We start from the raw sequence: 115,343 nt of genomic DNA, 5'->3' as shown, positions 1-115,343 counted from the left end.
CGATAAATCTCTGTATGACCTTTTTGCCGGCCGAAACCTCTAACCTCGGTCACGGTCATGCCCGAAAAACCCACATCGGATAATGCTTCACGAACATCATCCAATTTGAATGGTTTAATAATTGCTTCAATTTTTTTCATACCAGCAATTTCCTTTTTCTGATACCCATCTAAATTAAACTAACATATACTTAAAGCAAACTCAATCTACCTTAAAATAAAGCAACAAAACCCAAGCAAAGCAATTGATTTTCGCGTAAAATCGCTTGGCTAAATTACCCAAACTTCTTCATAAGTGAGCTAAACTCATCATGTCAGATGTGCTGTCACTAGGCGGCGAGGCCGCGCTTTCATCTTTCCGTATCGAAAAAATACGTCAAAAAAGTTTATCTTTACAGCTGGACCAGCAAATCAGCATCACCAGTGAATATCGCTATTTTGTGGCAACCAGCTCTGCATTAAATGCGGATGATCAACATAAGTTGTTGCAGCTACTGCACGCTCATGAGATCAACCACTCAACCTCAGATGGTTCGCAAATATTAATCACCCCCAGACTTGGCACCATTTCGCCTTGGTCATCCAAAGCCACAGATATTGCTCATAATTGTGGGTTGAAAACCATAGATCGAATTGAACGCGGCATTCTGTATCGCTTTTCGCGTCAACTGACTGAGCAAGAACAACAGCAATGGGCTAGTTTGCTGCATGACCGCATGACTGAAAGCGTTATATATGATGTGGATGGGGCCAAGCAACTGTTTCAGCACATTCAGCCAGAAACATTCAGCAGCATCGACATTTTAAACCAAGGAAAATCAGCCTTAGATAAAGCCAATCTGGATATGGGATTGGCTTTATCTACAGATGAAATAGATTATCTCTTAGCCAATTATCAAGCGCTACAGCGTAATCCTACTGATGTTGAGCTGATGATGTTTGCTCAGGCCAATTCTGAACACTGCCGGCATAAAATCTTTAATGCGGATTTTGTGATCAATGATCAGCCCATGCCAAAATCCCTATTTGGGATGATTCGAGATACGCACACAGCCCACCCAGACGGAACATTAGTAGCCTATAAAGACAATTCATCTATCATCAGTGGCGCCCAGATCGAACGGTTTTATCCGCAACCTAATCAGCAGCAAAAATATAGTTTTAAGCTGGAACATACGCACATTTTGATGAAAGTGGAAACACATAATCACCCCACTGCCATTGCCCCGTTTGCCGGCGCGGCAACCGGTGCCGGTGGAGAAATCCGCGATGAAGGAGCAACAGGCAAAGGTGCTCGTCCTAAAGCAGGCTTAAGTGGCTTTAGTGTTTCAAATCTGATGATCCCTGAACTGATCCAACCATGGGAACAGTATAGCCAGACTCAACTGAGCTATGGCAAACCTGAACATATCAGTAGTGCATTAGAAATTATGCTCGACGGACCGATTGGTGCCGCGGCTTTCAATAACGAATTCGGACGCCCAAATCTTTGCGGATATTTCCGGACTTTTGAGGAATTATTCGCTGGACGTATGCGTGGTTTTCACAAGCCAATCATGATTGCTGGTGGTTTGGGCAATATCCAGCAGCAACAAGTTCACAAAGACGTCATTCCAGCAGGAGCTTTACTGATTCAATTAGGTGGACCGGGTTTATTGATTGGATTGGGGGGGGGTGCCGCATCGAGTATGAATAGCGGAGCCAATCATGCCGAACTAGACTTTGATTCCGTCCAGCGTGGAAATCCAGAAATAGAACGACGTGCTCAGGAAGTTATTGATCGTTGTTGGCAACTGGGGGCAGATAATCCGATAATCTCTATCCATGACGTGGGCGCAGGCGGTTTGTCCAATGCCCTGCCGGAATTGGTTAACGATGCGGGTCGTGGTGCTATTTTTAACTTACGCCATATTCCAATTGAAGAGCACGGTTTAACTCCGTTACAGATCTGGTGTAACGAAGCACAAGAACGCTATGTATTAGCTGTGTTACCACAAAATTTAGCCCTATTTCGCCAGATCTGTGAACGGGAACGTTGTCCGTTTGCCGTTGTGGGTACGGCTACAGAGCAACAACAACTCCAATTACATGATGATCTGTTTGCCAATGATCCGGTCAATCTTCCACTGAATGTGTTATTAGGCAAACCACCTAAAGTAACCCGCTATGATCACACTGTGACAGAGCCAGTTGTCCCATTTGATGCCAGCACTATTAATATTCGTGATAGCGTATATCGGGTGCTGCGGTTACCAGCTGTGGCCAGTAAACAGTTTTTAATTACGATTGGCGACCGTTCAGTTGGCGGGCTAACCCATCGTGATCAGATGGTGGGTCGTTTTCAGACACCGGTTGCCGATGTCGCTGTGACCAAAATGGGCTTTCAGACTGTGTTGGGCGAAGCCATGAGTATGGGGGAAAAATCACCGCTGGCTCTATTTTCCGGTGCCGCATCCGGTCGCATGGCTGTGGGTGAAGCTTTAACCAACATAGCCGCGGCCGATATTGGCGCCATGAGCCACATCAAACTTTCCGCTAATTGGATGGCAGCCTGCGGTCATCAGGGTGAAGATGCCCGACTGTACGAAACTGTACAAGCAGTATCGGAACTGTGTCAGCAGCTGCACATTAGTATTCCTGTCGGCAAGGACTCTTTATCCATGCAAACCAAATGGCAGGAAGATGAGCAGGAGAAAAGCGTCATTTCGCCATTGTCCGCCATTATTACCGCCTTCGCTCCCGTTCAAAATGTCACTAAAACATTGACCCCAGAACTAAAAAATATTCCTAACACATCCTTGTTATTAGTGGATTTAGGACGGGGTCATGACCGCATGGGTGGCAGCGCTTTGCAACAAGTATGGAACAACTTGTCTGGTACGGCACCTGATATTGATTCTGCCAACACAGTATCTGCGTTCTTTAAAATCATACAAGATCTGCTCCAAGCAGAAAAAATTCTGGCTTATCATGACCGCAGCGATGGTGGACTGATTGTCACTTTAGCCGAAATGATGTTTGCTGCTCATCTTGGATTGAGTATTGATCTTACTTCGCTCATCCAGCAAACCCAGGGTCAATTAACTGCTCAACAACACCATGAAAGAGCTGTGCGTTGTTTGTTCAACGAAGAGCTGGGTGTTGTCATACAGGTATACAACCATGATATTGATTCTATTAAAGCAGCATTTGCTGCAGCCAACCTGACTGATGTGGTTCATGTTTTAGGGCAGCTCAATCAAGCAGACCAACTGGTAATCAGTCACAACCAGAATATTTTGCTTAACGAGCGTCGCGTTGAATTGCAAAAAGCTTGGAGTGAAACAAGCTATCACTTACAGCGTTTGCGTGACCATCCTGACTGTGCAGACAGCGAATTTGCGTTGATAGATCATGAACAGCAACAAGGATTATTTGCTCAGTTAAGTTTCAACCCTAGCGAAGATCCAGCACTTCCCTATATCAATCAAGGTATACGCCCCAAAGTTGCGGTATTACGTGAACAGGGAATTAATGGGCAAGTTGAAATGGCCGCGGCTTTTGCTCGAGCTGGTTTTGATGCATTTGATGTGCACATGAGTGATTTAATTGCTGGTCGTTTTGACTTGAAAGATGTTCAATTATTAGCAGCTTGTGGTGGTTTTAGCTATGGTGATGTATTGGGCGCGGGAAGCGGTTGGGCAAAAAGTATTCTCTTTAATCCCAGACTGCGTGATGCATTTAGCCAATTCTTTGCCAATGAAAATACGCTGACACTAGGGGTTTGCAATGGGTGTCAGATGTTAAGTCAACTGGCTGAAATCATACCTGGCGCTGAGTCTTGGCCACGATTTAAACGCAATCAATCAGAACAGTTTGAAGCCCGTCTGAGCATGGTCACCATCCCAACCTCGTCTTCTTTAATTTTGGCTGATATGGCTGGCAGCAGTCTGCCTGTCGTGGTTAGTCATGGAGAGGGACGTGCTGATTTTTTCCATTTGAACAGCGCTGCCATTCCCGCTCAAGTTGAGATAGCCCTACAATATGTCGATGGGCAAAATCAGGTGACCAACACCTATCCGCTCAATCCAAACGGTTCTGCAGCAGGTATAGCCGGTGTCAGCAATCGTGATGGTCGCGTTACCATCATGATGCCACATCCAGAACGCGTATTTCAGACCGATCAGATGAGTTGGTCTCCGTCTGACTGGCCGGAAATGTCTGGCTGGTATCGCCTATTTGCCAGTGCCCGACACGTACTGAAATAAAGATAAGAAAGGACAACAACATGCCATTACTGGATAGTTTTACCGTTGACCATACGCGCATGAAAGCGCCAGCCGTACGCGTGGCCAAAAACATGCATAGTCCCAAGGGCGATGTGATTACCGTCTATGATCTGCGCTTTTGCCAGCCCAATCAAGATATCTTGCCAGAAAAAGGCATGCACACACTGGAACATCTGTTTGCCGGCTTTATGCGTGATCACTTAAATAACGCCGAAGTAGAAATCATTGATATTTCACCGATGGGCTGCCGTACTGGATTCTATATGAGCTTGCTGGGTCAACCGGATGAGGCTACCGTGGCGGTGGCATGGGAAAAAGCCATGCACGATGTTCTTGCCGTTCCGGATCAAAACCACATCCCTGAATTGAACGTTTATCAATGCGGTACTTATCGTATGCATTCACTAGAGGAGGCGAAAAATATTGCTCGCACTATTCTCCATAGCCCTATTGCCGTCAATCATAATGAAGATTTAGCCTTAGATGAGACGCTTATACAACACTAAAATATAATCTGTGTAAGAACAGGATAAATTTAAGACAAAACTAAATCTGCTTAAAATTAAGGCAGATTTATTTTTTTGCTGAAACTATATATAGATAGAGATCGCCTTAGCTGTAAATTCAACTCAAAACGAATGCAGGATAAAAAATTTACACTACCAAAATTTTCCAACTTGAATTATCAAAAACGGTTATTAATCATAGTCATCATAACTTTTTTTTACAGATTGCATGATAAGTAGCGAATTTGGCTAATTTTGACAAGTCTTTTTTTTTAATTAAAAAACCAGTATATTGTGTTCCAAATAACAAGTGACCACTATATTTTGTGTTGTCACCATTTTTTTTCTGCTTTACTTCTGCAAGAAAGATTCACGAATGAATGCTGTAGCCAATCTAAAAGTAACCAAACGCGACGGCAGTTTGGAAGACATCAATCTGGATAAAATTCATAAAGTCGTTACCTGGGCTGCGGAAGGTCTGGATAATGTGTCAGTTTCACTGGTTGAAATGCGTTCACACATCCAGTTTTATAACGGCATTCGCACCGATGACATTCATGAAACCATCATTAAGGCTGCGGCAGATTTGATCTCGGTTGAATCACCAGATTATCAATATTTGGCTGCCCGTTTGGCTATCTTTCATCTGCGTAAAATCGCTTTTGGTCAGTTTGAACCACCACACCTGTATGATCACGTGTGCAAACTGACCAATGAAGGCAAATATGATGCGCATATTTTGCAAGACTATAGTCGTGCGGAATTTGATGAACTTAATGCCAGCATTGATCACAATCGTGACATGACTTTTTCTTATGCAGCAGTAAAACAACTGGATGGCAAATATTTGGTACAAAATCGCGTCACCAAGCAAATCTATGAAAGTCCGCAATTTCTTTATATGCTGGTGGCCATGTGTCTGTTTGCCCGCTATCCACAAGATAAGCGGCTGGATTATGTAAAGAAATTTTACCATGCCATCAGTACATTTAAAATTTCCTTGCCTACTCCTATTATGGCCGGCGTACGCACACCAACCCGTCAGTTTTCTTCCTGCGTTCTCATAGAATGTGATGACAGCTTGGACAGCATCAATGCCACCACCAGTGCCATCGTAAAATACGTATCTCAGCGTGCTGGTATTGGCATCAATGCTGGACGTATTCGCGCTTTAGGTAGCGAAATTCGTGGTGGAGAAGCCCAACATACTGGCTGTATTCCCTTCTATAAAATGTTTCAGGCAGCTGTTAAATCTTGCTCACAAGGCGGAGTGCGTGGTGGCGCAGCTACCTTATTCTATCCTTTGTGGCATTTAGAAGTAGAAAGCTTGCTGGTTTTAAGAAACAATCGGGGCGTAGAAGAAAACCGCGTCCGTCATCTGGATTACGGCGTACAGATCAACCGTTTACTCTATACCCGTTTAATCAAAAACAGCGATATTACCCTGTTCTCTCCGTCAGATGTTCCGGGTTTATACGATGCATTTTTTACTGACCAAGATGAATTTGAACGTTTATACGAAATGTATGAACGCGACGACACCATCACTAAACGCAGCATACCGGCAGTAGATTTATTCTCTTTATTGATGCAAGAGCGCGCCAGCACTGGCCGCATCTATATTCAAAATGTGGATCATTGCAATACCCATAGCCCATTTAATCCGCAATTGGCTCCAGTTCGTCAATCCAACCTATGTTTGGAAATCGCGTTACCAACCAAACCATTAAATGACATCAATGATCCTAATGGTGAAATCGCCTTATGCACGTTGTCGGCATTTAATCTTGGTGCCATTAACCATTTGGATGAACTGGAAGAACTGGCTGAACTGGCTACTCGTGCCTTAGATGCTTTGTTGGATTATCAAAATTATCCGATTAAAGCGGCCGAAGAAGCCACCATGAACAGACGAACCTTAGGTATTGGTGTCATTAATTATGCCTATTATCTGGCCAAAAACAAGGTTAAATATAGTGACGGATCGGCGATTGCGCTAACCCATCGAACCTTTGAAGCCATTCAATACTATGTACTTAAAGCTTCAGTAAAATTGGCTCAGGAACTGGGTGCATGTCCGAAATTCAGCGACACTACCTATGCACAGGGTCTGTTACCAATTGATACTTATAAAAAAGATTTGGATAAAATCTGTCAAGAACCATTACACTTAGATTGGGAAAGCTTGCGCGCAGACATCGTCAAACATGGTCTACGCAATTCCACCCTTACAGCTTTGATGCCTTCAGAAACTTCCAGTCAAATTGCTAATGCCACCAATGGTATCGAACCACCACGTGGTCTGGTTTCGATCAAAGCATCTAAAGATGGAATCTTAAAACAAGTTGTTCCCGAATTTGAGCGCTTGCAGCACCAGTATGAATTATTGTGGGATATGCCTGGCAACGAAGGCTACCTGCATCTGGTTGGTATTATGCAGAAATTCATCGACCAATCCATATCGGCTAATACCAATTACGACCCACAGCGTTTCGAAGGACAAAAAGTCCCCATGAAACAACTGATTAAAGACTTATTGACTGCATATAAATACGGTTTGAAAACCTTGTATTACCAAAATACCCGTGACGGAGCCGATGATATGCAAACCAATATTCAAGATGATGGCTGTGCCGGTGGCGCTTGCAAAATCTAACTTACACTCACATTGCGCTCATCTTCTGATTTAACGCAATTAAAGAAAAGAGAAATATTATGGCGTGTGAACATCTGACCATGAATTACAGCACATTCTGTCAAAAACCCAATGATCCGCTCAAAGAACCCATGTTCTTCGGCCAACCGGTTAACGTGGCACGTTACGATCAGCAAAAATTCGATATTTTTGAAAAATTGATTGAAAAACAATTATCTTTTTTCTGGCGACCAGAAGAAGTCGATTTGTCGCGTGACCGTATTGACTACGCCAATCTGCCAGAGCATGAAAAACATATTTTCATCAGCAACCTGAAATATCAAACCCTGCTTGATTCCATTCAGGGGCGTAGTCCTAATGTTGCCATGCTGCCACTGGTTTCCATACCCGAACTGGAAACCTGGATTGAAACCTGGTCATTTTCTGAAACCATTCATTCACGCAGCTACACGCATATCATTCGCAATATCGTTAATGATCCCAGCATCGTGTTTGATGACATCGTGCAGAATGCCCACATCATAGCCAGAGCAGAAGAAATCGCCTGTTATTATGACGATTTAATCGAATATACCCAATATTACAACCTACTGGGTGTCGGTCAACACCAAATCGATGGTAAAACCATTGATGTTGACTTACATACCTTAAAGAAAAAACTGTATCTGTGCCTGATGTGCGTTAACGTACTTGAAGCCATACGCTTTTACGTTTCCTTTGCTTGTTCTTTTGCCTTTGCCGAACGCGAATTAATGGAAGGTAATGCCAAAATCATCAAATTGATTGCTCGTGATGAAGCCTTGCACCTGACAGGCACTCAACAAATGCTCAACCTGATGCGCAATGGTGCCGATGATCCAGAAATGGTGCAAATTGCTGTTGAAACCGAAGAAGAATGTTTTCAAATTTTTCGTCGTGCTGCCATTCAGGAAAAAGAGTGGGCAGAATATTTGTTTAAAGACGGATCCATGATTGGTCTGAACAAAGATATACTTGGTCAATACATCGAATACATCACCAATCTACGCATGCAAGCTGTCGGTTTGCCAGTGGCTTTCGAACACGCCAAACAAAATCCTATTCCGTGGATTAATGCTTGGTTGTCTTCTGACAACGTTCAAGTGGCTCCTCAAGAAGTCGAAGTCAGCTCCTATCTGGTTGGTCAGATAGATGCTGAGCTCAGTGAGGATGATTTGAGCGATTTTGAATTGTAAATTATTGACCATTGATAATCTGCTGGGCCATGCTCAGCAGACATGTGCCTCCAAACCATGCTGATAACCACTTGTGACAAAACCTTCGCCTTGCAACCGGATGAAACCCTGTTAGAGGGTTTAGAGCGTACCGGTCATGACGTAGAATATCAATGTCGCAGTGGTTATTGTGGTTCCTGCCGCCTGAAACTCATTTCTGGACAAGTAAGCTATCCAGAACCACCACTGGCTTATGTTGGTAAAGATGAAATCTTACCATGCTGTTGTGTCCCGCAAACTGATTTGAACATCGTCTGTCATCTTAGAGTGGATGCACCTGAAAATCACCCAGATATTTTTGCCCGAGATTTATTCGATACTCAGTTAGATTAATCCAATTAGCTTTACAGCCATCGTTAGGCACGATATCTTAATAAACTCACTTATTGATGAAGGTAAAATCCATGTTACTCGGTGTGAACATCGATCATGTTGCAACCGTGCGCAATGCACGTGGTAGCATTTATCCCAGTCCGCTCGAAGCAGCTCTTTTGGCTGAAACTCATGGTGCTGACCTCATTACCATGCATTTGCGTGAAGACCGTCGCCACATCAAAGATGCTGATGTTTTCGCGGTAAAAAATGCCATCAGCACCAGACTTAATCTGGAAATGGCGTTAACCGAAGAAATGCTGGAAAACGCCCTCAGAGTACAGCCCGCTGATGTTTGCATTGTTCCAGAAAAAAGACAGGAAATCACCACAGAAGGCGGACTGGACGTATTGTCCCAACAACATAAAATAGCTGAATTCACCCAAATATTGACCGCTGCCGGCATCCGCGTTTCACTATTTATCGATGCAGATGCGGCGCAAGTTCAAGCCAGCCGAGAAGTGGGTGCACCCGTCATCGAACTACATACCGGTGCTTATGCAGATGCAGCGGATCAATCACAACGCCATCATCAGCTTATGCGCCTCGAAGAAGCTGCATTACAAGCCAGCGAACTGGGGCTGGTGGTCAACGCTGGACATGGACTTAATATTCACAATGTAGCATCCATTGCCAGAATACTGTCAATACAAGAACTTAATATCGGCCATGCCTTAATTGCTCAATCCATTTTTATGGGTTTACCCGCAGCAATATGCCAAATGAAAGAGGCCATTTTCCGCGCCCGCAGTATTCCTTATTAATTTATTGACAAGGGGATAAAATGATATACGGTATCGGTACAGATTTAGTAAGAATTGACCGTATCGCCAAAATGTGCAAATCCTACGGCGGCAATGCTGTAGCTAAAAAAATATTATCACGTGTTGAAGCATTGGAATGGCCGTCAGCAACCAATCCAGTCACCTTTCTGGCAAAACGCTTCGCCGCCAAAGAAGCCTTCGCCAAAGCAGTGCATACCGGTCTACGCAGTCCAGTGACATTACGCCATATTGGCATTGGGCATAACGCATTAGGTCGACCGGAATTTATTCTAGAAAAACCATTAGCTCAATGGATAGAAGAAAAAAACATCGGCTCCATTCATTTGAGCCTGAGCGATGAAGACAACCATATCATCGCTTTTGTTGTTGCCGAGTATGCCAAATGAACCCATCCAATCTTGTCGAAGTTGTAGCTGGCGTCCTCTATAATGAAGCCGGAGCCTTTTTATTAAGCTCAAGACCACCCGGCAAACCGTATGCAGGCTATTGGGAATTTGCTGGTGGAAAAGTTGAAGCTGGAGAAACCCGTTTGGCTGCATTACAACGAGAGTTTAATGAGGAACTTGGTATCCAAATCGTTGCCGCCAGCCCTTGGCTAACCAGAATTCATCATTATGAACATGCCGATGTTCATCTACATTTCTTTCGTATTGCCGCCAATCAGTGGCGCGGTCAACTGACTGCTCTGGAAAATCAAAGCTGGCATTGGCAACTACCGCATGAACAAACGGTAGCGCCAATGCTTCCGGCCAACGCCCCCATTTTGGCCGCTTTAGCCATTCCCACCCGCCTAATTGGCCATCTTTCAGCGGGATTTAGAGTCGATAACAACCATCAATCACCCCTGATGCAGCCATATCAGCATCACCTCGCTGAAAATACCTTGGTGTATGCAGAGGTTGGTCAGCTTGCAACCATTAGCCAACAACATTCCCTGGAACATCTCTGGACAGTTTGTCACAATCAAGATGAATGGCAACAAGCACAAGCTACCGCCGGTGTGATATGGCCATTGTACAACCAGCAAGACCAACAACAATTACTGCATTTATTACAACACAACGATATTCAGCTACCCATACTGGTTTTATATACAGAAAACTATACAGATAACATCAACTGGATGAGCCTGGGCGTGCATGGCATGATTAATGCAACATAAAACCTTTTTCAAAAAAGCGGCTTTGCACTTCAGCTAATCATTAATCTAGGTTTGGATGGGGCAGAAAACGACGACCTTTCTGCCCACAGCCAATTTAAAACGGACAAAAAGACTTAATGGAGAAATTGAATAAATTCAGCAGATGAGCATCAACAAGCTTTAACAAACCGATATCTCAGCAATAGCCACAAGTCATCGGTTTTATTACTATTGAAAAATGATAGTTGTATAAGTAGCCGAACCTTGCCGTATATCATCTTTAAACGCATTCATTCCAACTTCTCACCAGCTGAATAATTTCCTCAATATAAACCTAAGCCCTTTTGACCGCATATCGATTAGACAGCTTTAGGTATATCAAGTTTCGCCATATATACACATGGTATAATCTCATCATTATTTTTCTTGAGCTGCATATACTGATAACATAACCCATTGGCACATTAATTAGCATAGAAACATTGCATCAACAATAACTTCCTTCGTACAATGCAGCCAAGAGTTATTCATTTCCTCAAGGATTCAAATCATGCTGAATAAAAAACTTTTTGATGATATCAGCAGCAAAATCAGCGATACCATCGCCAATAGCCCCATTAAAGATGTGGAGCAGAATATCAAAGCCATTCTAACCAGTACCCTTAGTCGTCTGAATTTGGTTACCCGAGAAGAATTTGAGATCCAGCAGCAAGTATTATTAAAAACCAGAGAAAAACTGGCTGAATTGGAAGCGCAAGTTACTGCTTTGGCCGGAAAACTATCTGAGCAACCAGCTCAAATCAAAGATCATACTTCAGAATCGGCTGATACCGATCAAAACCAGCCTGCTCTTTAAAAGGACCAATGCATGACATGGGCCGTTGTATATAGTCGTGCCTTAGCCGGCATGGACGCGCCATTGGTAGAAGTTGAAGCCTATCTGGCCAACGGCCTACCATCATTCAACATCGTTGGATTACCCGATACCGAAGTAAAAGAAAGCCGCGATCGGGTACGTGCAGCCATCACCCAATCAGGCTACGATTTCCCTGCCAAAAAAATCACCGTAAATCTCGCTCCTGCCGATTTACCCAAAGAATCTGGTCGCTTTGATTTGCCCATTGCAATTGGCATATTGGCTGCCTCCGGTCAGATCGATCCGAAAAATCTACACCTGTATGAATTTGCCGGAGAGCTCGGATTATCAGGCCAAATTCGGCCGATCAGAGGAGCGATTGCCATGGCGCATGCCGCGCAACAACAGCAACGCGCTTTTATCCTGCCATGCGCTAACGCCCAGCAGACTTCTCTGTTGCCCGAAACCTGTGTGTACGGTGCCCAAACATTAACTGAAGTGGTGGCGCATCTTAACCAGATCCAACCGATGACAGCGGTGCAGCACCAACCATCCACATCAGCCTCCCATATCCCAGATTATCCAGATATGGCAGATGTACGCGGTCAGCAAACAGCCAAGCTGGCTTTGGAAATTGCTGCCGCTGGTGGTCACAGCTTATTGATGTCTGGTCCTCCAGGCACAGGCAAATCCATGCTAGCACAACGTTTGCCTGGAATTTTGCCACCATTGACTAATCAGGAACTGATTAGCGTATGGTCACTACAATCAATCTTACCGCATGAGCAACAAAAATATCAGCACATTCGTCCTTTTCGATCTCCTCATCATAGCACCTCTGCTGTAGCCTTGGTCGGAGGCGGTTCAGATCCTAAACCTGGTGAAATTTCTTTAGCCCATCATGGCATCCTTTTTTTAGATGAATTGCCCGAATTTGATCGGAAGGTATTGGAAGTGATGCGTGAACCACTGGAAAGTGGAGAAATTCATATTTCCCGTGCTGCCCGTCAGGCAACCTATCCAGCCCAATTCCAGTTAATAGCCGCCATGAATCCTTGTCCATGTGGTTACCTTGGTCATCCTAAAAAAGCTTGTCGCTGCACAGCTGAAGCCATTGCTCGCTACCGCAATAAAATTTCCGGTCCATTACTTGATCGCATCGACCTGACGATAGAAGTTCCCAGCCTGCCAACAACCGATTTATTAGAGCAACCCACTGGAGAATCCAGTGCCGTTATTCGGCAACGCGTTGAAGCAGCGCGTCAGCGACAATATCAGCGACAAAACAAAATTAACGCGCAACTTAGTAATCGTGAATTGGATCAATTGGCACGCATTACCACAGGGGCTAAAGAAACCCTTGCCGCCACCATGGAAAAACTCTCCTTATCAGCACGCAGCTTTCATCGGCTGTTACGTATTGGTCGTACCATAGCAGATCTAGCCGGAGCAAGCGAAGTGGAAACCAACCACATATTACATGCCATAAATTTCCGCCGTGCTTTATAATATCCGCCCTGAGCGCTCAGAATCATTAATTGTGCCCAAATTTTCTGCGTTCTTTTTTGCCATAATAGTGCTTATTAAAAGGCTTTACCATGCACACAAATGCTAAAACCCGTCAATCCGGCCAAGGTCTCACCAGTTTTATTGTCGGTTTACTGATTGCCACCCTCATCATCGCGGGTATCTTATATTTTCTAAACAACAGCAAATCAGATTTTAAAAATCCGACCGTTAACCGTAATCAGCCATCTGCTCCAGAAATATTAACCCCTGCCACCTCATCTATGCCTGAACTGCCCTCTCCGGTCATTCCACCCAGACAGCCAGCCAGTGCCCCCGATCAAGCTGCTTCACAGCCAGCGGCTTCAGATGTTGTCGTTGTTCAGCAAGACAATAACACCCCAAATACGCCAAACATTACACCCAAACCCAACCCAGTTAACCCTCCTGAACCGCCTAAAGTTCCTGTCACACCTGCTCAAATCCTGGAAAGTGGTAGCATAGAGAAAGCTCAAAATCTGGTTAACAAACTAAAGACGAAGAAAAATAGAGTTTATTTACAAATCGGATCTTTTAATAATCTTCCAGAAGCGGATACACAACGTGCTAAACTAGTCATGCTTGGCATCGACAGCAATATCAGCAGCGTTAACATCAATGGAACGACCCGATACCGCGTCGTCACCAACAGCATGAACCAAAATGACGCCATCCGTATCCAAGAAACTTTAAAACAGAATAATTTTGACAGTCTCACTAAAAGTGCCCCCTAAACCACCAATAACTTTCTAATAGGATTATAAAATGCTCAAAAAATTCTTTGCCATCATGGCCAGCAGCATGATTTTGATGAGTAGCCCAGTTCAGGCAGCCGTACTCAATGAAGACTACACCCTGGTAGAAAAACCCATTCCTCAACTGCATAAAAACAAAATTGAAGTGCTTGAATTTTTCGCCTACAACTGTATTCACTGTTATCACCTTGAACCACATATCCTCAAAGAAATGAAATCTTTTGCCTCGGATACCTACCTGCGTCCGGTTCATGTGGTGTGGGATGAAAACGTCTACTTAAACCTGGCACGAATAGCCGCAGCTGTTAACAGCAGTGGACTAAAACAAAGTGCAGATCCAGTTATATTTGATGCCCTATTTGAAAAAAAGATCGAACTGTGGAATCCCAAAGTTTTCAATCAATGGGCTAGTCAGCAAACAGCATTTGACGGCGCAAAACTGCTCAAAGCCTATAACAGCCTTGAAAATAGCGCAGAAACCAACAAAATGGATCAATTATCACGTCAATACAATATCACTCAAACGCCAATTGTCATTGTAGGCGGCAAATATAAAGTTAAATTTGACAAAGGATTTGAGGAGGGAATGAAAACAACACGTGAACTGATTGAAAAAGTGCGCAATGAAAATAGCAGCCAACTAGAGAACATGCGTAAACTACCCAAAAGTCTCGGCGCATCCATTGCCGGAAAAGTAAACACCGGCAATAATGTAAAATAATCACGCGTATACTCGTGTGCACTAATGAGCACACGAGTTTTATGAACACCTAAATTGTTGCAAATATTGCACAAAATATAGTAGTTAACATGGAAATTATATTATTTATCAAAGCTCTGATACTGGGTATTGTTGAAGGATTAACTGAGTTTCTCCCCGTTTCTAGTACCGGACACTTAATTGTTGCTGGCAACTTACTCAACTTCGAATCCACGGGTGAAGTATTTGACATTACCATTCAGCTAGGTGCCATTCTGGCCATTATTTTTGAATACAAACATCGCTTTGCGCACATCATCACCCATATCGGTAAAGAACCGGCCACCAATCGTTTCGTTCTTAATCTGGCCATAGCATTCATTCCTGCCGCCGTAGTGGGATTAATCTTTAGCAACCAGATCAAACATTACCTGTTTAATCCCATTAGCGTAGCCACCGCCCTGATCATTGGTGGTTTTTTGATTTTATGGATCGAAAGACGGCAAAGTCGTCGCGAACCCAAAATCAAAACCGTTGAACAAATGCGTCCTATAGATGCCTTAGTGGTTGGCTTGGCACAGATTCTGGCCTTAATTCCGGGTACTTCTCGTTCTGGCAGTACCATCATGGGCGGCATGTTGTGGGGAATAGAGCGTAAAACAGCAACAGAATTCTCATTCTTTTTGGCAGTGCCCGTCATGATTGCTGCTACTGGCTATGATATGCTCAAACATATTCACGAATTCACCCGTGATGATCTACTGCTGATTGCTGTTGGTTTTATCGCTGCATTCATTTCAGCACTGATTGCCGTCAAAGCCCTACTGCGCTTCGTTTCCCATAAAAACTATATTCCCTTTGCCTGGTATCGAATTATCTTCGGTGGCATCATCATCCTGACTTGGTTAACTGGCTGGGTTAAATGGTAAAATAAATCAGCATGTCGCTGGTCTATAAACGTTAATTTGTGATAAAGTTTGGTTGAAAAAACAAACTGAACAATACCCCCATTTTCAATGACTACACACTGGCTCTACGTCAGTGTGTCTCCTGTTTGTGAGGAATAACCATGCAGTTTTGGCAACTGCCCGAAAATATCGCCGACATCTTGCCCTCTACCGCACGCCAAATCGAAAGTGCCAGAGAGCAGTTGTTGGCTTTGTTTCGTGTTCATGGCTATGAACTTGTTAACCCTCCTTTACTCGAATACAGTACCTCCCTACTTACCCGCATCGATGAGGGATTATCTTTAAAAACCATTCGTATTGTCGATCAGCTCAGTGGTCGACAGCTGGGGATTCGCGCCGACATTACTCCCCAAGTGGCCAGAATAGATGCACATTTATTATCGGCCAATAGCGGCATTAATCGCCTGTGTTATGCTGGTTCAGTTTTACATGCCCGTCCAGATGGCTTTCTAACCACGCGCGAACCATTGCAGATCGGCGCTGAACTCTATGGATTTAGTGGCATAGAGGCTGATATCGAACTGATCGATTTAATGTTAAAAAGCCTGAATAAATTTAACATCAGCATGCCCACCCTATCCCTCGGACATCTTGGCATATTCAACGCATTAGCTTCGGCAGCTCAACTCAGCAGTCAACAAGCCGCCAGCTTATTACAATTGATGCAGAATAAAGACCGTGAAGCTATTGAACAACACCTACAACAATGGCAAATCGAACCTGAGTGGAGCAATGCTTTTATTACCCTACCCACATTATATGGGAACACATCAGTGCTACAGCAAGCATTGCAGCAGCTACCTAAATTGCCAGCCATTCAAACAGCATTACAACAATTGCAACAGATTTGCGACACCTTTCATGAGCATCAGATCTTTATTGATTTGAGTGATCTGCGAGTAGATACCTATCATACCGGCTTACTATTTGCGGTTTACAGCAATGAATGGCCAGATGCATTGGCACGCGGTGGACGCTATGATGGATTAGGTCAATATTTCGGTCGCAGTCGTCCAGCTTCAGGTTTCAGCTTTGACTTACGCAACTTAATCAAAAATCTTCCTGCCGAACAAAAACCGCAGGGTATTAAAGTTAACTACAAAGATGTGGCAGCAGCAAAACAACAAATAGATCAACTCCGCTTAGCCGGTGAATGTGTCATCATCGATTACACACCGCAAAGCAAAGATATACAGGGATGCGACCGTCAGCTAGTGTGGCAAAATCAGCAATGGCAGGTTATCCCTTTATCGTAACTACTTATCAATTAGCATGAGCAGGTAAAAATATATGGCAAAAAACGTCGTCGTTGTCGGTACCCAGTGGGGTGATGAAGGCAAAGGTAAAATTGTAGACTGGTTAACCGAACGCGCCGCAGGTGTTGTTCGATATCAAGGAGGACACAACGCTGGTCACACCTTGGTGGTTAATGGTAAAAAAACCGTGCTACGGTTAATACCTAGTGGCATATTGCACGCAGGAAAACGCTGTTTTATTGGTTCAGGTGTTGTCGTTTCACCAGAAGCCTTATTAAGTGAAATGGCTGAACTTCAAGCTGCCGGCATTGATGTCACCAAACAACTGACCATTGCCCCCACTTGCCCATTGATTCTGCCTTATCATATTGCGCTGGATCATGCCCGAGAAAGTGCCAAAGGCGATAAAAAAATTGGTACTACCGGTCGGGGTATCGGACCAGCATATGAAGATAAAATTGCCCGCCGTGCTGTCCGCGTGATCGATTTATTTCATCCGGAAAAACTACAACAGAAAATTGAAGAAGTCGTCGCTATCTACAATTGCCAACTAACTGGGTTGTATGGTCAGCCTCCCCTGGATGCCATGGCCATTTATCAGCAAACTTTAGCACTAGCAGAACAGATTCGACCCATGGTTGGAGACGTTTCGCGTGAATTGAACACCCTGAATGATCAAGGTGAATCAATACTTTTTGAAGGCGCACAAGGCACCTTCTTAGATATTGACTACGGCACCTATCCATACGTTACCTCCTCCAATTGTGTCGCTGGTGCTGCAGCCGTGGGATCTGGCGTAGGACCAACCAAACTGGATTACGTATTAGGAATCGTCAAAGCCTATACCACTCGGGTTGGTTCTGGTCCATTTCCAACCGAACTATTTGACAGTATTGGCGAAGGTCTAGCCAAACGCGGCAACGAATTTGGCGCAGTCACCGGTCGCCCGCGTCGTTGTGGTTGGTTTGATGCCGCATTGATGAAGCGCTCAATCCAAGTAAATGGCATCACTGGCTTATGCGTAACCAAACTTGATGTCATGGATGGTATGGACAGCATCAATATCTGCATCGGGTATGATTACAATGGTGATAAAATAGACATACTGCCTTGTGGCGCAGATGCAGTTGCCGCCTGCACCCCCATTTACGAGACCATGCCTGGCTGGCAAGAAAGCACCTTTGGCGTCAAAACCTATGATGCTTTGCCAGCTAATGCCAAAGCCTATCTTAAAAGAATTGAAGAATTATGTGGTGCGCCAATTGCCATGATTTCTACCGGTCCAGACCGAGAAGAAACCATACTGCTGCAACACCCATACGAATAAAATAGCACCAGCAATAAACCCATCTGATGATGGGTTTATTTTATGATTAGATTCAAATCAGGTTCATTACTGATTTTCATTTCCTCTTTAGTTAAAAATGCTCCTCAGCCACAAACCAAAGCGACTAAACCAATTATTCAAACCGCGCGCTTCTTGGACATCTTCAAGCGCCACCACATTTTTCTCTGCCACCACTTGATTTTTATCATTCAAAAGCTTCAACCTACCCAAAGACTGCCCTTTACGAATCGGCGCAACGACCGGTTGTACCGTCTCCAGTACAGATTTCAAACTTTTTTCACCCTCTGCGGGCAAAGTCACATAAGCAGCATGAATAAAACCTATTGGAACACTCGTGCTACTTCCCTTATACACACTTAACTCCGTTATTTTATGGTTCGCATCGTAAAGTTTTGCTACATTAGAAGAAGTTAGCGCCCAGCTTAATAACTTACTCCCTTCAGCTGCTCGAGCCTCATTGCTGTCCGCTCCAACTAAAATGGCTATGATACTTCTGCCATTACGCTTAGTGCTGATAGCCAAATTGTATCCACCATCAATGGTGTAACCGACCGCCATACCATCCACTTGGTCATCCCGGAATAACAACAAATTACGGTTTAACTGCGTCATGCCATTATTGACAAAAGATTTTCTGGCAAACCAACTTTGATATTGCGGAAAATCCCGTTGCAACAATTGTGCTATCTGCATCAGATCCCCCACACTACTATACTGACCTTCAGCAGCTAATCCCGTACAATTGATAAAATGCGTGTTTTTCAGTCCGAGCCTTTCAGCTTGCTCATTCATTTGACGTACAAAAGCTTTCTCACTCCCACTGATGGCGATAGCTAGCGTAATAGCGGCATCATTGGCAGAAATGGCCAGCATACCCTGAATCACATCTTCCGCTTTCATCGGTACATCAGGCTGCATAAATAGACGACTACCATCCGTTTGCCAACCACTGGTTGGTAATGTCAACATGGCATCTGCTTGAAGTTTTCCATCTTGCAATGCTTGAAAGACCAGATAAGTGGTCATGAGTTTAGTCAGAGCCGCAGGTTCAATCCGCGCATCAACATCTTGTCCAGCCAGTATCGTTTCACTTTGCTGATCAGCCACAACATAGGCAGCTGCATTGATAACAGGTGGCGGCTCAGCCATCGTGTACTGTACCGATACCAACAGCATGAGTGCACATAAGCAATTACATAAACTTTTCATATATCCTATATTCATTCATCTGAAATAGCTCAGAATCGAGATTGTCCTGAAAAAATCTGACTTAAAAATTTGGTTCAATGTCATTCAGAAGGCTGCTTCAAAAGCAGATTTGATCTACTGCATCAATGACCGCCCAAGTCAGCAAGCTGCAACTATAAATGACTTATTAACTCAGTGAAACAGATCATCTGCAATAAATAGCATTCACATCTACATTCAAAAACTTCATCATATTGACCAACTGTTGATCCAAGAACAATTAATTTACCACAATCACCAAGCTGAACAATGGTTTAACAGGTATTCTAGTTCAAAAACGGCTTATTTAGTTTATTATTTAAACGCAAAGTAAACCAAGCAGAATAACATAGCCAATCAGCATCACTGAATAAATCCGCTCTAAAGGGCGAAAACCTGCAATGCTGATAATGAGACGTAATTCATCTTCTATCATGATAAAAAGAACGCAATTTTTGGCTGTGCATTTAAAAAGAAACCAACATCATCAAAAAAATCAGCTTGGTTGCTTCTAATGTTATTACACCACCAAATTTATATCACAACTCACTTTACAAGTAATAAAGTAAAGATCTGATACGCTGCAACACCCTTGAGAAGACCATGCTCAAAATAATCTTAAACTGGCAATACCAGTCAATTTAGCTTTGATCAAGCACCGCTCTTCATCGCCCCATTTTGATCAGCGAGTAGTAGCCTTAGCTCACCTAAAACTCAACATTTTTAGCATAAACCACTGTGCATTCAGCATATTTTAAATTGCATATAAGTAACAATAACAATCAAATACGATAAAATTCTTAAGCTTAAACTGAATCTCTGGTGCTACCATTAATTGACATCACTTCAGCCTAAAATCCTCTAATAAAAATGCTCACCAATCCTTGCAATTCAATCATGCTGTAGTTTTGACATTTTCTAGCAAAGATTGCATACAGCAGAAAGCAAGTATCATTAATTGGCTTCTACAATTGTTTGAAACTTTAAATTAACTTAATGTCGAATTATGCAGCCTAAGCATAGAGATATTTAACAGATACTGATAAAATTAACCTTAGTATAAAAAAATGAACATTTTATCAGTTCTGTTAACAAACTGTGTCTTACCGTGTCCTGCAAAGATACGGATTGTCCATTTTAAGATGCTCGATACATTATACCCACCTACTTTCCTCAAAATGAATATGAATGCCTACTCAGACTATCTGACCCGAATACTCAATGCCGCTGTGTACGATGTTGCCATCGAAACACCACTGAATTACGCCGCAAACCTGTCTGATCGTCTGCAAAACCATATCTGGATTAAACGAGAAGATTTACAGCCGGTATTTTCCTTCAAAATTCGCGGCGCTTATAACAAAATGGCTAAATTAGACCAAGCCATCTTACAAAAAGGCGTCATCACCGCCTCTGCCGGTAACCATGCCCAAGGTGTTGCTATGTCAGCACAGAAACTTGGCTGTGCCGCCACCATTGTTATGCCCAAAACCACCCCACAAATCAAAATCGATGCAGTCAAAAAACGTGGTGGTAAAGTTGTCTTAGCCGGAGAATCGTATAATGACGCTTATGACCACGCCATGAAATTAGTGGCTGAAAGTGGACTCACCTATATTCCACCTTTTGACGACCCCGATGTCATTGCAGGTCAAGGAACCATCGCCATGGAAATATTGCGGCAACGTCATCAGCCAATTGATGCCATATTCGTTGCCATCGGAGGTGGTGGTATGGCTGCAGGTATTGCCGCTTATATCAAAAATGTGCGACCTGAAATCAAAGTAATTGGTGTAGAAACAGATGATGCGTGTGGTATGAAACAATCCATCGCCGCAGGTAAACGAATTGAACTCAAAGAAGTTGGACTATTTGCAGATGGCACCGCAGTTAAGCTCGTTGGTAAAGAGACATTTGCGATTTGCCGGGATTTATTAGACGATATTATTACTGTTGATACAGATGCTGTCTGCTCCGCTGTCAAAGATATTTTTGATGATACTCGCAGTATTACTGAAACGTCTGGCGCTCTCGCTTTAGCAGGTTTAAAAGCGTATATTGCCAAAGAACAATGTCAGCAGCAAAACCTAATAGCCATTGCCAGCGGTGCCAATATGAATTTCCATCAGTTACGCCATGTTTCCGAACGGTGTGAACTGAGCGAAAGTCATGAAGGTATATTTGCCGTCACCATTCCGGAAGAGCCAGGAAGTTTTAGACAATTTATCGATTTGATCGGCAACCGTAGCATTACCGAATTCAATTATCGCTACGGAGATAGCCAAAAAGCGCATATATTTGTCGGCATACAAAGCAATAATGCCGCTGATCTGGCGCAAATTGCAGCTGATTTAAACGCTCATGGTCTGCCTACTTTAGATCTAACCCACAACGAAATGGCTAAACTGCATATTCGCTATATGGTTGGGGGGCGCACCAACAAAGTTGCTAATGAAAGATTGATCAGCTTCGAATTTCCAGAACGGCCAGGCGCATTGGCACGTTTTCTAAACCACATGCAATCAGATTGGAATATCACCTTATTTCATTATCGCAATCACGGTGCCGATTTTGGTCGCGTGCTGGTTGGACTTGATATTCCCCCTGCCGATTCCAGTAAATTTACCGCTTTTTTAAATAATGTCGGTTATCACTATTATGATCAAACCGATAATGCTGCTTACCAGCTCTTTCTTAGCGACAGCGTGAAGCAAGGCTAACATTCCTAAAAGACATCGTTAACAGCAGCATTGAGCCGAAAATAGAGAATCTATATTCGATATGAAGAAAAGCGATCAATTGATTGCCGATCAATAAGATGAATATGGTTTATAAGTAAGTGAAGAACCTAAGGTTGCTTTGTTTATAAACATTTTTCGCCTATTTCCACCTTGTATCCAAGCGGTCAACGTGGAAATAAAGATGCGAACCAAAGCAAGTATAAATCTAGATTAAGATGATATTTGAACAATGAAAATTGATCAGGATCAGGCATGGGGCTTTATTCCGGCTGCCTTTTTGATCCTATCAATGTTTTGAAAATGCCATACTTCAAACGCCAAAATACGATTGATCTTTGCGTAGAATTAAATCATTAATAAAACGAAAGTGAATGGATTGATAACGGTTTGCCACAATACAACTGCTTGAATAGCCATTGTGCCGTGTTAAAAAAATTCTAAAATGAGACCATTAAAATAAAATCTGTTGGCTAGGATGCAGATTTAGCATGATCATCATCTAATTGATAATGCATGCATTAAATCCATAGTGACACAATCAATCAACTCCTAAAAAGTGCGAATTATTTGATATTACGGCGTTCATAAACCGCCTGTGCCAACGTTCCTGCATCTACATATTCTAATTCACCACCTAACGGCATACCGCGCGCCAATCTGGTCACTTTAGCCGGAAAATTTTGTAGAAGTTGCGACAGAATATAGGCAGTCGCATCACCTTCAGCGGTAAAATTGGTCGCAATGATCACTTCTTCAATCTCATATTGCTGCAATCGAGAGATCAGTTTCTCTAAGGCAATGGCTTGCAAATCCGCACCTTGCGCTGGATTAACCTGCCCCATCAACACAAAATATAAGCCATCATGACAATTTGCCGCTTCCATACTGGCCACATCAACCGGCATTTGTACAATCATCAACCGCTTAGGATTGCGCTCATGATCTGCACAAATGTCACATAAATCTCCTTCACAAAAAGTGTTACACAAACGGCAATGATGCACTTGCAATAAAGCGGCTTGAATGGCTGCCACTAACTCCTCTGCACCTGCACGTTTATGTTGTAATAATTCATAAGCCATTCTTTGCGCTGTTTTCGGCCCAACATTAGGCAAGACTTTTAAAGCATTAGTTAGACGGCTTAGCGCATCTGTAGATTTAGTACTCATAGTGTACTCATCAAAAAATTTCGTAGTGAACAAAATAATAGATTAAATCACCTGCACATCAGTGATCAACAATCTCTTTCTCATCGCTAAAGAAATGGTTTAACTCAAAGACACTTAGCAGCAAGTATTGACCGTCAGATGAAAGACGAAAAAGTGAGAACAGACAAAAATAAAGCTTGATCATTTGGGAGAAAAAACTCAACCGAGCGTTTTCTCCCTAAATAGATTATTTAAAAAAATCACCCATACCAGCTGGTAAATTCATCCCTTGGGTAAATTGTCCCATACGTTCTGATGAAGTCGCTTCTGCTTTACGCACTGCATCATTCACCGCAGCAGCAATCAAATCTTCCAACATTTCTTTATCTTCGACAGCATCAGCCAATAAACTATCATCAATATGAATACGTTTGACGCCATAATGACAGTTCATGGTCACCTTAACCATACCAGCACCAGACTCACCCTCTACTTCAACATTCGCAAGCTCTGCCTGCGCTTTTTTCATACGCTCTTGCATTTGCTGAGCTTGCTTCATCAAACCGCCTAAACCTGCTTTTCCAAACATATTAACTTCCTTATATCTTAAATTTAAAGGGCAAAATTCTTAATCAATACTCAATCACGTAGTTGTAAACTTTCGGTTACCCAATTGGCATCAAACGTTTTCATCAGATCTTGTACAAATGGTTCCGCTTCAAGGCTGGCTTGTGCCTGTTGTTGCGCCTGTTCTTTCAAGCGTTGTTGCCGCATAATTGGCGTTTCTAAAGTTGATTGGTTTGTCCAGGCACAAGTTGTGATATGAATCGGTTTGCCATAAGCCACCGATAAACTATCAGCCAAACGTGTCAACAATTCTCTATTGGCAGTAGGCTCCCCCTCCTGAGCTAATGCAATAGTTAATTCACCATTTTGCTCATTATAGTCAGCCACTGCTGAATGTTGACTGAAGAGCTGCACTGCACCCAGTTTATGTGCCAATAGCGATAAAATTTTGGGCCAATTCTCAGCAGTTAATTCTGGTAGTTTTTCTGCCAACGTACTAGATGCAGCTTGCGATGTCGCAGATGACTCGTGGCTTGGCTCAACCGCAGTGGCATCATCTGCCTCACTTTTGGCCGTAGGCAAATCATTAGTCGGCACACTTTGCGGTATATCTACAATCTCTGTGGAGATGATAGACTCTTCGGCCATGAAATCATCTGGTGGTGCAACTGGTATTGTTGCGGTTGCATCCGCAGTGATCGTCGCTAAATCTGCAGCAGGCGTCTGGTCTACTGAGGTATCGAGCCCAGTAGATGCAGCTCCTTTTTGCTGACCAGCATCAGCATTGGCAGGAGAAGGTTTTGCCAAATCTGAAGTTGATGACTGAGATTCAGCTTGTCTAGCTTCTTCAGGTGGTAATGCGCTGACCTCTCCAGTATTCGCGCTTTGCGGCACAGTTTCATTAGCGGTCGCATTTTTTAATCCACTGCCGGCTATTTGCCCGTGCAATCGCTGTTCAGATAAAGCAGCGAGCGGCGTAAAGGCAAGCATGCGCAGCAAAGTCATGATAAATCCGGCATGTTCATCTGGAGCCAAAGGCAAGTCAGCCTTACCGCGCAAAGCACATTGATAGTAAAGCTGGATTTGCTCTGGTGAGAATAAACTGGCCAAGCGAGATAACGTAGAATATTCAGGATCATCAGCCTGAATGGCCGTTGGAACCGTTTGCATCAAGCTTAATTGTTGCAGCAGTAAAGCTAATTCGGTCAGCGCACCATCAAAACCAATGGCATGATTCGTCATGTCAGCAGCCTTGGACAATAAAGCTTGTCCGTCTCGATTCGCCAAGGCTTCTAGCAGCCCATACAAATAACTTTTATCTACCGCGCCAATCATATTACGCACATCGGCTTCGGTTACCTGCCCAGACCCAATCGCGATCGCCTGATCAAGCAAACTGAGTGCATCGCGCATCGAACCGGCAGCAGCTCGTCCAAGCAAATGCAAAGCAGTATCTTCATAGGTGATTTGTTCTTGCTGAAGTACGTAGACCAAATAATCATATACTTGAGTACTATTTAAATTACGCAAGACAAATTGCAGACATCGGCTTAAAACTGTGACCGGTACTTTTTGGGGATCGGTTGTTGCCAGAATGAATTTAACATGTTCTGGCGGTTCTTCAAGTGTTTTCAACATAGCATTGAAAGCACTCTTGGACAGCATATGTACCTCGTCTATGATATAGACCTTATAACTGCCCATAGTGGGAGCATATTGCGCGTTTTCTAACACCTCTCGTATGTTGTCTATACCGGTATTAGAAGCGGCATCGATTTCCAACACATCAACAAAGCGTCCGGCATCGATCTGCTGACAAGAATTACATTGATTACATGGTTCGCCATGTTCAGAATGAGGACAATTTAGACTTTTAGCCAGTATTCGCGCAATGGTGGTCTTGCCCACTCCACGCGTTCCGGTTAATAAATAAGCATGATGCAATCTTCCCTTATCCAGAGCATTGACCAATGCCTTGACCACATGTTCCTGACCGACTAAGTCGGCAAATTTTTTCGGTCGCCATTTACGCGCCAATACTTGATAAGTCATAGCCATCCGCAGCTGCAGTGCAGCAAAATCAATTCAAAAAATGGATACTTCATCAGCAGAAGATCACAAACCACCCTATTGTAACTAAAAACCAGGCAACAAAGTAAAAGTAAAACGTAGACTATCTACCATTGTGTAACTGGTTTAATCCCTAGTACCCATATTTAATAAGGTCTAAGCGGTGAAATTCAAGCTTTAGATTCAAACAGAACTCAGTTTTATCCGCGTAGCAGTCCCATAGTGATCACCAATAAAATTATCGTATTGACTAGCTGCAAACAATAATCTTCTATCTTATTTTAAATTCTTCCCACGCCAAATACAGACAAGGTGGTTATGTAAAGCATTGTTGAATTACTTGCCGGCGTAGCATCTCTCTATTTGGGGTTACAAGAAAGATCAGTCCTTTTCAGGTAGTAAACTTTGATTGCTTATAAGCAAACAGCCATCTATAGGCATAAATGGCTGTATGTGCTTTCAGGTATAAATTAAAGTTTGGCAGACGAATAGCTCACATTATTTGCAATCTTTCTGACTGCGGCCACATAATGCCGACTATGGTTATATTGCCAAATCGTATAAAAATTATTCAAACCAAACCAATATTCATACTTTCCAGGCATCCGTTCCAACTGATATAGAATACCCTTTTCCTGATCTTGAATGTTTGAAGGAATAACCACACCCAACTGACGTAGCTGACCGGCGGTATATTTTAATTCTGTTGGTTGATCTATAATCGCTTGTATTTGCGGTGTTATCTGTAAATTAACGGGTACGGCAATCGGCTGACCGGTCTTCCATCCGTGCTGTTTCATATAATTGGCTACCGACGCCAGTGTATCGCCAGTATTACCCCAAATATCTCGCTGACCATCACCATCCCAATCAACCGCATATTGTCGGTAACTAGATGGCATAAATTGCGGCATTCCCATAGCGCCTGCAAAACTGCCTTTGAAACTGAGGGGATTACGCTTTTCCTCATATGCTAATTGCAAAAATTCAACCAATTCTCGCTGAAAATATGCCGCACGCCGAGGATAATGATATCCCAGCGTCGTCAAGGCATCGGCAACACGATAAGACCCCATGGTGGTGCCATAATTGGTTTCAATCCCTATGATTGCCACTAATAATTCAGGAGCCACTCCATAGCGTTTAGAGACAGATTTGAGTGTTTCGGCATGATTTTTCCAAAACACTTTACCATTATTTATGCGCAAATTATTGGCATTATTTTGGGCAAAGGTATACCAAGGCAAAGAAGTTCCTGGTCTGTCCATCCCCTTTATAATACTTGGTTTAAACTGCACATTTTGGAAAAATTCATTAAGTTGCTGCTGCGAATAATGCCCTTTTTGTAATTCATTGGCCATAAATGATTGGACATCACTTCGACGTACCAAATCCAGACCACTATCTGTTATGCCAAATTTATCATTTTCTACTGCAGTTGCTGATGCCGAAGTTAGGGGCTTTAAAGGCTTTTCTGCTGGTTGTTTTACTCTTTCGCACCCGGCAAGCAATATGGCGAAACCTAATATCCAAGCAAGTCTCATTGTTATGGTTCCTTATTAAAGCAGGATAGTAGTCTAATCTATTTTTTCCTAGTTGGTAAAAAAAAAGCTGTCTAGAATTTTCTAGACAGCTTTTTTGGTCAATTTCTGTTGGATAAATCTTATTCAGCAGCAGCGACAACAGTCACAGTCACAGCAGCAACAACATCACTGTGTAAAGCAACTTCGATTTCGTATTCGCCAATTGCTTTCAAAGGACCATTAGGCAAACGGATATTTGCTTTAGTAACTTCAACATTCAATGCAGCTTTAATCGCTTCAGCGATATCGTGCGTGGTTACAGAACCAAACAGACGACCATCCACACCTGCTTTTTGAGCAACATTGATACTCTGACCATCAATTTTTACTTTACGCGCTTCGGCATCAGCTAAAACTGCGGCTTGTTGAGCTTCATATTCAGCACGTTTCTCTTCGAAGGCAGCCAAATTAGCAGCATTAGCACGCTGAGCTTTACCTTGAGGAATCAAGTAGTTACGAGCATAGCCATTTTTAACATTAACCAGATCACCCAGATTACCCAGGCCACCGACTTTTTCTAACAAAATAATCTGCATAATAAATCTTCCTTATTATTTATGTTGATCGGTGTATGGCAGCAAAGCCAGAAAACGTGCACGTTTTACAGCAGTTGACAGCTGACGTTGGTAATGCGCTTTAGTACCAGTAATACGTGCAGGAATGATTTTACCATTTTCAGTAATAAAATCTTTCAATAAATCTACTGCTTTATAATCAACTTGTTTGATACCTTCCGCAGTGAAGCGGCAAAATTTTCTACGTTTGAATGATTGACGAGCCATGTCGTTTAACCTTTATATTCACGAATTTGTTGGATATGTAGTATCGGGCGGGAATGGTAGACACCCTTTTGTGCCAGAAATCCTTTGATTTCAACCATAGCGCCGGGTTGATACATCCAGTTTTTTGCTAAATCGCCTAATGCTTTGGCCTGAATCTCTACTTTTGCCAGATAACGTTGCTCCAGTTCAATTTGCCATGACTCATGTAAAAGCCACATGGTTAAAACCGGCAACCCAGCAGGGGTATAGCGCAGATCATCTAAACTTTTAATCTGTGCACATAGGCTTAGCTGATTTAGCAATTCATACTCATTTTTATCAATTAAGCTTCTGCGGTTTCAGCAGCCGCTTCTGCACTGTTACCTGTAAGCAGATTTTTAGACTTTTCGTCTTTCATCATTGGAGAAGCTTCAGTCACAGCTGCATCCATTTTTACAGTTAAATGACGCAACACTGCATCATTAAAACGGAAAGCAGTTTCAATTTCATTGATTACTTCTGGAGTGGTTTCAACATTCATCAACACATAATGTGCTTTGTGAATTTTGTTGATTGGGTAAGCCAGTTGACGACGACCCCAGTCTTCCAGACGGTGAATAGTACCATTAGCTTCGGTGATCATGGCTTTGTAGCGTTCAACCATCGCACCGACTTGTTCGCTTTGATCCGGATGGACAATGAACACGATTTCATAATGACGCATGTGTACTCCTTGTGGCTAATCAATCCCTCTGCCATGCGAAGTGCAAAGGGCAAGGTTGAAAAGCGAAGATTATATACGCTTTTGTTATCTGAATCAAATACAATGCTGATATGCAACCATCAGTCTTAGGCTCTGGTGCAAGCTTGTGGCAGCAGAACTTCAAATTCTTTTCTTAATAACACAATGATTACTTAGATTAAGCTAAATTAACCCCTAAAAATCAAAGTGGCTTAGGCATCAAGTTATTAACGCTATTAACAGTTTACAGATTCTGCATAAATGCCTAACATAAACCCTAATTTTTATTAAATATGTTGTGTTATGAATCACTATTTTGATGCCATGTTTGCCCGTAAAGAATTTCTGGCGCGCCTGTTGGCGCACAGTTTTAATTCTCCTAAGGGCTGGCTGGAACTTGCTATTTCCATATTGCTAATGCTTTTTACTTACTGGATTAGCAAAAAAATCATCGTTAAATTTCGTTTTAACGAACGTCTGGTCAAATTTCCTTTTCTCCGCCATTTAATTTTACGCCTTGTTTGGCCAGTTTTATTACTAGTTTGTACCATTTTTGCCATATTTATCTGGCGGGTAACGATGGTTGAATCCGTCTTATGGCTGCAACTGGTTGCTTTTACCGCTCGTTGGATGATAGCCATACGAATTATATTGTCTGTATTACACAATGCCATTCCAAATAATTATTTTAATGATCATTATGAACGCAACCTATCAAAAATATTATGGGTTTGTTTCATTTTATGGCTAACCAATCTGGATACCTTTATTATCCGATTATTAAAATCTTTGTCTTTACCCATTGGTTCCACCAATCTTAGCCTGTTTACCGTCATTACCGCCTCGATCACCGTTGGCATAGCCATCATCATTGCCTTGTGGCTTTCACGTATGACCGAACAGCACATTTTGCAGGCCAACAGATTAGATGTGAATCTACGATATGTCTTGGCTAAATTAATTAAATCACTGTTTGTCGTCATTGCTGTATTGATTGCGCTACCGATGGTTGGGATTAATTTAACCATGCTGTCGGTATTTGGCGGAGCCTTAGGTGTCGGACTGGGACTAGGTTTACAAAAGATTGCCAGCAATTATGTTTCCGGATTCATTATTCTTGCCGACCACTCTGTGCGCCCTGGCGATCGTCTGAATATCAATAATTTTACAGGTTATGTTACTAAAATCACCGCACGGTTTGTCGTTTTACGCAGTAGTGACGGCTCGGAAGCTCTGATCCCCAACGATACGTTCGTTTCCAATACCGTGATCAATGATTCTTACTCTAGCAGAATTATGTCTAATAACCTCACCGTACAGGTTGCATACAATACTGATCTGCCCAAAGCGTTGGAAATCATCAAACAAGCGGCGATTAAACAGCCACGAACCTGCGAAGAGCCAAGACCAAATAGTTATGTAACCGGTTTTGCCGATTCGGGCATTAATTTATACGTTAATTATTGGATCAGAGACCCTGAAAATGGCTTTATGAGTATTAATTCAGCCATATTATTGGAGATTTGGAACCGTTTTAAAGAGGAAGGCATTGAATTTCCATTTCCTCAACAAGAAGTACGCATACTGAATGACGAGGCTGATCCAATTGCGTTACACAATCAGGCATTAACTGGCACTACTGCGGAACAAAACCTGAATAATCTGGCCAATGACTCCAGCAATCACTCCATAAGCACAACACATACCTCAACCCATGATCAATAATAAACCTTATAAACAACCCATCTCTGTTTTGGTGGTTATTTACAACGACCAGCAGCAGATTTTATTACTGGAACGTGCAGACAAACCCGGTTTCTGGCAATCAGTAACCGGTAGTCTGGAAGTTGGGGAAACCATACAGCAAACCGCCATTCGTGAAGTGGCTGAGGAAACTGGGATTTTGGCCACCACATCTGCCATTGATGATTGGCATCAAATTAATCAATATGAAATTTATCCCCATTGGCGTCATCGCTATGCTCCAGAAGTAACACACAACACCGAACATGTGTTCTCTCTTGGTGTCAGCTCCACCACACCCATCAGATTGTCACCACATGAACATCTGCAATATGGCTGGTTCTCCATTCAGAAAGCCATCGACATGGTTTTTTCGCCCTCCAATCGTGAAGCTTTAGTCCAGCTTCCACAACACTGGTAAGCTCTATTTTATAAACCTATGAACACCATTACCATTGCCACTTATAATATCCATAAAGGCATGTCTGCACTCAATCTCAAAGTGCAACTTACCCAAATGGCCACTGCCTTACAACAATTGTCACCGGATATACTGTTTTTGCAGGAAGTTCAAGGTAAAAATAGCAAACGGGCAGAATCCATTCCAGATTTCCCGCAGCGACCTCATTATCAGGAATTAAGTGAACATATGGCTTACCATATTAGCTACGGTCGCAATGCGCAGTACAAATATCGTGATCATGGCAATGCTATATTAAGCAAATTTCCCATCACCACTGTGCATAATCTGGATATTAGCGTTAATAGCCGAGAACAACGGGGCATGTTGCATTGTGAAATCCAACTTCCCCATTGGTCTGAACCCTTAGTTTGTCTATGCGCCCATCTGAATTTACTCGAGCCAGACCGAAAAAAGCAGTACCAAACCATTCTGACATACATTGAAACAGAGATTAATCCCGAAAGTCCGCTCATCTTAGCCGGAGATTTTAACGACTGGCGTAAACGCTCACATGATAATCTGGGCTTAAAACTGGACATGACCGATGCTTTTTATCACTATCGCAAAGCCCCCAAAACCTTTCCTGCCAGATTACCTTTATTAAGTTTAGACCGGATTTTCACTCGTCATTTGAAGATATTGCAGGCTAAACCATTAAAAGGCTTGCCGTGGCAAAAACTTTCTGATCATCTGCCTTTATATGCCATATTAGAACCTGAATAAATTGCTTTATTAAATTGAGCCCAATTGCAACTTAAAAAAAGTACAAAAAATTTGACTCAGCTGCTCAAACTTAGCCAGCCAAATTAAAGTAAAATACACCCCCTTTTAAAACCTAATCACATCACAGCCATTCTTAAGGTTATTGATCAATATGTACACCGATACCATTAATAAATGTGCAGCCAATGCCGCACGGATTGTTCGTTTAGCTCAAGCCAACCCTGTCAGTTTTTGGCTTAGTTCTGCTATGGCTGGCGCTTATATTGGTCTGGGCATCATCTTAATTTTCACCTTAGGTAACCTGATCGAACCGTCTTTACGCCCCTTAGTCATGGGGGCTACATTTGGTATTGCTTTAACTTTAGTTGTGATCGCCGGCTCAGAACTATTTACCGGCCATACCATGTTTCTAACCTTTGGCGTTAAATGTAGAAGCATCACCCCTGTGCAGATGTGTGCTGTCTTACCTCAAACCTGGCTAGCTAATTTACTTGGCTCTATTTTTGTCGCCGCATTGTATTATTACGCCGCGACACCATTATTATCCTCTGAAACCAGTCTGGTACACAGTGTCGCCTTGGCAAAAACTTCCGCTCCTGCCATCACCCTTTTCTTTCGGGGAATATTATGTAACTGGTTAGTTTGCCTGGCCATTTGGATGGCAAACAGAGTAGAAGGTGCGGCAAAACTCATCGTCATCTGGTGGTGCCTTTTTGCCTTCATCGCCTGTGGCTATGAACATTCAGTAGCCAATATGACTTTATTTGCCTTGTCTTGGTTTGGTCATCACAGCGCAGCATTGACCTTAACAGGTATTGCTCACAACCTCCTTTGGGTTACAGTGGGTAATCTTGTTTCTGGCGTTATGCTGATGGGACTGGGATATTGGTATGCCACCCCCAAAGCTGACCGCCCTAAATAGATTAAAATCATACGACCTGATTTAATCGATTATCATTAAAATGCTTCAAAACCAAGATTCATCATGCATAAAAATGACATTTAAATAATCAGATTTCTCTTGTTGTATGAGATTGAAAATTACTTTTAAAAGCGTATCGAAAATCATCCACTAAAGAGCAACACCAGCAGCAGGCAAAATTTTGCTTCAAGATTTAAAAAAGCTCAGGAGACTGAGGGCTATGGACCAAATAACCTAATCAGAAATCTACCCCCTTATAGCCAATGCTTTCCAAGCTGCTGCGTGCATGTGCTGGTTTACTCTGTTTAAAGTGCTTAGGAAGGCGCCGAAGAAACAGTTAAAGCCATGCATCGTCAGACTTACCTTGACTCAGTAATGATCCAACAACATTCCGCAGATGATGGACCAAGGCGGTGTGGCGGTAAAAACCAATTAGAATGAGCTGAAATAAATTGGCATTTAGAGTACCTCATTAAGGATTTAGTATTTGCATATGGCATTGTTTCTCATTGCTAACCAGTGCATCTAGATGAAATGGGATAAATAGCGTGCAAAAATATCGGCCTCAGCTTTGATTAACATAGTTTAACCACATACGCATTCCGTAACCGACTACCCATGCCAGCATCAGACCAGCAACTAAATCGATAAAAACATGTCGACGCAATTGAATAATGGACAAACAAATCAATATTCCCCATAACACTAATCCTAGCGAGCGCAACTTATGGCTAAAATTAACCGCTCCCCAAATGGCAACAACCGTTAAGGCTACATGTAGAGATGGTAAACAGTTAACATTCACATCTGAGATTAAAACTTTATGGTATAGAAACGAACTGACAGAAATAGGAGGGGTAGCCGCAAAATCTACCATGGTTGGATAAGTAACAAAACAAATGCCTGCTATCAGCCCACAACCAATGAAGCTAAAACTCATCCAGCGAATATTGGCATAGGGAGCAGATAAAAAACAATATGGAATAATTAGAAAAAACGACAGATAAGGCCACACAGCATGTTCTGTAAATGGTATCGACTTATCTACAAGACTGTATCCCAGCAAAATAGGATCCTGTTGCAAATACACACTTCCATAATATACAACACCCACTGAAAGCCAACCCAGTATCAAATATCCCAAGCGCTTAACCACTTCGCCCACTGCTCACCTACCCATATTAAGTAATTTAAACACCTTCATGACTATTTTTACATACAAAGGTGTCAAAATTAATAAAAAAAAATGCATCGAATTCTTGCAAGCTGCATCACCAAAAAATAATCAAACTGAGTATATTACCAGCCGTTAAAAAACTAAATACTTTGAGATAACTGAACTAATGCTACACCACGTTCGATCATGCTCTGCCCTTGAGATACCGTGATTTTGACCAACTTCACGCTGTGAATTAATAATCGCTTGCCGCAAACTATATTTCAGCTCTGTTGAGGCCAGTGATGAAGCAATATAGTCAACCAATTACAATATTCATTTAAGCAACATTACTTATTGTTTAAGAAATAGCCTTAGAAACACACAGCAAAAACGATTAAAATAATCCCCAAATCATAGACTATTCTAATACCCTAGGTATTAACTTTTCTCAAAGACACTTTCACGCCTCGTAAAGGATGAATAAATTGAATTTCCCACCACGAACCATGCCCAATACGCGCATGCGCCGTATGCGACATGATGAGTTTTCTCGACGCATGATGCGCGAACACACATTAACTGCAAGCGATTTTATTTTGCCGGTATTTGTCCATGAAGAAAAAGGGCGAATTCCGGTGCCATCCATGCCAGGAGTAGAACGTTTATCAATCGATGAATTATTAAAAGTAGCTGAACAGGCTTTAGAATTGGGCATTCCGGTTATTGATCTGTTTGGTGTCCCTGATTTATCACTCAAAACAAGTGATGGACGGGTTGCATGGGATGAAAACGGGATCATTCAACGTGCCATCCGCGCCCTCAAATCCCGTTTCCCCGAATTGGGTGTCATGGCCGATCAGGCACTCGATCCCTACACTACCCATGGTCAGGATGGCGTAATCGATGAACATGGCTATATTCTTAACGACGAAACCATCGAAGCCATCATCAAACAAACCCTTTCTCATGCTGAAGCAGGCGTTGATATCGTTTCGCCCAGCGATATGATGGATGGTCGTATAAGTGCGATCAGGGCAGCATTAGAAGAAAACGGCTTCATTCATACCCGCATTATGTCTTATTCAGCCAAATATGCCTCCGCTTTTTATGGACCATTTCGTCAGGCTGTAGGTAGTGCCGCCAATCTGGGTAAAGGCAACAAATATACCTACCAAATGGATCCGGCCAACAGCAACGAGGCATTGCACGAAGTTGCTATGGATATAGCCGAAGGTGCAGATATGGTGATGATTAAGCCAGGCTTACCTTATCTGGATATTATCCGTCGCGTTAAAGATGAGTTCGCTGTCCCAACCTATGCTTATCAGGTTTCAGGAGAATACGCCATGTTACAGGCAGCCATCCAAAATGGCTGGCTTGATCCTAATCTGGTCATTCTGGAAAGCTTGCTGGCCTTCAAGCGTGCAGGAGCCGACGGCATACTGACCTACTATGCGCTGGATGCCGCTCAACGACTAAAAAATCAGTAAGCTTAGGCAAAAAACCAGATGCTGCACTTCGATTAACCTTCATTAAGTAAGATGATGGATACCTTAATACAGTGCAGCAACCTGGGTTTTAAATCATTCAAACGTAATTTATACCGTGGATTGATTTCATTATTAATTCCTACTTCAGAAATATTCAATATCAGAAATCTATCGACATTCTTTTTTGAATCTTTGATATAGCAGTGATTCAACAGCAATCTTGCCACGCATTTACATTAATACTTGCATGATTTCATTCGCCAAGACTATTTGATTATCCACCACATTTGTTGCTCCAGCTTGTAAATAAAGCTGTTTGTCATCTTCATTATGGCTAAAAACAATAATTTGCAGATGTGGATTTTGCGCTTTGGCAGCTTCAATAATCGCTATGGTTTCAGTTTTATTCTGAATGGTAATAATTAAATTTTTTGCCGTAGCTACAAACACCGCATCAAGCATACCTTCTGATAAAGCATGACCATACGCCACTGGAATTTGTTGCGCTCGTAACTGAGCCACGATATCTAGCCGATTCTCTTGTACATACACCGTTTCATTTTGCAGTTGTAGCCGTTTTAACACTTCCTGCCCGATTGATCCTGCACCAACTATAACGGTATGCTCACTCACTTCTGGGGCAATAACCATATTTTCATCCGCAAAATAGATGGAAATAGGTTTGATTGGAGAGGCTAATTTGGCATGCGGCTTGGCTGATAATAAATCAACTTCATGTTGCACTGATGATGTGCCCATTTCAGAAGATGATGGTTTATGCAGATAACGGTTGAGCCAAACAAATAGAAAAGGGTTACATATTATTGAGATTAATGCACTACCCAAGATCAGATCGCTGGCTAGTTGCGGTATGATTTTATAAACAGAACCAAGACTGGCGATCATGAACGAGAATTCACCAATTTGGGCTAAAGCAATGGCAATAGTCAATGCTGTCTGAACAGGATAGCGCAATAACCTGACAATCATAAACGCACCTACCCCTTTACCAATAATCACAACAAGCAACGTAGCCATTAACAATAATGGTTCACGAATAATGATACTGGGGTCAAACAGCATACCTACGGAAACAAAAAACAATACGGTAAAGAACTCGCGCAAACCGCTGGACGCATCTTCAGCGGTGTGGTTCATGCTGGTTTCGCTGATGATGGTGCCGGCAAAAAATGCCCCTAAGGCAAAAGAAACCCCAAACAGGTAATTGGCTAAAATGGCGCATCCCAATGCAATTGCTATAACCGCCAAACGAAACAATTCAGAATTTCCGGTACCAACCACAATGTGTAAAGACCAGGGGATTATCTTTCGACCTAATAACAGCATAATCACGACAAAAGCGATGATCTGAATGCTGGTTTTACCCAACAAATACATGACTTCTGTAGAAGAGACATCTCCTTGACCGGATAGAATAGGAGCCAATGCTGGAATCATAACCAAAACAAATACCATGGCAATATCTTCAACAATCAACCAGCCGGTTGAAATTCTGCCTTGGGTTGAATCGCCCAAATTCCAACGCTGTAAAGCAGCAATCAATACAACGGTAGAAGCGCAAGATAAAGCCAGCCCAAAAACAATACCGGCTCCTGTCCCCCAACCGGCAAGCCAGGCCAAACCCCATCCCAGCAAGGTAGCCATGATGATCTGTATTAATGCTCCGGGTATGGCAACCTTTTTAACCGTCCATAAATCACGAAAAGAGAAATGCAATCCCACTCCAAACATCAGTAAAATCACACCTAACTCAGCCAATTGCTGAGAAAGATGCATATCTGCGGTAAAGCCATGGGTGTAAGGCCCAACGATGATACCCGCAAATAAATATCCTACTAACGGCGGCATACGCAGCTTTTGAGCAGCAAAGCCAAGGATGAAAGCGAAAAATAAACCACCGACTATGGTTTCAACTAATGGAAAAGAGTGATGCATTATCCTCTACCGTGATAATAATTATGAGTAATCATTCTATTTTAAAATAAAAATGAGTTTTACAGAGAGCTTTTGTTCAATTTTGCGGTAAAATTAGAATAATTTAATTAATTTATGCTTAATAGAAAACCAATTATCCCCATATTCAGTTCAAGTTTGATTATTGAGATGAATGATATTTTCTTCCCCTTTTGGTTTTTCTTCGCAAAAAATGAAAATATAGTCATTGATTGACATCAGTTTTGCCAGTCAACTTTGGTCTCAAAAACCAATCTTCTATAGAAGTATCAGTATTAAATGGTTTAAGGAAACAAATAATGACAGTAGTAAGAACTTCTCCGGTCATAGCCTCTCCGGGTAAAAGTGTTTTGTTTATCACATTAGGCATCACAGATAATCCAGAGTCCTATGCCAAAGTAATTGAATTTGCCACTGGTTTTTCTGCGCTGCTACGCAGTATGCAAAACCGTTTTTATGGTGAGAATTTTAATGCTTTAATGGGTATTGGCTCTGATGCTTGGGATAAGTTAAGACCGGGTAAACCCAAACCTAAAGAGTTGGTTCCGTTTACTCCGATACAAGGACCGAAGCATACAGCCGTAGCCACCTCTGGTGATTTATTTTTCCACATACGCGCGGATCGTCAGGACATTTGTTTTGAAATGGCGGCGATGATCAACGAGCTTTTAGGTGATGCCACTTATTATATTGATGAAGTCAGCGGTTTTCGCTATTTGGACGGACGCGCCATTATCGGCTTTGTCGACGGTACAGAAAATCCAGATGAGTGTGACAAAACTAAGTTTGCTTTAATCGGTGATGAAGATCCTGAATTTCGATATGGTAGCTATGCATTTACGCAAAAATATTTGCATAATATGCAAGCTTGGCGCCAGCTACCTGTAGAAGAACAGGAAAAAGTTATTGGGCGGCGTCGCTTTAATGATATTGAGTTATCCGATGAAGAAAAACCGGCTACAGCGCATAACAATGTTAGCAAGGTTTATGATCAAGATGGCAATGAAATGAAAATTATCCGTGCCAATGTTGCCTTCTCTCAGGCATCTAAAAATGAATACGGCACTTTTTTCATTGGTTATTCGCGTTCTTTTGCCGTGACCCATCAAATGCTAAAGCAAATGTTTAGTGGAAATGCTGAAGGACACACAGATCGACTTTTGGACTTCAGCACGCCGGTAACAGGCACGTTGTTTTTCATTCCTTCGCCTGATTTTCTGGATGAATTTGACGTTTAAAGTCCAGTTTTTATCTCTGTCATAAAATTTGGTAAAATAATCATCTTGGATATCAGTCAAACTTGTTAGACCACAGATACTTTGCTAAGTCGATAAAGGAATAACTGTTGGTGCTGAACTTCCAAGATGGTTGATGTATTGGTTTTATGCCTATTCAAAGTATCGATTCTAGCTTTATTACTCAGAATTTTTCTGATTGAATAATTGATATTGTTCTTTATGTGGCTTTATCCGGCGTCATTTTTCTACCCGGTTTGATAATCAACTATTTGGTCACAGAAATGTGATTTTAACCATTTCAAATTAAACTGCGTTCGAAATCTATTTAAAATTTCGAACAGAAAGATATATGCTCAATATGTGCTTAATAGCCAATTGAGTCAAACAGTTTTATTATTGTAGTCTTTAAGTATCAATATTTAAATTTTTAGCTCACCATAATTTAAACAGGAAAATATTTGCATGGGCAGTGTACTTTTTCTTCAAGCAGTAACAGTTATTTTTTCGCTGTCGATTGTGACAACGTTATTGAATAAGCGCCTGTTTGATATGCCTCAAGCGATCGGGGTGCCTATTGTTTCAGCTATTTTGGTCTTTTCACTCCAATGGTGCATGAATCAATTTGGACGCAACCATTTTATCCATGTAGATATTATGGCTTTGAAAGCGGCGGTTGGACATATCAATTTTTATGATTTCCTGCTTAATGGGGTAATCTGCTTTATTCTAACTTCTTCTGCATTGAAATTCAAAATATCAGATCTCAAACGGTATTGGCGCCAAATTCTTATTTTAGCGACATTAGGCCTACTACTCTGCTCCCTGCTGTTTGGTGGCATGATTTATGCTTTCCAATTTCTGGTGGGTGATTATGTCCCTATTATGGTTTTATTGTTGTTGGGCTCTGCTTTGGGTGCCACCGACCCAATTGGCATCAAAGGGGTATTAAGCTCCATCAGAACGCCACGGCATTTAATGGTTAAACTTGAAGGCGAGTCCTTATTTAATGACGCGATGTGTATCGTGGTGTTTATGACCATATTGACCTTGATCAGTGGTCAACATGTCTCTCCCATCAGTGTGGTGGAAAATTTCTTTTATGAAATTATTGTCGCCGTGATCATTGGCTATGTGTTCGGTAGTGGCGCGCTGCGATTACTGCATGGAAAACATGAAAATGAATCCTTGATTTTGACTACAGCCTTACTGGCATCGGGCTCATATTTGGTTGCTTATTTTGCCCATGCTTCCGGTCCTATCGCTTGTGTCGTTGCCGGATTAATCGTAGGTAATAAATGGCAGGAAGTGTTACAGAAAAAAGAAATCGACGACGTGAATAATTTCTGGCATGCCGTTGAGGGAATCATTAACTCATTTTTGTTTACATTAATCGGTCTGGAATTATTTATTGTTGATATCAACAAAACGATTGTTATCGGCGGTGTTGTCGCCTTTATTCTGCTTCATATCAGCCGCTTTCTCGGCAATATTTTGGCATTCATTCTCTTTCCGAAAGTGTATAAAAAAAGTTATCACGGCAGTCTGGTTATTTTGTCATGGGGCGGAGTTCGCGGTGGTATCTCACTAGCTTTGATTCTGGCGGTGGCCAATATGCCGGCTTTAGCCAAATATAGCGATATCCTGATTGGCTATACATTTATTTGTGTATTGTTGTCTGGTGTAGTCTGTGGTCTTGGATTGCCTGAAGTGCTGAATGCGTTTTATTACAATCCGAATGAACCTAAAAAAGGCTTTAGAGGCTGGTATCAACGCCAGTGTCATCGTTTTAACCGCAGTGGTGTCATGTATACCATTGAAGATCGGGCAGATGGGACAGAATATATTTCTGTTTATAATCCTGTAGCGGTAGCAAAATCATCTTCTGATCCTAGTGAAGAAATTACGCTGACACCTGAAGAGCTGAAACAAAAGGTAGACAAACTGGAAAATCCAGATAATTTCTAACTATAATAAAAGCCAGCATGTTTTATCTGCTGGCTTTTTTATTTGCTGAATATATAGTGTTATATCAAATCGCTAGCAATTTCCACGAAAATTTAGTCACATAGGGCTTTTGCCGCCAAATCACCAAGTGATTGGGTCAAACCATTTAATTACTCATGCATAAAATTCGGCATGCTATCCACTACTTGAAGAACCCTTGGCCATTTTTCGTGCCAGAAACATCATGGTGTGATTACCCAAATCAAGTTTTATTGCTTTTGCTGTTGTGACTGCTTGTTACAGTAACAAAATTAAAAGTCGAATAACAACTAATGATCCAATTGCGCTTGCACAAACTCTTTGACAGCCTGAGCATCATTTTCCAGAACGGTCACTTTTTGTGGCAAATCTTCTAAATGACATAATTTTTCCGGGCGAGGTATGTTTATGTCATCTCCTATGGCCTCTCGTATCGTTTCTGCAAATTTTGCAGCTTTGGCCGTTTCCAGACAAACTATTACTTCACCGATATCACGCAGTTCGCGCGCAACTTTGACTCCGTCCGCTGTATGCGGGTCGATAATTTCGCCATCTTCAGCATACACTTGAGCTATCGTTTGCACCCGATCGGCATGAACACTTTTGCCCGCAGCAAAGCCAAATTGGTACTGAATTTTATGCATAAGCTGGTTCAGATCAAACCCTTTGCCCTCACTCACTTGTTGCCATAAATGACGAACTTCTTCAGGCTGATGATCAAGTACATCATAGATAAAACGCTCAAAATTCGAAGCTTTAGAAATATCCATTGATGGACTGGATGTAACGAAAGTATGCGCCGCATCGCGAGGACGATAATGCCCTGAAGTGAAAAATTCGTTTAATACATCATTTTCATTCGTTGCGACAAGTAAACGATGAATAGGCAGCCCCATATTACGAGCGATATGCCCTGCCAGCACATTACCAAAATTTCCGCTTGGCACGCAAAAAGAAACCTTTTGCTCATTTGAGTTGGTGGCGGCAAAATAGCCTTTGAAATAGTAAACTATTTGCGCCATGATACGCCCCCAATTAATGGAGTTTACCGTGCTCAGATGATAGTGCTGCTTGAAAGCATGATCATTTTGCAGTGCTTTAACAATATCCTGACAATCATCAAACATGCCACGCACAGCAATATTGAATATATTTGGCTCATGCAGGCTATACATTTGTGCCCGCTGAAACTCACTCATTTTGCCATACGGAGAGAGCATAAAAACATTGACGCGTTCTTTTCTACGCAATGCATATTCCGCCGCCGAACCGGTATCACCACTGGTTGCGCCAATAATATTGAGCATGCGGTTTTCACGAGCTAATACATATTCGAACAAATTACCCAGTAACTGCATCGCCATATCTTTAAAGGCCAAAGTTGGACCATTAGACAAGGCTTCTATTTTGATGCCATCTTTTAAAGTTCGAACCGGCGTAATTTCTTCGGTACCAAATATCTCTTTAGTATAAGTTTTATCAATAATGGCTTTTAGGTCAGTTTTAGGAATATCAGTAGCAAACAAACTGATAATTTGCAAAGCCAGTTCGGGATAACTTAATGAGCGCCAGTCATGTAAAGTGTGCGCATCGATATGCGGATAAGATTCAGGTAATAGTAGACCACCATCTTCAGCCAACCCTGCCATCAACGCCTGACTAAAACTTTTTGGTGCTGACTGTCCTCGGGTGCTAATGTATTTCATCACTTCTCCCACATGATTTTAAGCAAATTAAAATAAAGAATTTGACACATAGTATCGCAATCCGCAAATAATGCCGAGTGAAAATTAACAACTTAGATTAATCGAATTTAAACTCGACATCCTACTGAATAGATAGTTAATACATATTCTCAGAATTTTCAAATCACATTTAGCCTGTATATAATTGAATTTAATCATCAAATTACATCTCAAACCATTAAATAAAGCCAAAGCATATTACACAACATCAGCGACACTAAGCTTTATTCATTATCAACCACTTGCAACGTCAATACGGCTAGCTCATCAAGCACACCCAAGTGATAACCAAATCTTTACATCTTCTGATTGCACTCCGCCTTGATTTTAACTAACTACACAACTACAGCACTGACAAGATAGTGCTTTCAGGTACAATAACACCATACACAATTAAGGCTAACAGAATAGCAGATTATGGATTTATTTAGTCAAAAACCGCTCTCCCCCTTGGCTGAGCAGTTACGCCCACAGTCATTAGATGATGTTATTGGTCAACAACATTTAATTGGCGCTGGCAAACCATTGCGCGTGGCCATTGAAAGTGGTCGACTACATTCAATGTTGCTCTGGGGACCACCGGGTGTAGGCAAAACCACTCTGGCTCGTATACTTGCACAAAGTTTTAATGCCCATTTTTTACCAATCTCAGCAGTATTCTCAGGGGTAAAAGATATTCGTGAAGCCATTGAGAAAGCTGAATTGGCTCTACAAAACGGTCAAAGTACGATTTTGTTCGTGGATGAGGTGCATCGATTTAATAAATCTCAACAAGATGCTTTTTTACCGCATGTCGAAAGCGGTTTGTTGACCTTTATTGGCGCAACCACTGAAAACCCTTCTTTTGAGGTCAATCCAGCGTTATTGAGTCGAGCACAGGTCTACACCCTGCATTCTCTTAAAGCGGAAGAATTACAGAAGCTACAGCACAAAGTGTTGAGCTTGCCCGAGTTTAAGCAATTTAGTCTGGACAACGACGCCCAGACCATGATCATCAATAGCGCTGATGGCGATGCGCGCCGTTATCTTAATTTGATGGAACAATTGCTCCGGGCGGCCCAATCGCAACAACAGACCATCATTTCTGCTGAACTGACTGCCAATAGTCTTGGGACACAGTTGCGCCGGTTTGATAAAGGGGGTGACAGCTTTTATGATCAGATTTCGGCCTTACATAAATCTGTACGCGGATCGCACCCTAATGCCGCATTATATTGGTTTTCCCGCATGCTAGATGGCGGAGCAGATCCGCGCTATTTGTCCAGAAGAATCATTCGTATGGCTTGGGAAGATATCGGTTTGGCTGATCCACGCGCAGTGCAAATTGCCAATGAAGCAGCGGTGACTTATGAACGTCTGGGCAGTCCGGAAGGTGAATTGGCCTTGGCACAGGCCGTGTTGTATCTTGCCTGTGCAGCCAAAAGCAATGCCGGTTATCAAGCTTACAATGAAGCTCGAGCGTTTGTACAAAGTCATCCTTCAAATGAAGTTCCTATTCATCTGCGTAACGCTCCAACCAAATTGATGAAAGAATTGGGTTATGGTCGGCATTATCGTTATGCTCATGACGAGCCTCATGCATATGCAGCCGGCGAAACCTATATGCCCGAAGGAATGGCAGAGCCAGAATTTTACCAACCCGTTAACCGCGGACTAGAAGTCAAAATTGCGGAAAAACTAGCCTTCCTACAGTCATTGGATGAAGAGGCAAATCATGATGGCACAAAATAACTCATCTACTTGCACGATAAAGAGCCAACCCTTTGGCACAATAGATGGTCGGCAAGCCATATTATGGACATTGACGAATCAAGCCGGCATGCAAGTCTCAATCATGGATTTTGGTGCCACCATCACTTCATTATGTCTGCCCAATCAACAGCAACAACTCATTGAATGCGTTTTGGGGTTCAATCGAGCAGAAGATTACGCCAGTGCTGAATATCGTCGAAATAATCCGCATCTGGGGGCAATCATCGGGCGCCACGCTGGAAGGATCGGTTATGCTAAAGCACCATTACAACAACAAATGCTGCATTTGTCGGCTAATATACAAGAGCATCATTTGCATGGTGGACATAGCGGCTTTGATCAGCATTGGTGGCAACCAGAAAATATAGAGGTGACTGAGCAATCAGCTGCCCTGACACTACATCTCTTCAGTCCTGATGGTGACGAAGGGTATCCGGGTAATCTTCATGTTTGGGTGAAATATACCTTAACCAATCAGAATGAATTAAAAGTAAACCTGCGCGCCCATTGTGATCAGAATACCTTGCTCAACCTAACACAGCACAGTTATTTTAACCTTTCTGCCTCAGATGATCATGTTAGTAAGCAGCAATTGTGGCTGGATGCGCAAAAAATGATCGTCACCGACCATCAAATGATGCCAACTGGCGAGTTAGGGCAAATACCATTTAACTTAGACTTTAATCATGAACGTCCAATTGGCAACAACATCATTGATACAGCCTATATTCTTCCGGAAAAGCGAGCTGACGAAGCAATAGTTGCACGATTGACGGCTCCCGATACCGGATTTTCTTTAGCCGTCAGTACTGATTTGCCCGTCATGGTTGTCTACAATGCAGAACATCTACCTTATCAGCGCGTCAATCAGCGTAAATCACTTCAGCCTTTTGCGGCCATCTGTTTCGAACCGCAAGGGTATACAGATGCGCCTAATCATTCAGCTTTTCCAAACAATATCTTAAAAAAAGGCGATAACTTCGAACGAAATATCAATTATATTTTTGCCTTTCCTGACGCCACTAGATAAAGTTATCTCGTATCGATGAGCCAAATGACCACTTGTTTGATGGATTGGTAAAACGACAAATAAACCCTATATCGACAAATTAAGCATGATAAAATAGGTGCCTCTGACACCGAAAATAAAGATGGTTTATCATGAAATGGAACGATATACACGCCATAGCTTTTGATCTTGATGGAACACTGGTTGATTCAATTGCAGATTTATGTGCTGCAGCCAATCATATGCGTGCACAGTTTGAACTGTCTCCCCTTCCTCATGATGAACTGACAACCTATGTTGGCGATGGATTAGGTATCCTGGTGCATCGTGCGCTGAGTGGCGACAAAAATGGAAAAGTTGACGAAGCAATGTGGACACGGGGCTTCACCCTATTTATGAGCTACTACCGTGATCATCTCAGTGTTTATACGCGTCCTTATCCGCAGGTAGAAACTGCATTGAAATTATTTAAATCGCGCCATTTACCGATGGCGGTGATCACCAATAAAAATGAGATTCTGGCGACTGAATTATTGTGTCAGCTTGGCTTAGCTGATTATTTTAGCTTGATTGTAGGCGGTGATACTTTAAGTGAAAAAAAACCTTCACCTATGCCCATCCTACACTCTGCTGAAGTACTGGGTGTACCCATCAAAAATTTCCTAATGGTTGGCGATTCAGCTAATGATATTCTCGCTGCCAAAGCTGCAGGAGCATTAAGCTGTGGCGTTACATGGGGATATGCAGATATGGGACAATTAGCTCAGCATTCAGCAACAAAACCAGATATTATCATCGACCATCTGCCACAAATTGACGATGGCATCCGTCTGCATGGTGAGCAAGAAATTCAGGCATGAAAAGTAAACTAAGCCTCCGAGGGCGAGCACTTAACATGCTTGCGCGACAGGAGCTGAGTCGTAGCGATCTTGCTCGCAAATTACGCCCCTATGTGGGTGAAAATGATGATTTAGACGCGCTACTGGATGAGTTAGCCGAGCGCCATTGGCAATCTGATGAGCGCTATGCAGAAATGTATGTCAATACTAAAAGACGGCTGCACGGCAACCTACGCTTGCAACAAAATTTGCTGCAGAAAGGTATTGATCCGGCATTGATCACTGAGTTTTTGCCGGATAAAAATGAACAAATCAATAATGCCGTAACCATACTTCGTAAAAAGTATCGGACGCCACCGGCTGACTTAAAAGAAAAGCATAAACAAATGCAATTTCTCGCTTATCGTGGCTTTAATGGCGAGATAATCCGCACAGCTTTACAACAGGCTTGGGCGGATTTTTCCTTACCGCAAGAAGATGATTATTCATAGCCTTTGTTTTTTCCTGCTCTAATGCTTGTTTGATGACCTTAGTTCACCAACCGCTACATCGACTAAGAAGAGCATCACCTATCTATTCGTCACCTTCTATTAAAGACCTAACTAGTTTTCGGCATCTTCCCGCATTGTACTTTGATCGCACCCCATTCCAGCCGATAACCTTCAGCCTCTGGCGCATCAGACCAATCACTTTTGGCATAAACTCATAGGTATCCTAGAGCCGTTGTTAAGTTTTTTATGAACTATAACCTTGAAAACATTTTCGTGTTAATACGGTAGTTTATCAATAAATTCATTACCAAATAGTGAATGAATTGCTTTAATTCATTCAATTATTTCACCATTCTTTTACTATTAGCACTTTCCTTAAACCAGACGCTGAAATGCTGATCATGCTCCCAAATTACATCCAAATTTGCCCAAATCGTTTTTTGCCATCAAGACCTGTTGAATCGTCATCATTGGCTTGATGCTAAAATTTATTTATTTGATTGAATATACGCCTTGATATTGGGTTTTATGGTCGATTTATTCAATAAAGCTAATAATGCCTTTTTATCATAAAAAGTAATATTTCCTTCTGCATCCAGAATATCTAATCCAATAATCCTAGCAGTTTTTGTTCCGCCTTCTATGCGTTGGTAAATTTGTGATTCTTTAAAACGGTATTCTTTTGCCTTATTTACCATGATTACTTTAAATTTATTCGAATAATAATCATCAAGTGAGGAATATCGTCGATAAAACTTGATATTCTCTATTTTACCAATAAATGCATCGAATTCTTGATTAGATAAAGATGCATGAGTTTCTGGATAGTATATATCATTGTATATACTGTATAAATCAAACTGTGGAAATAGATTTAAAATGGCATCTTCACCAAATCCATCGTGGATGATTTGTTTATCGCCACAATACGAATAATTGGCTACCATAAAATTTTTTAATTGTTGGCTTATATATATACATTGAACCAATAAATCATGATTTTTAACCATAATAGGTATATATGCTTCAATAGATTCAGCCGCTGGCATAAAGTAAGATAATGCAGGCTGATTATTCCATGCTTCGAATGCAATATTCAGCATTCCGCGTATTCCAATAACATTTTTATATAATCTATTGGTATTTTCTCCCTGTACTTCTAATATGGCTTTTTTGTCAAAAACCTCTTCCTCATCATTTTCATCTTCACAAAAATAAGAGGTGAATTTATATACTTTTGAATCAATACTAAATTGTTTATTTTCTACAGATGATTTAATGCTGCAAGGTCGCTGCGCATAACTAAAACTACTGAATATCATTAATGATATCAATGTGATGATTTTTTTCACTCTAAAATTCCTCTAAGGAAACAAAAAAGCTCAGATTTCTACTCTGAGCTTTCTATCTATCTGGTTAGACATTTAATGCAAACTAACATCTTCTTTTTTAATATGATCGTTGGCAGTACCTGTCGGTTTACCTGACCAATAACTGGCAAGAAAGGAACCAGAGATATTATGCCATAACGAGAATATCGCACCGGGTAAAGTGGCTAGTGGTGTAAAGAATTTCGCGCCCAAAATGGAAGCCAGTCCAGAATTCTGCATCCCCACTTCCAAAGCCAACGTTCGGCAGATGGATTTATCGAATCCACACAGACGGCCACCCCAGTATCCACCTAACAATCCTACAGCATTATGCAGTATAACGCCCACAATAACTATTAAAGTATTGGCCGTAATTTTATTGCTGCTCAACGATACAACCGTTGCGATCACAACCACAATGATACACGTGGTAAATAAGGGTAGCAGCGGTACAACTTTTTTAACTTGTTTAGGAATGAAATAATTGATGGTCAAACCCAATGCCACTGGCAGCGCAACAATCATAATGATTTCTTTTAGCATATGCGCAACCGGAACATCAATGGTGGCAGCAATATACAACCGAGCTAATAACGGCGTCGCAAACACACCCACAACGGTAGATAATGCGCTGATCGTCACCGATAAAGCAACATCACCCTTCGATAAAAAAACCATTACATTAGATGCCGTACCACTGGCAACACAGCCAACAAGCACCATTCCCACCTGCAAATCAGCAGGCATATTTAACATTTTTGCAATCACCCAGGCGGCCAAAGGCATAATCAGGTAATGCAGATAAATACCAGCTGCGATGGGCAAAGGCCGTTTGAAGATACGGGTGAAATCCTCTATTTTAAGCGTCATACCCATGGATAACATGATCAGCATGAGTAACTGCGAAATATATTTCTGCAGTGGAACAAAAAAATCGGGATTATAGTAAGCGAAAATAGAACATAAGGCTGCCCACAACGGAAACAGCCTTGTAATGGTAGCAATCACGAGAATTCTCTCATTGCGAAAAAATAAGTATTATACAGCCATTGCTTTAATTTTGGCAGATAAACGGCTTTTATGACGAGCTGCCTTATTTTTATGAAATACACCCTTATCGGCGATACGATCAATTACTTTTACGCTTTCAACAAAAGTAGCTTGTGCAGCAGCTTTATCGCCTGCTTCAACAGCTTTTAATACTTTTTTTACCGCAGTACGAAAAGCGGTACGTAAGCTGGCATTATGGGCACGTTGTTTCAATGCCTGACGGGCACGTTTACGAGATTGTGCACTATTGGCCATCAATGTCTCCTAATATACAAATACAAATCATGAAACGCAGAATTTTAAATACTTCACAATATAAATGCAAGTACTAATGTTGTTTTTTGATTCATTAGCATTACAAAGATGTTTCATTGCCAGAAATAAATCATGACATACAGATTGAATAAAGTAAATTTGAAGCTGAATTGATTACATTATATCTACGTTTGTTAGCAAATTAAATCTCATCAAAAGCATGTTATTCATGCACATTTTTATCTCAAACGAATATCCAATTTATTGCAACCCAGGATACAAACTAAACCAAAAGCAAAGCACCTAAGCTAGGTTAGGTGCTTTAAATCAACAGCGTGTTTCAACGCTCTTTTTAGATTTATTTACTTAGGCATTATCATCCTGCTCTTCATTTCTTATAATGGCATTGTCAGGTTGCTGACGATAATAATGACTGTTTTTATACGCCTGTGTACCCTCTCTGACCAGTACCAAACAGATAGCAGCCAAAGGCAAAGCCAGTAACATACCCACAAATCCGAGCAATTGTCCGAATGCCATCAACGAAAAAATGACCCAGAATGGTGATAACCCTATGCGATCGCCCACAATCTTGGGGGTAACCAAAAAACTTTCTAAAAACTGTCCAATGGCAAATACACCCCAGACCATAAACAAGCCCGTCCAGCCATGAAATTGCAACAGAGCAGCCAAGGTTGCCAATAGCAGACCGGTAAAGGCACCCAGATAAGGTATAAACACCAACAAACCGGCGATCATCCCAATAGCAAAACCGGATTGCAGTCCCACTAATGCCAGACCAATCCCATAGACTAAACCCATGATGATCATCACCAATAATTCACCACGCAAAAAGGCACCCAATATGGTATCCATATTTGTCATGATCCGTTGGTAAGTAGGCAAAATTCGACGCGGAATCATGTCTGAAATACCCACTGTCCAGCGACTCCAGTCAAGCAAAAAGTAATACAACAAAAACGGGAACAGCATTAAGTTGGTCACCCATTCAACAAATCCACTACCCTGTTGCCACACCACGGGTAAGACTTTTGAAGCGGCATCCTTGATATTCACATCTTCAGATTTAATCCATTGGGTCACCATACGCATCATATAATCAGCGTCCCAGCGGATATTGATATGAAAAGTTTGATTTAGCCACGGTAGTAATTTCAGATGTATCCAGTTAATCACGTCTGGCAGCTTTTCATAAATGCTGTCAACTAAATTGATTAACATCGGTATAACGATCAATAATAAAATAATGATGACACTCAAACCTAGTAACATCACCAGCATAGCAGCGGTTGTTCGAGGAATTTTGTGTTTTGTGAGTTTTTCTACAATTGGATTGAGAATATAGGCCAATACCCCTGCAGCAGCAAAAGGCATCAAAATTGATTTAAGACCAATAAATAAACTGATGGTCAAGATCAGCACCAGCCCTCCAACAATCCAAGGAGTGATACTGGAAGACTTTTTAGTATTCAAATTCATGCCAATGTATATTCAGAATGATTAATAAACTGCTGGAATAATATCCCAACTTTGTACCCGTTAGTAGATCATAGCTGAATAATTCTTCATGAGAAACCTTTTTACATTGTAACTAGCTGTTGTAATATCCTGATAAACAATCAAATTCTGCTCATCGAAATTTTAAATTGCGGTTTAAATCATCTTCAGATAAACAAAAAAGCTGTCTGAACAAAATTCAGACAGCTTTGATCTTACCTCTCAACTTATTTTTTTCGTTGCGGAGGAAGGTCGGTACAGGTACCGGTAGCTACTTCAGCAGCCATACCAATGGTTTCTCCAAGTGTTGGATGAGGATGGATGGTGCTTCCGATATCAACGGCATCACAACCCATTTCAATAGCCAGACAGATCTCACCAATCATATCACCTGCACTTGGACCAACGATGGCACCACCGATGATCAGACCAGAATCAGCATCAAAAATCAATTTAGTTGATCCTTCACTACAGCCATTGGCCACTGCACGACCGGAGGCTGCCCATGGGAACACTGATTTAGTAATCTTAATACCGTCTTTTTTGGCCTGTTCTTCAGTCACGCCAACCCAAGCTACTTCCGGATTGGTGTACGCGACACCTGGAATAACACGCGCATCGAAATAGGCTTGATGTCCGGCACAGTTTTCAGCGGCAACATGGGCTTCGTGCACAGCTTTATGGGCCAGCATCGGTTGACCAACAATATCACCAATAGCATAAATGTGCGGTACATTGGTGCGCATTTGTTTATCAACATTAATAAAGCAACGATCAGTAACAGCCACGCCAGCATTTTCTGCACCAATCAATTTACCATTTGGCGCACGACCAGCGGCAACGAGCACCAGATCATATCGCTGAGGTTCTGCAGGCGCTTTAGCACCTTCGAACGTCACATAAATACCATCATCTTTGGCTTCTACGGCCGTGGTTTTGGTATTCAGCATAATATTGTCGAAACGATGTTCGTTTTTCTTTTGCCAGATTTTGACCATATCACGATCAGCACCTTGCATCAGACCATCCATCATTTCAACAACATCCAGACGAGCACCCAGCGTACTATAAACTGTGCCCATCTCCAGACCAATAATACCACCGCCGATAATCAGCATTTTTTCTGGTACGGATTTAAGTTCAAGCGCACCAGTTGAATCAACAATGCGTGGATCTTCAGGTATAAATGGTAGATTTACCACGCGGCTGCCAGCAGCAATAATGGTGTTTTTAAATGCCAAGGTCTTGGTTTCACCTGTTTCGGTACGGCCCTCACCTGTAGTGAGCTTCACTTCGATGTGATGCGGATCGATGTAACGACCATTCCCGCGTATGATGTCGACTTTACGGGTTTTAGCCATACCAGCCAAACCAGTAGTCATGCGCGCAACAACCTTTTCCTTGTAGCCACGCAACTGGTCAATATCAATTTTTGGCGCAGCGAAGTCAATACCATTGGCTTTCAATTCTTTAACTTCCTCAATCACTGCTGCATTATGCAACAGCGCTTTAGAAGGAATACAGCCAACATTCAGACAAACACCACCTAATGTAGCGTAGCGTTCTACGATAGCCACTTTTAGACCTTCATCGGCAGCGGCAAACGCTGCAGAATAACCGCCTGGGCCACCGCCCAATACAACCACATCGTATTCAGCGTCACTGCTGCCAGTGTAACTGGCTGCCTGTGGTGCGGCCACAGCAGCACTTGGCTGTGCAGCTGGTGCGGCTGATGGTGCTGTTTTGGCATCAGCAGCTTCAATCACTGCCACAACGCCGCCTTCAGAAATCTTGTCACCTACTTTGACTTTGACTTCTTTAATCACACCAGCAGTTTCAGCCGGTACATCCATGGTGGCTTTATCTGTTTCCAAAGTGATCAGAGTATCATCCACTGCAACTGTATCGCCCGGTTTGATTTCAACGGCAATGATATCAACATTCTGATAATTACCAATATCCGGTACTTTTAATTCAATTAAACTCATGGTTTAAACCTTTGTCTGCTGCTGCAATGGATGCAGCAGCATTATCTGCATTTCATGTACATAGGCTGCCGGAACTCTGTTTAGCTCTTAGACAGCCTCTACTAAAGACTTACAGAGTTACGCGACGGAAATCTGCCAACAGCTTGCTGATAAATACCAAGAAACGCATACCAGCAGCGCCGTCAATGACACGATGATCAAAAGATAAAGAAAGCGGACACTGTAAGCGTGGTTCAAATTCTTTACCATTCCAGCTTGGTTTGATTTGAGATTTACATACGCCAAGAATCGCAACCTCAGGAGCATTAACAATCGGCGTAAATCCTGTACCACCAATGCCACCCAGAGAGGAAATGGTGAAGGAAGCGCCTTGCATTTCCTGTGGTTTGAGTTTGCCTTCGCGAGCACGCTTACTCATTTCAGCCAACTCTTGCGAAATTTCTTTCAAACCTTTCTGATCAGCATTTTTGATTACTGGTACGACCAAACCATTTGGTGTGTCAGCAGCAAAACCGATGTTGATGTATTTCTTCAGAATCAGATTATCGCCATCTAAAGAAGAGTTGAATTCTGGGAATTCCTGTAAAGCTTTCACACAAGCAAGAATAATAAATGATAGCGGAGAAACTTTGACTCCAGCTCGTTCCCATTCTTTATTCAACTGTTTGCGGAATGCTTCCAGTTCAGTCATGTCCGCATCTTCCTGTAAAGTAACATGCGGAATCATGACCCAGTTGCGAGCAAGATTCTGTCCGGAGATTTTTTTAATTCTGGACAGTTCTTTAACTTCAATCTCACCAAATTTACTGAAGTCAATTTTTGGCCATGGTAATAAATCTAATCCGCCACCTAAAGAAGATGCACCACTGCCATTCTCCACTTTTTGCATCACTGCTTTAACAAAGTTACGCAAATCTTCTGGTGTAATTCGTCCTTTAGGACCACTACCATTGACACGTCCCAGATCCACACCCAACTCACGCGCTAATTTGCGTACAGACGGACTGGCATGGGCTTTTTTAAAGCTGGCTTCATCAATTACCGAGCTACCAAAAGCTTGTGGTACAGAACTCTTAATCTCAGCACGTAATTCATTATTCGCAGCATTTGGAGTAGCAGCAACTTGGGATTTAATGTCATCAGCCGGTTTAGCTGCTGCTGGCGCAGTTGCAGCCACGGTTGCTGGTGCCGCTGCAACCTCAATCAACGGGCTACCTTCTGAGACTTTATCACCCACTTTAACTTTAACCGCTGTGACTTTACCGGCTACAGTAGAAGGCACATCCATTGTGGCTTTATCAGTTTCCAAAGTCACTAATGTTTGATCAACAGCGACTTCGTCACCAACTTTGATCGCTACTTCAATCACATCCACATTGGAGAAATTACCAATATCGGGAACATTAACCACGACAGACTGTGCAGTAGCTGCCACAGCTTCAGTTACCGCCGGTTTTCCAGAGGCTGGAGCTGATGCGGCAGCTGTTGCAGCACCTGCTGGTTCAACCTTCACGATTACGCTGCCTTCGGATACTTTATCGCCTACTTTAACCAGCACTTCTTTAACAACACCGGCTTTATCTGCAGGGACATCCATCGTAGCCTTGTCGGTTTCTAGAGTGATCAAGGTATCATCTACGGCAACGGTATCGCCTACTTTGACTGCCACATCAATTACATCGACATTAGTATTGCTACCAATATCCGGCACTTTTATTTCAACTATCTGACTCATAATTTTGTCCTTTTACGACAGCAGGATCAGGATAAAGCCTGCGTCTGACAATTATTGGCATTTGCAATTGATTAGAACTGTCTGAAAGTGAATTACTTCCAGACAGTCACCTTAATTAGCGCGTCCAGCTAGGATCAACATCAGCTTTGATGCCATATTTACTGATGGCGTCCTGTACCACTTTCTTGCTGATTTTGCCTTCTTCTGCCAGACCATTAAGGGCAGCAACAACCACATGATAACGGTTAACTTCAAAGAACTCGCGCAGATTATCTCTGGAATCACTGCGACCATAACCGTCAGTACCCAATACCGTAAAGTTATCTTGCGGTACGAAGGCACGAATACGATCAGCAAAATGACGTACGTAATCAGTAGAAGCCACAACCGGACCTTCCTGACCATTTAATAGTTCGGTAACGTAAGGTACTTTCTGAGTATCGGTAGGATGCAGACGGTTATAACGTTCAGCATTGATACCATCACGATACAATTCATTGAAAGAAGTCACGCTCCAGATATTGGCGTCAACATCGAAGTCTTGTTTCAATAGATCAGCTGCAGCAATCACTTCCTGCAGAATCACGCCACTACCCATTAACTGAACTTTCAACTTACCGGCAGCACCTTCCTGCAACAAATACATACCTTTCAGAATTTGTTGTTCAATGCCTTCACGTTTTGGCAGTGCAGGATGTTTGTAGTTTTGGTTCATCAGTGTGATGTAGAAGAACACATCTTCACGATCAACCCACATACGTTGCATACCGTTGTGAATAATCACGGCCACTTCATAAGAGAAAGTTGGGTCGTAAGAAATACAGTTTGGAATCAATTCAGCTTGAATATGACTATGACCATCCTGATGTTGTAGACCTTCACCATTCAAAGTAGTACGACCGGCGGTACCACCCAACATAAAGCCACGTGCACGCTGATCACCGGCTGCCCATGCTAAGTCGCCAATGCGTTGGAAACCAAACATTGAGTAGTAAATATAGAATGGAATCAGTGGGAAATCATTGTTAGAGTAACTTGTTGCTGCCGCAATCCAAGAACTCATGGCACCCGGTTCATTAATACCTTCCTGGAAGATCTGACCGTTTTTAGATTCTTTATAGAACATCAATTGATCATGGTCTTGAGGAGTATAAATCTGACCTTTAGGATTCCAGATACCATATTGACGGAATAAACCTTCCATACCAAAGGTACGGCTTTCATCCGGTACGATCGGTACAACTCGTTTACCGATATTTTTGTCTTTCAGCAATGTGCTTAAGATACGGACAAATGCCATAGTGGTAGAGAATTCACGATCACCACTGTCTTGCAACTGTGGCGCGAATTCAGTTAAGGCTGGAATCGGCAGTTGTTCTGAATCTGGATGACGGTATGGTAAGAAACCACCCAATTGAGCACGACGCTCTTTCATGTATTTCATTTCTTCGCTGTCTTCAGGTAGACGGAAGAATGGCAGAGTGTGTTCCATCTCTTCATCAGTAACCGGAATCTGGAAACGATCACGGAACTGTTTCAATGAAGCCAAATCCATTTTCTTAGCCTGATGCGCGGTATTTTGAGCTTCGCCAGAAGCACCCATACCGTAACCTTTAATGGTTTTTGCCAAGATAACAGTTGGACGACCATTTGGATTATTCACTGCTTCATAATAAGCAGCATAGACTTTATGCGGATCATGTCCACCACGATTTAATGCCCAAATTTCATCATCGGACATATTGGCAACCATGGCTTTCAATTCAGGAGTATTGAAGAAATGCTCGCGAACATAGGCACCGTTTTGTGATTTATACATCTGATAATCACCGTCAACACACTCTTCCATGCGTTGTTTCAGCAAATTATTTTTATCCTGAGCCAACAAAGCATCCCACTTGCTGCCCCAAATAACTTTCAACACATTCCAGCCGGCACCACGGAAGTTGCCTTCTAATTCCTGAATAATCTTACCATTACCGCGTACAGGACCATCCAAACGCTGCAAATTACAGTTAACCACAAAAATCAGGTTATCCAAACCATCACGCGCAGCTAAGGCAATAGCACCCTGGCTTTCTGGTTCATCCATCTCACCATCACCGCAGAATACCCACACCTTACGGCCAGTAGTTTTAGCCAGGCCACGAGATTCCAGATATTTGAGCAGACGAGCCTGATAAATACCTTGCAGAGCACCCAGACCCATTGACACGGTTGGGAATTGCCAGAAGTCTGGCATTAACCATGGATGAGGATAAGATGATAGACCAGAACCATGAACTTCCTGACGGAAATTCTGCATTTGTTCTTCAGTCAAACGACCTTCAACATAAGCGCGAGCATAAAAACCTGGCGCACTATGGCCCTGGAAGAATACCAAGTCCCCTTCTTGTGTATCAGTTTTACCGTGCCAGAAGTGGTTGAAACCTACATCATATAAAGTCGCACAAGACTGGAAACTGGCAATATGACCACCCAGTTCCAAATTTTTCTTACTGGCATTCAAAACCAGTGCAGCAGCATTCCAACGAACTAAAGAGCGGATGCGGTGTTCTAATTCATGATTACCTGGAGATTTTTGTTCTTTGCCTACCGGAATAGTATTCAAGTAAGCAGTAGTCGCAGTGAATGGCATATAGATACCACGGCGGCGTATGTATCGCACCAATTTTTCCATCAGGAAATGTGCACGTTCCGGCCCTTCCTCTTTCAGAACAGAACTGAGAGAGTCCAACCATTCTTGCGTTTCTACGGGATCGATATCTTGATCATGGAATTCGGTAGACATAGCAATATCCTCTTTCGTTAGGGATTGAATCATGAGCAAAACACTTTATGTTGTTGCCATTTCATTTATTATTTTAATCAATTTATTAAGTTATTGATTAGAAAAGTAAAAATAAAAGCAATTAGATGACAATCAATGGATTCCACCTAGTTAAAATATAATCACATAACATTTGCAGATTATATTAATTGCAACATATTGTATTTTCCAACAAATCGTACCAGTGTAATACCCAAACAGCAATGTGTTTTTACATCTATTTTCTGTTGTAAACTCAAAGAAATATTCTCTCGAATTTATATTAACTAAATGATTTTAAATAGTTTTTATATATGATATTCGCTTAAAAAACGCTGTAAAAAATAATAATTGCTTTCATAAAATTATTAATTATTTAAATTTGACTGAAATTTGAACCCTAATTCATTCAAATTTAAATAAATTTCATCTTTACACAAAACAAAACGTAAATATTTTTCAAAATCATGAGTGCAAAGATAACTTATTCATAACATTAATACTAATTAACTAGCAATATTTTACTTTATTAACCTCATAGCATAATTTTTGAAAATGTCATAAGCAAGCCTTATGTCATATTACTTTTGGAAAAATTCAGTGTGATTTGCCCTGATCAGCTTAAACAGTTTAATTCTACCCAGACCAATGCAAAACTTTGTCCAGCTAAAATTTATAATGCTGATAAAACATCTCATTTAATTATGAATAAACAGTTTTAGCTTTAACTTTGACATTTCAACCCAACCTATTAAAAATATCGAAATCAAAGAAAATAATCAGCACTATCAAAGGATATAACATGGCAGAACGCAGTTATTACGAAATACTGGGTGTTGATCCCAAGGCCAGTGATGCCGAGATCAAAAAAGCCTACCGTAAACTAGTCAGAAAATATCATCCTGATGTCAGTAAAGATCCGGATGCAGTCAGTAAAACCAGCGAAATCAATATTGCTTATGAAACCTTACATGATAAGGAAAAGCGTGCCGAATATGATGAGATGTTAGCCAATCCATTTGGGCATCGCGGTCGCAGCAATAACCAGAACAACGGAGGATTTCATTATCAGCAATATGATTTTGATCCTCAGCAATTTGGTCAGAATGAAGCATTTGGTAGTGGTGATTTTCATTTTGATGATCTTTTTGCCGCATTTGGTAGCCATGCTCAGCAAGGATTTAGACAGCGACGGCGTCAAGGACCCGTATCTGGAGAAGATCAACATGCTGAATTAGTGATTGATATTGAAGCGGCCTATCATGGCGCTCAACGTAGCCTTTCTCTAGATATGCCTACGGTAAATGATAACGGGCAAATGACGTATGAACGCAAAACCCTCAATGTCAAAATACCTGTTGGTATTACCGAAGGTCAGCAGATCCGCCTTAGCGGTCAAGGCTTACCGGGGTACAACAATGGTCCAGCGGGTGATTTGTATTTGAAAATCAAATTTCGCACAGAAAATCACTTATCAGTACAAAATCGCAAAGATGTTTATCAACGTATTAACGTTGCCCCTTGGACCGCTGCTTTAGGCAGTAAAATAGCAGTGGATACGCCTGCAGGCAGACTAAGCGTTAACATACCGGCGAACAGTCATAATAATCAGAAAATGCGCCTGAAAGGAAAAGGCATACCAGCCAAAGAAGCAGGAGATTTATATCTGCTGATCAACATCGTATTGCCAAGGGCAAATAATCAGCAAGATCAAGAGGCATGGCAAACACTGGCTCAACACTTTTCCGGATTCGATCCGCAAAAACAAGCATAAAGGCAGGTATAGAAATGAGTGAAAACAGACAAGATATTGAATTGGCATTCGATGATTTAGTTCGTGGCTGTGACAATCAAAGTAACTGGATCCTCAGCTTGATTGAAGAAAGCGTTATCCCAGCAGGTGAAACACCTCAACTGTCCAGATATAGTGGTTATCACTTGACTATTGCGCGGCGAGCCTGGCGCATTCACCGTGATTTTGATGCCAGCCCCAGTGCTACTGCCCTAATTTTAGAATTATTGGACGAACTGGAAGATTTAAGACGACGGCTTTAATAGTAGCCTCAATGTGCTGATGGCGGATTGATTTCTTCCACAAAACTATTCATCGGTATCAGGTAACTGTGCTGAACCCATCCGCCGCAAAATAATATTGGCTTTGCGTCTGATTTCTTTGTCGTGCGGATGATCAATGTAATAAAGCGGTCGTGGTACCCGTGCTGCCAGCTTAGCTGATTGTTGGGCTGTCAGCTGCATGGCGGATCGACCATAAAGAGTTTCACTGGCCGCTTGAGCACCATAGACACCATAACCCCACTCAATGACATTTAAATATAGAGTGAAAATCCGGTCCTTATTCATCGTGGCTTCCAGCATTGAAGTGATCAACGCTTCTTCACCCTTCCGCCAATAATGGCGACTTTCAGATAAAAACAGATTTTTAGCTAACTGCTGGCTAATAGTCGAACCACCTGATGCAAATTTACCCTGTTGTTGATTCTTTTTGATTGCGGTACGGATTCCATTCCAGTCAAAACCATCATGCTCAGCAAATCGGGCATCTTCAGATGCAATTAAGGCTTTTTTCAAATTGGGTGAAATGCGATTGTAAGGAACCCATTGATAGTTCAGTCGCACCTCAGGTCTAGTTGCAGTTAATTCATGCATTCGCAGCAACATAAACATCGTACGATGTGGTGCCACAGCCCGATAGGTCAGCAAACTGCCATATACATAGACATTGAACAACACAAACAACATCACTATGCTACTAATAATCCACTTAAGCAGCTTCATGGCTGATCCATCTGCTGGCGCAGAGCGAGCACCACGTCGTTGATATCCGGCCGGAAACCATGCCATAAATAATAAGATTCCGCAGCCTGCGCAACCAACATACCCAATCCATCTACCGTCTGGCGACATCCCGCTTGTTGTGCCTGTTGCAAAAACAAAGTTGGTTCACTGCCATACATCATGTCATAAACCAACTCAGCTCTAGCCAACACAGCTAAATCAATCGGCATCATCTCACCCTGCAAACTACCAGATGTTGCATTAATAATGACATCATAATCAGGTTTAATTTCATTAACGGGCAACCAGCTAGTAGCAAATTTTGCCGCCAATTTTTCAGCCTTAGTAACCGTGCGATTTGCTATGCTTATGCTCGCAGGGCGCTGATTTAACAAAGGTTGAATCACCCCTTGCGCAGCCCCTCCTGCTCCCAATAACAAAATGCGTTTATCGCATAAACCATAGTTTGCAACCTGCTCTATTGCCCGAACGAGACCGACGCCGTCAGTATTATCTGCATAAAGACGACCATTACGCATGAATAGAGTATTGGCTGCCTGCGCAGCTTGCGCCCGCTCACTGACCTCATCAGCCAACTGAAAGGCTTCAGTTTTAAACGGAACCGTCACATTAGCACCGACGCCACCAGAGCGAAAAAATTCCTGAACCTTATCAGCAAAGCTGTCAATCGGCACAAGTCGACGTTCATACACCAACTGCCGACCTTCCTGACTGGCAAAACACTGATGAATCTGGGGTGACCAACTATGAGCCACAGGATTACCAAATACAGCAAACAATGTTATCGCTTCCTTAAGTATTTACCAAAATAGCTGGTTAATTGCTGGCACAAAAAAAACTCTACTATCCGCTGCACAACAAAAAACCACCAATATTTTTTTCAATTCAACTTACTGCTAATACATTAAGATGTAATTAAGGTTAAAAATATCGGGTAACCCGAATTTAATTACATTGATATCTTATATTTTTAAATTGTTATAAAAAATTGCTTTTTATATAAAACAAAAACAATCAACCAACAAATCACGACAATGAATAAGGCATAAATAAAAGAACTGGTATAGTTTCCAAAATATTGCGCTAAAACTTTTGAATACAGAAATTGTCGCAAACTCAATGAATCAGAATGATAAACCAGCGTCATTCTACGCGTTATAATCGAAATTATACCGGCGATAACAAAAATAAATAAAGAATTCATGCCAAAGGGGATAAAACAATGAACGGCGTTTTTGTATTTTTTGATATCAATCAACCAAATTAATAAGGCAAATAAGACACAACCTATAGCACAAGTCACCAATACAAATGACGGTGACCAGATTTTTTTATTAATTGGGCAGATAAAACTCAAAATAAACCCTATTATTGAAAAAATTATCCCGTATTTGATCAAGATTTTTATTTTGTCGACATTGACATTAGTCGTAAATATTTGTTTGGCTATACAAAAGCCAATAAGGACTTGAGCAATGGCCGGAAAAGTACTTAATACCCCTTCCGGTTCAAAATAAATACCATTATCCAGATACATACGCTCTTCACCCAAAATCATTCTATCGACTTTAGCAATAATGTTGTTATTTTTTTGCTCAAACCCGTTGCCCAAATATAAAATGAAGAAATAAAACAGTAATATTTGAACGATCAGAACAGGCAAATATTTTCTATCAAAACATAAAATAATAAGAGAAGAAAACAAATAACAGATCGCTAAACGTTGTAAAATGCCCATAATTCGGATTTGATCTATGCTAGACAAAGATTCAACCATCCGCTCATGAAACGGCAGCCAATTAAAATACTTATACAAAGCAAGAAAACCCGAAAACCAAGCAATCAATAATCCAATAGCAAAAATGATCAGCGTTCTTTTCAAAATTTTAATTAGCAGAATCTTATTAAGCTTAAATTCTAATTTATTGAAGGAAATATAAGTTGAAACTCCCATAATAAACATAAATAAAGGAAAGATGAGATCGGCAAAAGTCAGCCCGTTCCATTTAGCATGCCTAAGTAAAGGATAAATAGCATTTGGCGACCCGGGATTATTCACTAAAATCATTCCTGCAATGGTCATTCCTCGCAATACATCCAATGAGACTAATCGTTGATGATTGTCAGACATGCATTTTCCCTTAAATAATACTTTTTAGTGCTATGGGTTAGCTTATGATTTAACCCTTTTTTAAGCAATATGGCAGAATAAGTCAACCAATTCACTTAAAATCGGTTAACCTATTCTGCCATCAAATATTAGCTGATTTTAGAAAAACCCTCTAAAACAGCAAAACTTAATTCTGAGCAGTTAAAGTAAAATCTTCAGCACAGCTCAGCTTTGCAATAGATTCATCATGATGGGTCATCAATGCTAATAACAATGAAAAATCCTCAGCACTCAAATTAATTAAACCAAAACGCAGGGCATAGCCCCAGTTTTTTGACTGAGTCAATTCCAATTGCTTTAAGAGTGGACGGATTGAAATCTGCTTGTCACCATGCCAGTGTACATCTCGTCGAAATGGCAAAAAATTATTTCCCATATCAACCTGATAAGGTTCACCTTGAGCAACATAGCCAATAGCGGTGAAACTTTTAAAATCATCTTTCACCCCATATATTTGCGTTGGAGAATAATATACCACTCCATCTTCCGGCTTGATGCGTCTTAAAGGTGCCAATTTACCATGACATACTTGCATAAAACCGCCTTGCAGACCACGCCTAACATGGTCTGCTGAAGCAATGGCCAACCAATGCTTCACTCATCACCCTCCAGATGACACACTCTTAGGCGATGCCCGTCAATATCCAACCCCACGAAAGCATAACCAAAATCCAGCTGCTGTGGCTTATGTGCGATCGTCACATTAAGCTTCATGCCCCAACGCTCATATAAATCATCAACCATTCCTTTATCAGAAACCGCAAACAAAACTTCTGAGCTTGAAACTAAATCAAGTTGAGGCAATGCTGGTTCAACCGTATGTTTAGACCACAAGCCTAACTTAAGTCCATTTTCCAATACAAACAAACAAAATGTAGGTGAAAGCTCAACCGGAGCAGCATTTAAAATCTGTTGATAAAATTGTGCACTTTGGGGAACGTTGTTTACATAAAGAATGGTCATGGAAAAATCTGAATTAATCATACAAAATCCTCTGGCTTATCAATCAAAAATGATGTTCAGGAACAGTAACACTTGTTCTGAAGGCCATATTAAAAATAATGTATGTCAGAATGTGTCAGTAGCTTACAGGTAATGGAAGATTTTCATGCGCGCGCCATTCATTTAATAACTGAATCCGGCTTTTAGGATAATGTTCATCTAAAATATTGACATCCTGTATTCTATCTAAACGAAAATTTCTGAAGCCTTCTCGCATTTCACAATAAGCGCCCACTAATTGAACCGAATCAAAAATACCGCAAACTACCGGCCAAATAATGCGTTCAGTCAAGCAAGCTTTTTGATCCAAATACTGAATAACCATCTTATGACGATTATTAATAGCCTGACGAATCAAAGAAAAATATTCAGAAAATTGAAGTTGATTTGAGCCAATTAACAAAGACTGATACTTTAATGTATGCGCCAAATCTGCTGGTAAAACTGCCTGAATTTTAACCAATGCATTTTGTGCTGCATCATTCAAATTAGCATCAGAAAGGCTTCTCACCCAATTAAGACCAAGCAACAACGCATCAAGCTCGTGTTGATTAAATAATAATGGTGGTAAAAGATGATCAGATCTAAGCTGGTAGCCAAGACCAGCACTACCTTCAATATCCATACCCTGCTGCTGCAAACTGGCAATATCCCGATACACTGTACGAATACTGATCCCCAATTTTTCCGCCAGAACAGCAGCCGTCACCGGATAGCGATAACAGCGCAATAACTGTAATAACGCCAATAAACGTTGTGTTTTAGTCATGCTTAATCTTTTACTCGAAATATAAACATCATTTTCCTACACAGTCTTAGCGACATATTTATCTTATTGAATAGGCAATAAAAACCATTTTAATGAATCTTCAACCATAATATGACGATTAGAATCATATCAGTAAATGCATCAAACTAAGGTTAATTTAACTTTATTAGTTCAGAAAATCAGATATAAAAACTTTTCCAAGCATTTAAATTTTTGTTTTTAAAGGGATAAATATTAATCAAAATCTAGAAACGCCTTTTATTACATCTGTGCATGATTTTTTCAATACAACTGTGGCAGAATCGGACTCAGTTTCTGAGTGTACTTAATACTCAACATTTCAAATGGGAGTCACAAGATGTCTATTAAAGATGTAATCACCTTAATTGAACAAAATGATGTCAAATTCGTTGACTTACGTTTCACCGATACTAAAGGTAAACAACAACACGTATCAGTACCTGTCAGAATGGTACTGGATGATCCTGAAGAATGGTTTGAAAACGGACAAGCATTTGACGGTTCCTCTATCGGTGGCTGGAAAGGCATTCAGGCATCTGATATGACTCTTAAACCAGATGCAAGCACCGCCTTTTTAGATCCCTTTTATGATGACGCCACCCTGGTATTAACTTGCGACGTCATCGATCCGGCCAATGGACAAGGTTATGATCGTGACCCACGCTCAATTGCCAAACGTGCCGAAGCTTACCTCAAATCCACTGGCATTGGTGATACCGCCTTCTTCGGTCCCGAACCCGAATTTTTTGTCTTTGATGGCGTAGAATGGCAAACCGACATGAGCGGTACCCGTTATAAAATTCATTCCGAAGAAGCCGCATGGTCTAGCGGTGAGTCTTATGATGGTCAAAATACCGGTCATCGTCCTGGTGTTAAGGGCGGTTATTTCCCTGTTGCCCCAGTTGATTCTGGACAAGATCTCCGTTCCGCCTGCACCCTGACTCTAGAAGCCATTGGCATACCTGTAGAAGTGCATCACCATGAAGTAGCCACAGCAGGGCAGATGGAAATTGGTACTCGCTTTAATACCTTAGTTCGCCGTGCCGACTGGACACAAGATATGAAATACGTGATTCAAAACGTGGCTCATAACTTTGGTAAAACAGCTACCTTCATGCCAAAACCCATCATGGGCGATAATGGATCAGGGATGCACGTTCATCAATCAATCTGGAAAGATGGGCAAAACCTGTTTGCCGGAGATGGCTATGCAGGCTTGTCTGATCTGGCTTTGTATTATATTGGTGGTATCATCAAACATGCTAAAGCACTGAATGCATTAACCAATCCTTCTACCAATTCATACAAACGTCTGGTACCGCATTTCGAAGCTCCAACCAAATTAGCCTACTCTGCTAAAAATCGTTCTGCTTCCATTCGCATTCCTTATGTGGCCAGTTCAAAAGCACGTCGTATCGAAGCGCGTTTTCCAGATCCAACAGCCAACCCATATTTGGCCTTCACTGCCCTATTAATGGCCGGTCTGGATGGCATCCAAAATAAAATCCATCCAGGTGATCCATCTGATAAAAATCTGTATGATTTACCACCAGAAGAAGACGCACTGGTACCCACTGTTTGTGCATCACTAGAAGAAGCTTTAGAAGCATTGAAAGCTGACCATGAATTTCTCACCCGTGGTGGCGTATTCAGTCAGGACTGGATCAATAGCTATATTGAATTTAAGAGCGAAGATGTAAAACGTATGCGCATGGCACCACATCCACTTGAATTTGAAATGTACTATAGCTTGTAATCTGCTAAATTTCTCCAACCGTTTTGCATTATCCAATCATAATCTGGATATCCGCAAAACGGTTTTTTAGATTGAACAATATTTCAACAATCTAAAACACACTACGTTCAAGCACTGATATTGATAAACCATTCCGACATTGACCCAGATCACGTATAAAAGAACCAATAACGATGATTCATTGCTAGCACCTTCCACACTGCACATCCCAATGTGAACATCAAAATCATCTGGATTTTTATTGGTATATAATCAAATCTACCTTGGTATGAATAGTTTCTTGAAGAATTTTTAGCCCTATATGGTGTCCTTGCTTTCCAACATATTATTGTCTTTATAAAATCTTTATAGCTAATAGACCGTTTTCTCCTCAAATTGCTTCAATATAAAATTCATCAACAATCAATCTCAAAGAATAAATAAATGATAATTATCCTACTTAGTCACTCTTAACCGCCACAATATAACCTATTTACATATTCAATTTGTTTTCTCTCAGACCCAAAATAAAATCAACCTGTACCAAATTTTTTTTACAGCAAAAATTGCAAATTCATTTTCTAATGTTTTCGTGGCAATAGGCCTATCTAAAATACCCAAATAATTCTGGCCGTGTTTAGCCAAAGATATATTCTTAACTAGTCCTCATGTGTTATCCAAGAACCTTCAATTTGATTCAATTATTTTTGCTTAACCTATTTATCTGTTCAGCAACATCAATAATTGCTTATATTCGTGGATATAATTAATGTCATAGATAAGATAAACCTATTTCTCTCTTTTTACTTTAAAGTATAAGTAAGTTTTCATAAATCTAGGGTATCCATCTTTTGATATTCTTCTGATCATTCCTCCAGCTATGCTGGCATAGCCTGTTTAGTGCAAAAAGCACTGATCCTGTGTACATAAATTTTCATCATCAGCCTTAAATCCCTATTTCCATATGTTTGTGTATGTGCTTCTTGATAAGTCTTATCTTGATACACTAGTTGCACTTTTCTCATGTCTCAGGAAAAAAAAGCCTAATCTTTAGCGGTAACTTCTGCTTTTCCTCTGTGTAGAGCTTTGAATCACGTTATCATAATCATAGTTTTTAGTTATCATGTTTGAACCTAAAAAAAACCCTTTTATTTCACTTTTAGGTTGTTTTGATGATGATTAATTAAAGATTGAAGTAATACCCCTAAACTGAAATATGATTAAGGATAATCTGCCTGATGTGAAATATTATCGTTGCATAACCAGAAATATTTTGAACTCATTCTACTTTGTCGACAGGAAATTCTGATATTAAACCTCAGCGTTTTTTAATTCTTTAGCATAAAAAGGTTTACCTGAGCTGTTTTTTAATCGATTTATACATTCAATCTTTATTCTACAATAATCATTAGTGGGTTAAATCCCCATCATCATTTAACTCTTCAATGAGATTTGCTCAGAACAATGAGACCTAGTTTAAAAAATACGATCAACATAATAACTTATCGACAACTCTTTCTTTAAACAATGGCTTAGCTTAATAAATTTTAAAATTTTTCCATTTATCTAAGTGATTATTTTGATTAATGACGGATTTCCTGCGTTTGCTGCTTCTGGTGTATAAAAAGGATGAGGGCTAGCTTTGTCTACGTTGATACATATCCTTATTCTTTACATGTTTGAGCATCAGCCTCATGCTCTGTCCTTCCCATGCAAATCCGTGCTGAAGCTGAGCAAGCTTTATCACATGGACTTAACCACTTATTCAGTTTACCCATTTAAAGAATCTTTATTGTTTCATTGATGATTGGCAGGGTGACGCAACCGGCTTTCTCAATAAAACACCACCAATAATCACTGCAAATAATTGCACCGCAACCAAAGCGATGGTGGTCATAAACCAGCCACCATGTTCAAACGCATGCCCACAAAGCCATGCCCCACAGAAACCTCCGGCATAATAAACCATATAATATAAACCGGATGCAAGAGATCGACCTTCACTGACATTGGAGGAGATGTAACTAATGGTTGCAGACTGAGTAATAAAAATACCACTGCTCATTAATGCAAGTGCCAGCACAATCAGCCATAACGGATGCAGTAAAGTCATCAACATACCGACAATCGACAAACTCATCGCTAAAAACACAGTAAAATTAGTGCCAAATCTCACAATCAAGCGTGCTGAAAGCGGTGTAATAATCATGCCGATCAGATAGACCGCAAAAATATCTGCTAATTGAGCACTAGATAAATCATAAGGTGGTTGATCCAGATACAGATTAATATAAGTAAAACAACCAACTAAAGAGAAAAGAACGCAAAAACCTAATGCACAGGCTGCGAGAATATAACGATTATGCAAGTGATGCCACAAAGTAATTAAGGCGGTAGATATTTGCGGTTTGGCATTGAAATGTTGTGATTTGGGCAGGTTATACCACACCAAAATTGCTCCTAACAAACTGATCAGCCCCATCACGACAAAACCATGGCGCCAGCTCATCAACTCAGTTAAATATCCCAAAATAAACCGACCAAGAAACCCACCTAATACCGTTCCAGAAACAAAGAAGGTCATCAATCGAACACGATTTGCGCCGCTAAACTCTTCTCCAATATACGCTAATAGCACAACCGTAATACCTGGTACCGCCAGCCCCTGCGTAAACCGCAACCACCACAGCATCTCAATGCCGCTGACCACAGACATCAACATCGTCGGTATTGCGATAAACATGATGGAGCCAACAATAAATGCTTTACGCCCTAATGCATCTGAAATCATTCCCATAAAGGGAGACATAATCGACACGGCAAAGATTGTGGCACCCACAGTAGAACCAATCGCTGCCGCACTAGCATGAAATTCCTGCATCAATACAGGTAAAATAGATTGGATTGAATAAACTTGTACAAATGCCAGAGCACCAGTTATAAACACGGTAATAATTAAAGCAAGGTTGAGCTGATTTTTTGGAATTACGAGAGAATTTTTCATAATTGAGATGTGCATTAAGTTTAGTTCAGATCATCTACCCCAAAATCATAATCACCAATCAGAGTCATCTAAACTTAAAGTTTTAAATTTTCGATTGTACATTTTAATGGATAAATAAATTAACAAATAGTCATTTTTTGGCTAACAGACTTCAGCATCAATATTCACCGCTATCTAAGCCACATTTATCAGTTATTTAGCAGAATTTCGGCTTAAACACTAGAAACCTGCTGCAACTAAACCATGAGTACAACTGAACAATCTAGTTAATCTTATGTAACTCAAGCATCTATATTATTCTTCACCCATGATTCCACTTATAGCAACAATATGCACAATTTTTTTTCCGTGTAGCTAAAACAGCCAAGATTATCTATTGCCGGATACCAACGATATATATTGCCCGACCGAATTCGCATCAGCCCAAAACCTTATAAATAGAATTAATAAACCAACACGCTACAAAACAATTAATAATCAGGAATGAAAGGCTTGGCATCAGTCAAAACTTACATCCAATAGAATATAACCAATAAAATATCGTTTTTTTCCGAGAAAAATTGCATTAGTGTTGCTAATAAAATACATAGCAAATCACGACAATATTTATTACATTTGAATGATAGATAATTGATAAATAAGAAATTTATGATATAAACATAAATTCAATTGGAATAAAATATTTTTATCCGAAATTGAACAATCATTAAAGCATTGATATATCAATAATTTAATAAAATCACAAAAATATTATCTTCTTTTGTCTGCTTTTTATACACATCATTTAAACCATCATCGGAAAATGACAGATTATTTCATTAGGGATGCAGTTAATAAAAACTACCAATAACTAGTATTTAATAAAACAAACTAAATTGGCAATTATTGATAAATTAGGTAAACTTGAAGTTTGCTTATTTATTTTTTATATCAGTAAAAATAGATCAAACAAACAGTAAAATTAATAGAGATTTTATTTATTTACCAATTTAGATTCCCAGTAAACATAATAAGCAACCATTGTGAAATTAATTTATCGTCAACCATGGTTATATTGTATTGCTTATATTTACATTAATTAAATATTGATAATACTTATCAAAAATGATCATCGCCGTGTCATATAGCCTAACACGGCGGTAAACATCGGGGTTACTGCTATGGCAATAAGTTTTTTAGATAAAACAGACCTTAAAATTCTTCAAGTCCTGCAAGATAATGGTCGGCTGACCAATGTTGAGCTTTCTGAACGCGTTGCATTATCACCATCACCGTGTTTACGCCGTCTAAAACAACTGGAAGAGTCAGGCATCATCCGTCGTTATGCAGCCTTACTTGATCCACAAAATTTGGCTTTAGGCTTGCAAGCTTTTATTCGGGTAACCGTGAATAAAAGCAAACAGTCACGTGATGAATTTACCCAATCAGTACAAAACTGGCCACAGGTATTAAACTGTTTTGCACTGACAGGAGAATCCGACTACATTCTGCAAGCTTTTTTCACTGATATGAACTCCTTCTCACACTTTGTTTTGGATACCCTACTGGCAACACCTGGAGTAGAAGATGCCAAATCCAGTTTCGTGCTAAAGGAAATTAAAAACACAACTTCATTACCTCTGGATCACCTTACCGCCAATTGAAACCAACCAATAGAATTGAACCAGCACTATAATAATTACACCCTTAATCGGATGATGAAGAACGAAACTCAGTCAAAGCGTATGAAAACTAGTCAGCCCGAAATGGGCTGATTGTTTTATAACCATATATTTAGATGTCTTCGATCAGGACTAACTCACTATCATTTATCTAAAATTTACCTGAATGGCGTTCTAATCTAGCAAGAGCAACGCTGATAGAATGATCCTATCAAAAAAATCTGACAATCAGTCTACTCTCTCTTAAAGGAACAAAATAATCTAACCTTTTGCAAATTGTCGGAAACATATATGATTTATCGGCACTCAAAAATGACACCAATCAAGAGTTTCTGCAAAGGTTGATGCTATAGAAAGCGTGAAAAAAATTTCATCAAGAAATAAAATATTGTTTACAATGGTGGGCATTTTTCATACAAAACAACCAAGCAAGGGAATTGCAATCCAATATTAACCACAGTTTTTACCTAAAACCTTTTTCTAGCAATTACCAACATTTATCCTATGTCTAAACCCAATGCCCCTGATGAACTAGTCATTGCCACCAGCCGGAAATGGCTTGAACAGGCGGTTATTGGCTTAAATCTGTGCCCTTTTGCGAAAAAACCATATTATAAACAGCAACTACGCTTCTGCGTGAGTCATGCTAACCACCTCGATCATTTTCTCGATCAGCTTGAGCAAGAAATCCGATTATTACTGCACACACCAGCCGAAGAACTGGAAACCACATTATTTATTGAACCGGTTTTATTCCAATCCTTTGATGAATTTTTAAACATCGTCGAATTAAGCGAGCAAATATTGGTAGAAAACCAAGCCATTGGTATCATCCAGATTGCTCCATTTCACCCAAAATTTCAGTTTGCCGACACTGATGCTGATGACATTAGTAATTACACCAATCGCAGCCCCTATCCCACCTTACACTTAATCCGCGAAAGTAGTATTGATCAGGCAGTTGCAGCGTTTCCAGATGCAGCGCAGATTTACCAACGCAATATTGCTTTATTACAACAAATGGGCATAAATGGTTGGGAGAAACTTGGAATCACTTATCCAGGCAACGAACAGAGCTAATCTCATCTGCCTGTAGGTCACCCTGATCATTACTGCATCCCATCCTTTGGCTAAACCACTTCAATCTGCCACACCAATCGATACGGTTTACTCTGGCTGAATAATTGGTAAAGAGTCCATTTTATCGAGGATGGCAAAATATCTAGAATTAAAACACGTTATTGCATCAGCTAAAATGTCTGCTATCATCGCAAGCCACATACGCAAGAATAAAACTGATGTTTACCCCTTTGCGCCAGTGTGAAACTTAACTTGATTATCCCCGTTAGTTAACAATGAACCAGAGCCACCTTTTTCGATCAGCTTATCAATGCTGGAGCAATTTTTTGACCAAATCCCGCCTGATTTTGCAGATTATACTTGTTTGCATCATCACTCCAATGCCGCTTGAAGCTATGGCATCCACTTTACCTGCCAGTGAATTAAGTTTATGGTGGGGTTTACCCTTTGCCGGAATTTTGCTTTCTATCGCTCTAATGCCTTTATTTATGTCTCGATTATGGCATCATCACACCGGTAAAATCATCATAATGTGGATATTAATATTATTGGTTCCACTGTATTACTGTTATGGCTGGTCGATCACCCTTAATACCGTGGCGCATGCCCTTATACAAGAATACTTACCATTTATGTTGCTGTTGCTGGCTCTCTACACCATTTCTGGGAGCATTGTTATTCACATTCATATCTCTGGTGGTACACGGTTAAATATTCTTTTACTGGCTGCTGGTACCCTGTTAGCCGGAATAATGGGGACAACCGGAGCCAGCATGTTGCTTATTCGACCGCTATTGCGTATCAATGCTCATCGTCAACATCGTGCCCATGTGGTGATATTTTTTATCTTACTGGTGGGGAATATCGGCGGTGGTTTTACGCCATTAGGGGATCCGCCCTTATTTTTAGGTTTTCTAAAAGGAGTTGGGTTTATTTGGACTGTGCAGCATATGTTATGTCCTGTATTGTTAAATAGCAGCATTTTACTGACCATCTTTTATTTTCTTGACCGCCATTATTGGCGCCGAGAATCTAGCCAAATCCATCAAACCACAAATCACAATAAAACCTGGCAAATCCAAGGAAAAATAAATTTAATTTTATTGCTAGCAGTGGTTGCTGTCGTCCTGTTTTCAGGTTTATGGAATAATTCTACGGTCTGGTCTTATCACGGTATAGAAATCAGCTTGGTGGCAGTGGTTCGTGATGGTTTATTGGCTCTGATCACCATTTTGGCATTGGTCGGCACCGATTCCAAATTACGTCAGCTCAATCATTTTAACTGGGCACCCATGCAAGAAGTCGGCAAATTATTTGCTGGTATATTCATTACTCTTTCCCCAGTTATGTTGATGTTACAAGCAGGCTCATTAGGTCATTTCCGTGAACTGGTGAATTTATTGCAACAGCATGGCGAACCTGTCAATCCGCTCTATTTTTGGGTAAGCGGTTTATTATCTGGATTTTTGGATAATGCGCCAACTTATTTAGTTTTTTTTAATTTAGCTGGTGGCAATGCAGCATTGCTAATGCAGCAATTTCCCGCTACTCTACTGGCCATTTCCATGGGCTCAGTTTTTATGGGTGCGCTCAGCTACATTGGCAACGCCCCTAATCTTATGGTGAAGGCCATTGCGGAACAACAGCGCGTAACGATGCCTGGCTTTTTTGCTTATATGGTTTGGTCATTTACTTTACTTATTCCCATATTATGCTTGAATGCTATTTTATTTATCTGAATTTTTAGTACCCACACCCAATACCTTAACAATCTATGCAATTAATTAAATACCTGCAAGCGCAAGGACTAGGAAGTCGAAAACAGTGTTTGAACTTATTGAAAGACGAATGCGTCGTCATTAATGATGTTTTATACACTCAGCCAAACACCGACATTGACCCGAAGCACATTACCAGACTACAAATTGATGATGTTGATTTCATCCCTATCCCTGTGCCCTATTTTTATATTCGTCTGCATAAACCAGCGGACTATGAAACCTCACATAAACCGCAGTACTATCCAAGTGTATTCAGCTTACTTCCAGAACCTTTGCGCCATTTAGATATGCAGGCTGTGGGTCGTCTGGATGCAGATACTACAGGCGTGTTGATTCTTACCAACGATGGACAATTCAATCATCGCTGCACTTCTCCCAAACACAAACTACCCAAGCTGTACCACGTGAGCTTAAAACATGCAGCTGAAGAAAATCTATGTGCTACCTTAAAACAAGGTGTGCTTTTACACGACGAAAATGAATTAGTTCAAGCTGATGATGCTCAATTAGCTGATCCGCATACTCTGCTTCTTACTATTAGCTCGGGCAAATATCATCAAGTTAAACGTATGATTGCTGCAGCAGGAAACCGAGTCACGGCTTTACACCGCAGTGCTTTCGGCACGTGGACAGTTGATGATCTTGAATTGGGTCAATGGCAATTTTTTGAACCGAAATAACTTTTATCTTACATGATTAATAATGATTTAATTTTTCAACTGATCAATATCATTGGCACAGCAGCTTTCGCCGTGTCCGGCTATCTGGTCGGTTATCGAAAACGTTTAGACGTTCTTGGCGTGATCATAGTAGCTCTACTCACCGCCGTTGGAGGCGGAATGATGCGGGATGCTTTGATCGGTCGCATTCCAGTCATATTCAAAAATAATTCTGCATTATGGACCATATCCATCACCTTAATCGTCTCTTGGGCATGCCATATGCAATACCAGCGCCATCGTATTCTACTAGGCTGGTTTGTAGCCGCTGATGCCTTGGGACTGGCAGCGTTCAGTCTTACAGGTGCTGAAGTTGGTCTTTCACTGCATCTTAATTGGTTTGGCGTGATCACTTTGGCTTTTGTCACCGCAGTAGGCGGAGGGATTTTACGTGATATTTTGGTCAATGAAATGCCCATTATTTTACGGCGTGATATTTATGGAACCATTGCCATCATCATTGCACTGTTATTGTGTCTATTACATCACTTTAAATTAGTGACTCCATGGAGCATCAATTTACTGTTTATCAGTGGGGTTATCTGCCGTCTAGTGGTTTATCATTTCAATATTGCATTACCCGGTTTTCAGAAAAGAAGACATTACAAAATATAACATAATTTCAAGAACTTTCTCTGCAAAAAACAGTCTTATTAATTAAGATGATACACATATTCTGTGATGAAGATTTTGCTTAAGGATTCGCGATTTAGACTGACCTAGTATTCTTGTGTCGAAACATCATTTTAGCCCTCTGCTGCTTCTCCCCTTGGCTCAGAGGGTTCTTTTTGTCTGTTTGCTTTTTATGTTAATGCCAAATAATTTTCATCAATAGTCTGGTTACTGATATTTTAAATTTTGGCTTGTTTCAGATGCTTAATTTTTATTACAGTGTGTTTGTTAATATAATTCTTGAATGCCAGCTAAAGAAAAACAATGAATCGCTCGATCGGTTAACATCTAATCTAAGGATGTAGCAGAAGTGATGATCAGCCTAATAATTCATTGAAAGTTTAAGAACGGTATGTATAAAGCCAGTAGGAAATTAGGTGACTTGGCAAGTGAAGAATATTACCGAGGAGCTAAGCATTTGGCCAAGTATGGCGGTTTATTAACCTTTTGAATGTGATCGAGAATGATTAGTTACAGGCATGGAGCATAGTTTAATTCTTTTTTACAATTAAACTATGCTCAAAAAACTAATCAGTTGTGTGAACCTAGTTTCATGATGGTTTTAGAAGACAAAATAAACGCCAAGGACATTTGGCGTTTATTTTGTCTGTTATGCGACCAACTCAGGGAAAATTTTAAACATGTTGAGGAAAACATTGGTTTAGATATCGACAAACATCATTTTCCCTTATGATCTGGAAAAACTTTATAGTAGAGGTCCAACCAGTCTTACCGTATTTTCTACTAAACCCCACCATTTTGCTCTGGCTTGCCACAATTTTAACTCAATATATTCACAATCTTGCAAATAGGTATTTTGCATGTTCACGATGGTCTCGGTCATCTCTTGATCATAAATGGCAAGACTAATTTCCATATTCAAATAAAAGCTACGCATATCCATATTTACGGTACCAAACAAGGCATAGTTATTATCCACAGTCAGGGTTTTGGCATGTAATAGACCACCCTTAAACAATGCAATTTTCACCCCAGCTTTCAGTAACCGTGGATAATATGCTCTGGAAGCATATTTCACCAGCTTTGAATCAACCGCTTCTGGCACTATTAAAGTCACATCAACACCACGATTGGCCGCAGTGGTTAATGCCAATAACAATGCTTCATCCGGTACAAAATATGGAGTAGTGATGATAATCCGTTCGATGGCCGCATGAATCACATTGACAATGGTGTCATAGATAACTGGACTACCTTGTTCGGGTGCAGATGGAATGACCTGTACCACGATACCATCTTGATCCTGTTGAGAAACCTCAAGATTGTGCACCAATTCCTTTTTACCATAGCTATCTAGCCAACGTTGCACTCGCAAAAGATTGAATTCTGTTTCGACAGCCATATCACCCGCAAAAATAGCTGCTAATGGTTGCACCAAACTACCCTCTCCTCGGATCATCACATCAACCCATTGTCCGACACCCACATTCTTCTTAAAGTAATTTGGGTCAACCAAATTGAAACTGCCCGTATAAGCTATTTTCTGATCAATGACCGCAATTTTGCGATGATTTCGTAAATCCGCGCGGACAAAAAAGGTTCGCCAAAGCTGGATAGGTAATGCTTCTGTTAGAGTGATACCCGCCTGACGTAATTTTTTTGGCCATTCGCTCCGCCAAAATCGTGCACTGCCTACACTGTCTACCAGCATACTCGTCACCACTCCACGACGTGCAACCTGCATAACGTCTTCAAGCAAATCTATAATTGCCCCTTGCGCATCGACAATATAAAACGCCAGCAAACAACTGATTTTAGATTGCTGTATATCATGACGCATAGCTGAGATGATTTCTTCATCATGCGTCAGCAAGGTCAGCCTGTTGAATTCTGTCGCTTCAAAACCTGTTTTTTTGGCCGCGATCTGACTGATCCCATGATAGCGAGTGTCCAAACCACTACAAACATGATAATTAAAATCATGTAAATAGGTCTGACTAAAATTCTGATAAAAATGTACCAACTCTTTTTGCCGACGTAACCTTTTATAACCCAGCCGTGGTTCACCAATCAGTAAATAACCTATTGCCCCCACCAAAGGGAAAGCCATTAACATTAATATCCAGGCAACAGTTACACCTGTATTGCGTTGATGGTACAAAACTCGAATAACCAATACCACCACAATCAACACATGTAGTAAAACAATGATTTCACCCCATGGGATGTTACGTAACATAAAAAAAAACCTACTTTGCATTTACAGAATCAGAAAAAGCCTTAATTAATTGGTATGCGCAACTAATTAACAAGATATCATACTCATTTTCAGTCTATATAACCAGCTTAGCATCAGTCTCATAGACAAAAGAGACAGAGGTAAATCTGACCAAGAATTATGATGTATGAAATTTGGGTGATAAGCGATGTACTGCATCGATTAAATATTTGATCTGTTCTGGATCTGTATGTTGATTGATACCATGACCGAGATTAAACACATGTCCACTACCGTGACCATAATCAGTTAGCAGGCGCTTAACCTCACTATCAATAAGTTCTTTAGTACCAAATAAAGCAAACGGATCCAAATTACCCTGTAAGGCTACCTGATGACCTACACGTTCTCTAGCCTGATGTAAATTAATCGTCCAGTCAGTTCCTAAAGCATCGGCTCCTGATTGGGCTAATTTTTCCAGCCATAAACCACCGCCTTTGGTAAATAATACAACAGGAACCTGTCGACCATGTACATGGCGTTTTAAACCAGAGATCACTTGGCGTAAATAAAATAAGTCATATTCAACAAAACAAGCATCACTGAGTATGCCACCCCAGGTATCAAAAATTTGGACTACTTGTGCACCTGCCTCTATTTGTTCGTTTAAATATAGAGTTACAGCTTCAGCATTGGTTGTCAGAATATGATGTAACAATTCGGGACGTTTATACATCATGGTTTTCAAGAGACGAAAATCACGACTTCCTCCCCCTTCTACCATATAACAGGCTAAAGTAAATGGGCTTCCGGAAAAACCGATAAGCGGTACTCGCCCGTCTAAAGCAAGCCTGATACTTTTGACTGCTTCAAACACGTACTGCAGTTTATTCATATCCGGTACCTGTAAACGGCGCACAGCCTCTTCATCCTGTAGAGGATGGGCAAACTTCGGTCCTTCACCTTCGACAAAATGTAAACCCAGACCCATTGCATCAGGTACCGTTAAGATATCTGAAAACAAGATTGCGGCATCCAAGTCGAAGCGATCTAATGGTTGCAGCGTCACCTCTGTTGCCAGCTCAGTATTCTGACAAAGCTGAAGAAAGCTTCCTGCCCGGCTACGTGTAGCGCGATATTCTGGTAAATAACGCCCAGCCTGTCGCATTAGCCATACCGGCGTGTAGTCAACCGGTTGTCGAAGCAAGGCTCGTAAAAACGTATCGTTGAGTAATACAGTCATAGCAGTCTAAAAACGGTTAGGTATGGCTAACCTAACCGTTTAATTAATTAAATAGAGTTAAAATTCATCTTCATTACTGATGGTCGCCAATACTTGCTCGCGCTGCTGTTGGGCAGCAGCCGTCTGACCGGAATGTTCCAACACTTTAGCCAGTAAAAGTCTTGCAACATTATTATTTGAGATTTGCAAACTGGCTTCAAGATAACTCTTGGCTTTGCCCCAAAGCTGTTGATCATAACTCAACTGACCCAATAACATCTGCAAAGCAGGATCCTGCGGGCGTTGTTGCAACCATTTTTCTGCTATCTCGATACTTTTTTGCTGATCTTTGACGCTGGAATACTGATTAGCCTCAGAAAATAAAGGAAGTAAGTCTGGATTAAAGCTAACAGGATAATACTTCTTCACATACTTCAAAGCCTGAGCATACATCCCCAGTTGTAAATATTTTTTGACAATATCAACACATAAATCACCTTCACGTTCATCAGCCGGTATGGCTTTTAAACTCATTTTCAGCTCACTTGGATCATGAGCTCGTGTCAGTAATTGTTGATAAGCCCAATGTCGGTATGACTGCAGTTCAGATTCACTCAACGCATCAGCACGACTCAATTTATCAACTTGCTGTAACACTCCTTGCGGATTGCCATTCTCCCATTCATAGCGTAACCGTAATTTAGCTACCTGAGTTAAATTAGGACTGATTTTACTGGCTGCTTCTAGCGCATTTTTAGCACCAACATTATCATGCTTTGCCAAGGCAGACCGTGCCAGTAACAAGTAGCGTGACAATTGTTGTTTTTCAGGTAATTGCGCTATTTCATTTAAATAACGGTCGCGTTTAGCTAATTCATCTATTTGATCAGCACTGTGAGCAGCAATCATTAAAGCCAATGCTCGGCTATTGTGTCCTTGTTTATTTCCTAGAACACGTTCAGCCTCACGCTCAGCAAACTGGAATCTGCCCTCAAAAAAAGCTAATCCAGCATGATTTAGGGCTGTTTCAACTTGATGACGCTGATGGTTAACGCGCCAACGCGTCCATTGTCCGGGCAAATGTACCAATCCCATCACTATTCGCAGCAGAACGTACAGCAATACCACCAGCAAAATAACTAAACCAACAAATAAATGCAGATTAATTCTGATCTGTGTCTGCTCGACGACTATAAAAACGTTGCCGTTATAATGAGTGCCAGTTAACACAATAACGACGGCTACAATAAATAAAACAATCAGCCATAATAGAGATCTCATAATGGGCGTTCTCCTTCACTAGCTGCACTGGCTGCCTGAGAAGCATGACTATGTTCAGAGCTGGCTGATTGAGCCGGCGCACTTGCTGTTGCAGCATTGGTATGACTATTCTCCACAGATCCACTTAAATCCGGCAAAGCTGTAGACATATCCATACCTGCTTGTTTTTGATAATCGCGTACAGCAGACAAACTGGCAGATAACGCGTGATTTTCCTGACTATTTTGGATATTTAATAACTTTAATTGACTCAACTCTTTCAGCCAGGACTGAGTAGCCACTGAACTGCCATCGAAGTACTGTTTGACCGCAGTTTCTGCATTATTTAAATCAGTAATGTATAGCTCACTTCGTCGCTGCAATAAAGCGATACGCGCATCCAGTAAACGTAATCGAAGATTTTCGCGCACAAAGTAAATCTGCTCAGGCGACATCAACATCGAATCATTTTGATCTAGATGACGGACCTCAACCATTCCACGTAAAGAATGCAATGTATTATGCCAGGTACGACTCCACCAAGAAGCATTCGGTTTCACCACTGGGGCAGACTGCGCAGTACTGCTTTGAAGCTGATTATCTATCGTTAACGGCAGTCCGGCTATAGCTGATTCAAGTCGGTTTAAGCGTAATGACACACTGGCTACGTCCAAATAAGGACGGTTTTTCAAATTATCTAAATCAGTGCTAATGGCTTTCTTAATAGGTAATAGCTGCGGCTGATCAAAACGAGATAGCCGAGTTTCTAGATTTTCCATCACACCTACAGCTACTGGGACATTGCCAGAAATCAACAACTGCTGCGAGGCCAGATTCAATGTAGCTTCAATTTCATCCACTAACCAATCAGAACGAGATTTCACCAATTCCTGATAAGCACGGTTTAACCTATCCATGCCATCTGTTTGATTTTTTTGCAGGTGTTGCAACTCTTGCAACTGTCGGGATAGTTCATCAATACGAGATAAACTGGTTTGAATTACAGCTGAATTTTTGCCTGCATCAATACCCGCCGCATCGATTTTATGATCAAACTGCAATTGCTGATTTTTCAGCTGATTTTGCCCCTCAACAAACAGAAAACCGCTGGCACCCAACGCCAATAAAGACAAAATTAACGCCCCAACCGCCATTCCTTTTCCACCGGAAGAGCGTTGTTGGACGATTGGCTGGGGGGAATGTTTCGCGGCTTCAGACATCTTTGATCCTGTATTCTCTTGATGGGAAATATGCTTTTGTTGCTGATTTTCCTGTTGCATACTTTTTGATTGTTTAGATTTTTCTTGATCAGCAGAAATCCTGACTTCACCTTCTTTATTAACAATTAAAGGCTGCTGAGATTCAGGAAGCTGATTTGATTGGTCATCTTGATGTTCACTCATCTATAAACTCCCTTAGCAAAATGGGGTAAGCAGATCAAACAGCATAAGCTATTCAGAACTGCATGAATGCAAATTGGCCAAGCCAAGTCGTAAATTCGGTACCAACATAGTTGATACACCGTATTCACACAATACATTTACAATGCGCGGATGATGAACCAAGTATAGCAAGCTTTTGCTCAAAGCGTGCAATTCCACTGGCAACTGATTAAACCATGCATTCACCGCTGCTACAGTAGTCAAATAAATCGCCTGTATATTTTTCTGCTGATAGAGCAAAGACCAATCCAGTAACTGGGGTACCCTTTCATATACCTCTGCTACTTCAGTGTTCCATCCATGAAGATGCAAATTGCCTTGCAACCAATCCCGTCCACCACAGCCTTTGATCAGCAAAACTTTACCTTGTCGAGCTTGCCAGAGTGGCAAACGTGCAACAGCTTCACTATCTTGTCCATCTTCTGGATAAATAATATGACGGAAACCAGACTGCGCCAAGGCAACTGCAGTACCCTCGCCAATGGCAACATGTTGACACGACAAATTCTTAGGCACGTAATTGGCTGCCTGATGAACCGCTCCTGGACTATTCCATAAGATAACATCTGTTTGCAGCGATTGATATTGAAGTTGAGAGAGCGCCGAGAGGACCGGCTTGAAATGTTGATACTCCATCAGCACGGGATGCCAACCGGCTTGCTGACAAATTTGCATATCATTTAGCGCTGACATACGTGGGCGCATAAGAATCAGAGTGGGTGGATGTTTCATCAGACAGATAATACCGCAGCAATCAGCTCATGTGCTCCTTGCTGAGCCAATTGTTTGGCCACTTGCACACCCAATTGTTCAGCTTCATCCCGAGGTGCACGAGCTACGGTCTGTAAAATCGTGGTTCCATCTAAGGAAGCCACCAATCCTGTTAATTCCAACCCATCATCTTTTTCCGCACAATAGGCTGCTAATGGAATTTGGCAACTCCCACCTAAAAGGCGTGCCATAGTACGTTCAGCAGTGATACATGCTGCAGTTTGAGCATGATGTAAGGGTTGTAATAAAGTAATCAAATCATCACGATGTTCTGCCACCTCTATCGCTAATGCGCCTTGCCCTGGAGCGGGCAGTACCGCTTCTGGAGGAAGACAAGTACGGATTCGATGCTGTAAACTGAGTCGTTCAAGCCCAGCCGCAGCCAGAATAATGGCATCATAATCACCACTATCCAATTTTTTTAGACGTGTCTGTACATTGCCGCGCAATGTTTTAATTTGCACATGCGGATAAAGCGCCTTAATTTGAGCAGCACGGCGCAAACTTGAGGTTCCAACAATGGCAGCAGGAGGTAAGTCAGCTAAATTGGCGAATTGATTAGAGACAAAAGCATCGAAAGGAACCATTCGTTCAGTGATGGCAGCCAATACAAATCCTGTTGGCATTTCCATCGGCACATCCTTAAGAGAATGGACAGCAATATCTGCAGTCTGCCGATACAAAGATTGTTCCAACTCTTTTATAAACAGACCTTTGCCACCAATCTTCGCTAAAGATTGATTTAATAACTGATCACCGCGCGTAGTCATCCCTTTAATCTGGACTGACAATTCAGGATACAACAGCTGCAATTGCTGCTGTACAAATCGCGCTTGCCACATTGCTAAAGCACTCTCACGACTGGCAATGACTAAACGATTCTGTGTCATAGTTACGCTGAACATTTAAAAAGTGTCTATTCTAACATTCGCCAGCCTAATTCTCATGAATTAGTCTTACTGCATAGAACTGATCATTTATCATTCTTACTCTCAATCAGTGAATTGACCAATGAAGCCACACCTACCTGTGCTGGTGCACAGATGACCTCTATATTATTTAGTCCTTGAGGGGGATTTGGATCCACCACAGTAATAGTTGCATCCGCTGCGGCATAGTGTAATAAACTTGCTGCAGGGTAGACTTGCAAAGACGTACCGATCACAATAACTTTATCTGCTTGTTGCGTCAGTCTAATGGCTTCATCAAACAATGGTACAGGCTCTCCAAACCAGACAATATACGGACGCATTAAAAATCCATCCGCATCGACATCTTCAAGAGTCTGGTCAGAAAAACAATCAACGATTACCTGTTCATTAACACTGCTTCTGGCTTTTAATAATTCGCCATGTAAATGCACCACATGTGAACTGCCTGCGCGTTCATGTAAATCGTCTACATTTTGCGTAATCACATCAACTTGATAAAACTCTTCTAACCGCACTAAAGCTTTATGTGCTTCGTTCGGACGGGCTGCCAGCATCTGTTTTCGTAACTGATTATAAAAATCCAACACCTTTTGTGGATCGCGTTTGAAGGCTTCAGGAGTTGCCACATCTTCCACTTTTTGTCCAGCCCATAATCCACCATGGTCTCGGAAAGTCTGCAACCCGCTTTCCGCGCTGATGCCTGATCCGGTCAGCACCACCACCTTTTCACGTACATTAGTCTGGTTTGATTTCATTACGCACCAACAAAAACTTGAATGGCTGATTGCAATCGCTGCAAAGCCTCATCCATATCTTCATCACTGAGCAGTAGACTGGGTGCCATGCGCAACACATGTCCACCTGCAATTAATACCATCAGACCCTGTTGTAGACATAATTGCATCAACTCTCCGGCTCGTCCATGAAACTTTTCAGCAAGAACACAACCAACTAATAAGCCCATGCCCCTTACCTCAGCAAATATAGCAAATTCTTGACCAATACGCGCCAATTGCGTTTGCAGTTTTTCACCCTGCTTCACAACATGATGCAACGTCTGCGCAGAATTAATCAGATCAAAAGCTGCACAGCCGACGGCACAAGCCAGCGGATTGCCACCAAAAGTACTGCCGTGGCTTCCCGGTGTAAAACTTTGCCCAACTTGATGCGTAGTTAACATTGCACCAATCGGAATTCCGCAGCCTAAGGCTTTGGCACTTGAAACGATATCTGGCACAACCTCATATTGAGTATGGGCAAACAAACTGCCGGTTCGTCCCATTCCAGTTTGCACTTCATCAAATATTAACAATGCCTGATGTTGATCACAAACCCGACGAGCCGTTTGTATAAATTCTTTAGTCGCCGGCAAAACCCCACTTTCACCCTGTACTGGTTCAATGACCACAGCGCAGGTCCTATTAGTGACAGCTGCTTGAATGGCAGTTACATCATTAAACGGAACATGACTGATGCCACTGGGTAAAGGGGCAAAATCTTCACTATACTTAGGTTGACCACCAACAGAAACAGTAAAAAGAGTTCTCCCATGAAAACCATTAACACATGCAACAATTTCATTTTTACCACTGTCTGCGCCGAAATGATCTCGGGCGAACTTACGTGCTAGTTTAAAAGCTGCCTCATTCGCTTCAGCCCCTGAATTGCAAAAAAACACTTGATCTGCAAATGAATTTTCAACCAAGCGTTGTGCCAGAGCCTGTGCCGGTTCAGTAGTGTAAATATTTGAAACATGCCATAACTTCTGCGCTTGTTCCGTTAAAGCAGCAATTAATAAGGGATGGCAATGACCTAATGCATTGACTGCTATACCACCAGCCATATCAATATACTCATTTCCATTAACATCCCATATACGACTACCCAATCCACGATCAGGCACAATTGGTGCAAAAGTAAAATTGGGTGTTAAATAATTACGCATGTTTTTCCCCTTCATTGACATAATAGCAATCTCTAATATCACATAACATCCATAGCGATTTATCTTGTCAATGACCGCAATTTAGAGAAACCAAATTCATTCAAAATTACTGGCAACAATTTCAAGGCAAAATAGAACAGCGACGCTTGGTAGCTCCACTCATCGCATAAAAATGCACCTTAGAGCACAACAAACCAATAGGCCGTCAATATGTACCATCTGAGAATTTCAAATTAGAGACCAATTAGCAGCAAAAATATAATAAATAAGACAATTATTTAAGAAAATTAAATATTTTTATAAATTTAAGTCCCTTAACTCCCCTGCCTACTCAACTTTGATTTAGCTGCTGTAAACAATAATAGCAAATCCGTTTTAGATGCCGCATATCGATTTTGACACCCTATCGCCATGAAAAAACACTATAGGCATTTCATACGCGCAATAGCTTTTTAACCAGTCAGACGGCAAACGCTTACATTAATAATGTAAATTCAATTCCAACCAATTACATTCCACGTAAACGCGCAATCCGATTATCCAGACTGGGATGAGTAGCTAAAAGAGAATCTTTAGAATCACTTGCAATACCAAAAGCGGTTAAACCTTCAGGTAAATCGCTGGAATCTCCTTTTAAACGCTGTAATGCAGCAATCATTTTTGGTGCACCGACTAATCGAGCAGCACATGCATCAGCACGATATTCACGATGGCGACTGAACCAAAGAACGATCAAACTGGCGAGAAAACCGAAAAGGATTTGTAAAACCATACTCACCAAATAATGAATACCGCGTTCAAGCGCCCTATTATTCTGACTTGACGCGATAATCTCAGCAATCTTATTGGCTGCAAAAAACACAAAAGTATTAATTACCCCTTGTATTAAAGTCATCGTGACCATATCACCGTTTCCCACATGCGCCATTTCATGTGCCAGCACAGCCTCTACTTCGTCTTGAGTCATACCTTCTAATAGACCCGTACTTAAAGCTATCAGAGATTTATTACGTGTTGGCCCGGTTGCAAAAGCATTCGGCACACTTGAAGAGTAAATGGCCACTTGTGGCATGGCAAGATTCCATTGATTAGCCTGATTGGCCACCGTATTTAAAAGCCATTTTTCAGTGGCATTTTGTGGCGTAGTAATAATTTGTGCATTAACACTGTGGATGGCGATTGTCTTTGACAACAATAAAGAAATGAATGAACCAGAAAACCCCACAATCACCGATACCACCAATAAAAGTTTGATATCGTGGAAGTATTTTGTCAGTCCAAAAACAGAAATAACAACGTTTATTACCAATATAATTGAGAAATTAGTCGCTAAAAACAATAATATACGTTTCACTCAATGCCCCATAAACTTCAAAATTGATTAGAAAATAACCTCACTCATTCAACTTCTACTTTTTGAATTAAATTAAACCTGCATTCCTTAGTTAAACTATTATTATCAAACCATTATAAAACCAAAATAAGTCAGATTTAGTTAAGTTTAATTTATTCCATATGCAACAACAATATCATATCATTAATTCGAATAATTTCTAGCTAAAAACCGTAGCTAAGAACGCACCTCTCCATGACCCAAAACAATCCATTTCTGACTAGTTAAACCATGCAACCCCACTGGTCCACGAACATGGATCTTATCAGTAGAAATACCAATTTCTGCTCCAAGCCCATATTCAAAACCATCTGCAAAACGCGTAGAAGCATTGACCATGACACTACTGGAATCAACCGCACGCAAAAATAACTGAGAATTGGCATAGTTATTGGTCACGATACTGTCAGTATGATGACTACCGTAATGATTAATATGCCAAATCGCAGCATTAATGTCTTTCACAACCTTGATAGAGAGAATCGGCGCTAAATATTCTGTAGACCAATCTTCCTCAGTTGCAGCACAGACCTTATCCTGCAAAATTTGTTGGGTTTCTGCACAACCGCGCAGTTGTACGTTTTTTGCAGCAAATTGTTGCTGTAGTATGGGTAATAGCTCTGCAGCTCGGTGCTGATGCAACAGTAATGTTTCCATCGTATTACAAGTGCCATAACGTGAAGTTTTGGCATTAACAGCAATATTTACCGCCATATCAGCATCAGCATCAGCATCGATATAAACATGGCAAATGCCATCCAGATGTTTAATGATGGGCACGCGAGCTTTTTCATTAACTCGTTGTACCAATCCTTTGCCACCACGTGGAATAATGACATCAATGTATTGTGGTAGCTGCAATAACACATCCACGCCAGCTCGATCCGTTTCTGTAATCAAACTAATGGTTGCTTTAGGCAAATCTGCTTGCTGTAAAGCTGCTGTAATAACTGCGGCAATGGCTTTATTGCTGTTGATGGCTTCACTCCCCCCCCTTAAAACACAACTATTACCAGATTTTAAGCACAAAATGGCGGCATCTAGCGTCACATTCGGACGAGATTCATAAATTATCCCAATCACACCTAACGGCACACGCATTTTGCCCAAGGTAAACCCGCTGGGCAAGGTGCGAAAATCATCCATTTCACCCACCGGATCTGGAAGCGCCATAACTTGCAATACACCTTGTGCCATTGCCTGAATATTCTTTTCAGTTAGCAAAAGACGATCTAGTAAAGAGTCTGCCAGACCTTTCTCTTGTGCTGCTTCCATATCCAGTCGATTGGCGTCAAGTATCGCACCGGTATTAGCAACCAATCCCTCAGCCATCAACGCCAAAGCTTTGTTTTTTTGTGCCGTCGACACCGTTGACAGTTCAAAATAAGCATCCTTAGCTGCTTTAGCAATTTGGGTAATATAATGATTAATATCCATACAACAAACTTCTAAAATGACAATTTATCTTAAAATAGGGTGCAGACCACATCATACACATAGATAAGATTTAGCAAAATATAATTTCAATTACAGATACACTAATCATCACTAATCCTATTAGAGTAGGGATAAATAAGTTTCCGCTTAACCAATATGAGTATCAGTAGAAATCTTGAATTGAGTTTGGGGTTGTAACACAATCAAATTATCCACCGTTCCAATCGCTTTAATATCCTTATTTGGATAATCCAATTGGGATAGAAAATGACGTATACAATTAATTCTTGCTCTCTTTTTATCATCAGATTTAATCACAGTCCATGGCGCGTCGCCGGTATGAGTATGAAAAAACATATCATTTTTAGCGGCAGTATAATCGTCCCAACGATCCAAAGATTGTATATCTACTGGTGACAACTTCCAATGCTTTAACGGATCATCTCGACGGGAAATAAATCGCCGTAGCTGCTCATCCCGCGATACCGAAAACCAAAATTTGAACAAATGTATGCCACTATTTACCAGCATTCTTTCCAACTCAGGTGTTTGACGCATGAATTGCAGATACTCATGTGGCTGACAAAATCCCATAACCCTTTCAACACCTGCACGGTTATACCAGGAACGATCAAAAAAAACGATTTCCCCATTTGTAGGTAAACGCTCAATATAACGTTGAAAATACCATTGTCCTCGCTCAATTTCAGAAGGTTTTTCCAAAGCAACCACTCTGGCACCACGAGGATTCAAATGTTCCATAAAACGTTTAATCGTTCCTCCCTTTCCTGCAGCATCCCTGCCCTCAAACAAAGCAACAATCTTTTGCCCGCATTCCTTAACCCAACTCTGCACCTTTAAAAGCTCTATTTGCAATTTCGCCTTTTCTTTTTCATAAGTCGTGCGCCGCATTCGTGTTCGATAAGGATAACTTTCTGGTAAAGGTGCGTAGCAGGAATCTTCATCACTAATTCGTTTTCCAGAGTATTTAAGCACACTATTTTCAAACACTGGCAACGATGAATTTGTTGATCCTGAATCTATCTCAACTTGCTGAGATAATGGAATAGCATGCTCACTCATTTTCAATCCTCCCACCTCAAAATACATTTAAATTATTTTTAAATTATTAATATTTAATCACAATATACTTTAATATTAAAGCATAATATTGATCAATTTAACCAAAAAATTAAATAATATCTGCTATAAATAAACAGATTATGAATAACAAAATTGATCAATTTAAAACCACAAAATCTCAATTTAAACTTACTTAAAATTCAATCAGTAGATCGCAACTCTTCCCGAAAAGTTATTCTCAATTGACTCCATTGAAGCCGATAAAATCTTATCCTTAAAATATACCTGCATCAGAATCCTGACAATCAACACCTAGCAACGGCTATCAAATAAAACTGGAATAATGACCTCATAGATAAAAAAAACAGGTAATCTCTTTCAGATTACCTGTTACATAATCAAAAAGCCTCAAAAAACTAGAACAAAGAGTCCAGCGGAGCATTTTGCCCTGGCTGTGCAGGAGATGGTGTCGGTGATACTAGATCGGTTGAACCATCGTCAGGGTTATCACTACCTCCATCATCCTCACTTCCACCACCATTCACGGGACCATCTGCACGATTATCCAGAGGTAAATCAGGATTAGTAGATTGGAACTCATTAAGGTAATAATCTCGACCTCGTTGAACCATTCCTGCCGGAACTGGCATCTTAACATTTGGCTGACCTTTAAGAGCATAACGCATATATTCAAGCCATACTGGCAGCGCTATCGTACCACCGAAAGCAGAACGTCCCATACTGCGCGGACGATCAAAGCCAATATAAACAGCGGTAACTAAATTAGGATTAAAACCAACAAACCAGGCATCTTTATTGTTATTAGTGGTTCCGGTTTTACCCGCGATGTCACTTCTACCTAGAGAACTGGCTTGGCGTGCAGTACCGAAATTCACCACATCCATCATCATGTGATACAAAACAAAAGCATTGCGCGGATCAATCGCCAAAGGTGCATTTTTCTTGGCAACCAAAGGTTGCATTTGTGCACGCAAATTATTATTACTATCGTAAATCTTATCAATCACATAATTAGATACTTTATAACCACCATTAGCAAAAACTGCATATCCCTCTGCCATTTGCATGGGAGTGACTTCTCCACTTCCTAAAGCCATAGATAAACTTGCTGGAATTTGATCAGCCTTAAATCCAAATCTTTGAACATATTGCTTAGCGTAATCAACACCTACAGCCATCAATACCCTGATAGAGACCATATTTTTAGATGCCGTCAATGCTTGTCTTAAAGTGATAAAACCTGCATAGCGACCGTCAGAGTTTTTAGGCGTCCAAGCCCGACCTCCAGGCCCCATCCCCGGTATTGAAATTGGGGCATCATTGACCATCGTTGACATAGTAAACCCTTTAGAGATCCCGGCTGAATAAATAAAGGGTTTGAATGATGATCCAGGCTGACGTTTTGCTTGAGTAGCTCGATTGAACTTACGGCGATTAAAATCATATCCACCAACTAAAGCTTTTACCGCTCCGCTTTGCGCATCTATAGCCACTAAGGCACCTTGTAATTCAGGCTGCTGTACAACGCGGTAGTTTTTACCATCTCCGCGAACATGTACCACAGATCCCACCTTAAGCGCATTTTCGCCCATAGACTGATTATTGATTGCGCGTTTTATCCAATTAAAGCTATTTCCAGTTATCTTCACCTCGCCAATTCCACCGATATATACCGCAATCGAATTGGAATTAATCGCCGTTACCACTGCCGGTACCATCCCATCTACAGGCGATCTGTAAACCAAAAATTGCTCAATCTCTTCAACCCGACTATCTTCAGGAATTTTACTTAAATCAAAAAAACCCTCTGCGCCACGATAAGCAGAGCCTCTATCATAATTGGCCAAAACTTTTCTCAAAGCCTGAGTCGCGACAGCTTGTTCCTGAGAATCAACAGTTGTATATACGCGGAAACCTTGGGTGTAGGCCGCATCCCCATACTTCTCAATCATTTGCTGACGAACCATTTCTGCAACATACAACGCATTTTGATTTATGGGTTGTTGATAATGTTGATAATGCAAAGGTTCATTGAAAGCCGCATCAGCCTGTGCCTGAGTAATCTTACCCAGTTCCACCATATTATTAAGAATATAGCGCTGACGTAGTTTGGCTCTTTTCGGATTAACAATAGGATTAAAAGTAGAAGGCGCTTTTGGCAATCCGGCTAAGATTGTGGCTTCAGCCAAATCCAAATTTTGCACCGGTTTATTGAAATATACTTGTGCTGCAGCAGTGAAACCATAAGATCGTTGACCAAGATAAATCTGATTAAAATACAGTTCTAGAATTTGATCTTTAGTTAAATGCTGCTCAATTTTATAGGCAAGTAGTGCTTCGTTAAATTTACGTGTGTAAGTACGTTCATTAGTCAGATAGAAATTTCTGGCTACCTGTTGCGTAATTGTACTGGCACCAGACTGCACACCTCCGGTCATATTCATGATTAATGCACGGGCAATACCAATCACATCAACACCACCGTGTTCATAAAACCGCTTATCTTCAGCTGCAACAACTGCATCTTTAAGAACCTGAGGAAAATCCTCAATCTTGGTGAACGCCCGCCGTTCTTCACCAAATTGACCCAAAAGTTTGCCGTCTGAAGAATAAATTTCCATGGGCATTTTAGGCTGATAATGCGTAACTGCTTCCAACGAAGGTAGCTTCGGATAAGTTACAAATACAGCAATGGCCACCAGACCTATAGCAAAAAGTCCTAGACCAACAAACAAACCGATAGCAGAAAGTAGTATTTTTTTAATCATAGTTAATTAAATTTCATTTAATGGCTGCGAAATATATTAAAAATAAAGTAAACTTTGTATCTAATTGTGTTAGAAATGCAACCTTTAATCCTTGAACAGTTAGTATCACTTAATTAATTACAAGACAGAAAGTCCTTTCATGAAAGTGAAAAAATTTAAACAAAATTCAAAGAATAAGAAGGTGGTAACAGCTTCTTCGAGGCAATCTCTTGGTATCAATTTCACTGACAAAAGTATCAATATGGTGTTATTGAGTGCTCGCAGTTTAAATCAATTTTATCTCGAAAAATACGTTATTGTGCCTTTACCTAAAAATATTATCGATAACGGTAGTATCGAAGATCATAATGAATTTGTTGCTCATTTACAACAAGCAAAAGATCGACTGCAAAGTAATTGTAAAAATATTATCGTCTCCATTCCACAAAAGTTAACCAACATCCAAGTTATTTCACATGACCCAGATCTGGAGTATACCGAAGAAGAACAAGTCATGATGGAATTAAGTCAATATGAATCTCTGGATGAAGCCAGCTATGATTACCAAAACATCATGACCAATGCTGAAGGTATTGAACAGGTCATGCTGGTCAGCGCCAAACGCGAAGATGTTAACCTGATCATGGATGTGTTTGCAGATGCAGATATCACACCTACGCAAATGGACGTTGATTTAATTGCCATCATGAATGCAGCAATTGGCTTCATTAACGCGGAACAACCTCAATTAGCTGATCAATGTGTCGCGGTGTTTAACATTGATTTAAATGGAACTCAGGCCATTATAATGCGTAATAGTGTTATGTTGTATAAACAGGAAATGAGTATTGGTTATGAGCACTTAATCCAGTCAATAAGACGCAATTATCAGCTTACAGACGATGAAGCATGGGATGTATTGTTTAGAAATTCAAAACCTGAAGACTATGACAAAACAGTCATTGAGCCATTTAAACAACAGTTTACGCAAGAAATACAAAGGGTTTTACAGTTCTATTTCACATCAGCCAGTCAGGAAAACGATATAGAAGAAATCATGGTATTTGGTTTTGAAGATAATCATGCCAATGATTTTGCAAGAGAAGTAAAACAGCAAACCAATATTTCTACCCAATTTCTCAATCCAGTGCTCATAGCACAGAATGACAACAGAATTGATGATGGAAAATTACACCAACAATGCGGATTATTAACCGTTGCTTTTGGATTAGCCGTACAAGGATTATAAAATGCTGCCATTGATTAAAATAAATTTACTTCCATATCGTGAAGCTTTGCTGGCTAAAAAGAAGAAACAGTTTCAAACCATTATGCTAGCAGCTGCATTGATAGGCATCGGTTTAGCCAGCTTCGGCTATTTTGTGATTGATACCATGATTAGTAGCCAACAACAACGAGTACAAGATCTTCAAGATGGTATCAAAAAACTGAATGATGAAATTGATCAGATCGCTATGCTTAATCAACAACGTGATAATTTTATTGCTCGACAAAAGAAGGTTGAAGAATTATCTAACAGACGTTTTGAAGCTGCTTATATCCTGGACACACTAAACACACTCACCCCATTAGGTTTGTATATAACCAGCATTGCAGCACAAAATCCGTCTACCTATATCATTACGGGCAGAGCTTATAGCGAAACTCGTATCGCAAATTTCATGTCAGCCCTTCCAGGTAGACTATTTGGTACACCACAATTACTTAACATGAAACGGGTTAATAATCTGCAAGAGTTCACTTTAAAAGTTGAATTGAATAATAACCCTGGTCAACTTGAAGCTTTACAGCAAGAACAAGCTGCTGATATCAACTCAAACTCAGCTAATAACAATCAAGATGTTCAGGTAGCTTCAAGTGAGACTTTATCAGCTAGCGGTGAAATACCAGCTAGTGCACCAACAACAGCAGCGTCTAATTAATGGAGCAGCGCAACATGGCCAAAAACATTAATATTAAAGCGATAGATTTTAAAAATCTGCCTTATCAAAGTCGTCTCGTCCAGTTAGGAATGGGTGCAGTCATTATTGTAGTCATCGTGATTTTAGCCTATCTTTTTATCTATAGTGATTCTAGCGAAAGAATTAATCAATTGAAACAAGAAGAGGAAACTCTGAAAGAAAGTTATGTTGATAAAAGTGCAAAAGCTGCTAATTTGGATAAATTAAAAGCTGAACTGGATCAGATCAATGGATTATTTCAAGTACTATTAAAACAACTGCCAACCACAGCCGAAATTCCGAATCTTTTACAAGAATTGCATGAATGTGCCAGTAAAAATGGGCTGGCAATGGAAAGCATTACACCTGCACCCGCTATTCATACCAATTCTGCTGATGGTCAAGGGCAACAAGTCATAGAAACTTTACCCTACAATATCACCATAACTGGCGATTATAATCAGATTACACAGTTTGTCCGAGATATTGGAAAATTATCACGCATTGTTACCATTAACTCCATTGTTTTGAATCGAAATGGAAAAGATGACAAATTTACCCTTGTCGCAGTAGCGAATACTTATAAAGCCTTAAACGACAATGAAATTCAAGGGCAATCTGCAAAAAAATAAAAGTAGTAAACATCGAATTAACCGACATCTAAATTTACTACTTAAAACCATGGATTAATTATGAACAAATACCTATTATGGGCTTGTCTTTTTACAGTAGGCGCCTGTTCTGAAACAAATGAAGACTTGCAAAACTGGATGAATGAGACGAGCCAACAAGCGAAAACAAATTTGGCTAAACCTCAATACACAAAGCTGAATCTGCAACCATCATATACTCCTCCACCTCAACCTCGGTACAATATGTTTGATCCAGCTAGACTGAAAGCAGGAATACAGAGCACCGATGCGCCTGATACAAACAGACCCAAAGAAGTTTTGGAAGAATTACCACTAGAAAAACTTCGTTACGTAGGCATGATCAATAGTAAAGATAGATCACCATCAGCCTTTATTGAAGCAAATGGTCATGTCTATACCGTTAAAATCGGTAATTATCTCGGGCAAGATTATGGTCGTATTATCGCCATCACCAGCGATGAGATTATTCTTAATGAATCAATTGAAGATGCCACTGGAAGATGGATTGACAGAAAAAATAGTTTGCCGTTACAAGCTAACTAGGCTTAATGTGGTTTATATCGGCAAATCCCAAAAATATATTTAAGCTTTAAATCATAAGGTATTAACATGAAAATCAAAACCATATCTCTATTATCTACATTAAGCCTAGGGCTGATGAGTCAGAATATTTGGGCGGGTAATATTACAGCCATTAACCTTGGCTCATTACCTAACCAACAGCGTTTAATTAAAATTCAGTTTGATGAGGATGTTGCATTACCACGCGGTTTTACGACCGAGAGCCCAGCTCGCATTGCCCTGGATTTCGCTAAAACCGGCGTATCTCTGCCACAAAATTTACTTAAATTTGACGATAAGCTGATTAAACAAATTGAAGCAGGACAAACAGGGGATCGGACTCGACTTCTACTATCTCTAAATCAGCCAGGTCAATACAATGCTCGAATTAAAGGTAATGAAGTTTGGATATATGTACAACAGTCAGTGCCAGCAAAAACTAAAAATACATCCGAATACCCACAAAACGCTTTACCATCAGTACCGTCTCCGTATGCTCCAGCTAATAACATTGTTGTTAACAACGAAAACTATAATGGTTCATATACAAATGGCAATGGAATCGTGTCAACAGATTCATCTTCAGTCAATATAGATTTCAAAAAAGGCGCCAATGCCAGTGGTTTAATTTCAATAACCGGCATATCTGGTGGAGTAGAACCCACCATCAAACGAAAACCAGGTAGTCTGACACTAACATTTAAAAATATACCGCTTAAAGCAGAACAACAGCGCAATCTAGATGTTGCAGATTTTAGCACGCCAGTTCAATCGGTTAGATTACGCCGAATTGGCAACGATACTGAAATAAGTATGCAAATGCGGGGCAGTTGGGATTATAACCAACTCAAACAAGGTAATAGCTTAGTAATCAAAGTCGATAATAAAATCGACCAATCCAGTCAAGCGTTACAAGCCAATAACAAATCTTTTAAAGGCAGAAAAATATCTTTAGACTTTCAAGATATTGACGTCCGCACCATTTTACAGATTTTGGCGAAAGAGTCTGGCACAAATATTGTAGCCAGTGATGCTGTCAATGGGAAAATGACGATATCTTTAAAAGATGTACCTTGGGATCAAGCTTTGGACTTGGTATTAGAATCCAGAAATCTTTATATGAAGCGTAATGGCAATGTGATTAACATTGTTACACAAGCCGAACAGAATAATATTGAAAGTATTCAGCAAGAAAATCAATATAAAGGCGTACTCATTACTCGAAGTTTTAAATTAAAATATCGTAAAGTAGATGATTTCGAGAAAATTCTCAACTTAAGTCAAGGTAGTAATAGCACGGGATCGGATAGAACCATTTTATCCTCTCGTGGTAGCGCTTTGACCGATCCAGGTACCAATACCTTAATTATTACCGATGTTGAACAAGTCATTAAAAAATTTGAAAAACTTATTGCACAAACGGATGTTCCTTCTCAGCAAGTGTTGATCGAAGCGCGTATTGTGGAAACCACTGATGGCTATGCACGTGAACTAGGTACAAAGTTCGGCTATTCTAAATGGGGCAAAAATACCTGGAATGGTCAGTTACCAACCGATGGCTCAATCCTGAATCAAAAGCCTTCTGGCGGCAATGCCTTCAATATGAGCCCGAATATCAATCTTGGTGTGGCTAATCCGACTTCTGTCGTGTCACTAGTGCATGAATTCGCATCTGGGGCATTGGCACTTGAACTGTCTGCATCTCAGTCCGAAGGCAAAAGTAAAATCATTTCGTCACCACGTGTCCTAACTCAGGATCGCAAAGAAGCGAAAATTGAATCTGGTTACGAGGTACCTTACCAAGAGACTGCAGCTAACGGTGGTACATCTGTGAGCTTTAAAGATGCAGTTTTGGGCTTAAAAGTTGTACCGCATATTACGCCTGATGGTAACATCATCATGACCTTGGATGTACAAAATGATCGTCCTATTGCTTGTACAAACTTAGATGCATCCATTACAAGAAATGGCGATATCTGTATGCAAAAACGCAATGTGGTGACACAAGCCATGATTGAAAATGGCGGTACTTTAATTATTGGTGGTATTTATAACGAAAATAATGAAAATAGTACTAGCAAAGTTCCTTTATTAGGTGACATTCCAGGCGTTGGTAATCTATTTAAATATAAGAAGAAAGTTCATCAACGTAACGAGCTGTTGGTTTTCATCACTCCTCGTATCGTAGAATCAGGTAACGACTATTCTTTACAGTATTAAAATATTCAATCAATCTAAAAAGCTAGCCTGGACTCCAGACTAGCTTTTTTTTCGCTAATTTTTTCTTCAATCTTATAAGCCATCAAAGCTGGAAAACTATAAGTTTAATGATATCTTCTCAACCGTTGCTCTACTTTAAGTTAGAGTCAGAATTAATCGTGAATAAAACGCTTAGGTCGATATCTTCCAAAATGGCATATATAAAATAAAAGCTGTAGAACTATTGTTTATTTTGATTGCAATAATTTCTAATTTGATTAGTCAGCATCAGATTTGATTGAGAAATATTTTCTACGCTTTTTTTGCTAGAGATGCATAAAGATCCACTCTCAGTTACAATGCGACATATGAACAATAGATCTGGTAATTTAGTTTTAGTTGGCTTAATGGGGGCGGGTAAGACAACCTTAGGCAGGCAACTTGCCAATACCTTACAACTTGATTTTTATGATAGCGATCAGGTTATTTGCGAGCGAACTGGTGTTTCAATACCTACCATTTTTGAATTGGAGGGTGAAGAAGGCTTTCGTTCTAGAGAAAGAGCCATTATTCATGAACTGGTTCAATTAGAAAATATTATTATAGCTACCGGTGGTGGTACGATTCTGCATGAAGACAATCGGCATAAACTAAAAAAAAATGGCTATGTGGTCTATTTACATGCACTTCCACATATTCTCTTATCCCGCATTCAACATGACAAAAACCGTCCCCTACTTCAAGTTTCAGATCCGTTAAATAAGTTACAGCAACTTTATGCGCAACGGGATAGTTTATATCGCGATACAGCGCATTTGGTTATTGAAGCAAATGATTCATGTATTAACGAAAACATAGACAGATTGAGCACTATATTTCACCACCCTAATCTTTAACTTTTTCATGAGTGCTATGTATACATTAACGGTTACGACACCTTCACATCAGTACCCTATTTTTATTGATACGGATCTGATCCAGCATCCTGCCAAAACTTTTGCTTCGTTTGTTGGAAAAAAGGTAGTGATTATCAGCAATGACACCATTGCTCCACTTTACCTCTCATGTTGGCAAAATTTCTTTAAGCAATTTAATTGTGAAGTTTCAAACATTATTTTGCCAGATGGAGAAAAATATAAGAACGGTCAGACCTTGAATTTAATTTATGATGGTTTAATGCAAAATCGCGCTGATCGTCAAACCACACTTATCGCTTTGGGTGGAGGCGTTATCGGGGATATGGCCGGTTTTGCAGCAGCAACTTATCAGCGGGGCGTCCCGTTCATTCAAATTCCGACCACACTGCTTAGTCAAGTTGACTCTTCGGTTGGAGGGAAAACAGCCATCAATCATCCTCTGGGAAAAAATATGATTGGGGCCTTTTATCAGCCGCAAGCCGTGTTGATTGACTTAAATACGCTTAGTACATTACCTCAGCGTGAATTTTCTGCAGGTATGGCTGAAGTCATAAAATATGCTTTGCTCGGAGATATTGAATATTTAAGTTGGCTTGAAAAAAATATTGAACATTTGATGGTATTAGATCAAGCTACACTGGCGTATGCCGTACACCACTGCTGTAGAATGAAAGCAGACATCGTGAGCATTGATGAAAAAGAAAATGGGATACGTGCTCTGCTGAATTTGGGACATACATTTGCTCACGCAATAGAAGCAGAAATGGGTTATGGTAATTGGCTACATGGTGAAGCCGTTGCTGTGGGGATGGTACTTGCTTGTCATTTATCTGAAATTATCGGTTATTTAACTCCAGATGACACTGAAAGAGTTGTGAATTTACTGAAAAAGGCTAAACTGCCGACTACGCCACCTATGATGCCATTTGATGCGTGGCTTAACCATATGAGCCATGATAAAAAAATTCATGACGGCAAATTACGTTTTGTTATCCTTGAAAAGCTTGGTCAAGCGAAATTAATAGATAACATCTCGTCTGATATGCTTAAAGAGACATTAGCACCATTTCTAGTCTGTTAATGATAAAAAATAACTTTGAAGAATAGTGATTAATTTAAAAAATTAAAGATGAAGTAACTTTATGAGTAATAATGAATTAGATCCGAGTGAAAACCTGCAAAATCGCCGAAATATAAAAAGCTTTGTTTTACGTCAAGGACACATGACAGCTGCTCAACAGCGTGCCATTGATACGCAATGGTCTAAGTTTGGCGTAGATTATCGCCCTCATAAAATTGACTTAAATAGCACTTTTCAGCGAACTGCTCCCAAAATACTTGAAATTGGCTTTGGAATGGGCACCGCAACTGCAACTATCGCTCAGAGATTACCAGAAGTGGATTTTTTGGCAATCGACGTTCATGGTCCTGGGGTGGGTAATTTATTAAAACTGATTCAAGAAGAAAATATTTCTAATATCAGAGTTATGCGTCATGATGCAGTAGAAGTAGTCAACACAATGCTAGATAGTGATAGTGTACACGGTATTCATATTTTTTTCCCTGATCCATGGCAGAAAAAAAGACATCATAAACGTCGCCTAATTCAACGCCCTTTTATTGAACAATTACTCCCTAAGCTTGAATCAAATGGCTATATTCATCTCGCTACTGACTGGGAAGAGTATGCTGAACAAATGTTAGAGGTACTGAGAAGCTTTGATGAATTAAACAATACGGCAGATGATTTTGCGCCTAAACCGATCTATCGCCCTGAAACAAAATTTGAAAGCAGAGGGAAAAGATTAGGACATGGTGTGTGGGATTTGGTCTTTGTAAAAAAGTAATCGGCAGAATTTAAAAATAGTTAAGACATTTAATTACAATTGTAGTAAATTGTACTACAGCAGTTTCATTTTTTTCATACTAAATAATATTGCTGTTTTAAGGAACTGAAATGTTTCAAAATGTCAGATACTATCCTGGAGACCCTATTCTGGGTCTAATCGATAAATATAATGTAGATCCTAATCCCAATAAGGTAAACCTTGGAGTGGGAGTATATTATGATAATGAAGGTCGTTTACCCATATTAGAATGTGTTAAAACTGTTGAAAAGCAATTAGCACAGCAAAACATACCTCACAATTATTTACCCATGGATGGTCTGGCAGGATATCGTCAGGCCTGTCAAAACCTTTTATTTGGCACCCAACATGAAGCTGTTCAATCTGGACGGATAGCCACCATTGCTAGTTTGGGTGGTTCTGGTGCACTCAGAGTAGGTGCAGAATTTATCCATCAATGGTTTCCACGAGCAAACATCTATGTCAGCAATCCCACCTGGGGAAATCACATCAGTATCTTTGAAGGTGCTGGATTCACAGTCAAAAAATATCCCTATTATGACCCAGCAACAAACGGTTTAAAAATTGAGGAATTGAAACAATTTCTACAGCAACTTGATGCAGGAAATATTATTTTATTACATCCATGTTGCCATAACCCCACAGGTATTGATCCAACTGCTTCAGAATGGGATGAATTACTCACCATCATCAAAGAAAAAAAACTGATTCCTTTTATGGATTTTGCTTACCAAGGTTTGGGTGATGATCTGGAGCAAGATACTTATGCCATTCGCAAAGCAGTAGATTTAGGCTTTTGTCTGTATATCAGCAATTCTTTTTCTAAAAATATGTCTTTATATGGAGAGCGAGTTGGCGCTCTAAGTGTGGTCTGTCCCAATCAGGAACAAGCAAAAATTGTGCAAAGTCAGCTCAAATTTATTATTCGTCGGTTTTACTCCAGCCCACCGGGACATGGCAATTATATCGTTGATCAAGTACTCAACAATGCTGATCTTTTCAATCAATGGCAACAAGAAGTCACTGAAATGCGTGAGAGAATTCATGCAATGCGTTTCCGTCTTCATGAGGTGTTGCAATCCAGCGTTCCTGGACGAGATTTTAGTTTTCTCACCAAACAAAGAGGCATGTTCAGTTTTACAGGGCTGAATTCTGAGCAAGTAGCTCGATTACAAAGTGAATTCAGTATCTATATTGTAGAAAATGGTCGCATGTGTATCGCTGGGTTAAATACCAAAAACATTGATTATGTTGCTGAGGCTATGGCTAAAGTTTTAACATAATTTACTGTAAATCTAGAAACTAAAAAGATGTCTGTACTGAAATACAGACATCTTTTTAAATCAAATGAGAATTATCTTTTTCTCTTAGTTAGGCTTAGTTGATCAACTGAATAGCCACTATTTCATCAATCATAAAACTAACCTCTTTAAGGGATTATAAGGGATACCACAAAGCTTGGTTTAATACCCTTTTTTGGCATGGCGTCTTACCCAAAAAGCCAGTACCACAGTAATGATACCAAATACTGTTGCATAAATACCCAATGCCCAGGTTAAGGCAATGCCACCCTCGAATGGATTGATAATTAGTACAATACCTAAAAGTATAGAAAGAATACCCCCTAATACGATCCATCCCTCACCTTGAATAGCTTTGCGTAAACCAATTGCAGTGAAAATTTGTAATAACCCGGAAATAATCGCCCAAATGGCAATAATTTCGGTGAGAACTACCATGGTGATAAGCGGCCAGAAGAAAGTCAGAATGCCAGTTAATAAGTTTGCCAGAGCCCAAATCAACAGTAGCCACCATTTATGATGATCACGTCGTCCTCGTATCGCCATGATGATACCTAGAACACCATCTACAAAAGCATATCCACCAAAAAAAATTACCATGACGTACAGGGTGATGACTGGATTAAACCATGTGATTAAGCCAAAAATTAAAGCCGCAATGCCCCGCCAAAGTATAATCCACCAATTTTGTGCAAGAATATTGCCCATAGTCCGTAATTGAGAAAGATTGTCCATTATTTATCCTTTAGTGTGTTTAATAAAATGATTATATGCTATGTTAAACCAATATAATATTCATTTATTGATACTTTTGCCCACGATATATTAACCACCCTGCCTCGTGATGACTAGATGGATCATGATGTGTCCAGTGCACAAAACCTCCATGTTTATTTTTTATATATTCCCCAGCAAATGATACAGTATCCCCATTTTGTAGATCTGGTAATCGCGAAGATAATTCCAGATTATGCACTATCAATATCGTGCCACTTGGCACCTGTAGAATAAAACGCTGATGTCTACTACCTTGATTATCATCCGGTAAGATTTTAATCACCTTACCCTCTCCAATCACTTGCGTTTTAGCTAAATTTTCCCTTTGAGCCTGTTCAATGGATACGATATTCTGTTGCCGAGAGATATCATTAGTTGGAGGCTTGGTTAGGTTTTCTTTGATTGATTTGAATGATTCTGAAACTTGTTGTTGTAGTTGGCTGGTATCTGCTTTGGTTTCAAGGCTATTTTCATTTTGCCACCACCACAGCCCTATGCCAATTCCAATTAAAAGCAATAATTCTTTCAAGTATAATGACTTCATATCTATTTGGTTTATATGATTTTTTATCATCATACAAAAAGAAGGCATAGTTGGCAAAGATAATAATTTGATTTACATATAAAAAAAGACTCTCTGATTCAGAGAGTCTACTAGAACAAAAGGAATAAATTATTTCTTATAAGCTAATGCAGCTTTAATAAATGCAGTAAATAAAGGATGACCATTCCTTGGTGTTGAAGTAAATTCAGGATGGAATTGACAAGCAAAAAACCATGGATGATCTGGCAACTCAATGGCTTCCACAAGATGTTCATGTCCAGTAGATATACCGCCAATAACTAAACCTGCCTCTTGCAATTGAGGCAAATAAAAATTATTCACTTCATAGCGATGGCGGTGACGTTCACGAATAAACTGTTGACCATAAATAGATTTAGCTAAGCTGCCTTCCTTTAACTCCACTTCCTGAGCACCCAAACGCATGGTTCCACCTAAATTGGTATTAATATCGCGTTTTTCTATCTGTCCATCACGATCTTGCCATTCATCAATTAAAGCGACAACAGGATGTTCGGTTTTCAAATCAAATTCAGTTGAATTAGCACCGTGAAGATTAGCCATATCTCGAGCGTATTCAATTAAAGCAATTTGCATCCCCAGACAAATACCCAAATAAGGTATCTTGTGTTCGCGGGCATAACGCACAGCTGCGATTTTACCCTCCACACCACGTGTACCAAAACCACCTGGGACCAATATAGCATCCATACCTTGTAAACAGTCTGTTCCCTCTTTTTCCAGAACTTCACTGTCAATATAGTGTATTTCGACTTTGGTTTCAGTCTTGATGCCTGCGTGTTTTAGAGCTTCAGACAAAGATTTATAGGATTCCGTCAGATCGACATATTTACCGACCATGGCAATATGGACGATATGCTTAGGATGCTGGACTGCATAAACAATTTTATTCCAGGCAGTCAAATCCGGCTGCTGAACATTCAGTTGTAATTGCTCACAAATAATATTATCAATGCCCTGATCATGTAACATGCCAGGTACTTCATAAATACTGTCTGCATCATAACAACTGATTACTGCACGTTCTTCAACATTACAGAATAAGGCAATCTTTTTCTTTTCCTCTTCCGGCATTGGACGATCCATGCGACAAATCAATACATCAGGCTGGATACCAATTTCACGTAATTCTTTAACAGAGTGCTGAGTCGGTTTAGTTTTTATTTCACCGGCAGCAGCAATATAAGGCACATAAGACAAATGAATAAACAAGGTATTCGTGCGACCTTGTTGACTACGCATTTGACGAATTGCTTCAAGAAAAGGTAAAGACTCTATATCACCAACAGTACCACCAATTTCGACTATTGCAACATCATAGCCAGCAGCACCTTCGTGAATTTTACGTTTAATTTCATCGGTTATATGAGGGATAACTTGAACAGTACCACCTAGATAATCACCGCGGCGTTCTTTCTGAATAACACTTTCATATACCTGACCAGAAGTGAAATTATTGCGTTTTTGCATAGTAGCATCAATAAAACGCTCATAATGTCCCAAATCTAAATCAGTTTCAGCGCCATCATCAGTTACGAATACTTCGCCATGCTGAAACGGACTCATCGTTCCCGGGTCAACATTGATATAAGGATCAAGTTTTAACATGGTCACTTTTAGACCACGTGATTCCAAAATAGTAGCAGTAGACGCAGCGGCAATGCCTTTACCCAATGAAGAGACCACACCGCCAGTCACAAAAATAAATTTGGTCATGACAATCAGCAGGAAATTGAATTGAGCATTTTAGCCGAAAATCACTTTAAATGAAAGGCTGTTGCCGGACTTTCAATTGCAAGATTATGCAAGAGTATCGAGACGATATTAGCGCATTACCCACGGTTGTGGCATAATTAATCACCGAAATCCATAAATTTGTATCATGCTTCAAATTGGACATATTTTCATTGTTACTGCTGCTTCCGGCACAGGTAAAACCACATTGGTATCTCGCCTGAGTTCCCGTGAGCAAGATATCCGTGTCTCCATATCTCATACGACCAGAGCACCGAGAGAGGGTGAACAAAATGGCGTGCACTATCATTTTGTTAGCAAAAATGAATTTGAAGAAATGATTGCTGCCAATGCCTTTATCGAACACGCTCAGGTATATGGCAACTACTATGGCACCAGCCTTGCTGCCGTTGAATCACTGAAAAAAGCAGGATTTAATGTTATTCTGGAAATTGATGTGCAAGGAGCAGCTCAAATTCGTCAATTATTACCAGATGCAACCAGTATATTTATATTACCGCCGTCAATGGCAGAATTAAATGAACGTTTAATTAATCGAGGTACCGACTCTCAGGAAGTCATTCAATATCGTTTGGGTAAAGCCCGCGAAGAAATTGAACAATGCTATCTATTTGATTATGTTATTGTTAATCAAGAATTAGATCAAGCAGAACTCGACCTTCTGGCCATTATCCGTTCTGCTGGTCTGCGCACGAAAGCTCAACATCGCAATATTGAGAAAATTTTATCTGAATAATAATTTAATTGATATTTACTTTATTTTTTTATAACTGGATTTAAAAATGGCACGTATTACTGTAGAAGATTGCATCGGACGTATTTCAAATCATTTTGATTTAACCATGGTTGCAGCCATGCGCGCACGTCAGTTAGCCAATGGCGCCACTGCACTGGTAGAAGAAGACCATGACAAACCCACGGTTATTGCCTTGCGTGAAATAGCCTCTGGACAAATCGGCTCTGAATTGTTAAATCAGAAAAAATAATTCAGGCAGTCCGCCATGTTCGCGCCCAGTATATCCTATGCTACCCCTGTAGATCAGTGGCGAAGCGATCTTTTTGCCCAGACTGAATATCTGGGCAAAATTGAACGCTGGGAAATACTGGAAGAAAGCTGCGCCTATATTTACAATATTGCCCATAATCTTGGCAAAACGTCTAAATTAAAACGCAGTTTTGCCATAACCACAGCATTGGCAAAAGAACAACAACGGATACAAGCTTTAGCTGCTGCTTTAATCAAAACCGCATTTGAAGATTTAGCCTATCAGGAATCCAATCCTCTAAAGGTTGATTTGGGACCAGTAGGACTTAAATTTTTTGAAGAAATTGATACTCAAAGCAGTGATGATTTTCAAACTCAACTTGATTTATGCCGCCAACAGATTGAATCAAGTTATCAACACATTATCAATCAAGCCAAAAATAAATTATTTCGCACAGCCAAATATCTGGGTAATGAAGAACTTGAGTTATTAAATCAGGCCTTCATATTTGGCGCCCAAGCTCACGCTGGCCAATTTCGCAATAGTGGACTGCCCTATATTACCCATCCTCTAGCTGTCGCCACTCAACTTGCAGAGTGGCATGTTGATATCCAAGCATTGTGTGCTGGAGTATTGCATGATGTTTTAGAAGATACGGGCACCAGCAAAGAACAATTAACCCAACAATTTGGTCAATCAATTGCCAATATGGTCGATGGATTGTCAAAATTAGAAAAATTAGAATATAACAGTCAGCAGGAAGCACAAGCTGAAAGCTTCCGCAAACTGATTATGGCTATGACTCAAGACATTCGGGTTATCATCGTAAAACTGTCAGATCGTCTGCATAATATGCGGACATTGGGGGCAAAAAAACCATCCAGCCGACGGCGTATTGCGCAGGAAACCATGGAGATTTATGCTCAGTTGGCTAATCGCATCGGTCTGAATTACGTGTATCATGAATTACAAGATTTATCGTTCAAATATCTTTACCCTCATCGATATGAAGTACTTGAGAAAGCCATACAATCATCCAGACGAAACCGACACGACATTGTAGGCAAAGTTTTACGTGCTTTTAGTCAGCGCCTTGTCAGCGCCAATATTGAAGCACAAGTCAAAGGGCGGGAAAAAAATCTTTACAGCATTTATGAGAAGATGCGCTCTAAAAATTTGCATTTTGCGGAAGTGATGGATCTTTATACCTTCCGTGTTATTGTTAACAACATCCCTGCCTGCTATGCGGCTTTAGGTGCGCTACACAACCTTTATAAACCAAAGCCTGGTCGTATCAAAGATTACATCGCCATTCCCAAAAATAATGGTTATCAAAGTTTACACACCGTCTTGGTTGGTCCATATGGGTTACCCTTAGAAGTGCAAATACGTACTTATGAAATGGACATCATCGCTGAAAGAGGAATTTCAAGCTATTGGGTATATAAAGAAGGCGAACAAACCAGCTTCGATCAGGCGCAGATGCGCACCAATGAATGGTTACAAAGCATTTTGGATTTACAGGCTCATAGTGCTAATGCCATTGAATTTTTGGAACATGTCAAAACTGACTTATTTCCAAGCGAAGTATATGTTTTTACGCCTAAAGGTAAAATTATTACCCTACCTAAAGGTGCGACACCGGTTGATTTTGCGTATGCAGTGCACACCGATATCGGCAATCGCACCGTCTCTGCTCGAGTTAATCACAATCTAATGCCATTGCGCACCAAATTACACACTGGCGATGTTGTAGAAATTATTACCTCCAGCGAAGGTCGCCCCACTCCTGCCTGGCTTGATTTTGCTGTTTCCAGTCATGCTCGCAGTGCGATTCGAAGCCAAATCAAAAAAATGAATCGCTATGATGCCATTAAATTGGGCGAAAAACTATTACAGAAAGCTTTATCCAGCCTATTACCTGCCAACGTTTTATTGTCTGATGATTTAAAGGATAAATACCTGGCCGATCTCAATAATAAAAATACAACCTTTGAAAATGTTTTATCTGACGTTGGCATGGGATTACTCAAACCGGTATCGGTGGCCATGCATATTGCAGAACTTGCTGGCGAACATTTCAGCGATACCATTAAATTGAGTCCGATCAGCATCAGCGGCAATGAATCGTCACATATACATCTGGCTAAATGCTGTAACCCCATACCCGGTGATAACATTAAAGCTCTATTAATCAAAGATCAAGGCATTATTATCCATCGAGATACTTGTAACAATGTCTTAAAGACCGATCCAGACATACAATTAGATGCCAGCTGGGATGTCCTTCAAGCCAACAATTATCAGGCGATACTTTGCATCTATGCCATTGATGGTCACGGGCTGTTAGCTTCCATTGCTCAAGCTATTTCAATCAACGGCGGTGACATCAAATCGGTTGAAACCACTTCCAAAAAACTTGAAGGGGTTGATGGATTTATTGAGTTTCGCTTTGTCCTGCATGTGAAAGATTTAGACCAGCTAAATAAAATTATGCGGAATTTACACTCTATTCCAGAAATTCGACGCCTCAGCAGAATTTAAGCATGCTACAACAAGCCACTTTCGCACAAGTACTTTATTGACAAAATAGAGATAATCAACGATAATCAAAAAATTCTGTATATCATAACTACCATAGTATTAAATTCAATCTAAAATACTATGTTCAATGCACCTTAGGAGGTGATGTTGTCTTGGCTAGGTGGTGCCTTTAAACCACAAGACCACAGTATGGTCACTATTTAATTATTTGTTAGACTAACAATGCGTTAGTATTGATTATTGAAATTAATTTGGAAAAAACATGCCTTCTATTCGTGTAAAAGAAAATGAACCATTTGAAGTTGCAATGCGCCGTTTCAAACGTTCTGTAGAAAAAACTGGTTTAATGACTGAACTGCGTGCTCGTGAAGCATACGAAAAACCAACTACTGAGCGTAAACGCAAAAAAGCTGCAGCGGTAAAACGTTTACAAAAACGTCTGCGTAGCCAGCAATTACCACCTAAATATTATTAATTAACTGCTTTCTTTTTACTTAAAAGCATTAATTATCAGGTAACGAATACCGCAGGCTTTGTGCTTGCGGTTTTTACGTTTTACTGATTATCGTTTCTTCAAAGCAGACCTAACCTGCCATTATTACCATTCATCCAGTCTGGGTCTCAGTTGAAATTTCACTCTACTTGCAAGGAATAATGATGAGCCTGAAGCAAAAACTACAAGATGACATGAAAATCGCCCTTCGTAACCATGACTCTGCCACCTTATCCACCATTCGGATGGCTTTGGCCGCAGTTAAACAAATCGAAGTGGATGAACGAATCGACGTAGACGATACTCGACTGACGGCAATCATCAGCAAAATGGTTAAGCAACGCAAAGAATCCGTGCGCATGTTTACCGATGGGGGACGACAGGACTTAGCGGAAAAAGAACAAGCTGAAATCGATCTATTACAACAATATTTGCCTAAAATGCTCAGCGCTGAAGAAATTACTGCAGAAATTACTGCAGCCATTTCAGCTACTGGCGCCAGCCAAGCAAGTGATATGGGCAAAGTAATGGGTCTGTTAAAAAATAAATTAGCCGGTAAAGCCGATATGAGTGAAGTTAGCAAACAAATTAGAGACATGTTAGCTTAAATTTTTGTTCGCTATACCATTTTTGAAACCCAATTTTTAACTGACTTAACTTAGCTGTACTGGACCGATTCAGCATGATTCCTAATGAATTTATCGATGACTTACTCAATAAAGTCGATGTAGTCGATATAATTGAAGAGTTTGTTCCGCTGAAAAAAAGCGGGGCAAACTACATGGCATGCTGTCCGTTTCATAAAGAAAAATCGGCTTCCTTTACAGTCAGCCCCACGAAACAGTTTTACCATTGCTTTGGCTGTGGCGCCCATGGCTCAGCCATAGGCTTTATCATGGAATACCAAGGATTAGGCTTTCAGGATGCAGTACAGTTTCTGGCCGATCGCATTGGTATGACTGTGCCTAAACAAGCTGGTCAAGTTAACCCTGAAGCGCGCAAAGCCCACAAACAACAAAAACAGACACTTGAGTCAACCACCAGCGCAGCAGCCGATTATTATCAGCAACAATTAAAATTATCTTCTCGCGCCCAAAATTATTTGCAACAACGCGGATTGAGTAGTGAAGTTATCTCTCATTATGGATTAGGTTATGCTCCCGATGATTGGCAGACATTAGCCAGAGTGTTTCAGCCCTATCCAAGTAATGCTTTGGTTAAAACCGGTATGATCATCAACAAAGATGAAAAATACTACGATCGTTTTCGTGACCGCATTATGTTTCCCATCCGCGATGGTAAAGGTCAGGTTATTGGATTTGGTGGACGGGTATTAGATAAAGGTGAACCTAAATATCTTAACTCCCCTGAAACCGAATTATTTGATAAAGGCCATAATCTTTACGGTTTATACGAGGCACGAGCAGCCATCCGAGAAGCACAACGTGTACTCGTGGTAGAAGGCTATATGGATGTTGTTGCTCTGGCTCAGTTTGGGCTGGGCTATGCGGTTGCCGCCCTGGGTACGGCTACTACCGCTGGACATCTACGCTTGCTAATGCGCCAAAGTGACCATATCTATTTTTGCTTTGATGGCGATGCAGCTGGAAGAAAAGCCGCATGGCGGGCATTGGAAAATGCCCTACCGCAATTAAAAGATGACAAGATTTTACATTTTTTATTCTTACCGCCTGAGCACGATCCTGATAGCTTTGTTCGCACAAATGGTATCCAGGCATTTGAGGATGCCTTGATACATCAAAGTTTGCCCTTATCAGTCTATTTGTGGCAAACACTTACTCAACATATTGATTTATCTACGCAGGAAGGAAAAGCTGAACTGATAAAATCGGCCAGCCCGCTGCTAGGTAAAATCAAGGCACCTGCCCTTTCCTATCTATTGCGACAGGAATTGAGTCAGAAAGTAGGTATCGATGAGCATAATTTAGCTCATTTATTGGGACAAGAGCAGCCTAAGCAGCAAAAAGTTAAAGCCAAAAGCTACCATCTGCCACAAAATACCTTTAGGCAGCCACCAGTGATGTCTTTAGCGCAAAAGCAAATACGTGCCCTATTGATAAATCCGCAATGGGCCGTATATATAGATATACCAGATTACTTAGACCTGCATGGCGAATACGCATGCCTCGCCGCGCTGGCTGAACGCATACAAGCCTCGGTGATCCCATTAAATGTGGGAGCCGTATTGGAACTGATGCGAAATACCGAGTTTGAACCAGTTATCCAACAAATTATTCATGATTACCTGAATAGTGCAGAAAGCATGCAAGCAGGAAATGAGGATGACTGTGAAACCTTTAAACAAGGCATGCAAAAATTATTGGATAGTCTTAAATCACAGCAGATTGATGCGTTGAAGCGCAAACTCCAACATGGTCTTTTAAGCGCCGACGAAAAACAACTGTTATTGCTGCTGTTAAGTCCATCCAAACCGCTATCTAACCAACTTTAGAGAGCTTTCATAACCGATTACCACAGTCTGACTGTGACCAATATACCGAGTGTAATATGGCAAACCAACCCTTAAAAAAAACCACGATGACTACCAATCCTGAGCAGGATGATACTCGTCCGCTTACAGTAGAAGAGCAACGTGCACGCCTGCGCCAGCTGATTATTCAGGGTAAAGAACGTGGTTACATTACTTATGCTGAAATCAACGATGCATTACCCGACGAAATGTCAGATGCGGATCAGATCGATAACATCGTTTCCATGATTTCAGGCCTGGGTATCCAAGTTACTGAAGAAGCACCAGATGCAGAAAGTCTGTTGATGGGCGACAATACCGCCAACATGACCGATGATGATGCGGTGGCTGAAGCTGAGGCGGCTTTGTCTAATGCGGACAATGAATTTGGCCGTACAACTGATCCAGTGCGCATGTATATGCGAGAAATGGGTCAGGTAGACCTGTTAACACGCGAAGACGAAATTATCATTGCGAAAAAAATTGAAAACGCTTTACGCAATATGATTCAGGCTATTTCTGCTTGTCCAGGGTCTGTTGCCGAAATTTTGGCTCTGATCGATGCCGTACGTAATGATGAAATCAAAGTTGATGAAGTCGTTGAAGCCATCGTCGACCCGCATGAAGAACTTCTGGATGAGCTGGGTCTCGGATTAGGAAAAGCGGACGAAGAAATAAGCGTAGACACCAGCGATAGTGAAGATGATCTGGATGAAGATGATGCCGACGATGATGAAGAAAATGCTGCTTTAGCAGCCTCGGCTAATCTGGAAGAACTGCGTCAGAAAACCTTAGAACATTTCGCCAACATTCAGAAACTCTATGACGAAATGGTGGTTGCTTTACAAGCTAACGGCAGCAGTGATGCCCAATATCTTAAATTGCAAAATGAAATTGCCGAGCAGCTATTGCAGGTACGTTTCGCCACACGTCAAATTGAAAGTTTATGTGATAGCCTGCGCAGCCGAGTGAATCAGATCCGGGTGTTAGAACGCGAAATTCGCGATATCGCGTTAAATCGTGTTCATATGGATCGGGAATACTTTATCAATAGTTTCAGCGGTCGTCTTACCGATTTGGAATGGGTCAACGAAGAGCTTAATTTAAATCGCGTGTGGAACGAAGCTTTGCGTCGATTCCAATATGCCATTATTGAAAAGCAAACGCAGTTGGCTGATTTAGAAAAGGCGGTGCAGATATCGCTGGATGAGCTGAAACAGATCAACAAAAACATGGTCAAAAGCGAGCAGGAAACCGCAGCGGCCAAGCAGGAAATGATTCAGGCAAACTTGCGTTTGGTGATTTCGATTGCCAAAAAATACACCAACCGTGGACTACAATTCTTAGACCTGATTCAGGAAGGTAATATTGGTCTGATGAAAGCAGTAGATAAATTTGAATACCGTCGCGGCTACAAATTTTCTACCTATGCTACTTGGTGGATCCGACAGGCTATCACCCGCTCTATTGCGGATCAGGCGCGTACCATTCGTATTCCGGTTCATATGATTGAAACCATCAACAAAATGAATCGTATTTCACGCCAATACTTGCAAGAAAATGGTGAAGAAGCTGATTCAGCTAAATTGGCTGAATTAATGGAAATGCCGGAAGATAAAATCCGCAAAATCATGAAAATCGCCAAAGAACCGATTTCAATGGAAACGCCGATTGGTGATGATGATGATTCCCATCTGGGCGATTTTATTGAAGACGCTAACAATGTAGCGCCTGCTGACGCAGCCATGTATTCCAGCCTGCGCGAAGTCACCAAAGATGTACTGGAAAGCTTAACGCCACGTGAAGCAAAAGTATTGCGTATGCGTTTTGGTATCGATATGAACACGGATCATACCTTAGAGGAAGTTGGCAAACAATTTGATGTCACACGTGAACGTATACGCCAAATTGAAGCTAAAGCATTACGTAAATTACGCCACCCTACACGTTCTGATCGCTTGAAGAGCTTCCTGGATAGCGATGAAAATAAGCAGTAAGGGTTTTTTTAGTTTAAAAGCAAAATCATCCGCTCAATGCGGATGATTTTTTATTAATATTCTTGCAATGAAGGCAAGAGATGGTTAAAATAGCGCACTTCACGGGTCTGTAGCTCAGGGGTTAGAGCAGGGGACTCATAATCCCTTGGTCGTGGGTTCGATCCCCACTGGACCCACCAATTTTGAAACGCTAAGCATTCTTGCTTAGCGTTTTTATTTATTTCTCCCCTTTTTCAACTTAAAATTGAGAAGCTTAACTTGTGTAGTCAGCTCTTCTTGGTAGAAATGAGCAGGATAAGGTAAGATTGGCATTCCTCGGTTTTAAATTATTCAGTTATGACTGCTCAAGATATGCTTGCTTCGGTAGATCTGGGATCTAATAGTTTTCGCTTGCAAATATGCCATGTTCAAAATGGTTCATTGCAGGTTGTAGATTCCATTAAAGAGATGGTTCGCTTGGCTGCGGGTTTGGACGAGCACAAAATTCTGGATGAAGACTCACAGCAACGAGCTTTAAACTGTTTAGCCAGATTTGGAGAAAGACTGCGAGGATTTTCTCCCCAGCAAGTGAGAGCGGTAGCCACCAATACTTTTCGGGTTGCTAAAAATATTGATCAATTTCTACCGCAAGCTGAAGAAAAACTGGGCTTTCCCATTGATATCATTGCCGGGCGCGAAGAAGCCCGATTAATTTACACCGGTGTGGTGCATACACTGCCCCCCAGATCAGAAAATATGCTGGTCATCGATATTGGTGGCGGCTCTACCGAATTTGTCATCGGGCACGACATCCAACCAGAAATCACCGAAAGCCTCAATCTAGGCTGTGTCTCTTATAGCATGCGGTTTTTTCCACGCGGCAAAATTAGCCATAAAAATTTTCAGGCAGCAATCAATGCTGCTCGTGCAGAAATCCAGAGAATCAGCCAAGAACTCAAAAGTATTGGATGGAAAAGTGCTATTGGCACTTCTGGATCGGCTCGATCTATTCGCGATGTTATTTCTGCTGATAATGCTGCGCTTGATGCCATCACACTGGAACAGATGCAAATTATGGCTAATCGGATCATTTCAGCAGGAAGTATTAAAAAAGCACGGCTAGAGGGTCTGAAAAATGATCGGATGGACGTGTTTCCAGGAGGACTAGCGGTCATGATGGCCGCCTTTGCAGAACTCAATATTCAAGAAATGACTGTTACCGATGCGGCTTTGCGTGACGGAGTGTTTTACGACATGCTCGGTCGTCAATTAGGCAACGACTTGCGTATCCAAACAATTATCGATTTTCAAAACCGCTATCACGCCGATAAAGTGCAGGCTCAACGCGTCGAAACTCTGGCTGAAAGTATATTTGATCAGCTAACCACCGAGATGGAAGTTAACCATCTGGATCAATGGCACCAACTACTTTGCTGGGCAGCACAACTGCATGAAATTGGACTGGACATTTCTCATACTGGTTATCATAAACATGCAGCCTATATATTAGAACAAGCAGATATGCCTGGCTTTTCTCGCAAGGAACAGCATATTTTGGCAACATTAGTCTTAGGACAGCGCGGAGATTTACGAAAAATTGCAGAATATACCAATCAGGAGATTTTGTGGCTTGCCATACTGGCGCTACGATTGGCCACTTTATTCTGTCGAGCCAGACAGGATATGGCTATTCCCTTGCATCACTGTAAGATCACCTACCAAAAAACACGTAAACAATTAATGATTACATTAGAAGAAAACTGGCTAATTAATAACCCGTTGACGGCCAGTGCCTTATTGCAAGAATCTGTTTTATGGAAGAAAATTGGATTACATCTTGAATTGCAGGTAATTTGAATCCAATTACGAAGGTTTTTTTATGACGGTAGAGGCGCATGTTTCCAGTGACAAACTTGTTCAGACTCACAACTTGCCCAGTTTGGTGCATCGCAGCAATATCAGCAATATGCCTACTAAGTCTCTCAATGTCATTCAAATCCGTGCTAATCAGCTTATAAACCATACCTATACCGATCAAGATATTCACAGCGGCAATATTCCCACACCAACCGAAGATAGTATAACGTGGATACATTTGATTGGTATTACTGATAACGAGCAATTACATCAATTATTGCAGGGATTTAATCTGCATGAATTGGTGTTGGAAGACATGCTCAATCGTAAACAACGTCCAAAGATTGAAGATTATGGGCATTATTTATTTCTGGCTACCCGTGTATTTACCTATAAAAAGCAAAAACTGCAATACAATCAGGTATATCTGATATTTGGCAAAAATTATATTATAACGTTTCAGTTTCAACCCCTCGGATTATTTCATGTTATCCGTAAATACATCAGTCGCAATCAGTCCGATATTTTTCAAAAAGGCACTGATTTTCTCGCTTACTCTTTATTAGATCGAATTATTGATGACTATTTTGTCACCGTAGAAGAATTTAATAATCGGGTAGAAGGATTGGATAAACGTTTATTTAGTGATAACAATAAAAATCTACTTATTGCCATTCATCAACTGAAACATGATGCCATGAGTCTGCATCGCACCCTTACCTCAATAAAAGATATCATTGGACGCATTGTGCACAATGAATTTGAACTATTTCGCAAAAAAATTCATGTTTATTTAATGGATGTTTATGATCATGCGCAGCAGCTAATGGAAACTTTAGACAGTGCTCGGGATACCGTTATGGGCATGATGGATATACATTTATCTTATCAATCTAATCATCTGAATGAACAGATGCGCATGTTGACCGTTTTTACTATTATCGTCATGCCTTTGAATGTTCTTACCGGTATATATGGGATGAATTTTGATAATATGCCGGAACTGCATTGGCATTATAGCTATTATGTCGTTTTGGCTCTGATGGTCACCATTA

The 115,343-nt window shown here is 40.8% G+C and carries 95 protein-coding genes and 1 tRNA gene (2 of these 96 cut by a window edge); 54 read left to right on the top strand and 42 right to left on the bottom strand.

Going from position 1 to position 115,343, the window contains the following annotated elements; genetic code table 11:
* Window positions 1–140, bottom strand: the start of a protein-coding gene (locus tag J3U68_RS04035) for a P-II family nitrogen regulator (protein ID WP_267374911.1). It extends 199 nt beyond the left edge of the window; only the first 140 of its 339 coding nucleotides appear in the window; the start codon lies at window positions 138–140; its stop codon lies beyond the left edge, outside the window.
* Between the two features lie 170 nt (window positions 141–310).
* Between J3U68_RS04035 and purL the strand changes: the two genes are divergently transcribed.
* From purL to J3U68_RS03960, 15 genes are all read left to right on the top strand, one after another.
* A complete protein-coding gene (gene purL, locus J3U68_RS04030; RefSeq protein WP_267374908.1) occupies window positions 311–4,246 on the top strand; it encodes a phosphoribosylformylglycinamidine synthase in 3,936 nt (1,311 codons plus the stop codon).
* A 20-nt stretch (window positions 4,247–4,266) separates the two neighbouring features.
* A complete protein-coding gene (luxS, locus tag J3U68_RS04025; RefSeq protein ID WP_267374905.1) occupies window positions 4,267–4,773 on the top strand; it encodes an S-ribosylhomocysteine lyase in 507 nt (168 codons plus the stop codon).
* A 376-nt stretch (window positions 4,774–5,149) separates the two neighbouring features.
* Window positions 5,150–7,429: a class 1a ribonucleoside-diphosphate reductase subunit alpha gene (gene nrdA, locus J3U68_RS04020; RefSeq protein ID WP_267374902.1), complete on the top strand. Its 2,280-nt coding sequence runs from the start codon at window positions 5,150–5,152 to the stop codon at window positions 7,427–7,429.
* Window positions 7,430–7,509: 80 nt separating this feature from the next.
* Window positions 7,510–8,643, top strand: coding sequence for a class Ia ribonucleoside-diphosphate reductase subunit beta (gene nrdB, locus J3U68_RS04015; RefSeq protein ID WP_267376209.1), 1,134 nt, complete (start codon window positions 7,510–7,512; stop codon window positions 8,641–8,643).
* Between the two features lie 57 nt (window positions 8,644–8,700).
* Window positions 8,701–9,015: a class I ribonucleotide reductase maintenance protein YfaE gene (gene yfaE / locus J3U68_RS04010; protein WP_267374900.1), complete on the top strand. Its 315-nt coding sequence runs from the start codon at window positions 8,701–8,703 to the stop codon at window positions 9,013–9,015.
* Between the two features lie 71 nt (window positions 9,016–9,086).
* Window positions 9,087–9,818, top strand: coding sequence for a pyridoxine 5'-phosphate synthase (pdxJ, locus tag J3U68_RS04005; RefSeq protein ID WP_267374897.1), 732 nt, complete (start codon window positions 9,087–9,089; stop codon window positions 9,816–9,818).
* A gap of 20 nt (window positions 9,819–9,838) precedes the next feature.
* A complete protein-coding gene (gene acpS, locus J3U68_RS04000) occupies window positions 9,839–10,225 on the top strand; it encodes a holo-ACP synthase (RefSeq protein ID WP_267374894.1) in 387 nt (128 codons plus the stop codon).
* Window positions 10,222–11,001, top strand: a complete 780-nt coding sequence (locus tag J3U68_RS03995) for an NUDIX domain-containing protein (protein ID WP_267374891.1) — start codon at window positions 10,222–10,224, stop codon at window positions 10,999–11,001. The genes acpS and J3U68_RS03995 overlap by 4 nt, the downstream gene beginning before the upstream one ends.
* A 529-nt stretch (window positions 11,002–11,530) precedes the next feature.
* The gene (locus J3U68_RS03990; protein WP_267374888.1) at window positions 11,531–11,836 is read left to right on the top strand and encodes an accessory factor UbiK family protein; all 306 of its coding nucleotides are present in this window, start codon (window positions 11,531–11,533) and stop codon (window positions 11,834–11,836) included.
* A gap of 12 nt (window positions 11,837–11,848) precedes the next feature.
* Complete coding sequence (locus tag J3U68_RS03985; RefSeq protein WP_267374886.1) at window positions 11,849–13,345, top strand: YifB family Mg chelatase-like AAA ATPase; 1,497 nt, start codon at window positions 11,849–11,851, stop codon at window positions 13,343–13,345.
* An 89-nt stretch (window positions 13,346–13,434) separates the two neighbouring features.
* Window positions 13,435–14,115, top strand: a complete 681-nt coding sequence (locus tag J3U68_RS03980) for an SPOR domain-containing protein (RefSeq protein WP_267374883.1) — start codon at window positions 13,435–13,437, stop codon at window positions 14,113–14,115.
* Window positions 14,116–14,146: 31 nt separating this feature from the next.
* Entirely contained in the window at window positions 14,147–14,857 is a 711-nt protein-coding gene (locus J3U68_RS03975; protein WP_267374880.1) for a thiol:disulfide interchange protein DsbA/DsbL, read from the top strand.
* Between the two features lie 89 nt (window positions 14,858–14,946).
* Window positions 14,947–15,765 carry an undecaprenyl-diphosphate phosphatase gene (locus J3U68_RS03970; RefSeq protein WP_267374877.1) on the top strand — a complete coding sequence of 273 codons (819 nt, stop codon included), beginning with the start codon at window positions 14,947–14,949 and terminating at the stop codon, window positions 15,763–15,765.
* 140 nt (window positions 15,766–15,905) lie between these two features.
* A complete protein-coding gene (locus J3U68_RS03965) occupies window positions 15,906–17,060 on the top strand; it encodes an ATP phosphoribosyltransferase regulatory subunit (protein WP_267374874.1) in 1,155 nt (384 codons plus the stop codon).
* A gap of 34 nt (window positions 17,061–17,094) precedes the next feature.
* A complete protein-coding gene (locus J3U68_RS03960; RefSeq protein WP_267374872.1) occupies window positions 17,095–18,387 on the top strand; it encodes an adenylosuccinate synthase in 1,293 nt (430 codons plus the stop codon).
* An 87-nt stretch (window positions 18,388–18,474) separates the two neighbouring features.
* Here the strand turns inward: J3U68_RS03960 and J3U68_RS03955 are convergent, their stop codons facing one another.
* Window positions 18,475–19,584, bottom strand: a complete 1,110-nt coding sequence (locus J3U68_RS03955) for a D-alanyl-D-alanine carboxypeptidase family protein (RefSeq protein ID WP_267374870.1) — start codon at window positions 19,582–19,584, stop codon at window positions 18,475–18,477.
* A gap of 1,193 nt (window positions 19,585–20,777) precedes the next feature.
* Here J3U68_RS03955 and ilvA point away from each other — a divergent pair.
* A complete protein-coding gene (gene ilvA, locus J3U68_RS03950) occupies window positions 20,778–22,355 on the top strand; it encodes a threonine ammonia-lyase, biosynthetic (protein WP_416384627.1) in 1,578 nt (525 codons plus the stop codon).
* A gap of 584 nt (window positions 22,356–22,939) precedes the next feature.
* Here ilvA and recR read toward each other — a convergent pair.
* The 8 genes from recR to rpsF form a co-directional block, all read right to left on the bottom strand.
* A complete protein-coding gene (gene recR, locus J3U68_RS03945; RefSeq protein WP_267374868.1) occupies window positions 22,940–23,545 on the bottom strand; it encodes a recombination mediator RecR in 606 nt (201 codons plus the stop codon).
* A 226-nt stretch (window positions 23,546–23,771) separates the two neighbouring features.
* Window positions 23,772–24,113, bottom strand: a complete 342-nt coding sequence (locus J3U68_RS03940; protein ID WP_267374866.1) for a YbaB/EbfC family nucleoid-associated protein — start codon at window positions 24,111–24,113, stop codon at window positions 23,772–23,774.
* A gap of 50 nt (window positions 24,114–24,163) precedes the next feature.
* A complete protein-coding gene (dnaX, locus tag J3U68_RS03935; RefSeq protein ID WP_267374864.1) occupies window positions 24,164–26,143 on the bottom strand; it encodes a DNA polymerase III subunit gamma/tau in 1,980 nt (659 codons plus the stop codon).
* A 488-nt stretch (window positions 26,144–26,631) separates the two neighbouring features.
* A complete protein-coding gene (gene mltB, locus J3U68_RS03930) occupies window positions 26,632–27,705 on the bottom strand; it encodes a lytic murein transglycosylase B (protein WP_267374862.1) in 1,074 nt (357 codons plus the stop codon).
* 119 nt (window positions 27,706–27,824) lie between these two features.
* On the bottom strand, window positions 27,825–28,280 hold the full coding sequence (rplI, locus tag J3U68_RS03925) for a 50S ribosomal protein L9 (RefSeq protein ID WP_267374860.1): 456 nt from the start codon (window positions 28,278–28,280) through the stop codon (window positions 27,825–27,827).
* A gap of 15 nt (window positions 28,281–28,295) precedes the next feature.
* A complete protein-coding gene (gene rpsR / locus J3U68_RS03920; RefSeq protein WP_025330416.1) occupies window positions 28,296–28,526 on the bottom strand; it encodes a 30S ribosomal protein S18 in 231 nt (76 codons plus the stop codon).
* A 5-nt stretch (window positions 28,527–28,531) separates the two neighbouring features.
* Complete coding sequence (gene priB, locus J3U68_RS03915) at window positions 28,532–28,828, bottom strand: primosomal replication protein N (RefSeq protein ID WP_267374841.1); 297 nt, start codon at window positions 28,826–28,828, stop codon at window positions 28,532–28,534.
* A gap of 20 nt (window positions 28,829–28,848) precedes the next feature.
* Window positions 28,849–29,229: a 30S ribosomal protein S6 gene (gene rpsF, locus J3U68_RS03910; RefSeq protein WP_267374838.1), complete on the bottom strand. Its 381-nt coding sequence runs from the start codon at window positions 29,227–29,229 to the stop codon at window positions 28,849–28,851.
* Between the two features lie 321 nt (window positions 29,230–29,550).
* On the opposite strand from rpsF, the gene J3U68_RS03905 reads away from it, so the two are divergent.
* The 4 genes from J3U68_RS03905 to nirC all read left to right on the top strand — a co-directional run bounded on the left by J3U68_RS03905 (window position 29,551) and on the right by nirC (window position 33,098).
* A complete protein-coding gene (locus J3U68_RS03905) occupies window positions 29,551–30,972 on the top strand; it encodes a mechanosensitive ion channel family protein (RefSeq protein WP_267374835.1) in 1,422 nt (473 codons plus the stop codon).
* Window positions 30,962–31,411, top strand: coding sequence for a dihydroneopterin triphosphate diphosphatase (gene nudB / locus J3U68_RS03900; protein WP_267374833.1), 450 nt, complete (start codon window positions 30,962–30,964; stop codon window positions 31,409–31,411). Before J3U68_RS03905 ends, nudB begins: the two co-directional genes overlap by 11 nt.
* 18 nt (window positions 31,412–31,429) lie before the next feature.
* Complete coding sequence (locus J3U68_RS03895) at window positions 31,430–32,176, top strand: endonuclease/exonuclease/phosphatase family protein (RefSeq protein ID WP_267374831.1); 747 nt, start codon at window positions 31,430–31,432, stop codon at window positions 32,174–32,176.
* 151 nt (window positions 32,177–32,327) lie between these two features.
* On the top strand, window positions 32,328–33,098 hold the full coding sequence (nirC, locus tag J3U68_RS03890) for a nitrite transporter NirC (protein ID WP_267374829.1): 771 nt from the start codon (window positions 32,328–32,330) through the stop codon (window positions 33,096–33,098).
* Window positions 33,099–33,663: 565 nt separating this feature from the next.
* On the opposite strand, the gene J3U68_RS03885 is transcribed toward nirC, so the two are convergent.
* On the bottom strand, window positions 33,664–34,263 hold the full coding sequence (locus tag J3U68_RS03885; protein WP_267374827.1) for a phosphatase PAP2 family protein: 600 nt from the start codon (window positions 34,261–34,263) through the stop codon (window positions 33,664–33,666).
* Window positions 34,264–34,733: 470 nt separating this feature from the next.
* Between J3U68_RS03885 and hemB the strand changes: the two genes are divergently transcribed.
* On the top strand, window positions 34,734–35,747 hold the full coding sequence (gene hemB, locus J3U68_RS03880) for a porphobilinogen synthase (protein ID WP_416384626.1): 1,014 nt from the start codon (window positions 34,734–34,736) through the stop codon (window positions 35,745–35,747).
* Window positions 35,748–35,978: 231 nt separating this feature from the next.
* Here hemB and J3U68_RS03875 read toward each other — a convergent pair whose 3' ends face one another.
* Window positions 35,979–37,703: a cation:proton antiporter gene (locus J3U68_RS03875; RefSeq protein ID WP_267374825.1), complete on the bottom strand. Its 1,725-nt coding sequence runs from the start codon at window positions 37,701–37,703 to the stop codon at window positions 35,979–35,981.
* Window positions 37,704–38,020: 317 nt separating this feature from the next.
* Here J3U68_RS03875 and J3U68_RS03870 point away from each other — a divergent pair, with 317 nt between their 5' ends.
* Together J3U68_RS03870 and J3U68_RS03865 are read left to right on the top strand one after the other, a co-directional pair.
* On the top strand, window positions 38,021–38,959 hold the full coding sequence (locus tag J3U68_RS03870; RefSeq protein WP_267374823.1) for a Dyp-type peroxidase: 939 nt from the start codon (window positions 38,021–38,023) through the stop codon (window positions 38,957–38,959).
* 462 nt (window positions 38,960–39,421) lie between these two features.
* Window positions 39,422–40,924: a cation:proton antiporter gene (locus J3U68_RS03865; RefSeq protein ID WP_267374821.1), complete on the top strand. Its 1,503-nt coding sequence runs from the start codon at window positions 39,422–39,424 to the stop codon at window positions 40,922–40,924.
* Between the two features lie 308 nt (window positions 40,925–41,232).
* Here J3U68_RS03865 and thrC read toward each other — a convergent pair whose 3' ends face one another.
* Window positions 41,233–42,648 (bottom strand): threonine synthase, encoded by a 1,416-nt coding sequence (thrC, locus tag J3U68_RS03860; protein ID WP_267374819.1) that lies wholly within the window; start codon window positions 42,646–42,648, stop codon window positions 41,233–41,235.
* A gap of 453 nt (window positions 42,649–43,101) precedes the next feature.
* Between thrC and J3U68_RS03855 the strand changes: the two genes are divergently transcribed.
* From J3U68_RS03855 to recX, 4 genes are all read left to right on the top strand, one after another.
* Complete coding sequence (locus tag J3U68_RS03855) at window positions 43,102–44,418, top strand: replication-associated recombination protein A (protein ID WP_323811437.1); 1,317 nt, start codon at window positions 43,102–43,104, stop codon at window positions 44,416–44,418.
* Window positions 44,402–45,469 carry an aldose epimerase family protein gene (locus tag J3U68_RS03850; RefSeq protein WP_267374815.1) on the top strand — a complete coding sequence of 356 codons (1,068 nt, stop codon included), beginning with the start codon at window positions 44,402–44,404 and terminating at the stop codon, window positions 45,467–45,469. Before J3U68_RS03855 ends, J3U68_RS03850 begins: the two co-directional genes overlap by 17 nt.
* A gap of 131 nt (window positions 45,470–45,600) precedes the next feature.
* The gene (locus tag J3U68_RS03845; RefSeq protein WP_267374812.1) at window positions 45,601–46,308 is read left to right on the top strand and encodes a phosphoglycolate phosphatase; all 708 of its coding nucleotides are present in this window, start codon (window positions 45,601–45,603) and stop codon (window positions 46,306–46,308) included.
* Entirely contained in the window at window positions 46,305–46,778 is a 474-nt protein-coding gene (recX, locus tag J3U68_RS03840; RefSeq protein ID WP_267374809.1) for a recombination regulator RecX, read from the top strand. The genes J3U68_RS03845 and recX overlap by 4 nt, the downstream gene beginning before the upstream one ends.
* Before the next feature lie 488 nt (window positions 46,779–47,266).
* Here recX and J3U68_RS03835 read toward each other — a convergent pair whose 3' ends face one another.
* The 7 genes from J3U68_RS03835 to aceE all read right to left on the bottom strand — a co-directional run bounded on the left by J3U68_RS03835 (window position 47,267) and on the right by aceE (window position 57,485).
* Window positions 47,267–48,130, bottom strand: coding sequence for a hypothetical protein (locus J3U68_RS03835; RefSeq protein ID WP_267374806.1), 864 nt, complete (start codon window positions 48,128–48,130; stop codon window positions 47,267–47,269).
* A gap of 72 nt (window positions 48,131–48,202) precedes the next feature.
* Window positions 48,203–49,156 carry a ketopantoate/pantoate/pantothenate transporter PanS gene (gene panS, locus J3U68_RS03830; RefSeq protein WP_267374803.1) on the bottom strand — a complete coding sequence of 318 codons (954 nt, stop codon included), beginning with the start codon at window positions 49,154–49,156 and terminating at the stop codon, window positions 48,203–48,205.
* A 30-nt stretch (window positions 49,157–49,186) separates the two neighbouring features.
* Complete coding sequence (gene rpsT / locus J3U68_RS03825) at window positions 49,187–49,453, bottom strand: 30S ribosomal protein S20 (RefSeq protein ID WP_267374800.1); 267 nt, start codon at window positions 49,451–49,453, stop codon at window positions 49,187–49,189.
* A gap of 366 nt (window positions 49,454–49,819) precedes the next feature.
* Window positions 49,820–50,947: an AI-2E family transporter gene (locus tag J3U68_RS03820; RefSeq protein WP_267376206.1), complete on the bottom strand. Its 1,128-nt coding sequence runs from the start codon at window positions 50,945–50,947 to the stop codon at window positions 49,820–49,822.
* Between the two features lie 251 nt (window positions 50,948–51,198).
* On the bottom strand, window positions 51,199–52,959 hold the full coding sequence (gene lpdA, locus J3U68_RS03815) for a dihydrolipoyl dehydrogenase (protein WP_267374797.1): 1,761 nt from the start codon (window positions 52,957–52,959) through the stop codon (window positions 51,199–51,201).
* Window positions 52,960–53,068: 109 nt separating this feature from the next.
* Entirely contained in the window at window positions 53,069–54,694 is a 1,626-nt protein-coding gene (gene aceF, locus J3U68_RS03810; RefSeq protein WP_267374794.1) for a dihydrolipoyllysine-residue acetyltransferase, read from the bottom strand.
* Between the two features lie 115 nt (window positions 54,695–54,809).
* Entirely contained in the window at window positions 54,810–57,485 is a 2,676-nt protein-coding gene (gene aceE / locus J3U68_RS03805; protein ID WP_267374792.1) for a pyruvate dehydrogenase (acetyl-transferring), homodimeric type, read from the bottom strand.
* 820 nt (window positions 57,486–58,305) lie between these two features.
* On the opposite strand from aceE, the gene J3U68_RS03800 reads away from it, so the two are divergent.
* Window positions 58,306–59,277 carry a DnaJ C-terminal domain-containing protein gene (locus J3U68_RS03800; protein ID WP_267374790.1) on the top strand — a complete coding sequence of 324 codons (972 nt, stop codon included), beginning with the start codon at window positions 58,306–58,308 and terminating at the stop codon, window positions 59,275–59,277.
* A gap of 14 nt (window positions 59,278–59,291) precedes the next feature.
* Complete coding sequence (locus tag J3U68_RS03795) at window positions 59,292–59,558, top strand: chaperone modulator CbpM (protein WP_267374787.1); 267 nt, start codon at window positions 59,292–59,294, stop codon at window positions 59,556–59,558.
* 45 nt (window positions 59,559–59,603) lie between these two features.
* Here J3U68_RS03795 and mtgA read toward each other — a convergent pair whose 3' ends face one another.
* From mtgA to J3U68_RS03765, 6 genes are all read right to left on the bottom strand, one after another.
* Window positions 59,604–60,299, bottom strand: coding sequence for a monofunctional biosynthetic peptidoglycan transglycosylase (mtgA, locus tag J3U68_RS03790; protein WP_267376205.1), 696 nt, complete (start codon window positions 60,297–60,299; stop codon window positions 59,604–59,606).
* Window positions 60,296–61,099: a shikimate dehydrogenase gene (gene aroE, locus J3U68_RS03785; RefSeq protein WP_267374784.1), complete on the bottom strand. Its 804-nt coding sequence runs from the start codon at window positions 61,097–61,099 to the stop codon at window positions 60,296–60,298. The genes mtgA and aroE overlap by 4 nt, the downstream gene beginning before the upstream one ends.
* 191 nt (window positions 61,100–61,290) lie before the next feature.
* Window positions 61,291–62,451, bottom strand: a complete 1,161-nt coding sequence (locus J3U68_RS03780; protein ID WP_267374781.1) for an acyltransferase family protein — start codon at window positions 62,449–62,451, stop codon at window positions 61,291–61,293.
* Between the two features lie 166 nt (window positions 62,452–62,617).
* Entirely contained in the window at window positions 62,618–63,088 is a 471-nt protein-coding gene (locus tag J3U68_RS03775) for an EVE domain-containing protein (protein WP_267374778.1), read from the bottom strand.
* On the bottom strand, window positions 63,085–63,474 hold the full coding sequence (locus tag J3U68_RS03770) for a VOC family protein (protein ID WP_267374775.1): 390 nt from the start codon (window positions 63,472–63,474) through the stop codon (window positions 63,085–63,087). The genes J3U68_RS03775 and J3U68_RS03770 overlap by 4 nt, the downstream gene beginning before the upstream one ends.
* A 94-nt stretch (window positions 63,475–63,568) precedes the next feature.
* Complete coding sequence (locus tag J3U68_RS03765; RefSeq protein ID WP_267374773.1) at window positions 63,569–64,261, bottom strand: helix-turn-helix transcriptional regulator; 693 nt, start codon at window positions 64,259–64,261, stop codon at window positions 63,569–63,571.
* Window positions 64,262–64,619: 358 nt separating this feature from the next.
* Here J3U68_RS03765 and glnA point away from each other — a divergent pair, with 358 nt between their 5' ends.
* Window positions 64,620–66,038 carry a type I glutamate--ammonia ligase gene (glnA, locus tag J3U68_RS03760; protein WP_267374770.1) on the top strand — a complete coding sequence of 473 codons (1,419 nt, stop codon included), beginning with the start codon at window positions 64,620–64,622 and terminating at the stop codon, window positions 66,036–66,038.
* A 1,768-nt stretch (window positions 66,039–67,806) separates the two neighbouring features.
* Here the strand turns inward: glnA and J3U68_RS03755 are convergent.
* Window positions 67,807–69,021, bottom strand: a complete 1,215-nt coding sequence (locus tag J3U68_RS03755) for an MFS transporter (protein WP_267374767.1) — start codon at window positions 69,019–69,021, stop codon at window positions 67,807–67,809.
* A 1,160-nt stretch (window positions 69,022–70,181) separates the two neighbouring features.
* Here J3U68_RS03755 and J3U68_RS03750 point away from each other — a divergent pair.
* From J3U68_RS03750 to J3U68_RS03730, 5 genes are all read left to right on the top strand, one after another.
* Complete coding sequence (locus tag J3U68_RS03750) at window positions 70,182–70,664, top strand: Lrp/AsnC family transcriptional regulator (RefSeq protein ID WP_267374764.1); 483 nt, start codon at window positions 70,182–70,184, stop codon at window positions 70,662–70,664.
* 522 nt (window positions 70,665–71,186) lie between these two features.
* Window positions 71,187–71,762, top strand: a complete 576-nt coding sequence (locus tag J3U68_RS03745) for a DUF1415 domain-containing protein (protein ID WP_267374761.1) — start codon at window positions 71,187–71,189, stop codon at window positions 71,760–71,762.
* 380 nt (window positions 71,763–72,142) lie between these two features.
* Entirely contained in the window at window positions 72,143–73,501 is a 1,359-nt protein-coding gene (locus tag J3U68_RS03740; protein WP_267376204.1) for a sodium:proton antiporter, read from the top strand.
* A gap of 35 nt (window positions 73,502–73,536) precedes the next feature.
* On the top strand, window positions 73,537–74,223 hold the full coding sequence (locus J3U68_RS03735; protein ID WP_267374758.1) for a 16S rRNA pseudouridine(516) synthase: 687 nt from the start codon (window positions 73,537–73,539) through the stop codon (window positions 74,221–74,223).
* Window positions 74,224–74,235: 12 nt separating this feature from the next.
* On the top strand, window positions 74,236–74,877 hold the full coding sequence (locus J3U68_RS03730; protein ID WP_267374755.1) for a trimeric intracellular cation channel family protein: 642 nt from the start codon (window positions 74,236–74,238) through the stop codon (window positions 74,875–74,877).
* Window positions 74,878–75,640: 763 nt separating this feature from the next.
* Here the strand turns inward: J3U68_RS03730 and cls are convergent.
* The 12 genes from cls to J3U68_RS03670 form a co-directional block, all read right to left on the bottom strand.
* Window positions 75,641–77,134, bottom strand: a complete 1,494-nt coding sequence (gene cls / locus J3U68_RS03725) for a cardiolipin synthase (protein WP_267374752.1) — start codon at window positions 77,132–77,134, stop codon at window positions 75,641–75,643.
* Window positions 77,135–77,291: 157 nt separating this feature from the next.
* Window positions 77,292–78,356, bottom strand: coding sequence for a uroporphyrinogen decarboxylase (gene hemE, locus J3U68_RS03720; RefSeq protein ID WP_267374748.1), 1,065 nt, complete (start codon window positions 78,354–78,356; stop codon window positions 77,292–77,294).
* Window positions 78,357–78,413: 57 nt separating this feature from the next.
* Window positions 78,414–79,616 (bottom strand): heme biosynthesis HemY N-terminal domain-containing protein, encoded by a 1,203-nt coding sequence (locus tag J3U68_RS03715; RefSeq protein ID WP_267374746.1) that lies wholly within the window; start codon window positions 79,614–79,616, stop codon window positions 78,414–78,416.
* Window positions 79,613–80,998 carry a uroporphyrinogen-III C-methyltransferase gene (locus J3U68_RS03710; RefSeq protein WP_267374744.1) on the bottom strand — a complete coding sequence of 462 codons (1,386 nt, stop codon included), beginning with the start codon at window positions 80,996–80,998 and terminating at the stop codon, window positions 79,613–79,615. The genes J3U68_RS03715 and J3U68_RS03710 overlap by 4 nt, the downstream gene beginning before the upstream one ends.
* A gap of 48 nt (window positions 80,999–81,046) precedes the next feature.
* Window positions 81,047–81,769: a uroporphyrinogen-III synthase gene (locus J3U68_RS03705; RefSeq protein WP_267374741.1), complete on the bottom strand. Its 723-nt coding sequence runs from the start codon at window positions 81,767–81,769 to the stop codon at window positions 81,047–81,049.
* On the bottom strand, window positions 81,769–82,698 hold the full coding sequence (gene hemC / locus J3U68_RS03700) for a hydroxymethylbilane synthase (protein WP_267374739.1): 930 nt from the start codon (window positions 82,696–82,698) through the stop codon (window positions 81,769–81,771). Before hemC ends, J3U68_RS03705 begins: the two co-directional genes overlap by 1 nt.
* 83 nt (window positions 82,699–82,781) lie before the next feature.
* A complete protein-coding gene (locus tag J3U68_RS03695; RefSeq protein WP_267374737.1) occupies window positions 82,782–83,495 on the bottom strand; it encodes an SIR2 family NAD-dependent protein deacylase in 714 nt (237 codons plus the stop codon).
* Entirely contained in the window at window positions 83,495–84,700 is a 1,206-nt protein-coding gene (locus J3U68_RS03690) for an acetylornithine/succinyldiaminopimelate transaminase (protein ID WP_267376203.1), read from the bottom strand. The genes J3U68_RS03695 and J3U68_RS03690 overlap by 1 nt, the downstream gene beginning before the upstream one ends.
* Before the next feature lie 493 nt (window positions 84,701–85,193).
* On the bottom strand, window positions 85,194–85,988 hold the full coding sequence (htpX, locus tag J3U68_RS03685) for a protease HtpX (protein ID WP_416384654.1): 795 nt from the start codon (window positions 85,986–85,988) through the stop codon (window positions 85,194–85,196).
* Between the two features lie 267 nt (window positions 85,989–86,255).
* The gene (locus tag J3U68_RS03680; RefSeq protein WP_267374733.1) at window positions 86,256–87,515 is read right to left on the bottom strand and encodes a glutamate-5-semialdehyde dehydrogenase; all 1,260 of its coding nucleotides are present in this window, start codon (window positions 87,513–87,515) and stop codon (window positions 86,256–86,258) included.
* Between the two features lie 147 nt (window positions 87,516–87,662).
* On the bottom strand, window positions 87,663–88,598 hold the full coding sequence (gene ppk2 / locus J3U68_RS03675; protein WP_267374731.1) for a polyphosphate kinase 2: 936 nt from the start codon (window positions 88,596–88,598) through the stop codon (window positions 87,663–87,665).
* Window positions 88,599–89,014: 416 nt separating this feature from the next.
* Window positions 89,015–91,387, bottom strand: coding sequence for a penicillin-binding protein 1A (locus J3U68_RS03670; RefSeq protein ID WP_416384625.1), 2,373 nt, complete (start codon window positions 91,385–91,387; stop codon window positions 89,015–89,017).
* Window positions 91,388–91,526: 139 nt separating this feature from the next.
* Here J3U68_RS03670 and pilM point away from each other — a divergent pair, with 139 nt between their 5' ends.
* From pilM to J3U68_RS03625, 9 genes are all read left to right on the top strand, one after another.
* On the top strand, window positions 91,527–92,615 hold the full coding sequence (pilM, locus tag J3U68_RS03665; RefSeq protein ID WP_267374729.1) for a type IV pilus biogenesis protein PilM: 1,089 nt from the start codon (window positions 91,527–91,529) through the stop codon (window positions 92,613–92,615).
* Between the two features lies 1 nt (window position 92,616).
* Window positions 92,617–93,309 (top strand): PilN domain-containing protein, encoded by a 693-nt coding sequence (locus J3U68_RS03660; RefSeq protein ID WP_267374727.1) that lies wholly within the window; start codon window positions 92,617–92,619, stop codon window positions 93,307–93,309.
* A 14-nt stretch (window positions 93,310–93,323) separates the two neighbouring features.
* Window positions 93,324–93,959: a type 4a pilus biogenesis protein PilO gene (locus J3U68_RS03655; protein WP_267374725.1), complete on the top strand. Its 636-nt coding sequence runs from the start codon at window positions 93,324–93,326 to the stop codon at window positions 93,957–93,959.
* A gap of 60 nt (window positions 93,960–94,019) precedes the next feature.
* Window positions 94,020–94,523, top strand: coding sequence for a pilus assembly protein PilP (locus J3U68_RS03650; protein ID WP_267374723.1), 504 nt, complete (start codon window positions 94,020–94,022; stop codon window positions 94,521–94,523).
* Window positions 94,524–94,589: 66 nt separating this feature from the next.
* Entirely contained in the window at window positions 94,590–96,761 is a 2,172-nt protein-coding gene (pilQ, locus tag J3U68_RS03645; protein ID WP_267374721.1) for a type IV pilus secretin PilQ, read from the top strand.
* 347 nt (window positions 96,762–97,108) lie between these two features.
* Window positions 97,109–97,636: a shikimate kinase gene (locus tag J3U68_RS03640; RefSeq protein ID WP_416384624.1), complete on the top strand. Its 528-nt coding sequence runs from the start codon at window positions 97,109–97,111 to the stop codon at window positions 97,634–97,636.
* A gap of 16 nt (window positions 97,637–97,652) precedes the next feature.
* Window positions 97,653–98,738 (top strand): 3-dehydroquinate synthase, encoded by a 1,086-nt coding sequence (gene aroB, locus J3U68_RS03635; RefSeq protein WP_267374717.1) that lies wholly within the window; start codon window positions 97,653–97,655, stop codon window positions 98,736–98,738.
* Between the two features lie 61 nt (window positions 98,739–98,799).
* Complete coding sequence (trmB, locus tag J3U68_RS03630; RefSeq protein ID WP_267374715.1) at window positions 98,800–99,504, top strand: tRNA (guanosine(46)-N7)-methyltransferase TrmB; 705 nt, start codon at window positions 98,800–98,802, stop codon at window positions 99,502–99,504.
* Window positions 99,505–99,614: 110 nt separating this feature from the next.
* The gene (locus J3U68_RS03625) at window positions 99,615–100,808 is read left to right on the top strand and encodes an aromatic amino acid transaminase (protein WP_267374712.1); all 1,194 of its coding nucleotides are present in this window, start codon (window positions 99,615–99,617) and stop codon (window positions 100,806–100,808) included.
* 180 nt (window positions 100,809–100,988) lie between these two features.
* Here the strand turns inward: J3U68_RS03625 and J3U68_RS03620 are convergent, their stop codons facing one another.
* The 3 genes from J3U68_RS03620 to J3U68_RS03610 form a co-directional block, all read right to left on the bottom strand.
* Window positions 100,989–101,561, bottom strand: coding sequence for an HdeD family acid-resistance protein (locus tag J3U68_RS03620; RefSeq protein WP_267374710.1), 573 nt, complete (start codon window positions 101,559–101,561; stop codon window positions 100,989–100,991).
* Window positions 101,562–101,625: 64 nt separating this feature from the next.
* The gene (locus J3U68_RS03615; RefSeq protein WP_267374708.1) at window positions 101,626–102,147 is read right to left on the bottom strand and encodes a DUF3465 domain-containing protein; all 522 of its coding nucleotides are present in this window, start codon (window positions 102,145–102,147) and stop codon (window positions 101,626–101,628) included.
* 129 nt (window positions 102,148–102,276) lie between these two features.
* Window positions 102,277–103,902, bottom strand: a complete 1,626-nt coding sequence (locus J3U68_RS03610; protein WP_267374706.1) for a CTP synthase — start codon at window positions 103,900–103,902, stop codon at window positions 102,277–102,279.
* A 166-nt stretch (window positions 103,903–104,068) separates the two neighbouring features.
* On the opposite strand from J3U68_RS03610, the gene gmk reads away from it, so the two are divergent.
* The 10 genes from gmk to corA form a co-directional block, all read left to right on the top strand.
* A complete protein-coding gene (gene gmk, locus J3U68_RS03605; protein WP_267374703.1) occupies window positions 104,069–104,677 on the top strand; it encodes a guanylate kinase in 609 nt (202 codons plus the stop codon).
* Window positions 104,678–104,723: 46 nt separating this feature from the next.
* The gene (gene rpoZ, locus J3U68_RS03600; RefSeq protein WP_267374701.1) at window positions 104,724–104,927 is read left to right on the top strand and encodes a DNA-directed RNA polymerase subunit omega; all 204 of its coding nucleotides are present in this window, start codon (window positions 104,724–104,726) and stop codon (window positions 104,925–104,927) included.
* 15 nt (window positions 104,928–104,942) lie between these two features.
* On the top strand, window positions 104,943–107,471 hold the full coding sequence (locus J3U68_RS03595) for a RelA/SpoT family protein (protein ID WP_267374698.1): 2,529 nt from the start codon (window positions 104,943–104,945) through the stop codon (window positions 107,469–107,471).
* 262 nt (window positions 107,472–107,733) lie between these two features.
* The gene (gene rpsU, locus J3U68_RS03590; protein WP_267374696.1) at window positions 107,734–107,946 is read left to right on the top strand and encodes a 30S ribosomal protein S21; all 213 of its coding nucleotides are present in this window, start codon (window positions 107,734–107,736) and stop codon (window positions 107,944–107,946) included.
* A 182-nt stretch (window positions 107,947–108,128) separates the two neighbouring features.
* Window positions 108,129–108,572, top strand: coding sequence for a GatB/YqeY domain-containing protein (locus J3U68_RS03585; protein ID WP_267374694.1), 444 nt, complete (start codon window positions 108,129–108,131; stop codon window positions 108,570–108,572).
* A gap of 74 nt (window positions 108,573–108,646) precedes the next feature.
* Window positions 108,647–110,437 (top strand): DNA primase, encoded by a 1,791-nt coding sequence (dnaG, locus tag J3U68_RS03580; protein ID WP_267374691.1) that lies wholly within the window; start codon window positions 108,647–108,649, stop codon window positions 110,435–110,437.
* A gap of 86 nt (window positions 110,438–110,523) precedes the next feature.
* Complete coding sequence (gene rpoD, locus J3U68_RS03575; RefSeq protein ID WP_267376201.1) at window positions 110,524–112,452, top strand: RNA polymerase sigma factor RpoD; 1,929 nt, start codon at window positions 110,524–110,526, stop codon at window positions 112,450–112,452.
* Between the two features lie 103 nt (window positions 112,453–112,555).
* A tRNA-Ile gene (locus J3U68_RS03570) sits at window positions 112,556–112,631 on the top strand.
* A gap of 157 nt (window positions 112,632–112,788) precedes the next feature.
* On the top strand, window positions 112,789–114,288 hold the full coding sequence (ppx, locus tag J3U68_RS03565) for an exopolyphosphatase (protein ID WP_267374689.1): 1,500 nt from the start codon (window positions 112,789–112,791) through the stop codon (window positions 114,286–114,288).
* A 22-nt stretch (window positions 114,289–114,310) separates the two neighbouring features.
* On the top strand, window positions 114,311–115,343 hold the 5' portion of the coding sequence (gene corA / locus J3U68_RS03560; RefSeq protein ID WP_267374687.1) for a magnesium/cobalt transporter CorA. The gene runs 44 nt beyond the window's last position; 1,033 of the gene's 1,077 nt are visible here — the first part of the coding sequence; it begins with the start codon at window positions 114,311–114,313; its stop codon lies beyond the right edge, outside the window.

Origin of the sequence: Snodgrassella sp. B3882 (assembly GCF_026535915.1) — a bacterium.
In the GTDB taxonomy this organism is placed as follows: domain Bacteria; phylum Pseudomonadota; class Gammaproteobacteria; order Burkholderiales; family Neisseriaceae; genus Snodgrassella.
This window is presented reverse-complemented; position numbering and strand designations above follow the sequence as displayed.

Bases quoted from the DNA above. Each gene is read 5' to 3' on its own strand.
- rplI (WP_267374860.1), bottom strand. From the start codon at position 28,280: ATGCAGATTATTTTGTTAGAAAAAGTCGGTGGCCTGGGTAATCTGGGT.
- hemE (WP_267374748.1), bottom strand. From the start codon at position 78,356: ATGACTGTATTACTCAACGATACGTTTTTACGAGCCTTGCTTCGACAA.
- rpoD (WP_267376201.1), top strand. From the start codon at position 110,524: ATGACTACCAATCCTGAGCAGGATGATACTCGTCCGCTTACAGTAGAA.
- mtgA (WP_267376205.1), bottom strand. From the start codon at position 60,299: ATGAAGCTGCTTAAGTGGATTATTAGTAGCATAGTGATGTTGTTTGTG.
- J3U68_RS03780 (WP_267374781.1), bottom strand. From the start codon at position 62,451: ATGTCTGACAATCATCAACGATTAGTCTCATTGGATGTATTGCGAGGA.
- rpsU (WP_267374696.1), top strand. From the start codon at position 107,734: ATGCCTTCTATTCGTGTAAAAGAAAATGAACCATTTGAAGTTGCAATG.
- J3U68_RS03640 (WP_416384624.1), top strand. From the start codon at position 97,109: ATGAACAATAGATCTGGTAATTTAGTTTTAGTTGGCTTAATGGGGGCG.
- J3U68_RS03585 (WP_267374694.1), top strand. From the start codon at position 108,129: ATGAGCCTGAAGCAAAAACTACAAGATGACATGAAAATCGCCCTTCGT.
- J3U68_RS03745 (WP_267374761.1), top strand. From the start codon at position 71,187: ATGTCTAAACCCAATGCCCCTGATGAACTAGTCATTGCCACCAGCCGG.
- dnaX (WP_267374864.1), bottom strand. From the start codon at position 26,143: ATGACTTATCAAGTATTGGCGCGTAAATGGCGACCGAAAAAATTTGCC.
- rpoZ (WP_267374701.1), top strand. From the start codon at position 104,724: ATGGCACGTATTACTGTAGAAGATTGCATCGGACGTATTTCAAATCAT.
- J3U68_RS03895 (WP_267374831.1), top strand. From the start codon at position 31,430: ATGAACACCATTACCATTGCCACTTATAATATCCATAAAGGCATGTCT.
- pilM (WP_267374729.1), top strand. From the start codon at position 91,527: ATGAAAGTGAAAAAATTTAAACAAAATTCAAAGAATAAGAAGGTGGTA.
- J3U68_RS03595 (WP_267374698.1), top strand. From the start codon at position 104,943: ATGTTCGCGCCCAGTATATCCTATGCTACCCCTGTAGATCAGTGGCGA.
- aroB (WP_267374717.1), top strand. From the start codon at position 97,653: ATGTATACATTAACGGTTACGACACCTTCACATCAGTACCCTATTTTT.
- nrdB (WP_267376209.1), top strand. From the start codon at position 7,510: ATGAATTACAGCACATTCTGTCAAAAACCCAATGATCCGCTCAAAGAA.
- J3U68_RS03865 (WP_267374821.1), top strand. From the start codon at position 39,422: ATGGGCAGTGTACTTTTTCTTCAAGCAGTAACAGTTATTTTTTCGCTG.
- J3U68_RS03795 (WP_267374787.1), top strand. From the start codon at position 59,292: ATGAGTGAAAACAGACAAGATATTGAATTGGCATTCGATGATTTAGTT.
- J3U68_RS03990 (WP_267374888.1), top strand. From the start codon at position 11,531: ATGCTGAATAAAAAACTTTTTGATGATATCAGCAGCAAAATCAGCGAT.
- J3U68_RS03710 (WP_267374744.1), bottom strand. From the start codon at position 80,998: ATGAGTGAACATCAAGATGACCAATCAAATCAGCTTCCTGAATCTCAG.
- aceE (WP_267374792.1), bottom strand. From the start codon at position 57,485: ATGTCTACCGAATTCCATGATCAAGATATCGATCCCGTAGAAACGCAA.
- thrC (WP_267374819.1), bottom strand. From the start codon at position 42,648: ATGAAATACATTAGCACCCGAGGACAGTCAGCACCAAAAAGTTTTAGT.
- recX (WP_267374809.1), top strand. From the start codon at position 46,305: ATGAAAAGTAAACTAAGCCTCCGAGGGCGAGCACTTAACATGCTTGCG.
- J3U68_RS03740 (WP_267376204.1), top strand. From the start codon at position 72,143: ATGCCGCTTGAAGCTATGGCATCCACTTTACCTGCCAGTGAATTAAGT.
- J3U68_RS03960 (WP_267374872.1), top strand. From the start codon at position 17,095: ATGGCAAAAAACGTCGTCGTTGTCGGTACCCAGTGGGGTGATGAAGGC.
- glnA (WP_267374770.1), top strand. From the start codon at position 64,620: ATGTCTATTAAAGATGTAATCACCTTAATTGAACAAAATGATGTCAAA.
- J3U68_RS03695 (WP_267374737.1), bottom strand. From the start codon at position 83,495: ATGAAATCAAACCAGACTAATGTACGTGAAAAGGTGGTGGTGCTGACC.
- cls (WP_267374752.1), bottom strand. From the start codon at position 77,134: ATGTTACGTAACATCCCATGGGGTGAAATCATTGTTTTACTACATGTG.
- purL (WP_267374908.1), top strand. From the start codon at position 311: ATGTCAGATGTGCTGTCACTAGGCGGCGAGGCCGCGCTTTCATCTTTC.
- aceF (WP_267374794.1), bottom strand. From the start codon at position 54,694: ATGAGTCAGATAGTTGAAATAAAAGTGCCGGATATTGGTAGCAATACT.
- hemC (WP_267374739.1), bottom strand. From the start codon at position 82,698: ATGACACAGAATCGTTTAGTCATTGCCAGTCGTGAGAGTGCTTTAGCA.
- J3U68_RS03610 (WP_267374706.1), bottom strand. From the start codon at position 103,902: ATGACCAAATTTATTTTTGTGACTGGCGGTGTGGTCTCTTCATTGGGT.
- J3U68_RS03765 (WP_267374773.1), bottom strand. From the start codon at position 64,261: ATGACTAAAACACAACGTTTATTGGCGTTATTACAGTTATTGCGCTGT.
- rpsT (WP_267374800.1), bottom strand. From the start codon at position 49,453: ATGGCCAATAGTGCACAATCTCGTAAACGTGCCCGTCAGGCATTGAAA.
- J3U68_RS03690 (WP_267376203.1), bottom strand. From the start codon at position 84,700: ATGAAGGGGAAAAACATGCGTAATTATTTAACACCCAATTTTACTTTT.
- pilQ (WP_267374721.1), top strand. From the start codon at position 94,590: ATGAAAATCAAAACCATATCTCTATTATCTACATTAAGCCTAGGGCTG.
- mltB (WP_267374862.1), bottom strand. From the start codon at position 27,705: ATGAGACTTGCTTGGATATTAGGTTTCGCCATATTGCTTGCCGGGTGC.
- J3U68_RS03750 (WP_267374764.1), top strand. From the start codon at position 70,182: ATGGCAATAAGTTTTTTAGATAAAACAGACCTTAAAATTCTTCAAGTC.
- J3U68_RS03940 (WP_267374866.1), bottom strand. From the start codon at position 24,113: ATGTTTGGAAAAGCAGGTTTAGGCGGTTTGATGAAGCAAGCTCAGCAA.
- rpsF (WP_267374838.1), bottom strand. From the start codon at position 29,229: ATGCGTCATTATGAAATCGTGTTCATTGTCCATCCGGATCAAAGCGAA.
- lpdA (WP_267374797.1), bottom strand. From the start codon at position 52,959: ATGAGTTTAATTGAATTAAAAGTACCGGATATTGGTAATTATCAGAAT.
- gmk (WP_267374703.1), top strand. From the start codon at position 104,069: ATGCTTCAAATTGGACATATTTTCATTGTTACTGCTGCTTCCGGCACA.
- J3U68_RS03800 (WP_267374790.1), top strand. From the start codon at position 58,306: ATGGCAGAACGCAGTTATTACGAAATACTGGGTGTTGATCCCAAGGCC.
- nrdA (WP_267374902.1), top strand. From the start codon at position 5,150: ATGAATGCTGTAGCCAATCTAAAAGTAACCAAACGCGACGGCAGTTTG.
- nirC (WP_267374829.1), top strand. From the start codon at position 32,328: ATGTACACCGATACCATTAATAAATGTGCAGCCAATGCCGCACGGATT.
- J3U68_RS03850 (WP_267374815.1), top strand. From the start codon at position 44,402: ATGATGGCACAAAATAACTCATCTACTTGCACGATAAAGAGCCAACCC.
- J3U68_RS03715 (WP_267374746.1), bottom strand. From the start codon at position 79,616: ATGAGATCTCTATTATGGCTGATTGTTTTATTTATTGTAGCCGTCGTT.
- nudB (WP_267374833.1), top strand. From the start codon at position 30,962: ATGATCAATAATAAACCTTATAAACAACCCATCTCTGTTTTGGTGGTT.
- acpS (WP_267374894.1), top strand. From the start codon at position 9,839: ATGATATACGGTATCGGTACAGATTTAGTAAGAATTGACCGTATCGCC.
- hemB (WP_416384626.1), top strand. From the start codon at position 34,734: ATGAATAAATTGAATTTCCCACCACGAACCATGCCCAATACGCGCATG.
- J3U68_RS03965 (WP_267374874.1), top strand. From the start codon at position 15,906: ATGCAGTTTTGGCAACTGCCCGAAAATATCGCCGACATCTTGCCCTCT.
- J3U68_RS03870 (WP_267374823.1), top strand. From the start codon at position 38,021: ATGACAGTAGTAAGAACTTCTCCGGTCATAGCCTCTCCGGGTAAAAGT.
- J3U68_RS03615 (WP_267374708.1), bottom strand. From the start codon at position 102,147: ATGAAGTCATTATACTTGAAAGAATTATTGCTTTTAATTGGAATTGGC.
- J3U68_RS03620 (WP_267374710.1), bottom strand. From the start codon at position 101,561: ATGGACAATCTTTCTCAATTACGGACTATGGGCAATATTCTTGCACAA.
- trmB (WP_267374715.1), top strand. From the start codon at position 98,800: ATGAGTAATAATGAATTAGATCCGAGTGAAAACCTGCAAAATCGCCGA.
- luxS (WP_267374905.1), top strand. From the start codon at position 4,267: ATGCCATTACTGGATAGTTTTACCGTTGACCATACGCGCATGAAAGCG.
- J3U68_RS03995 (WP_267374891.1), top strand. From the start codon at position 10,222: ATGAACCCATCCAATCTTGTCGAAGTTGTAGCTGGCGTCCTCTATAAT.
- J3U68_RS03655 (WP_267374725.1), top strand. From the start codon at position 93,324: ATGGCCAAAAACATTAATATTAAAGCGATAGATTTTAAAAATCTGCCT.
- J3U68_RS03955 (WP_267374870.1), bottom strand. From the start codon at position 19,584: ATGCTGTTGGTATCGGTACAGTACACGATGGCTGAGCCGCCACCTGTT.
- J3U68_RS03735 (WP_267374758.1), top strand. From the start codon at position 73,537: ATGCAATTAATTAAATACCTGCAAGCGCAAGGACTAGGAAGTCGAAAA.
- J3U68_RS03705 (WP_267374741.1), bottom strand. From the start codon at position 81,769: ATGAAACATCCACCCACTCTGATTCTTATGCGCCCACGTATGTCAGCG.
- ilvA (WP_416384627.1), top strand. From the start codon at position 20,778: ATGCTCGATACATTATACCCACCTACTTTCCTCAAAATGAATATGAAT.
- J3U68_RS03650 (WP_267374723.1), top strand. From the start codon at position 94,020: ATGAACAAATACCTATTATGGGCTTGTCTTTTTACAGTAGGCGCCTGT.
- J3U68_RS03755 (WP_267374767.1), bottom strand. From the start codon at position 69,021: ATGAAAAATTCTCTCGTAATTCCAAAAAATCAGCTCAACCTTGCTTTA.
- J3U68_RS03730 (WP_267374755.1), top strand. From the start codon at position 74,236: ATGATTAATAATGATTTAATTTTTCAACTGATCAATATCATTGGCACA.
- recR (WP_267374868.1), bottom strand. From the start codon at position 23,545: ATGAGTACTAAATCTACAGATGCGCTAAGCCGTCTAACTAATGCTTTA.
- J3U68_RS03770 (WP_267374775.1), bottom strand. From the start codon at position 63,474: ATGATTAATTCAGATTTTTCCATGACCATTCTTTATGTAAACAACGTT.
- J3U68_RS03845 (WP_267374812.1), top strand. From the start codon at position 45,601: ATGAAATGGAACGATATACACGCCATAGCTTTTGATCTTGATGGAACA.
- yfaE (WP_267374900.1), top strand. From the start codon at position 8,701: ATGCTGATAACCACTTGTGACAAAACCTTCGCCTTGCAACCGGATGAA.
- J3U68_RS03660 (WP_267374727.1), top strand. From the start codon at position 92,617: ATGCTGCCATTGATTAAAATAAATTTACTTCCATATCGTGAAGCTTTG.
- J3U68_RS03875 (WP_267374825.1), bottom strand. From the start codon at position 37,703: ATGCATCACTCTTTTCCATTAGTTGAAACCATAGTCGGTGGTTTATTT.
- J3U68_RS03905 (WP_267374835.1), top strand. From the start codon at position 29,551: ATGAATCACTATTTTGATGCCATGTTTGCCCGTAAAGAATTTCTGGCG.
- J3U68_RS03985 (WP_267374886.1), top strand. From the start codon at position 11,849: ATGACATGGGCCGTTGTATATAGTCGTGCCTTAGCCGGCATGGACGCG.
- J3U68_RS03970 (WP_267374877.1), top strand. From the start codon at position 14,947: ATGGAAATTATATTATTTATCAAAGCTCTGATACTGGGTATTGTTGAA.
- pdxJ (WP_267374897.1), top strand. From the start codon at position 9,087: ATGTTACTCGGTGTGAACATCGATCATGTTGCAACCGTGCGCAATGCA.
- ppk2 (WP_267374731.1), bottom strand. From the start codon at position 88,598: ATGAGTGAGCATGCTATTCCATTATCTCAGCAAGTTGAGATAGATTCA.
- J3U68_RS03670 (WP_416384625.1), bottom strand. From the start codon at position 91,387: ATGATTAAAAAAATACTACTTTCTGCTATCGGTTTGTTTGTTGGTCTA.
- rpsR (WP_025330416.1), bottom strand. From the start codon at position 28,526: ATGGCTCGTCAATCATTCAAACGTAGAAAATTTTGCCGCTTCACTGCG.
- J3U68_RS03625 (WP_267374712.1), top strand. From the start codon at position 99,615: ATGTTTCAAAATGTCAGATACTATCCTGGAGACCCTATTCTGGGTCTA.
- J3U68_RS03680 (WP_267374733.1), bottom strand. From the start codon at position 87,515: ATGGATATTAATCATTATATTACCCAAATTGCTAAAGCAGCTAAGGAT.
- ppx (WP_267374689.1), top strand. From the start codon at position 112,789: ATGACTGCTCAAGATATGCTTGCTTCGGTAGATCTGGGATCTAATAGT.
- dnaG (WP_267374691.1), top strand. From the start codon at position 108,647: ATGATTCCTAATGAATTTATCGATGACTTACTCAATAAAGTCGATGTA.
- J3U68_RS03980 (WP_267374883.1), top strand. From the start codon at position 13,435: ATGCACACAAATGCTAAAACCCGTCAATCCGGCCAAGGTCTCACCAGT.
- J3U68_RS03975 (WP_267374880.1), top strand. From the start codon at position 14,147: ATGCTCAAAAAATTCTTTGCCATCATGGCCAGCAGCATGATTTTGATG.